This is a genomic window from Klebsiella sp. MISC125, assembly GCF_051131775.1.
GTDB lineage: Bacteria > Pseudomonadota > Gammaproteobacteria > Enterobacterales > Enterobacteriaceae > Klebsiella.
The window spans coordinates 4,471,369-4,586,711 of record NZ_CP180448.1 but is presented as its reverse complement, the minus strand read 5'-3'; the positions used below and the strand labels follow the sequence as shown (position 1 = coordinate 4,586,711).

Genomic DNA, 115,343 nt, shown 5'->3' with positions numbered 1-115,343 from the left:
GCAGGGTGGCGGCGATAGAACTGCCCGCCCTGATGCCCTGGGCAGTCAAATGCGGCGTAGCCTTTACCGACATAATCGACCATGCGGCTAAAAAACGGCGGCAGCATTTCGCTTTCATAACGATCGGCGGCGGCATCCAGCTGTTTACCGTAATATTCTGCATTGTCGTCACAAAGTTCAAAAACGCCGGTCACGCGGGGCAGGATATCTGCCGGTAACGTATCTTCACAGCACACGGCGACGAACACCGGCAGGCCGAAACCCGTGCCTTCGATGGTTTTCAGAATGCCGTTGGTAGCATCGGCAACCGAGAGAACCACGGCGGAGACGTCGGTAAAATCCGTACTGCGAACATCGCAGGTTTCTCTGCGGCTGGCAAAGCAGGATGTCATAGCGGGGCTAACGGCGATTTTGTTATTAAACGGGTTCATAAACAATCTCAATCAGTATTTTAGATAAAAAGGTGCCTCCGGCTTATTGGTCGCCGGAAAAGGGAATAACGGGATCATTTTTTATTGGGCTACTTTATTTTTTCGATACAAAAATAAGCACAGCAGAATGGCTCAGGATATTGAAAGATCCTGGCTACGCTGAAAAAACATCACGCAAAGGGGGCAGCGAGGTGCATTTTCTATTCTGATAACTGTTTGTATAGTAAGAATAAAGAAAGCAGCGTGCGACGGAGCAGATGTCCAGTTCACACTATAAAAGAAGGGTTATTTAGAATTGAAGATATGAAAATCAAAGCAGCTACGTTGGCATACCATCATGATATGCGTGATGCGTCTAATATGTGGCCATGCTCGGCTATTGTTTTCCATATTTATCGGCTCAAAGAAGATTTGCGTGCATTCTGATTCTAATAGTTCCAGGGTTTATTGATTTTAATCAATAAAAAAACGGCGCACGAATAATCAAAATAGATGTTATGCAGGGTTTATTGCATGAATCAAAGTGAAGTCGTTCTGAAATAAATATAAATATTTGCACATACAAAAACCTTATTAAGTGTGCGGTACAGGGGCGATGTTATTATCCCGCCTAAGCATTAGGGATAAAACCCCGTCATCGGATGAAACACTTTTAACGGCGGTCTGGGCAGAAGAAAAGAAAAATCACCCATGTTTATGCAGCACCGTGCATAAAAATACGCAAAAAAAAACGGCTTCGGTTTTGTTTATGTGATCTACTTCAACTATTTTTTCGCTAATGGCTGGTTGGCATCTTGTTATTGATTATGTACAGACGATATCTGCGTGACAGGCAAAAGGATGACCAGGTCTGCTACATTTACTCTATGTCGACAGTTTGCTTTAAGTTTATTGCCACTGCGGCTCGGCTTAAACGTTCCGGCATAAATAGATAAGACAAATGTGTTATCATCGCGCCTTTCCCTTTTCGTCCTGGGGCTTTTTTTTATGCAACAACCTGTTGTTCGCGTTGGAGAATGGCTGGTTACTCCTTCTGTTAACCAAATTAGCCGCAAAGGGCGTCAGCTTACTCTCGAACCGCGCTTAATCGATCTTCTGGTTTTCTTTGCCCGTCACCCTGGTGAAGTGCTCAGCAGGGATGAGCTTATCGACAACGTCTGGACCCGTAACGTTGTTACCAGTCACGTTGTGACGCAAAGCATTTCCGAGTTACGTAAATCGCTAAAAGATGGCGACGATAGCAGCCTTGAATACATTGCTACCGTACCCAAACGTGGTTATAAGCTGACGGTGCCGGTTATCTGGTGTGCGGAAGAGGGGGAGGAGCTGACGCCGGAGCTCCCTGCTGAAACCGCGATGGCGATATCGGAAACGCCGACGCACTCTCCACAACCGGATGCGGTTACGCCGGAGATTGCGCCGCCCGCAAAACCTGAAAAACGTAAGCGGATTAGCACCTTTATCGTCTGGGGGCTCTTCCTGCTGGCCCTCGGCAGCTGCGTGGCGTTGGTGGCGCTATCGACCCTTGAGTCGCGTCCCCCGGTGACTAAAACGCGGTTGCTGCTTAACCCGCGTGATGTTGATATTCATCTGATCAATGGCAATACCTGCAACAACTGGGCATCACAACACTCCTACGCCATTGGCTTAGGGAGCTTGATCACCACCTCGCTAAACACCTTCTCCACCTTTATGGTGCACGATAAAACCAACTACAACATTAATGAGCCGAGCAGTTCCGGAAAAACGCTGACCATTGAGTTTGTCAACCAGCGCCACTATCGCGCTCAGCAGTGCTTTATGTCTGTCAAAGTGGTGGATAACGCCGACGGCTCAACGATGATGGATAAGCGCTACTTCGTCACTAACGACAACCAGCTGTCGATTCAAAACGACCTGCTGAGCAGCCTGTCGGAGGCGCTGAAACAACCGTGGCCAGCGCGAATGCAGGAGATGCTCAAGCAATATCAACCCTCGCAAAGTATGGCGCTCACGCATTTCTATCAGGCCCATCAGCTATTAATGTACGGCGATGTTGATTCCCTCGGTAAGGCCAGCATTCTGCTGGAGGACGTTAATAAACAGTCTCCGGACTTTACTTATGCTTATGCGGAAAAAGCACTAGTAGATGTATTACGCCATTCGCAGCAGCCGCTGGATGAAAAACAACTGGCCGATCTTTATAGCGAAATAACCCGAGTGGGTAATATGCCCGGGATTAAAGATATGGCAGTATTCTATCAAATTAAAACCGTCGATATGCTGGGCAAAGGCAAGGTGGATGAAGCCTACAATGCCATTAATACCGGCATTGACCTGGAAATGTCGTGGATGAACTATGTGCTGCTCGGTAAGGTCTACGAAATGAAAGGCCAGAACCGGGAAGCGGCTGATGCTTATCTCACTGCGTTCAATTTGCGTCCAGGTGAGAATACGTTTTACTGGATTGAAAATGCGGTATTTCAGACCTCAGTGACCCGCGTTGTTCCCTATCTCGATAACTTCCTCTCTTCAGAATAAGTAAACCCTCACCATACTCGTGGTTTTAAGTATGGTGAGGTTAATCTTATGTTTCTCATGAGCATCTCTGTTGTTATATATCTATAGCAATTTCCAGCCTGTTTGCAACACAATTTCAACACGCGCATGTGTACCTAACTTACTGTAAGTATTCAATGTTTATATTTTTTTGATATCAACTTGTCATCCTGATATGTTGCGCGAAAAAGGTCAAAATGTCATTTGTCTGATGTTTGTCGTTATTTCACTTTATCTTTAGGACTTATCTCGTACTAATCCGTAATCTTGTTGGCAGTTGGTCGGGTCAATAAAAGGTTCATCATCATGATCTGTACCTCCCAAATAAACTTAGGAGAAAAGCAAACATGAGTTCTGCCAAGAAGATCGGGCTATTTGCCTGTACTGGCGTCGTCGCCGGTAATATGATGGGGAGCGGTATTGCACTATTACCTGCGAACCTGGCGAGTATCGGTTCTATCGCCATCTGGGGTTGGGTGATATCTATTATTGGCGCAATGTCTCTGGCTTATGTATATGCCCGACTGGCGACCAAAAACCCGCAGCAGGGTGGTCCAATTGCCTATGCGGGTGAAATATCTCCGGCATTCGGTTTTCAAACCGGCGTCCTTTATTATCACGCAAACTGGATTGGTAATCTGGCAATCGGTATTACCGCCGTATCTTATCTCTCTACATTCTTCCCGGTACTGAATAACCCAATTCCCGCCGGTATCGCCTGTATTGCCATCGTGTGGATATTTACTTTTGTGAATATGCTCGGCGGGACCTGGGTGAGCCGCCTGACGACAATTGGTTTGGTACTGGTACTTATTCCGGTAGTTATGACGGCGGTTATTGGTTGGCACTGGTTTGACGTTGCCACCTATCAGGCGAACTGGAATACCTCTACTACGACAGATAGCCACGCGGTTATCAAAAGTATCCTGCTCTGCCTGTGGGCCTTCGTGGGTGTTGAATCCGCTGCCGTGAGCACCGGGATGGTGAAAAACCCGAAACGTACCGTTCCGCTGGCCACCATGCTGGGAACCGCGCTGGCAGGTATCGTTTATATCGCCGCCACTCAGGTTATCGCCGGTATGTACCCTGCCTCTGAAATGGCCGCTTCCGGTGCGCCGTTTGCCGTGAGTGCTTCGACTATCCTCGGTGGCTGGGCTGCTCCGCTGGTTTCCGCTTTCACCGCCTTTGCGTGTCTGACTTCTCTCGGTTCCTGGATGATGCTGGTCGGCCAGGCCGGTGTACGTGCGGCTAACGATGGCAACTTCCCGAAAATCTACGGTGAACTGGATAAAAACGGTAACCCGAAAAAAGGCCTGCTGCTGGCCGCAGTGAAAATGACCGTTCTGATGGTGCTCATCACCCTGATGAACTCCAGCGGTGGTAAAGCGTCCGACCTGTTCGGTGAGCTGACCGGTATCGCGGTTCTGCTGACCATGCTGCCTTACTTCTACTCCTGCGTTGACCTGATTCGCTTCGAAGGCATCAACATTCGTAACCTCGTCAGCCTGATTTGTTCAGTCCTTGGCTGCGGGTTCTGCTTCATCGCCCTGATGGGTGCAAGCTCCTTCGAACTGGCCGGTACCTTTATCGTCAGCCTGATTATCCTGATGTTCTACGGTCGCAAAATGCACCAGCGCCAGAGCAACAACGATTCCGCTGATAACAACACCGCCAACGCACATTAATCAGTAACCCTATTCCTGAGGCTCCTTCCATCACCTGTCACGACGTGGCGGGAGGGGCTTTCTTTATCTGGAGATTTGACTATGAACGTTATCGCAATCATGAATCACATGGGTGTTTACTTCAAAGAAGAGCCCATCCGTGAACTGCATCGCGCCCTCGAACGTCTGGACTTCCGTATTGTCTACCCGAACGACCGTGACGACTTATTAAAACTTATCGAAAACAATGCGCGTCTGTGCGGCGTTATCTTCGACTGGGATAAATACAATCTCGAACTGTGCGAAGAAATCAGCAAACTGAACGAATACATGCCGTTGTACGCCTTCGCTAACACTTACTCCACTCTGGACGTAAGCCTCAACGATCTGCGTATGCAGGTTCGCTTCTTCGAGTATGCGCTGGGCGCGGCGAATGATATCGCCGACAAAATCAAACAGAACACTGACGAATATATCGACACCATTCTGCCGCCGCTGACCAAAGCGCTGTTCAAATATGTGCGTGAAGGCAAATACACCTTCTGTACCCCAGGCCACATGGGCGGTACCGCGTTCCAGAAAAGCCCGGTCGGCAGCATCTTCTATGATTTCTTTGGCTCCAACACCATGAAATCCGATGTCTCGATTTCGGTTTCTGAACTGGGTTCTCTGCTTGATCACAGCGGACCGCACAAAGAAGCGGAAGAGTACATCGCTCGCGTCTTCAATGCTGAACGTAGCTATATGGTGACCAACGGGACCTCAACCGCGAACAAAATCGTCGGGATGTACTCCGCGCCGGCAGGTAGCACCGTACTGATTGACCGTAACTGCCACAAATCGCTGACCCATCTGATGATGATGAGCGACATTACGCCAATCTACTTCCGTCCGACGCGTAACGCTTACGGCATCCTCGGCGGTATCCCGCAGAGCGAATTCCAGCATGCGACTATCGCCAAACGCGTGAAAGAGACCCCGAACGCCACCTGGCCGGTGCACGCGGTAATCACCAACTCCACCTATGATGGCTTGCTGTACAACACCGACTTCATCAAGAAAACCCTGGATGTGAAATCCATCCACTTTGACTCAGCATGGGTGCCTTACACCAACTTCTCACCGATTTACGCCGGTAAATGCGGGATGAGCGGCGGTCGCGTTGAAGGAAAAGTGATTTACGAAACCCAGTCCACGCACAAACTGCTGGCGGCGTTCTCCCAGGCTTCGATGATCCACATTAAAGGCGACGTTAACGAAGAAACCTTTAACGAAGCCTACATGATGCATACCACCACCTCTCCACACTACGGCGTGGTGGCTTCTACCGAAACTGCAGCGGCGATGATGAAAGGCAACGCCGGTAAGCGCCTGATCGACGGTTCTATCGAGCGTTCTATCAAGTTCCGTAAAGAGATTAAACGTCTGAAAGGCGAGTCTGAAGGGTGGTTCTTCGACGTCTGGCAGCCGGAACATATCGATGGTGCTGAATGCTGGCCGCTGCGCTCCGACAGCGCATGGCACGGTTTCAAAAACATCGACAACGAACACATGTACCTCGACCCGATCAAAGTCACGCTGCTGACCCCGGGGATGAAGAAAGACGGCACCATGGATGAGTTCGGTATTCCGGCTAGCATCGTGGCGAAATACCTCGACGAACACGGTATCGTGGTCGAAAAAACCGGTCCGTACAACCTGCTGTTCCTGTTCAGCATCGGTATCGACAAAACCAAAGCGCTCAGCCTGCTGCGCGCGCTGACCGACTTCAAACGCGCGTTCGACCTGAACCTGCGGGTGAAAAACATGCTGCCGTCGCTGTACCGTGAAGATCCTGAGTTCTATGAAAACATGCGTGTTCAGGAACTGGCGCAGAACATTCACAAACTGGTTGAGCATCACAACCTGCCGGACCTGATGTTCCGCGCATTCGAAGTGCTGCCAGCGATGATGATCACGCCATACGCTGCGTTCCAAAAAGAGCTGCACGGTCAGACTGAAGAGGTTTATCTCGAAGAGATGGTCGGTCGCGTTAACGCCAATATGATCCTGCCGTATCCTCCGGGAGTTCCGCTGGTGATGCCGGGTGAGATGATCACCGAAGAGAGCCGTCCGGTGCTGGAGTTCCTGCAGATGCTGTGCGAAATCGGCGCTCACTATCCGGGCTTCGAAACCGATATCCACGGTGCCTATCGCCAGGCTGATGGTCGTTACACCGTTAAAGTGCTGAAAGACGAAAACAATAAATAATCGATGCACAACAGGGAAGTGGCTTGCCACTTCCCTTTTTTCACGCTGCAAGGAGAACCCATGAAAACACCCTCACAGCCGCGCGCGATTTACTACATCGTAGCGATCCAAATCTGGGAATATTTCAGCTTTTACGGCATGCGTGCCTTACTCATCCTCTATCTCACCCATCAACTTGGTTTTGATGACAGCCACGCCATCAGCCTGTTCAGCGCTTACGCCTCCCTGGTTTACGTTACCCCCATTCTCGGCGGCTGGCTTGCCGACCGCCTGCTCGGCAACCGCACGGCGGTGATTGCCGGCGCGCTGCTGATGACCCTCGGCCATGTGGTGCTGGGCATCGAATCCGATTCTATCTGGAGCCTGTATCTCGCGCTGGCGATCATTATCTGCGGCTACGGTCTGTTCAAATCCAATATTAGCTGCCTGCTGGGCGAACTTTACGCTGTTGATGACCATCGCCGCGACGGCGGTTTCTCGCTGCTGTACGCCGCCGGTAACGTCGGCTCCATCGCTGCGCCCATCGCCTGCGGGCTGGCGGCGCAGTGGTACGGTTGGCATGTCGGCTTTGCGCTGGCGGGGATCGGTATGTTTGCCGGTCTGATGATTTTCTTAAGCGGTAGCCGCTACTTCCGCAATACGCGCGGCGTTGATAAACAGGCGCTGCGGACGGTGAAGTTTGTGCTGCCGACCTGGGGCTGGCTGGTGGTGATGCTCTGCGTCGCGCCGGTGTTTTTCACTCTGCTGCTGGAGAATAACTGGTCCGGCTATCTGCTGGCGATTGTCTGCGTTTTCGCCGCCCAGATGGTGGCGCGCATTATGATCAAATCCCCCGAACACCGCCGCGCGCTGTGGCAAATCGTTCTGTTGATGTTGACCGGCACGCTGTTCTGGGTGTTGGCGCAGCAGGGCGGTAGCTCGATAAGCCTGTTTATCGACCACTTTGTTAATCGTCGCTTGCTGAATATCGAAGTGCCGACCGCGCTGTTCCAGTCGGTCAACGCCGTCGCGGTGATGGCGGCGGGCGTCGTGCTGGCGTGGCTGATGCGTCCCGAAGGCAGCACCCGTTCTGCACTGCGCGTATGGCTGAAGTTCGCCTTCGGTCTGGTGCTGATGGGCTGCGGTTTTATGCTGCTGGCGCTTAATGCGCGCCATGGTGCGGCGCAAGGGCAGGCATCGATGGGCATGATGGTGGCTGGCCTGGCGCTGATGGGCTTTGCCGAGCTGTTTATTGACCCGGTGGCGATGGCGCAAATCACCCGTCTCAATATGCCCGGCGTGACCGGCGTGCTGACCGGGATTTATATGCTGGCGACCGGCGCGGTGGCCAACTGGCTGGCGGGCGTGGTGGCGCAGCAGACCACAGAGTCGCAAATCAGCGATACGGCGATTGTCGCGTATCAGCATTTCTTTGCGCAAATGGGCGAGTGGACGCTGGGCTGCGTGGCGGTGATTGTCATTATCGCCTTCGTCGCCGCCTTTAGCGTGGGCAGGCGTCGCGCGGCTGCCGGTGAAGTTCCCGGAGGCGGCGCGTAGCGCCTGTCCGGGCTACAAGAATGGCCCGAGGGTTTTGTAGCCCGGACAGGTGCGCAGCACCGCCTCCGGGGGCATACCCAATAGCGGAGCGAAAGCCGCTCCTTGCACCGTTCAATAATCAGGAGGAGGATATTCTGGCGAGCGCGGAAGCCGAAGACAAAAAATCGTTAGTGAAACGATGGCTGAGTGAATTCAGCCGGAAGTGAAACCAGGTTCGTTAAGATTGTTCTCCGGTGCTGCCACCCGAGACAGGCCGCGCTGGATAGTGACCTGGTTCAATTTATCGAAGCAAGTTTGCAAGCAGGGTTATGAGGAACCAACATGTCTGAACAACAAGCACAAGGTGCCGATGAGGCAATTGACCTTAATAATGAACTGAAAACCCGTCGTGAAAAACTGGCCGCGCTGCGCGAGCAGGGCGTGGCGTTCCCGAATGATTTTCGCCGCGACCATACCTCTGACCAGCTCCACGCTGAATTCGATGGTAAGGATAACGACGCACTCACCTCTCTGAACGTCGAAGTCGCCGTTGCTGGCCGCATGATGACCCGCCGTATCATGGGTAAAGCCTCCTTCGTCACCTTACAGGATGTCGGCGGGCGCATTCAGCTGTACGTTGCCCGCGACGACCTGCCGGAAGGCGTTTATAACGAGCAGTTTAAGAAATGGGACCTCGGCGACATCATCGCGGCCCGCGGTAAGCTGTTCAAAACCCAGACCGGCGAACTCTCTATCCACTGCACCGAGCTGCGCCTGCTGACCAAAGCGCTGCGCCCGCTGCCGGACAAATTCCACGGCTTACAGGATCAGGAAGCGCGCTATCGTCAGCGTTATCTCGATCTGATCTCCAACGAAGAGTCGCGCCACACTTTTAAGGTGCGTTCGCAGATCCTCGCGACTATGCGTCAATTTATGGTCGCGCGCGGCTTTATGGAAGTGGAAACCCCGATGATGCAGGTGATCCCCGGCGGTGCTTCGGCACGTCCGTTTATCACCCATCATAATGCCCTCGATCTGGACATGTACCTGCGCATCGCGCCGGAGCTATACCTGAAACGGCTGGTGGTCGGCGGCTTCGAACGGGTTTTCGAGATCAACCGTAACTTCCGTAACGAAGGCATTTCCGTGCGCCACAATCCAGAGTTCACCATGATGGAACTCTATATGGCGTATGCAGATTACAAAGATCTGATCGAACTGACCGAATCGCTGTTCCGTACTCTGGCGCAAACCGTACTGGGTAAAACTGAAGTGCCGTACGGCGACCAGGTGTTCGACTTCGGCAAGCCGTTTGAAAAACTGACCATGCGCGAAGCGATTAAGAAACACCGTCCTGAAACCGAGATGGCGGATTTGGATAACTTCGACGCGGCGAAAGCGCTGGCGGAATCCATCGGTGTTCACGTGGAGAAAAGCTGGGGGCTGGGGCGTATTGTCACCGAGATCTTCGACGAAGTGGCGGAAGCGCACCTGATCCAGCCGACCTTTATCACCGAGTATCCGGCAGAAGTTTCGCCGCTGGCGCGCCGCAACGATGTGAACCCGGAAATCACCGACCGCTTTGAGTTCTTTATCGGCGGGCGTGAAATCGGCAACGGCTTTAGCGAGCTGAACGATGCCGAAGACCAGGCGCAGCGTTTCCTCGATCAGGTTAACGCCAAAGCGGCGGGGGATGACGAAGCGATGTTCTACGACGAAGACTACGTCACCGCGCTGGAATATGGCCTGCCGCCGACGGCGGGTCTGGGGATTGGTATCGACCGTATGGTGATGCTGTTTACCAACAGCCACACCATCCGCGATGTGATCCTGTTCCCGGCCATGCGTCCGCAGAAATAACCGCGGTTCGTTCATTTGCCGGGCGGCGGCTGACGCCTTGCCCGGCCTGGCAAACCTGAAGCCATCCGTAGGCCCGGTAAGGCGTTAGCCGCCACCGGGCGATTCTACTTTTTACCCCACGTTACCCCACACCATCTTGCCTTTATGGAAGGTCGCGGTACGCGGCGAAATTCGCGCCACCGCCTCGGCGGAACAGGAAGCGTCAACCAGCACGAAGCTGGCTTCATCTTGCGCCTTAGGCCAGACGCGCTCGCCCTCATCGTTGAGCGGCAGCACGTCGCCGGTGGCGATGGCCAGCGAACGCGACAGCGTCTGCTCATTGGGGCGAATATAGAGCTGGGCGTAAAGGTTAGCTTTTTCCAGCATGTCGCCGAGGCCATAGGGCGACCAGTGATCGATAACGCTATCGGTACCGGTCATCACAAAGACGCCTTTATCACGCAGCTGCTTAAGCGGCATATGCAGCGTGCCGATGGGCACGGTGGAGGCAATGGTGATTTGCTGCGCCGCCATACGCGTGGCGATTTCATCTACCTGCTGCTCGTTCATCATCGCCAGCGCGAAGGCGTGGCTGATGGTTAGCTTGCCCTTTAGTTCCGGCGTTTTCTCGACGGTTTCCACCATATAATTCACCGCCGCTATGCCCGCCGGGCTGGTCTCGTGCAGGTGAATATCGACGCCTTTATCGTAATCGAGCGCAATCTGGAACATGGTATCGAGCGATTTCTCCATCGCGCCGTCGACGCTGGTCGGATCCAGCCCACCAACATAGTGCGCACCGGCCTGCATGGCTTCACGCACCAGCGGTTCTGATTTTGACAGCAGCAGCCCGTGCTGTGGAAAGGCGACGATCTCGCACGCAAAACCCGCATGACGTCGCGCCAGCACCGCCTGAAGATTTTCGAGATTTTTCAGCCCGGATACCGGCTCAATATTACAGTGGCTGCGGGCGATGGTGGAGCCTTTAGACTGGATCAGGTCGATCAGCTTTTCGGCATGGGCTTGCGTGTAAGGCTGTAGCTCGGGCAGCAGCTTCTGCTCCAGCTTGATCATATCCTGAATCGTGGTGCCCGCCGGACGGTTCAACGAACGCCATGGGCCACCGTAAAATGTTTTGTCCAGATGAATGTGCATATCGCGCATCGCCGGCAGCATCAGCTTACCGCCCGCATCATAGTGGGGAAGGGCGGCATCAGGGTGGCTTTTATTGCTTAGCAGCGCCGCTATTTTGCCGTCGCGAATCTCCAGCGTTTGCCGTTCGGTACGGGTGTGCACCGCAACCCCGTTCTCATACTCAAAGCCGCTTTCCAGCAGGACGTTGTCGAGATAGTAGTGGTTGTTGGCGATGCGATTGATGCTTTTATTTTCGCAGGTGCTCGCCGGAGTCTGGCTGTTCGCGGCATAGGCGGCCGGAACCGCCCCACCGAACAGGGCGGCAGCGGTGACCATCTTACCGCTCTGGCTGAGAAACTCCCGGCGGCTATTATCTCTATTCATCTCTCTTCCTTTTTATTTTAGTCATGCACGATATGGGTTCCGGTTTCCCCACGCAGCGCGGCGGCCAGGCGTTCCGGCGTGGTAATGATGACCCGTTTGCCGCCGTGTTGCAGGAACGCGAGGCTGGCGACGATTTTTGGCAGCATACTGCCCGCCGGGAAATGGCCTTCCTGCATATAGCGGGTCATTTCGCTGACGGTGGTTGTGCCCAGCGCCTGCTGATTGGGTTGACCAAAATGGATACAGACTTTTTCAACGCCGGTGGTGATAACCAGAATATCGGCGCGGATCTCGCGGGCCAGCAGGGCGGTGGAGAGGTCTTTGTCGATCACCGCATCGACGCTCTGATAATCCCCCTGCTCACCGCGCACCACCGGAATACCGCCGCCGCCTGCGCCAATCACGATAAAACCTTGCTGAGTCAGGGTTTTGATAGCAGCGGCCTCGACGATGCGTTGCGGCTCAGGAGAAGCCACGACCCGACGGTAACCGCGTCCTGAGTCTTCGACAAATCGCCAGTCTGGATGGGCCTGCAGAAGCTCATCACGCTGGTTTTCATTAAAGAACGCGCCGATGGGTTTGGTCGGATGGGCAAAACCAGGATCGTTTTTATCCACCTCCACTTGCGTCACCACCGTCACCGCTTTTTGTTCGCCGCGTTCGGCGAGACGGTTGTTCAGCGCTTGTTGAATAAGATAGCCGATCCCGCCCTGAGTATCGGCGACGCAGTTGGCCAGCGGAGTGAGCGGCAGACCCTCGCGCTCATGGGCGATTTCGGCGCGGCGTAAATCTAACCCTACCTGCGGTCCGTTGCCATGGGTGAGCACCACGTTGTAATCGGACGCCAGCATCTCCAGCACCGTATTGGCGACCGCTTTCACCGCCTGCGCCTGATGTTCAATCGACTGGCTGGCGTTGTCTTTTATTATGCTGTTGCCACCAATGGCAACGACCACAAGTTCTTTCATGGTGTAGGTATCCAGTGCAGAAGGTGATGTGATTATTGTTGTTGGGTTTGCTCCCTCTCCCTTTTAAAGGGAGAGGGGACCATCCGTTATCCGTTGTAACGTTCGCACCAGCTTAAAATCGCCTTCTCGAAGCAGGCGAACGGCGGGTGCACGATCCCGGCGCCAATCATGCCGATGCCCGCATCTTTATGCGCAATAGCGGTGTTGATTACCGGCAGAATGCCGCTGCTGCCGACGCGGGTGATATCGATAGCCGTCGGTACGCCCATAAAACCGAGCAGCGGGATGGTGACGTTAGGGTTCTCGCCCAGCGTGATTTCGCGCATCTGGCGGGAGAAATCGATAGCCTCTTCCACCGTACCGCCCACCAGCGCCACGATAGCCGGGGCCGTCGCCATCGCAAAACCGCCGATGCCGTAGGTTTCGGTAATCGCGCTATCGCCAATATCCAGACCCGAGTCTTCCGGCTTATATCCGGCAAACATTGGGCCAATCACCTGCTGCGCCGGACCGGTAAACCATTGCCCCGGCAGGCCGCTGACCCGCAGGCCGAACTCGACGCCGTTGCGCGCCATGGTGGTAACCACGGTGCTGTATTCGATGCCGTGCGCTGCGTCCATCGCCGCTTTACACATCGCCATCCACGTTGGGCCGGAGAAGTAGTCGCTGCTGGCGACAAACTCGAACACTTCGCGCTGCTGCTCAACGGAATAACCTGCCTGGATAATCCCTGGCGTCAGCGCCTGGATCAGCAGCGTGGTGCCCGCGTTGTTGCGGTTGTGGCACTCGTCGCCCATATGCAGCGCCTGCGCCAGCATTAAGCGCAGGTCGATTTCGCCGATGATTTTCATCGCATCGCGCAGCATCGGGCCCTGTACATCACGCATCCAGTTCAGACGGTCGATCACGCTCTGGTCGTTGGCCCCCATGCGCAGGATCTTCGCCATCTGCTCGCTCATGTTGGTATAAGCGATGTTGCCGTATGTTTTGTTCTCGACGATATGCATAAACATCGAAGCGGAAGTCACACCCGCCATCGATCCCACGCAATCATGCTCGTGGCACGGCGAGAAGGTGATTTCGCCGGAAGCCGCCAGTACCGCCGCTTCATCGATATCCTTCGCCAGCCCTTCAAACACCAGCGCCCCGGTGACTGCGCCTTTCATTGCGCCGCACATATTTTCCCACTTCACCGGCGGACCGGCGTGGAGAATCGTTTTCGGCGTCATGCCAGGAACGACGTTAATCGCCTGATCAAAGCCAATCAGCACCGGGTGGGACTGAATAATACGCTCCAGCGCCTGCTGGTTGGCGGCGGCGATTTTCTCCGCCAGCGGCGAGTCGGCGATGCTATCCAGTGCGTTAACAATCTGCATATTGCCCTGGCCCGGCGGCGTCCAGTCGAGCTGGGTGACATTAACATGCTGCTTTTTCAGATCGTCGCTAAACATGGCGATACCGACGTTAATCACGTTCAACGGTTGGTTAAATAACTGGCTCATCAGGCGTTCTCCCCTTTGCAGATAAATTCACGCGCCAGCAATCCGGTATTGGTGCTGCTGCTGGCCAGAATGACGCCCGCGTCGCTTAACATCTGGCGCTGTTTTTCCAGCAATGGCGTATCAAGATCGGTCCCCAGCACGTAGCCGAGGATCGCAAGCTCTCGCCCTTCGGCGGCGGCGATCGCTTTCGCCTCTTTGATTGCATCTAGCATCACGCCAACCGGATCCTCGTGCGAGCCAAAACCGAGCACGAAGTCCATCACGATGACGCCGACTTCAGGATCGCGCGCTTCCTGGAGCAGACGGCTGATGCGGTTGGTCGGGTCGATCATCGGATGCGGCTTACCGTTGGTGAAGTCGTCATCACCGAAATCGAGGAAGGTGTGTTTGACGCTGCGGTTAATGTCAGCCAGACGGAAGGCTGGGTCGGGCTGAATGTTGCTGTAAACGTCAGCGTGTTTTTCCATCACCGCAAACATCGTTTCATCGCACAGGGTGCCGCCGCAGAACAGGCCGCGAATATATTTTTGCCGTGGCGTGAGCTGCGCACGAACCTCGGCAATCAGCTTCTCGTTCAGCGGGTGCAGGTCTAAAGATTCTTTTTTCACGCCGCTCAGAAGAACCGCTTTCAGCGCCGCTTCTTTGGTCCCGCGCGCAAACTGTAGCCCTTGTTCATCCGCCGGAGGCTCAGCGCGACCGAGGAAGCAGGCGACCACCGGTTTACGGCAGCTTCGTGCGCGTTCCAGTACTTTACGTGCCACCGCAGGGGCGGGCGGTTTAGAGACCAGCGCGATGATTTCAGTTTGCGGATCGTTTTCCAGCATGGCGATGGCGTCGAGCATCATCAGCCCGCCAATTTTTTCACTCAGGTCGCGTCCGCCGGTGCCGATCAGCTGTGAGATGCCGCCGCCGAAGTCGTGAATGCGCACGCTCAGTTCCTGGCTGCCGGTGCCGGATGCGCCAATAATGCCGATATTGCCGCGTCGCACTGCGTTGCCAAAGCACAGCGCCACGCCGTTAATGATGGCGGTGCCGCAGTCCGGGCCCATCATCAGTAACCCTTTTTCATGCGCCAACTGCTTAAGCGCCAGCTCATCTTCAATCGACACGTTGTCGGAGAACAGCATCACGTTGAGGTCATTTTGCAGCGCCTGACGCGCTTCGCGGGCGGCGAACAGACCGTTGACCGAAATCACCGCCAGGTTGCTCTCGGGTATATGCTTTTTGGCGCTGGCAAGGGTGGCGTAGCGCGCTTCGTGCGAGCCGCTGTCGGCCTTTTTAGTGAATAATTCTTCAATAGCCGCCAGCGTCTGCTCGTTATCGGCACCGTCTTTGCCGTTGATAACAATCATCAGATCGCCGTTTTTCGCCTCATCAAGCTCTGTCGTCAGCAGCCCGAGATTCTTCAGCACGCCCTTGTTCATCTCGGTCGCCATCGCCACAAACGCCTGCTCGACGCCGTCGAGTTGGTTGGCGCGTGTCGATATCGACATCAGCGACACGGAATCAAAATACGTGTTCTTTTTAATAACTATTTTGACTGACATAATTCCCTCCGTAGGTTTGGCTCAGCGCGCAGGCGTCCGCTATGCCATACAGCATGTCGCAGCCGGAACTTGAGCCAATATTTTTAATCTCGGCAATGGTCTGAATAGAAAAATGGTCCACCTGATTAATTATCTGGTTAATCAAGATGGCAATACTTTCACGATAACGCTGCTGTAAAGCAGCTTCTAACGTTATTTCACTCAGCTGCGTAGTATTATTTTTGGCACGTTGCAGTGCGGTTAAAAATGCTTCCCGGTATTTTTCTGCCGGGTGGCCGGTAATAAATAAAATAATGCTTAGCCCTACCAGGTAATCATCCGCTGACGGCGTCAGGCCAATTCCTAACCCAATCATCTGGCTAACCGCCTGAGTGATGTTTTGTTTTTGCGTAATGGCGTTGAGTAATCTTTTTCGTCGCTCTTGCAATTCCCTGGCGAGCTCCCGATAAAAAGGATTGTCGCCGCGATAGAGAAATAACGTTTCATCCTCATGGAGTTGCAGGTGAATAAACTCTTGCCAGCGTGACCAGGGAATAGCCCCAAATCGTGCGGTATTCAGCGTCATTTTCGGCGTCTGCCAGCGAAGGCAGGTACCGGTATTTATCCAGATATTCTTGCCAACGCCGATGCCCGAATCACCAAATTCGACCGTTTCACCTGGCCGGAACAGGGTGTTTAAGTGTGTGAGCGCTAACCTACAGCTGTTGGGGGCGTTATCGTAGCCTTCGCCAAGCAGCGTCAGGAGCTGCTGCTCTGTCGGGAGCCAAATATTGACCGCCCGGGAAAAGACCTGTTCAATCCGTCCGCTACCGCGCGCACAGAGAAAACCCTCATCCGCAGTTAGCGCTTGCACACATCGTGGTGTGAAGGTGTCGATAGCGCTGCTCCTGTTTATGCTCCCGCAGAAATTAGCAACTGGGCAATCTCTTCAAACCCTTTCTCCCGAGCCAGCTCCAGCGGGGTTTTGCCATATTTATCGGTCATATGCGGGCTGGCGTCGTGCTCCAGCAGCAGCTTAACGATGGCCTGCTGCGTCGGACCGCCGTCATTGAGAACGATCGCTTCCAGCAGCGGCGTCCAGCCAACAAAGTTGGTGTGGTTGACGTTAATATCGGTCTCGGCCAGCAGTATTTTGACGATCTCAATATGGCCTTTTTCGCAGGCAGGCGTCAGGCCCACGCCGCCAAATCGGGTTAAACAGTTCAGATCCGGCTTTGCGGGGAGTATTAATTGCAGCAATTTAATATCGTTATTCAGGCAACTGAGTAAAAAAGGATTGAGGCAGGTCCTGTCCTGCTGATTAATATCGACTCCAGCGGAAATTAACACAGAGACGCAGTCATAATGTTGATTAAGACTTGCCAGCGTAATGGCCGTTTGTCCCTGGCGATTGCTGGCATTAATATCGACACCTTGTGTTAGACTGGTTTTTAATTGATGTAAATTACCCAGTTCAGCAGCCAGTAGATATTCATTCAGCAGATTTGGTGTGCTCATTATCATTCCCCTGATTTTTGTGGCTGTTTATTGATGGTCTGAGAATAGCAACGAAATTATGAGAAAAGAACCCGCTTAAAATTTATTCGCCATAATCAGGTTGATTGTTGAATATTATTTAATAATCGATGCAGACTGTGCGTTGGTGCAACGTTTGTTTCTTTCCCTCTTTGTCCCTTAACTCAATCGGGTTTTGTTTCGATATAGTTTCCTCGCTGAAATACTTCATCAGGCTATTTTACTAAGAGCCTATCCCAGTAGGCGTTATTGGCGCAGGCAGTTTGAACACGGACAGCGCGGAAGAACCGGAGCGTACACGTAGTACGTGAGGATTCTGAGCACTGCCCGGGTTCAAAGTGGCAAGCAAAATAGCCCTAATGAGATAGGTTCTAAGAGGAGAGAGATATGAACGGACTTACCGCTACGGGGATTACGGTTGGCATCTGCGCTGGCGTCTGGCAGCTGATTTCCTCGCACGTTGGGCTGCAACACGGTTGGGAATTACTCGGTACCATTGGCTTTGTCGCCTTTTGTAGTTTTTACGCGGCGGGCGGCGGTAAAGAAGGCTGGGTAAAAAGCCTCTTCGTTAACTATTCCGGGGCCATCTGGGCGTATCTCGCCGCGCTGGCCGCAGGGGCGATTGCTTCAGCCACGGGAATTTCGGGCTTCTGGGCCAGCGTAATTACCACAGTGCCGTTTTCGGCGGTTATCGTCTGGCAGGGACGGTTTGCCCTGACTTCTTTTATTCCCGGCGGTTTCTTAGGCATGACGCTATTTTTCGCCACCGGACTGAACTGGACGGTGACGTTGTTGGGGTTCCTGGCGGGTAACTGCGTGGGCTTTATTTCCGAGTATAGCGGGCGAAAACTCAGCGAGGCGACGTCGAAGGAGAACGTGTAATAAGCCGAGAGTTTTTAAAAGATATTCAAAAATGGTTGCCCTGGCATCAGTACTGCCAATACATTCTTCAGCTATACCCGTCATACTTCAAGTTGCATGTGTGTTGGCTGCGTCAGCTCACCCCAGTCACTTACTTCAGTAAGCTCCTGGGGACTCTCTTCCTTGCCGCCTTCCTGCAACTCGAATTATTTAGGGTATATATGGGTAAATAAAAGCAGGAGCAGCACATGAATTCCATTTTTACTGAAGAGAACCTGCTGGCGTTTACCACGGCGGCACGTTTTGGCAGCTTTAGTAAAGCCGCGGATGAGCTGGGGCTGACCACCTCAGCCATCAGCTATACCATCAAGCGGATGGAGGCGGGACTGGACGTGGTGCTTTTTACCCGCAATACCCGCAGCATTGAGTTGACCGAATCCGGTTTTTATCTTTTTCGCAAAGCCACTGACCTGCTGAATGATTTTCATGCTATCAAGCGCAGCATCGATACCATCTCTCAGGGAATTGAAGCGCGGGTGCGCATTTGTATTAATCAGTTGCTCTATACGCCGCGCCACACGGCACGGCTGCTGCAGGTGTTGAAAAAGCAGTTTCCTACCTGCCAGATAACCGTGACCACCGAGGTCTATAACGGCGTCTGGGACTCGATGATTAATAATCAGGCGAATATCGCTATCGGCGCGCCGGATACCCTGCTCGACGGCGGCGGTATTGATTACACCGAGATCGGTGCGATCCGCTGGGTGTTTGCTATTGCTCCGGATCATCCGTTGGCGTTTATGCCGGAGCCGATTTCCGAAAGCCAGCTGCGCCTTTACCCCAATATCATGGTTGAGGATACCGCCAGCACCATTAATAAAAAGGTGGGCTGGCTGCTGCACGGTCAGGAGGCGATCCTGGTGCCGGACTTTAATACCAAATGCCAGTGCCAGATCCTCGGTGAAGGGATCGGATTTCTGCCGGATTATATGGCGCATGAAGCGATGGAGAAGAAATTGCTGGTGACCCGCCAGATCCACAACCCGCGACAGGACTCGGGAATGTTGCTGGCGACCCAGCACGCCGCGACCGGCCAGGTGACGCAATGGATCAAAAAAGGGTTTCGTCCAGGAGGAATATTAACGACGATTTATCAGGATTTACTCCATCGTCAGGAGACGCGAGAATAGTGTTTCGTCGCCGATGATTTGAAGCGGCCTTTTTTGTGTAAGGATACATCATGAAAAAAGTAACATATCTACTCGCTCTGGTGGCTGGCGTATGGCTGCTTTCCGGCTGTCAGGGGACGCAGACAAAGAGTCCCTCTCAAACGCAGCTTATTCAGGAGATGAATCAGCGCGCTGCGCAGTCGGATACCCTGACTCTTCCACCTGATGATACAAATAGTGAAAATATAAGTGGTTATCTTTTTGCCTTGCAACAGGCTATTAGGGGGCACATCCCTGATTGGGAAAAATATCGCGGTGACGTCTGTACTTTGCGTATGTCTTTAAACCGTCGAGCAGAGCTGACAGGTTTGAAGGTAGAAGGCGAGCGTTCAGAGTTTTGTGCGGTGATGTACGATGCTGTATTACGTACGAAGTTTCCACCATTTCCGAGTGAACGGGTATATCAAAATCTAAAAAATGCCGCTCTGGATTTTAAACCGTAAAAACGGTGGACAATATTTCGAAGCAGCTTACTCCTGACACCTTATGTGCTATAACAGCGCGCATAAAAAACATAAGGTGTTAATTAAATGAAAAATTTAAAGTTAATTGTTGGTGGCATGATCTGTGTTAGTTGTTTATTAACGTCAGTATCATTAATAGCGAGTGATAAAATAAACAGCAATGCCGTTCGTTTTGATAAAGGCAGCAACGGCACGATAATAAAAAGTACCGTGACCGGTGATGATAGTCATGATTTTACGCTGATGGCAAAAGCGGGCCAGATGATGCATATCAGCATGAAGAGTCAATGGCCGCATCCTTATTTTAACGTGATTACACCGGCTAACGAGGTGATTTATAACGGATCAATGAGCGGCGATGTTTTTGAGCAACGTCTTACTACTGGTGGTAAATATACCGTGCGGGTTTATCAGATGGGGGGCGCGCGTGATGAAGGTAAAACCAGCACCTATGCACTGACGTTTAAAATCACGAATTAATATTTCAACATGAGCGTTCGGCTTTCCCCGGATTGCGGCGCAAGCGCCTTATCCGGGCTACCGGCCCACAAACGGTGATGAACCTGTAGCCCGGCTAAGCGCAGCGCAAGCCGGGGAGAAACAACGCCGATGCTTCAGTTCCGGCGCTACAGCCCTTCGGTCACAATTTTTGCCGCTGCGGCTAATACCTCTTTGCGGCTTTTCGCATCCTGCTGTGGTTGGGTGAAATAAGTGACTAACACCAGCGGAGCATGATTTTCCGGCCAGATAACGGCGATATCATTGGTCGTGCCGTAATCACCGGCTCCGGTTTTATCTCCCACGACCCAGCTTGCAGGCAGGCCCGCACGAATGCTCTGCCCGCCGGTGGTGTTGCCTTTCAACCATGTCACTAACTGGGCGCGCTGCTGTTCACCCAGAGCATTACCCAGCGTCAGCTTGTGCAGGCTTTCGGCCATCGCCAGCGGCGTGGTGGTATCGCGTTCATCACCCGGGATCGCGGTGTTTAGCGCAGGCTCCGTACGATCAAGACGAAAAGTGACATCGCCAATGCTGCGGGCGAATGCGGTCACTTTGTCTGGTCCGCCAAGATAACCAATCATCTTATTCATCGCGGTGTTGTCGCTATATTGCAGGGTTGCGGCGCTTAATTCCGCCAGCGTCATTCCGCTCTGCAGATGTTTTTCGGTCACCGGACTCCAGACCACCAAATCTGATTTCTTAATCTCCAGCCTTTTATTCAATACTTGATTATCGACTTCGCTTTGCTTTAACACCGCGGCAGCGGCCATCACTTTACCGGTACTGCACATGGCAAAACGTTCATCTCCTCGATATAAGATTTGAGAATTATCTGTAGTATTAATCAGCGCCACGCCCAACCTGCCGCCGGAGCTTTTTTCTAAATCAGTCAGCTTCTGCTGAATAGCATCGGCATTGGCCCATAATGAACTGCTACAGAGCAATAAAGGCAAGGCGGCGGCAATCAGGGCGGTTTTACGCCACGAACATTTAATCATCTCTGGCTCCTTGATAGTGATTAGCTGCCCGGACTATCCGCGACATCTTGTATTTTGACAAGTGGTAATTCGATGATGGAATTCCATCATTAATTCGTTATTCCTCACCCTTAGCGCCTGCTTATAGTGTCCTCTGCGTATACCCCATAAAAACAAGGAGCCGCTATGTTCCCGTCTCAGTTACCGAAACCGCGCCATCACGCCGCGCAATCTGTCCCTGTTCTGCGCTGGGGGATTATTGGTCCTGGCTGGATTGCTGAACGCTTTGTTAAATCATTAAAAGAGCACAGCCGTCAGCAGGTTGTCGCCGTGGCCTCGCGCACGCAACAAAAGGCCGACAGTTTTGCTGCACAGTGGGCGATCCCTCAGGCTTACGCTCAGGTGGATGAGATGCTGGCGCACCCGGATATTGATGCGGTTTATATCGCCACACCGCACAACCATCATTTCCCCGATGGTCTGCGGGTGCTAAAAGCGGGTAAACATGTGCTGATTGAGAAACCCTTTGCGCTGAACCGGCGGGAAGGGGCCGCGCTACAAGCCGAAGCGGCAAAGCGGGGCAAGTTGGCGATGGAGGCGATGTGGTGCGACTACGCGCCGAAATATGACGTGATTCGCCAGCTGCTGGATGACGGCGTACTGGGCGAACTGCACACGCTGCTCGCCGATCACGGGGAGTTCTTTACGCCGGATCATCGCATTTTTAATGCCGACCTCGCCGGCGGCCCGATGATGGATCTTGGCAGCTATCTGACCTCGTTCAGCGTGATGGTTGGCGGCGTGCCGCAGGATATTGTTGCCCGTGGTCGTCCCGCTCAGGGCGGCGTTAATGGTCAAATTTCAATGCTTTTCAACTGGGAGAACGGCTTACAAGGATTGCTGAACACGACTTTATTCAGCAATACGCCGGGCGGCGCGGTGGTGGCCGGGCGCGATGCGACCCTAACCCTTGATGGGCAGTTTTACGCGCCGGGGAATTTTACCCTCGCCGCCAGCCAGGGCGGCAATGTGTTGCGCTGGGAAGAGCCGCGTAATCGCTATGACCAGCTGTTTTATCAGGCCGAGCATTTTGCCTGGTGCATCGGGCAGGGTTTAACGAATTCGCCGATTCGTCCTCTAAGCCTGGTGCTGAACAATCTCCGCGTGATGGACGAAGTGCGGCGGCAGATTGGCGTCGTGTTTAACGAAGAGCGGCGATAGTGCGGGACGGCCCCATACGCTTGCGAGCATACGGGGCTTTGTTTACGCCAGTTGTTCAACGTTAACAAATTGCCCATGTTGCAATGAAATAACGGCGGCTTCAGCGATAGCCTGCGCCTGCAAACCGTCCAGCAGCCCCGGCAGATCCGGTACGTTTTCTCCGCGCAGCGACCGGACAAAAGCATCCAGATGCTGATAATATGAACCCTGGACACGGCTGAACCAGTTCGGATACAGACCGGGCTGAATGCAGCGATCTCCTTGCCACAGCGTCACGCCGCGTGATGTCTGACTGCCGGACTCTACCACGCCATCCGCTCCGAGCAGGCTAACGCGTTCATCGTAGCCGTGGCCGGTACGCCGGGTATTGTCCAGCTGTGCCAGCCCGCCGCCGCGCATTCTCAGCAGCAGAATGGAGGTGTCGACATCATCGAATCCGGCGATCTCCGGCATCGCCAGCGCGCCCCCCATGGCGGCGACGGTCGTCACTTCATCGCCGGTAAGAAAACGCAGCAGGTCAAAAAAGTGAATCGCCTGGTCGCGCATCTGGCCGCCGGAGCTGCGCAGATACTCCAGCGGCGGCATAACCGATGCCCGGCACACCATCTGTACCAGCTCGATTTTGCCGATAGCTCCGGCCTCAACCTGGCGGCGCAGCTGCTGGTGGCTGGCGTCAAAGCGGCGGTTAAACCCCACGGTTACCGGCACTTTGAGCGGCAGCACTTTCTCGACAACCTCACGTGCGCGAGCCAGCGAAAGATCGATGGGTTTTTCGCAGTAGACGGCTTTCCCGGCGCGCGCCGCGGCCTCCAGCAGCTCCGCGTGTGATGGGGTTGAGCTGGCGATCAGCACTGCATCAATCGCATCGCTATTGATGGCGTCAGCGACGGTGACCGCCCGCGCGCCGTAACGGGAGGCCAGCGCCTTCGCCCGATCGGGGTCGGCATCAGCCACCATGGCCAGAACGGTATGTTCATGGCGAGCAAGGCTGGCGGCGTGAACCTGGCCGATAAAACCGCTGCCTAACAGTGCAAAACGAATGCAGGTCATTTTTCTTCTCCAGCAAAAGGGATTTACCGCTGCCAAAGTAATCCGTTTGCTACACTGACCGACACAGGCGTTTTGATGGATTTCCATCATGGTGAGGGGAGCGATGAAAAGCATTTCGCTGGAGGAACTGGCTAAGCAGATTGGCGTTGGCGTGGCGACCGTTGATCGGGTGCTCAACGAGCGCGGTGGCGTATCGCCGGAAACCACCCGCAGAGTGTTGCAGGCGGCTCGTGAAGCCGGGCTGAAGCGGATTTTGCCACAAGAGCGTCGCCTACCGTGGCAAATCGAAGTGCTCCTCAGCGCCAATGATTCGCTTTTTTTCTCCCGCCTGACGCAGGATTTCGCCGACGTGGCGGATAGTCTTGGCTATCGTCGTCTTACGCTGCACCGCACGCTGGTGGCGGAATCAGAGCCAGAAAAACTGGCGAAAAGCATTATCCGCAGCAGTAAAAAGCGCCATGCGATCATTGTCTTTGGCAACGAACATCCGCGGGTCTACGAGGCGCTGCGTCAGTGCCGGGAGGTAAACGTGCCGGTGATTACGCTGGTCACCGACCTTCCGCAAGCGCAGAGGCTCTGTCACGTGGGGATTAATCAGCAGCAGGCGGGGCGCACCGCAGGCATGATGATGGGACTGATGGCCCATCGTTCCGGCGAAGTGCTGATGCTTAGCGGTCGCCAGGACTTCAGCGCCCATCGCTCGCGTATTCAGGGCTTTCGCGATGTGATCAGCCAGCGTTTTCCTCATCTACAACTGGGCGAGGTACTGGCGGGGGAGGATAACCGACAGCAAATCGACCGCCTGCTGGAGAAAGCCCTGAACCGCAATCGCGATGTCGTCGGCATCTACAATACCGGCCTTGGCAATACGCAGGTAGCGCAGGCTCTGGCCCGCCATCGTCGCTATGGCGAATGCTGCTGGATTACCCATGAACGATACAGCACCACCCGTGAGCAGTTGGCGCAGGGTGGAATGGCCTTGACGCTCGATCAAAACCCTCGCCAGCACGCCCAGCTGGCGGTGGAGCTGGCTCTGCGCCATCTTGAGACCGGCTATCAACCGGATGTTTTTAGCGATGGTAGGGTCGAATTTATCCTCTATAGCGCTGAAAACGTCGACTGAGCGCTCTTATTCTTCTTTTTGAACTCCCCGCAAGGCTTGTCTCACAGCGCCCCAAATCGTCGCCTGCCTCTCATTTTTTGCGCATTTATGCGTCAATGTTAGATGTGTGTCAAAGTTCTGTTAACACGTAGTTTTAAAATTTTCATTTCAGTTATTTACTTATAAAAGTTTCATATGTGTTGTTAATGAAATAAATAGTCTGGAATGTTTCTTCCGTAATAAATGGACTGATGTTTTAAAAACACATTCTAAAACAACTGAATTTTGTGATTCCGATCAACAGTGAAAAATGCGCCAGCGCGCGGTCCGTTTTTTCGAAAAGCTGAAAAAGCAGGCGCTTAATGCACAATTAATGAAATTAATTTTTCATTTTATCTTACCTAACCGATGTACCTGTAAATAAAGGATCAACTATGAATATCAAGAAAACGGTTGTTGCCTCTTTGATAGCCTGCATGCTGCCAGCGGTCGTGATGGCGAAAGATATTTCGGTCGGTGTGTCCATGGCGCTATTTGATGACAACTTCCTGACGATTCTGCGCACCGCCATGCAAAAAGAGATGCAAAAAGACGGCGTTAAGTCGCAGGTGGAAGATGCCAAAGGTGACGTCTCGCAGCAGCTACAGCAGGTGCAGAACTTTATTGGCCAGGGCGTCGATGTGATTATCGTCAACCCGGTCGACACCAACGCGGTGAAGCCGATTATGGACCAGGCCACCAAAGCGGGGATTCCGCTGGTCTTTGTGAACCGCCGCCCGCAGGCGCAGCTGACCGACAAAATGGCCTATGTCGGCTCTGATTCCGTGTTGGCGGGGCGCTTACAGATGGAAGCGTTAGCCAAGGCGATGAACGGTAAAGGCAACGTCGCCATTCTGCTCGGCGACCTGGCGAATGAATCGACCCGCGACCGCACCAAAGGCGTCGAAGAGGTGGTAGCGAAGTACCCGGATATCAAAATTGTGCAAAAACAGACCGCCAAATTTATGCGTAACGACGCCGTTGACGTGGTCAGCAACTGGATGACCAGCGGCGATGATATTCAGGCCATCGCGTCCAACAACGATGAAATGGCCATCGGTGCGCTGCAGGCGCTGGGTAAAAACCCGAACCACATTCTTATCGCTGGGGTGGACGGCACGCCTGATGCGCTGCAAATGCTCAAAAACGGCAAGATGATCGCCACCATTTTCCAGGACGCGAAAGGGCAGGGCGAAGGTGCGGTTGATGCCGCCGTTAAGCTCGCTAACGGCGAGAAAGTGGAAAAGATCATCGACGTTCCTTACCAACTGATCACCAAAGACAACATGGCCGAGTTTGTGAACCGCAACCAGAAATAATTGCTCAGTGGTTTGGAGGTGGACGTATGAACGCTTTTGCACTTGAAGCCGAAGGTATCAGCAAATTCTTCCCTGGCGTGAAGGCGCTCGACAATGTCTCATTACGCGTGCGCCCGGGGACGGTGCACGCGCTAATGGGCGAAAACGGCGCCGGGAAATCGACGTTAATGAAATGCCTTATCGGGATCTATCGCCCCGATAAAGGCGCGATCCGCGTCAAAGGAGAGCCGGTCCAGTTTCAGGATACGATGGACGCGCTGCGCTCCGGGATCTCGATGATCCATCAGGAGCTTAATCTGGTACCGCATATGACGGTGGCGGAAAATATCTGGCTGGGCCGTGAGCCGATGAAATATGGCTTTGTCGATCATCGCCAGCTTACCCGCCAGACTCAGGAACTGCTGAATAAACTGAATATCCGTTTATCCGCTGACCGGCTGGTGGGGGAGTTAAGTATCGCCGCCCAGCAGATGGTGGAAATTGCCAAAGCGGTTTCCTGGAATGCGGATATTGTGATTATGGATGAGCCAACCTCGGCATTAACCGAGAGCGAAGTGGCGCACCTGTTTACCATTATTCGCGATTTGCGCCAGCAGGGAAAAGCCATTATTTACATCAGCCATAAGATGGATGAGATATTCGCGATTACCGATGAAATCAGCGTATTTCGCGATGGCACCTGGGTGGGCAGTCAAAATACCACCGAGTTTACCCGCCAGTCGCTGATTACCCAGATGGTTGGCCGGGAGCTAACCCAGCTCTTTCCCAAGTTTAATAACACCATTGGCGAAGAGGTGCTGACGGTGCGCAATTTGACGCGTAAAGGGGTTTTTCACGATATCAACTTTAGCGTGCGGCGTGGTGAAATCCTTGGCGTGGCCGGGCTGGTGGGGGCCGGGCGTAGCGAAGTGATGGAGAGCCTGTTTGGCATGGAACAAGCCGATAGTGGCGAAGTGCTGATAGACGGTATGCCAGTTAATATCGATTCGCCGTCAACGGCCATCGAAAAAGGTATGGCGCTGCTCACCGAAGACCGCAAAAAGTCCGGTCTGTTTCTGGTGTTATCGGTACTGGAGAATATGAGCATCGTCAAAATGCCGGAATATATTGGTAAAACCGGCTTTGTTCAGCATCTCAAAATGGCCGAAGACTGCATGGAGCAGATCCGCCGCCTGAATATTAAAACCCCAACGATGGATCAGATTATTAATAACCTTAGCGGCGGCAATCAGCAAAAAGTGCTGATTGCCCGCTGGCTTTTAGCCCAGCCGAAAATACTGATTCTCGATGAGCCAACGCGCGGAATCGACGTCGGGGCGAAAGCGGAAATTTATCATCTGATTAGCGAACTGGCGAACCGCGGCGTGGCGGTGATTATGGTCTCGTCTGAATTACCTGAAATTCTCGGCATGAGCGACCGGGTGATGGTGATGCATGAAGGGCGTATTACCGGCATCCTTGATAAAGAGGACGCCGACCAGGAAACCATTTTGTCGTTGGCATCCCATTGAGGCACAGAGAATGAGCAATATGAAAATAACGGCGACCCCGGTCAATGATAAGCCCTCCTTCTTTGGGCAATTACGCCACCGACTGCCGAAAGATACCGGAATATTTATCGTCATGTTGGTGATTGCCCTGACTTTTGAAATTGCCGGTTGGTACGTGCGCGACCAGTCCTTTTTAATGAATACCAACCGCCTGATATTAATTGTTCTGCAAGTGGCGATTATCGGCATTATCGCGGTGGGGGTGACGCAGGTCATTATTACCACCGGGATTGACCTCTCTTCAGGCTCGGTCATTGCCCTTGCCGCCGTGGTGGCGGCAAGCCTCGCGCAAACCTCCGACAGCCTGACGCCGATGTTCCCGTCGCTGGTCAATATGCCTGCGGTCATTCCGATTGGTGCCGGGATCGGCGTCGGCCTGCTGTGCGGATTAACCAACGGGTTTCTCGTCACCCGCACCGGTATTCCGCCGTTTATCGCGACGTTGGGGATGATGGTGTCGGCGCGCGGCCTCGCGCAGTATTACACCCAGGGCAACCCGATTAGCTTCTTATCCGACAGCTTTACCGCTATCGGCCAGGGGGCGATGCCGGTGATTATTTTCTTCGTCGTCGCCGCGGTATTTCACATTGCCCTGAAACATACCCGCTATGGCAAATACGTGTACGCCATCGGCGGCAATATGACGTCGGCAAAGGTCTCCGGTATTAACGTGAATAAGTACCTGGTGATCGTCTATACCATCGCCGGGGCGCTCTCCGGCCTCGCGGGCGTGGTGCTGGCGGCGCGCGTCAGCAGCGGGCAGTCGAGCATGGGAATGTCCTATGAGCTGGATGCGATTGCCGCAGCGGTCATTGGCGGCAGCAGCCTGATGGGCGGGGTGGGGCGCATTACCGGGACCTTAATCGGCGCGATGATCCTCGGCCTGATTAAAAGCGGGTTTACCTTTGTCGGCGTCGACGCCTACGTGCAGGATATTATCAAAGGCATCATTATCGTCGCGGCGGTGACCATCGATATGCGGCGTAACCGCAAGAAGCATTAACTCAAAGATAGCCCGCAGCGTGAATTGCTGCGGGCTGGTTGCTCGTTTACGCGCTACCCGGCTCCTGCTCATCGGCAGCAAGGCGCAAACTGTTGAGCAGCACGTTGGCCCCTTTCTCCGCCCACGCGGGCAGAATATTCTCCGCCTCGTTATGGCTAATCCCTTTCTCGCAGGGGATGAAAATCATGCTGGCGGGCGCGACCTTACTGATATAGCAGGTATCGTGACCGGCACCAGAAACCATGGTCCTGGCGCTGTAGCCCAATGCCTCTGCCGCTCGCTGGCTGCGCGCCAGGCACCCGGCGTCAAAGGCAATCGGCGCGTAATCGAAAATACGCTCGACGTTTGCCGCCACGCCGCGCTCTGCCAGCACGCCAGCTGCGCCATGCAGAGCTTGCTCCATGGCTTCCAGCGCTGCGGTTTGCGGATGACGAAACTCGACGCTGCACATCACGCGGCCCGGCACCACGTTACGTGATCCCGGGATCACCTGCGCCATGCCAATCGTCGCCCGGCCGTCGGGGTTGTGCGCGATGCCGATTTGCTCAACCGCCAGCGCCAGCTCGGCGAAAGCAGTCAACGCATCGCGGCGGCTGCCCATCGGCGTGGTTCCGGCGTGGGCGGAAAAACCCTCCAGCGTGACGTTGAACCAGCGCTGACCCATTGCCGCGTGGACGAGGCCGATATCAACGCCTTCTTCTTCCAGAATCGGCCCCTGTTCGATATGCACTTCGTAGCAGGCGTGCAGCGGGAAGGCGGCAGTCGGGCGTTCGCCGCGATAGCCGATAGCCTCCAGCGCCTCGCCGACGCTGATGCCGTCGCGATCTTCACGGGCGAGCGCATAGGCTTCGCTAAACTGTCCGGCCCAGACGCCGGATGCCAGCATTGCCGGGGCAAAGCGTGCCCCTTCTTCATTGGTCCAGTTCACCAGCACGATATCGCGTTCGGTCTCAACGCCGAGATCGTTTAGCGTGCGCAACGCCTCCAGTCCGGCCAGCACGCCGTAAATCCCGTCATAGCGGCCGCCGAGCGGCTGAGAGTCGACGTGCGAACCGGTCAGCACCGGGGCAAGCTGCGAATTTTTACCGGCGCGGCGGATAAACATATTGCCCATGCTATCGACTTCGCAGGAAAAACCGGCTTCCTGCGCCCACTGGCGCAGCAGGTCGCGCGCCTGGCGGTCCTCGTCGCTCAGCGTCAGCCGGGTTACGCCGCCCGCCGGCGTCGCGCCGATAAGGGCCATCTCGTTGAGCGTCGACCACAGACGTTCGCCGTTGACGGTTATCATGGCTGGTCCTTTTTCACGCGATAGCGGAAGTCGCAGCACTTTCCACCCTGCATAATGGTGGTGGTGCGGGTCAGCTCCACGTCCGGGGCGTAGCCGACGATAAACTTGTCGTCGCGGGCGCAGGAGAGCAGGTGGCCAATTTCGCCCAGTCCCATTTCGTGGTACATCTCGGCGTAGCGGCAGCGGTTGACGTTGTAGTTATACTGCTGGTCGTCGGCGTCCAGCACCTTGACCTCCAGGGCGTTATCTTTCTCCCACAGATACTGCAGGGCGACAAAGCTCTGGATATCCGCGCCGTTCGGCTCCTGGCTGGCAAATGCTTTTCCCGCCTCAATGGCGGCGTTTTCAATCGCTTCGCCGATAACGGCCTGGGCGCGAGCTTTACCTATCTCGCGCACCAGGATGTCGTAAATCGGCTTGATTATTTCTGCTTCAATTTTGCGGCGGGCGAGAATGCCCAGCTCATTATTATCACTCATCACATTGCCTCACTGCGTTACTTCGTTTGTGCGCCGCCGAGTACGGTTTGCGGCTGCCATTTTCCGTCGACGACTTTGTAGACGGTAAAGGTTGGCGATTTCAGGTTGCCCTCTTTATCAAAGGCGATTTGTCCGGTGACCCCGGAATAGCTAATGGCGCGCAGTGCGGGCAGATAGTCGGCCGGGTCGACGGAGTCGGCTTTTTCCATCGCTGCAACCAGCACGCGGGTGGCGTCATAGGCGAACGGCGCATGCAGCTCGATATGGGTGTGATAGCGCGACTGGTAAGCCTGCTCAAAGGCCTTACCGCCCGGCATCTGTTCGACCGGCAGTCCCGGCTCCAGCGCCACCACGCCGTCGCCCTCTTTCTGCGCCAACTGGAGGAATGTCTGGCTAACGAAGCCGCCTGCGCCCATCAGGGTAGAGTTCATGCCCAGCTGTTTAATGCGGCGAGCCAGCGGAGCAGCCTGGCTATCGACGCCGCCGAAGAAAATCAGGTCGGCGTTTTTGCTGCGGATCGCGGTCAGCACCGCGCTGAAATCGACGGTTTTGTCATCGACGTACTGGCGGTCAACGATTTTGATTCCCTGCGCTTCCAGCGACTTAATAAACTCATCCGCCAGCCCCTGGCCGAAGGCGGTACGGTCATCGATAACCGCAATGCGTTTGGCCTTCAGGGTTTGCACCGCGTACTGACCGGCAAACTGGCCGCCGTCATCATCGTGGCCCATCACGCGAAAGCTGGTGTCGAAGCCCTGTTTGGTATAGGCGTGCCCGGTGGCGACCGGCGCAACCTGGGCTATACCCGCATCGTGGTAAACCCGCGCGGCAGGAATGCTGGTGCCGGTATTCCAGTGACCGACCACGCCCGCGACGCCGCTATCGACCAGGCGCTGGGCGACGGCGACGGCGGTGCGCGGGTCGGACTGATCGTCTTCCGATTGCAGCTTGAAGGTTACTGCCTTGCCGCCGATGGTTGGGTGCTGCTTGTTGATATCGTCAATCGCCAGCTGCGCGCCGTTTTCCAGGTCCTTGCCAATACGTGCGGAAGGGCCGGTCAGCGGGCCTGCCAGGCCGATAATGACGGTTTCGCTGGCCGCAGACCACGCGGTGGATGAGGCAAAACCACTGAGCAGAATAGCGGCGCTGAGCGCACTGATTTTTACTGTTTTCATTGTTTTTCCCTGATGCTGGTTGGTGTGTTAAACGGGCATTTCGCCCAAATAAATCTGTGCAATACGGTCATCGGCCAGCAGCGTCTGCGACGGACCGCGCTCGACGATGCTGCCGCTGTCCATCACCCAGGCGCTGTCGGTGGCCTCAAGAGCCAGGCGTGCGTTCTGCTCAATCAGCAGCAGCGCGACGCCGCGCTGGCGCAGGGTGGCGATGACGCGAAAAATGTTTTCGACCATTAGCGGCGCCAGACCCATCGAGGGTTCGTCGAGGATCAGCAGGCGCGGCTGGCTGAGCAGGGCGCGGTTGAGCGCCAGCAGCTGCTGTTCGCCGCCGGAGAGCAGCCCCGCCAGCTGATGCTGACGTTCGCCAAGACGCGGAAAGTTTTCGAAAATGGCACGCATCTCCTGTTTGACCGCCGCCGCGTCGCGTCGCAGCCACGCGCCCATTTGCAGGTTTTCCAGCACCGTCATGCGCGCGAAGATGCCGCGACCTTCCGGCACCATCACCAGCCCTTCACGCAGCAGGGATTCGGCCCGGCGTTTGCGTATCGGCTTGCCGTTAAACAGAATGTCGCCGCTAAAGGGTTCCAGCCCGGTAATGGCGCGGACGGTTGAGCTTTTGCCCGCCCCGTTGGCGCCAATCAGCGTGGTCTGTTCACCCTCTTTCACGCTGAAAGAGACGTCGCGCACCGCCTGGATGCCGCCGTAATGGACGCCCAACTGGTTGACGGTTAATAAATCAGACATGGACATTGCCTCCCAGCCAGGCGGCGATCACCGCCGGATCGCGGCGTACGGTTTCCGGCGTGCCGCTGGTTAACGTTTTGCCATAATCCAGCACCATCAGGCGATCGCAGATCCCCATCACCAGCTTGACGTCGTGCTCAATCATCAGCAGCGTTTTGCCGTCATCACGAATGCGCAGCAGTAGTTCGCCAAGGGCCATTTTCTCGGCGGCGTTCATCCCGGCAGCCGGTTCATCCAGCGCCAACAGACGCGGGTCGGTAGCCAGCGCGCGGGCAATCTCCAGACGCCGCTGGTGGCCGTAGGCGAGGTCGCAGGCGCGATAGTGGGCGAACTGCGCGATGCCGGTATAGTCCAGCCAGTGCCACGCCAGCTCGCGGGTCTGCGCCTCTTCGGCGCGAGCGCGTTTATGGCGGGAGAGCGCGGCCCATAGACCGTTGCGGGTGCGCACGTGGCGGCCCACCATCACGTTTTCCAGCACCGACATTTCGTTAAACAACCGCACGTTCTGGAAGGTGCGGGCGATGCCTGCGGCGGTGACTTTCTCAATATTCTTCGGGAAATAGGCTTCCCCGCCGATAGCGAATTCGCCGCTGTCAGCCGGGTAAAGCCCGGTAATCAGGTTAAAACAGGTGGTTTTTCCTGCGCCGTTGGGGCCGATCAGGCCGTAGATTTCACCCTCGTTGATGGTGAGCGACACGTTGTCGACTGCCGTCAGGCCGCCGAAGCGTTTCGTCATATAGCGCACGCTTAGCAGGCTCATGCTTTTGCTCCTTTATGACGTGCGGGCCAGATGCCCTGAGGACGCAGTAGCATCACCCCAACCAGCGCCAGGCCGTAAAACAGCTGGCGCAATATTTCCGGGTCAATCAGCACTTCGCCAAACAGCGCCTGCTGTACCGGCGCGGCCTGGCTACGCAGCAGCTCCGGCAGCGCGGTCAACAGCACCGCGCCGAGGATCACCCCGGGGATATGCCCCATCCCGCCAAGTACCACCATCGCCAGCACCGCAATCGACTCCTGAAGCGTGAAGGATTCCGGCGAAACGAAGCCCTGAAATGCGCCGAACAGCGCGCCCGCCACGCCGCCAAAAGAAGCACCGATAGCGAAAGCCAGCAGCTTGTAGTTACGCAGATTGATCCCCATCGCCCGGGCGACGTCTTCATCCTCGCGGATGGCGTGCCAGGCGCGGCCGATGCGCGAATGCTGTAGCCGCAGGCAGACAAAAATAATCGCCACGATGACCAGCATTAGCAGGTAGTACCACAACCACAGCGCCGGGACTTTAAAACCGAACCAGTGATAGACGCCGCTAAACTTGAGGCCGAACAGGCTCAGGGTGTCGACACCGGAGATGCCTTTTGCGCCGTTAGTGATGTTGACCGGACGGTCGAGGTTGCGCATCAGGATGCGGATAATTTCGCCGAAGCCAAGAGTGACAATCGCCAGGTAGTCGCCGCGCAGCTTCAGCGTCGGCGCGCCCAGCACGATACCGCAGCCCGCCGCCACCAGCGCGGCAAGCGGAATAATCACCAGCCACGAGGTGTGCAGGCCGTCCGGAAACCAGCTATTTAAAATCGGGAACACATCCAGCAGGTGCGGCGAGGCCAGCAGCGCCGCCAGATAAGCGCCGACGGCGTAGAAGGCGATAAACCCCATATCCAGCAGGCCGGTGTAGCCGACCACGATGTTCAGCCCCAGCGCCAGCATGATATAGAGCAGGGCGAAGTCGATAACCCGTACCCAGTAGTTGCCGCCAAGCTGGCTGGCGACCATCGGCGCGACCAGCAGCGCGCAGACGAACAGGGTCATCCCGGACCAGAAGCGGCGGGAGACGATGGGCGTGTCGAGTTGTGCTGTTGTCATTGTTATCTCCTAGGCCCGATGAGCGACGCGTTCGCCGAGTAAACCGGCAGGGCGGAAAACCAGCACCAGAATCAGCACCATAAAGGCGAAGATATCCTGATAGTTGCTGCCGAAAACGCCGTTGGTCAGGTCGCCGAGATAGCCCGCGCCGAGGGATTCGATAAGCCCCAGCAGCAGGCCGCCGATCATCGCGCCGCGAATATTACCGATGCCGCCGAGCACCGCGGCGGTAAAGGCTTTAATGCCGGGCAGAAATCCCATTGAGAAGCTGGCATTGCCGTAGTTGCTGGCCATCATCACGCCGGCCAGCGCGGCGAATACGCCGCCAATGGCGAAAGTGAGGGCGATAATGGCGTTAGGGTTTACGCCCATCAGCGTGGCGATACGTGGGTTTTCCGCCACCGCACGCATGCCGCGTCCTAAACGGGTGTACTCCACCAGCAGCCACAGGCCGAGCATGACCGCCAGGGCCAGCGCGACGGTGACCATACCGGTAACGGTCACGATCGCCGGAGGATGCGCTTCGCTGCCGTGGGTCACGGCGATCGGGTCCATCGGCAGGATCTGTGGAAACATCAGCGGATTGCGCGACCAGACGATCATCGCCACGGTTTGCAGCAGAACTGAAACGCCGATCCCTGAGATCAACGGCGCCAGGCGCGGCGCGTTGCGCAGGCGACGGTAGGCAAAACGCTCGACCGCCATCGCCAGCAGGGCGCACACCGCCATGGCCAGCAGCAGCGCCAGCCCCAGCTGCGCCAGCGGCGGCAGGCCGGGAAAGTGGGCGTTAAGCGCGTTCATCCCGGAGAGCGTGGTCAGCGCGCCGACCATCAGAATATCGCCGTGGGCAAAGTTAATAATGCGCAGAATGCCGTACACCATGGTGTAGCCCAGCGCAATCAGGGCGTAAATGCTGCCGAGCATGACCCCGTTGATAATTTGTTGTATGAGTGTGTCCAACTGATTCTTCCGACAAGATGCTCAAATAACAGCTACCATCCAACAAATGAATTAAATTGTAAAATACGCATATATTCTTTCTTATTATAAAAGTGTGGTTAACTATCTTTATGATTTTAAATATAATTAAATAATGTGTCGGATCGGGAAATACGCTAAGAAAATCAACATATGAAAAAAACAGAACAATCGGAAGGGCCGGTTAGCTGGTCGGAGAGCACTTTAGCCAACGATCCGCCGCTGCGGGCGGTGCGCGCTTTTGAGGCGATTGCGCGGCTGGGCAGCGTGACCCTGGCGGCGCAGGAGCTGGCGATTTCACCCTCGGCGGTAAGCCATCAACTGAAGGTACTGGAAGGTTATTTGCAGATCCCGCTCACCGAACGCCAGGGGCGGCGGCTGACCCTCAGCCAGCAGGGGCGGGAGTATTATCGCTCGATCCGCGCGGCGTTTAACGTGCTGCGCCAGGCCACTGAGCATCTGGTCGATCAGGTGCAAACCCAGCAGGTGACGATCAGCCTGATCCCGCTGTTTGGCATGGGCTGGTTTATTCCCCGCCTGCCGTCGTTCGTGCATGCTAATCCGAACACTGAAATCAACGTGGTTTACGCCAACCACCGTAACTACCTTAGCGACGCCTCCGATATGTCGATCCGCTTTGGCAACGGCCACTGGGTGGGTTATCAGAGCGAAAAGCTGATCTCCGGCAGAATGGTGCCGGTATGCAGCCAGGCCTTTTTGCGTCTGCATGGGCATATTGATACCCCGGAGCAGCTATTGCAGATGCCGCTACTGCACGACGAGGAGCGTACGACCTGGAACCAGTGGTTTGTGCAGCAGGGGGTAAAGCGTCCACCGCGCTCGACGGGGCCATTATTTGAGGATGGCCTGCTGACTCTGGCGGGCGTACAGGCCGGACTGGGCTGCGCTCTGATGCGTGAGCCGCTGATCGCCCCCTACCTGAAGAGCGGCGAGCTGGTGAAAATCTTCGATTCGGCGATAGATGATGGCCGGGATTACTACCTCTGCGTACGTCAGGATAGCGATATGACGCCTAACGCTAAGCTATTGCAGAGCTGGCTGCGTCAGCAGGCTCTCGGTTGATATTTACTTAAGAATTTACTCAATCAAGATCACATTTTTACCCGCTGGTGATTGAAATACAGCAAAGCCGCTTAGATAATCCGCCGAAATAACCCATTTTTATGATGGCGTGCTACTGCGAAAGCAGGCAAGACCAAAATAGAAATGCTCTCCCGCCAAGGGGAGCGTCTCTGTTTTGGTCTTTTTTTTTGCCCCAACACCAGGGAACACTATGAACTATAACGAAACAGCAGACAAAATCCTCCACTCGGTGGGCGGTGCGGAGAATATCCGAATGCTCACCCATTGCGCGACCCGCTTGCGTATGGAGTTCAACGACCGCGCAAAGGTTAACGATGCGCAGATTGGCACTATCCCCGGCGTGATAAGCGTGGTGGAGAAGGGCGGCCAGTTCCAGATTGTGATTGGCAATGAGGTGCAGCAGGTTTATCGCCTGCTTAATAAGGCGCTACCGGAGAAGAAAAGTCCGGCAAGCGGCGACAAAAACGCCAAACCGACCGGCATTTTCGCACGCATTATCAGCGTTATTTCGACCACCTTCACCCCGGTGATCCCGGCGATTACCGGCGCGGGGATGATCAAGGCGCTGCTGGCCATTCTCAAGCTAACCGGCGTGATTAGCGAAACCAGTTCGACGTATCAGCTGCTCAACATTATTGCTGATGCCGCGTTCTTCTTCCTGCCGGTGCTGCTGGCCTACGGGGCGTCGCTGAAGTTCGAATGTAACCCCATTCTGGCGATGACCCTTGCGGGCGTGCTGCTGCACCCGGGCATCGGCCAGATGATGGCTGCCGGTAAAGCGGTCGATTTTGCCGGCATCAACGTTCTGCTTTCCGATTACGCCGGATCGGTGCTGCCGATTATTCTGACGGTGTGGCTGATGTCGTGGGTTGAGCGCTTCGCTGAGAAGGTCTCACCCTCGATTATCAAATTCTTCGTTAAGCCGATGCTGATTCTGTTGATCACCGCGCCGCTGGCGCTGGTGGTTGTCGGCCCGGCGGGCATTTTGCTTAACGATCTGGTCGCCGCAGGCGCGGGCGCAATCGACCGCCACGCCAGCTGGTTGATCCCGATGCTGATGGGAACCCTGCAACCCTTCCTGATTATTACCGGCACCGCCTGGGCGATGACGCCAATCGCCACCGGACAGCTGAGTAAAAGCGGTTACGAGATGATTAACGGACCGGGGATGCTGGCGTCAAACGTGGCAATGGGCGCGGCGACGCTGTGCGTGGCGCTGAAAACCAAAAATAGCAACCTGCGCCAGCTGGCTTCGTCATCGGGCTTTACCGCGCTGCTGGGGATCACCGAACCGGCGCTGTACGGGGTGCTGCTCAAGTTCCGCCGAGTGCTGATTGCCGCGATGATTGGCGGCGGCTGCGCCGGGGTTTATGCCGGGGTGAGCGGGCTGGTGCGCTACGCGTTTGTCTCTCCAGGCCTCGCGGCGCTGCCGGCGTTTATCGGCGAAAACCCGATGAACATCGTCCATGCGCTGGTGACCTGCGCGATTTCTATCGTGGTGACCTTTACCCTGACCTGGTTTATCGCCTTTAAAGATACGCCTGAGGATCAAGAAGAGGTCAGCGAGGCGCCGCAGCCTGTCGTTAGCCCGAAAAGTGAGGGTGAGATTGAAGTGCTCAGCCCGCTGCGCGGCCAGGTGGTGGCGCTCGGCGAAGTGAATGATGATGTCTTTTCCGGCGGTCTGCTGGGTGAGGGCCTGGCGATTCGTCCACAGGAAGGGGTACTGCGCGCGCCGTTTAGCGGCACGGTGATGATGTTCCTGCCATCGTGTCACGCGGTGGGTCTGCAAAGCGAAAGTGGGCTTGAGCTGCTTATCCATATTGGTATCGACACGGTTAATCTTAACGGTCAGCACTTTAGCTCCGTGCTGAAAGTGGGCGATAAGGTGGAAGCCGGGCAAGAGCTGATCCGCTTTGATATTCCCGCTATCGAACAGGCCGGGTATGACCTGATTACTCCGGTGATTGTGGTCAACGGTGACGAGCAGCACTCACTGCGCCTGACCGCCGCCGTGCAGGTCGATTACGGCGAACAGCTGATGGTGCAATCCACTAAGGAGGCGCAGGCATGATTTATCAAAACAAAGCGCAGTTCCCGGACGGTTTTTTGTGGGGGGCGTCCACCTCAGCCTATCAGGTCGAGGGCGCGTGGAATGAAGACGGTAAAGGACCGTCAGTGGTTGATATGCTCAGCCACCCGCCGGGAACGGCGGACTTTCGTATCGCCAGCGACCACTATCATCGTGTAGAAGAGGACGTCGCGCTGATGGCGCAAATGGGGCTGAAGGCCTATCGCTTTTCGGTGGCCTGGTCGCGGGTCATCCCGGACGGCGACGGCGCGGTGAATTCAGCCGGGCTGGCCTTTTATCATCGCCTGATTGACGCCCTGACGCGCCACGGCATTACGCCGATTGTCACTCTGTACCACTTCGACCTGCCCTGGGCGCTGGAGCTAAAAGGCGGCTGGCTGAACCGCAAAACCGGGGAGGCGTTTGTGCGCTATGCCCGGCTGCTGTTCAGCGAATTTGCCGATAAAGTCCCGCTGTGGCTGACGATTAACGAGCAGAACACCATGATCCTGCACCCCGGCGCGATTGGTGTGCCTGCGGATCGTGAGCTGCCGGACAAGAAAGCGCTGTATCAGCAGAATCACCATATGATGCTGGCCCAGGCGCAGATCTTCGCCCTGTGCCACCGCGAGTTTCCCGGGCTGCGCATCGGCCCGGCGATTAACACCACTTCGATGTACGCCGAAAGCTGCAAACCGGAAGATGCCATCGCCGCGCATAACTGGGAAACGCTGCGCTGCTGGAGCTTTTTGGATGTGGCGGTGCATGGCCGCTACAACGCCTTAGCATGGGCATATTTAGAGGATCGCGGCCTCGCGCCGGAAATGCAGCCAGAAGATGCGTTGATTTTGCAGCAGGGGCGGCCGGATTTTATCGCCATTAACTACTACTCCACCGCGACGATTGCCGCCAGTCGGGGCGACGGCGCGGACGTTGCTCCGCGCGCGGGCGATCAGCAAATTATGCTGGGCGAAGAGGGGGTTTATCGGCCAGCGGAAAATCCGTGGGTGGGCAAAACGCCTTACGGCTGGGTGGTCGACCCGGTGGGGCTACGCCTGACGCTGCGCAAAGTGTGCGAGCGCTACGGCTTGCCGATTCTGATCAGCGAAAACGGCATGGGCGCGCCGGATAAGCTGGAGCATGACGGGACGGTGAATGATGACTATCGTATCGCGTTCTTACAGGCGCATATTGAGCAAATGCGCCTGGCGATTGCTGATGGCGTCGAGCTGATGGGCTACTGCCCGTGGGCGGCGATTGACGTGGTCAGCACGCATCAGGGCTACGCCAAGCGCTACGGCTTTATCTACGTCGATCGCGGTGAAGATGACCTGAAGAGTCTGCAAAGGATCCGCAAACGCAGCTTCTGGTGGTATAAGGATGTCATTACGCAAAACGGTAACCACGACGAGTCTCAGTGATGATTGTTCAGAAGGTGCTCAATAATAGCCTGGTGCTCTCCATGGATGACGATAACAGGGAGGTTATCGTCATGGGAAAAGGTATTGGCTTCAACAGCCGACCGGGGGATGAGATTGCCCCGCAGATGATAGAGAAGCTGTTTGTGACCCAGACGCTCGGCGTGCGCAGCGGTTATCTTGAAGCGCTCTCCACCATTCCGGATGAGGTCATCGAAATGGCGGCGATGATTATTTCCCGCGCCAATATGCAGCTTGCCAGTAAGGTTCGCGAGCAGATTTTCTTTACCCTCGCTGACCACCTGACGTTTGCTATTGAACGCAGTCGCAAAGGGATCGCCATTCAAAACCGCCTGCTGCCGGAAGTCAGGCGCTTTTATCCGCAGCAGTTTCGCGTCGCCAGCGAAGCGGTGACGATTATTCGTCAGCAGTACGGGATTGAGCTACCGGAAGAGGAAGCCGGGAATATCGCATTTCATCTGGTGAATGGCCAGAGCGAGGGCGACGACGTGGCGCAGACCATGCAGTCGGTGAAAATGCTGAAGGATATTTTTAATCTTGTGCAGTACCACTTTAAGCAGCAGATAGACACCGAATCGATTAACTACTCGCGCTTTCTGGTCCATATGCAGTTCTTCCTCCAGCGTTTGCAAGAGGGGGAGCTGGACGGCGCGCGGGACAGTTTTCTGCTGGTGCAGGTGATTAAGGAGTATCCGGAAGCCTACCGCTGCGCGCTGCTGATCCGCGATTACGTCAAAGCCCAGCTCGATATCACCCTCGGCGGCAACGAACTGCTATGGCTCACCGTGCACCTGGTGCGAATCAGCGGGCTGGATGCGTGAGTGTTTTCTATTCTGGGGATAAAAGTGCGCGTTTCCCCAATTCGCCTGAGCATATTATCGGTTTTGTAGGCCGGGTAAGGCGTCAGCCGCCACCCGGCAAAAATCCGGGCACGGTGTCTAAAACGGGTATCCGATGCCGCGTTATTTCAACGATGACGAAACTGCAGCGTTGCGGGCAGGTAGCGCTGTAGGGGCTCTGGCGTGTTGCCGTCAATCAACTGGCTTATCAGGTCGTAGCAGTGCCAGGCCAGCTGGCGGTTGTCCTGCTGCACGGTATCAATACGCAGCGACAGCGAATCGTAGAGATAGTGATCGTCGAAGCTCGCCAGATGGATGTCTGAATCCAGCAAATGGTGCTGGCTCATGTAGCGCAGTACCCCTTCCAGTAGCCCGCAGGCGGCGGTAAACAGCGCCTTTGGCGGCCGACCGAGACGGGCGCAGAGGGCGGCGAACATCTCATAGCCAGAGCTGGGATGATAGTTGCCGTTGATCACCCATTCCGGACGCAGTTCGATACCCGCCTGGGCCAGGCCCTGAGTGAATCCCGCCAGACGGTCGCGTGATGGCGACAGGCGAGGCTGACCGCCTAAAAACCAGAACTCATCGCTATGCGACGGCGCGATACGAGAAATCAGCTCTGCCGTCGGGGTAATTGAATCGGTCATCACCAGCGGCAGGCCGCTTTCATTAGGGCAGCGGTCAAACAGCACCACCGGCAGCTGCTCGCTGAGCTTCAGATAGTCGGCATCGTTATGCATGCAGGAGGCAACAATCAGCCCGTCGACCTGACGGGCAATCATATTGTTCACCACCATGCTCTCCTGACCGGGGTTTTCGTCGGTACAAGAAATAAGCAGCTGGACGCCCGCCTCTCGGCACAGCATCTCAAGCTCATGGGAAAAGACCGCGAAGCCGTAGTTGGTGATTTCCGGCACCACCAGTCCGATGGTGTGGCTACGGTTATCGCGCAGCGAGCGGGCATGAATGCTCGGCTGATAGTGCTGCTCGCGGGCAATCGCCTGCACGCGCTCGCGCGTTTCTTGCGCCACGCGCAGCTCTTTGCCACGCCCGTTCAGCACCAGGCTGGCGGTCGCTTTGGAAACGCCCGCCAGTTCGGCGATATCTTTAATGGTAACGCGTTTGGTTTTCATCACGACGCCATGAGCCTGAAAGCAAAACGCTTATTCTATCATGCATGTGCGCAGCGACCAGTAACAGAATGCGCCCGGCTTGCTGCCCGTGAAAGTCAGCAGCGCCGGATAAGTCGGGAAGTAGCGACTGCTCATCACCCCTTCGCCGTCATTGATGAAAATTTCCACGCTCGACTGGTCGATGAAAATTCGCAGTGAGCGAACCTCGCCGCGCCAGTAGCGATAGTGTGTTTCATCGCTGGCAAGGCTGCGTCGCGCCAGACGGATCCCGCGGGTATCGCGCTCAAGCGTCAATGTGCCGCCGAAATCGACGCTTAACGCGTCGTCGCTTGCGGTTTCGAGGCTGATTTCCATCGGTGCCAGCGGTAGAGGGCTGTCCTGCCAGCCGTGCGCTTCGCCGCGCAGGGCGGTGAGTTCACGCAGCGGGCGCTGATAGAGCTTGCCGTCGACAAATTCCAGTTCGCGCAGGCAGGTCATCTGATGGATCCAGCCGTTAGCCAGCGTCGGCTGGCGCATCTCTTCGCCGTCCGGCACGCCCATCCAGCCGACCAGCAGGCGGCGGCCATCGCTGGTCTGCATGGTTTGCGGGGCGTAAAACTCGAATCCGGCGTCCAGCTCGTGAAGTTCGCCATGTTTGAAAGCGGCGCGGCCGTAGTCGAAATCACCCGCCATCCACACTGCCGGGTAGGTGTTAAGAAAGCGCGTTTCCTCGCGGGGGATGCCCTGCGGGCAGCAAATCAGAATATGTTGGTCGCCGAGCGGGAACAGGTCCGGGCACTCCCACATATAACCCGCGTCGTGCAGGTCATTGATGCCGTAACCGGCGATCTCGCCCTCGCTCGTCCACTCATGGAGATTTGCGGAGCTGAACAGCAGCACCTTGCCGCGCTTTTGCCGATCCTGCGCGCCCAGCACCATGTACCAGCGGCCTTCATGCTGCCAGACTTTTGGGTCGCGCACGTGGCCGGTATAGCCCTCCGGCAGCGGTAATACCGGGCCGAGCTTAGTGAAAGTGCCGTCGGCGTTTTCCGTCGCCAGGCACTGCCAGGCGGTTCGGCTACCGTCATCGAATTTGACGTTGCCGGTGTAGCACAGGGTGAGGGTTCCGTGGTTATCCACCGCGCTGCCGGAGTAGCAGCCGTTGCGGTCGTATTCTTCGTCCGGCATCAGGGCGATCGGTTCATGCTGCCAGTGCAGCAGATCGGCAGAACTCCAGTGCGCCCAGCATTTGAACTTATGATCGCAGGCGAGCGGGTTCCACTGATAAAACAGATGATAGCGCCCGGCAAACTCAACAAAGCCGTTGGGGTCGTTCATCAGCCCGGTTACCGGCGCATGATGCCAGCGGGGATAGTGGTTATCGGCCAGCGCGCGCGGCTGGCCCTGCATAACGGCCTGCAAAATCGCAGGCAGGCGTGATGGAAGTGACATTATTCAGCGTCCGTGTTGTATTTCAGTACCAGGGAGACGACGAAGGCAACGCCAAAGGCGATAACCATCCCGATAATATAGTTCAGCAGCGAGCTGGCCTGCACGATAGCCATCCCGGGGATTGCCGTCAGGCCTACAGCAGTCATATAGACGTGCACTGACACCACCCACGCGCCGCCCGCCGCACCGCCGATAAGCGCCGCGATAAACGGTTTCACAAAGCGTAGGTTAATACCAAAAATCGCCGCTTCAGTGATGCCCAGCATGGCGGAAAACGCCGACGGTAGGGTAATGGCTTTAATTTTGGCGTCTTTGGTTTTAAACCATACCGCCAGACAAGCACCGCCCTGGGCGACGTTAGCCATCGCCCAAATCGGCAGCAGGAAGTTGACGCCGATGGACGGATTGCCCAGCAGCCCGGCTTCGATGGCGTGGAAGCTGTGGTGAATACCGGTAATGACGATAACCGAATAGAGGCCGCCGAACAGCAGCCCGGCCAGCCAACCGGCGTGGGTAATCAGGGTGCTAAGGATAAACGAAATGCCATCGCCGAGGGCGCGACCGGCCGGGCCGATAATCAGCAGGGCGATAAAACCGGAAATAATCACCGTCAGGAACGGCGTGAGGATCAGATCCAACGCGTCGGGGATCACACGACGCAGCTGCTTCTCAACGATGCTCATAAACCACACCGCCAGCAGCACCGGGAACACCGTGCCCTGGTAGCCGATCATCGCAATCTCAAGGCCGAAGAAGTTCATGCTGTGGAAACCGGCAGCCACGCCCCAGGCGTTGGTGAGAGCCGGGTGGGTCAGTATGCCGCCGAGCGTCGCACCGAGATAAGGGTTACCGCCGAATTCGCGGGCGGCGGTGAAGCCAATCAGGATCGGCAGAATAATAAATGCCGCCGAGCTGCACATATCCAGAATGATGTAGATGGCGTTGCTCGGGTCGACCCAGCCGTAGGTTTTGACCATCCCCAACAGGCCCATCAACAGGCCGGAGGCGACGATAGCCGGGATAATCGGCACGAAAATGTTTGATAACAGGCGAGCGATGCGCTGGAAAGGATTAAGCTTTTTCGCTGCGATATCGGCGGCTTCCGATTTGCTGGATTCACCAATCCCTGCCGCCTGAATAAAGGCAGCGTAGACTTTATTCACCACCCCGGTGCCGAAAATAATCTGCATCTGCCCGGCGTTACGGAAACAGCCTTTAACCCCTTCAATTTTGCCGATGGCCTGCTGATCGGCCAGCGAATCATCGACCAGCACCAGGCGCAGACGCGTGGCGCAGTGCGCGGCGCTGGCGATATTTTCCTTGCCTCCCAGAAGCGGAAGCAGCGAGCGGGAAATCTGTTCAAAATCCATAATACCCTCTGAATGCGTAATAATTTTCGTATTGTCGCCCCGTGTTTACGGGGGCGCAGTCTCTGCGTCGTTATTGTGTCCAGGGCTTGTCGCCCCGGAGATATCTGTCGTCAGGTACTAACCGTCAGAACCAGGTTTCCATCTGAATACCAAAATTCCACTCGCCGCCCGCGTTGAAACCGCTGCTGCCGAAGGCGTCGTCGCTGGCGTAGTTATCCAGTTTTTTGCTCCAGTCCATCCAGGTCGCGAACAGGCGCAGCTCGGGACGGTTGAAGAAATCGCCGATGTCGCCGACTTTAAACGTCGGGGCGAAGGTGAGTTTATAGAAACTACCGTTCACCGCGTTGCGATCTTTGTAGCCTTCGGGATGCAGATCCATGTATTGGTAGCTGCCTTCGTAAGCGAGGGCGAAGTTCTGGGTGATCTCCTGGATCAGGCGCATGTTGAAGGTGACCCACTCGTAGCTATCGCCTTTGGCATAGCGGTCTTTGCTGCTTTGCGCCAACACCGCTGGGGCGAGGTGCCAGCGTTCGCTAAGCGGCGTGGTGCCGTAGGTGGCGAAACGCCAGGTATTGGCGTCTGAGAGTAGCGCGCCATCCGAGCCGATACCTTTGACTTCTGCGCCCAGACCGTGGCCGTAGAGCAGGGCGGTTTTGCTGCTGCCTTCACGCAGGCCGTAGAAGCTGTCGTTATGCAGGCCAACCAGCGCGTGGACGCCATTGTTAGCGGCGTCAGTCTGAATGGTATCGCCGTTGGCATCTTTACGGTCGTCGTTATCTTTCGCCCGCAGGCCGCTGACCATCACCTGCACCGGGCCGATAAAGTGGTTCATGCTCAGAATGTAGTTCTGCACATTGTTATCAATGTCTTCCAGATCGCCGAAGTTACGCCCATAAAGGGAGAAGTTGCTGCGAATACTGTCGTTCCACTTCACGTCGTAAATACCGCCGCCGGTGCCCGCGAGGAACACCACGTCGGAATCGAGCCAGTGGATATCAAAGTTGTCGCGGTCAAAGCGTTTACCTGCCCATAGCGTGGAACCTTTAAATGGCCCTTCGAAGCTCGGTAAGCTGCCAAGTTCAGCGAACGCTTGACGAATATTCAGGTCGCTGGAGTCGGCCGACCAGTCGTTATAGGTTTTTTGTCCATCGGCCAGCATCGCTTTAAAGCGGGTGGTCGCGCCGTTATCCAGCGTCTGCTTATGTTCAAGGTTCAACTCGACGTAGGTGTCGGCTTCGTTGCCTAAGCGACCGATGGCACCGCCGGTTTCCCCGGCTGGCGTCAGGTAGGGGCCGCTTTTGCTGCTGGACGCAGCATCGTTCATCAACAGGCCGGAGCGGGCGTAGCCGTGGAACTCAAAGCCGCTTTTCTCATCGGCTTTCTTCTCCAGTTTGGCGGTACGCTGAGCCACTTCCTGGGTGCTGTTCTGGGTTTTTTGCTGCTGCGTAGTGAGCTGTTGGACTTTTTTCTCCGCCGACTCGGCGCGATTTTCCGCCGTTTGTGCTCTGTTTTCTGCATCCTGCAGGCGTTTTTCCATCGCGATTAAACGGGCTTCAATACTGCTGAGGTCCGTTTGCGCATGGGCTGAGGCGGCGCCGGTTAGCAAAGCGATAAGAACCGCGAGTGTGCTTTTTCTATACATGCTGGTTGCATCCCAAAAGGAAAATTGAAAATGGTGTGTGTTTGCTAAACCGGTTTAGGCGCTATGTTAAACACGACCTTTAACATTTTGAAATGGAATTTGCTAAACCGGTTTAATAATTGTGATGGATGCAACAAAGTGGGCCGCGCTGGGCGGCCTAAAGGATCAAAACTGGCGATTAAGATCGTGCTGATAAGGCAACGCGGTCATCGCGCCTTTCGCCGTTGTCGCCAGCGCACCACAGGTTTGTGCCAGGGTAAGAGTGGGTTCCAGCTCGCCAATATCCGTCGGCATTCCGTTGGCGGCAAGGCTAGCAAGCAGTCCGGCAACAAAAGCATCGCCCGCGCCGGTGGTATCTACGCTCACGACAGGTTTGGCGTTGAAGTGGATGAACTGTTGCTGGAACGCGGCGAGTACGCCCGCTTTGCCCTGAGTCACAAGCAGGAGTTCAGGTTGATATCGCTCGACAACGTTGGCGATCCCCTGCGCTAAATCATCACTACCACTGATAAATACCAGCTCTTCTTCGGAGAGCTTCACCACGTTTGCCAGCCGCAGGGCGCGATCGAGGCAGGCGTGCAGCAGGTCCTGATCCTGCCAGAGGTCCGGGCGGATATTGGGGTCAAAGCTCACCCGGCCGCCGGCAAGTTTGATCTTCTCCATCGCCGCGAAGGTGGTGCTGCGGCTGGGTTCGGCGCTTAGCGCGATGGAACAGACGTGTAGCCACTGTCTGGCGGCAAACTGCGGGAGATCTGCTTCCTCCAGGAACAGATCCGCGCTGGGACGCACCATAAAGGTAAAGGTTCGCTCGCCCTGGTCGTCAAGGTCGACGACTACGGTGGAGGTGCGGTGCTGGCCATCGAGGCGCATATGGCTAATGTCGACCTGCTCCTGTTGCAGGGTATGGCGCATAAAGCGGCCAAACGGATCGTCGCCGACGCGCCCGATAAAGCCGCTGTTGCCGCCAAGGCGAGCGATACCCACTGCCACGTTAGCCGGCGCGCCGCCGGGACACTGCAGCAGGCGGCCCTCGCTTTCCGGCAGCAGGTCGACTACCGCATCTCCCAGAACCCAAACTTTTGCATTCATGCTGAAAATCCTCCATAGCTAAACTTAATTAAACCGGTTTAGCACATTAAAGCATAGGGACAGAATGAGGGGAATGTCACATGTGGAAAAGTGCGAGCCAGGGCATGAAAACGAGAATCCGTTGGTGAAAAATAGGGCGTCCCGATTGCTTGCGCAACGGGTTTTCAATCGTCTGAAGGACAGTAGCCCGGACAGGCGCGTCAAGCGCCGCCTCCGGGAAACTCTGGTTAGAATTTACTGATACAGAGAAAATACTCTTTTCCATCAGGTGAACATTCGATTGAAAATTCTGAAATTAGTTTTAAGAACAATCCCTAAAGCCAAACGGCAAAATCTTGTGCCATGCTAAATGCGACTCGTAACATTAAGTTCGTTAGAGAGAGGACATTATGAAAAAAGCAATGATTGCGTTATCTGCGATTCTGGTAGCAGCTCCTGTTTTTGCTGCAACAACACACGCAACTGATGATACCGTCGCGGCAGCCCACGAAGGGGCGAACACCGCGAAGGAAAAACTGCATGAGGCTCAGCACCAGGGCGAAGAGCAGCAGCTCAAAGCCAAACACGCGGCGGAAGGGAAAAGCGACAGCGTAGGTAGCGAAGTCAGCGAAGGCGCGCAGAAAACCTGGAATAAAACCAAAGAAGGCACCGAGAAAGGCTGGAACGCGACCAAAGAAGGCAGCGAAAAAGGCTGGAATAAGACCAAAGAGGTCAGCAAAGAAGGTTGGGATAAAACCAAGCAAGGTGCTGAAGAGTTAAAAAATAAAGTCACTGAATAATCACTGACAATTCTTTAAAAAAGGGCCGCGAAAGCGGCCTTTTTGTTATTTAGCGCGCTTTATTTGTGTGGCTGAATGCTATTTATAAGCTCATGTACCCAATAAGCCAGGAATAATCCTGGTTATATTATTACTCACTATTCCTCCACATTTTCCCGGTAAAAAGGAAATATATCAGGAGGTGTACTATGAAAAAGATTCTTTCACTGGCGATTATTTTATCTTGTGCTTTTACATCCGTTTCATGGGCTGATGGCCCTGGCGGTAACAATCGCGGTCAGCAGCAGGTCTGGCAGAACGATTCCGGCCGCGGCGGTCCGGACGGTAACCGACAGCAGGCGCCGGGCAATGGGCCGCAAGGTAATAATCATCAGGGGAACGGTGGCGATCGTGGCCCGGATCGCGGTGGTAATCATTCGTCCGATAATCGCCATCAGGAGCGCCACGAGCAGGATCACTTCGCGTGGAGTGGCCATGATTTCCGCAAAGGCCAGCCGGCTCCGGAACGGTTCCGCGGTAATGACTATCGAGTAAACGACTGGAACGATCGCGGGCTTCCGGCACCACCGCGTGGGCAACACTGGTCGTATATTGACGGTAACTATGTACTGATTGCCGCTGCGACCGGGATTATTACGTCGATCCTGATTAACGGCGCGCTGAACCACTAACGTTGGTCTTATCCCCGGAGGCGGTGCTGCGCACTTGTCCGGGCTACAAAACCCGCGCACCTCGCAAGTTCGAGCCTGTAAACCCCGGATCGCGGCGTAAACGCCTTATCCGGGCTACAGGTTCCGCATTGTCTGAGGGACGGTCGCGCGCCACCGGGGGAAAATCGCATTACACCAGCAGCGCGGTGATACTGTCCGAACTGAGCTGTACTAATCCCTTCCAGCCATAATTGTGTCCGGTTTTATAATGGCGGATATGTATTTCACGAATATGTGAATTGGTATTTTCATCAAGCATTTTCTGTGCGAGCGGCAAAATATGCTCACCGTAATCTTCGAATAACTCACCGGTCGCGATAACTCGCTTAATATTATGAATCGGTGCGGTACAGCAAATCGCAAAATAGAGCGCCTGCGCGGTGGTAAGGATGCCTGCGGATATATTATTCGCCTCGACGTTAAACGCCGGTTCCAGCCCACCGGGCCAGGGGAGATGCACAATTTCCGGATAGAAGCCGTTTTCGCCCAGTCCCGGTTCGCCGTGGGTGCAATAACCGTAGCCGAGGCTGCCAAATCCGGGCATAAACGCGACGTATGACTGCCCGGGCGAGCTTTTCGCCAGCAGATAGTTAGTGCAGTGGGCAATATTGTAGATGCGGGTTGGCAGGTTTAGCTTCTGCTCAAGCAGGGCGGCGAGATTGACATTATGTTCCTGAAATAGCGGACAATAGCGCACAACTCCGGTGAAATGCTCGATCCCGCCCTGTAGCGCGATGCTGGCTACGCTGAGCGAGCTTTGCGGCAGTTTGGCTTGCTCGCATAGTCGTGCGATACCATCGGCGACAAAGTCTACCAACTGGTCCGGGGTCATTGTCTCCGGTAGGGAAAAATGCAGATCCGCTAACGGCGGCAACTGGGTATTGTAATCATTGAGCGTGCCCTGAAAACTGCCTTTACGCAGCATGATATTGGCGCTCCAGGCTTTCGCGCTTTTCACTGCTAACAGCTGCTGCGGGCGACCAAAAGTCGGATCTTTGACTTCCCGCTCCTCAATCAATTGTTCATCGAGCAGGCGTGCCGTCAGCTTGGTGATATAGGCTTTGGTGACGCCAAGGCGTTTGGTCATCTCCGCCCGGGATTCCGCTTCGCTATGCAATATATTGAGGATCTGCTGTTTGTAATCCACGCCGTCTCGCCTCTGCCCACAGGGTTGCTTTAGCGTTCATCATACCATTGCGCTGCATTCCGTTCATCGGGCGGCAATGCGCGCCGCCCCAGATGGATTATTTGACCGAAACAATAATCCGTCGATAAGAGGTGAGAGACGGTTTGCCGTTATCGGTCACCGCCAGAATGATATGTTCCGTGCCGTTGCGCAGCGCTTTAACTTCAACCGTTGGTTTACCGTTATCGCTCAGTTCGAGGATTGCGGGGGCCTGCAGATTATCCTCGCCGCGACGACCTTGCACATCGTTTACCGCCACCGGCTGAGAGCTGGCGGAACCGGCCTCCGGGTAGCGGAACCAGCTATAGCTGAGCTGATTGCCATCGGGATCTTTACTCCCTGCGGCGCTTAATGTGAGCACGTCGCCCGCTTTAGCATCCATATACACCACCTGTTGTCCCTGCTGACCGTTTACCACCACTTGTGGATTATGGTTAGCGGAGGCGTAATCTTTCACTCCCCACGCCATGCGGGCGGCAAAATCGTGCTGGAATGCCTCACGCCAGCGCCAGATGGTGGCCTGATTTGAGGTATAGCGCTTGCCGTCGATGCCGGTAACCGTATCGGCGGCGTTGGGGTTGCCGGGATAGAAATCGCCGCCGCTGCTCCAGATGGCGCGCGTTTCATGCTGCGGCTGGCGCACGATATAGCGCCCGCCCCAGCCGCCCCAACCCGGATTCTGCTCACTATTCAGGCCGTTGCGGATCAGGCCGAGAAACGCCGGGGTATCGCCTTCCATAATAAACAGGTATTGCAGGTAGCCTTTGCCCATCGGTCCGATGTTGCGGATATTTTCATCCAGCCAGTGTTGGGACACGGTGGTGAAATCTGCCCCCGGTGCGTTGCGATAGTACTGGTCGCCACTGATGCCGGTCCAGGTGGCGCGAGCATAATCTTCGCCGTTCTGGCTGGAGGGATCGACGATATAAGTGATATCCGGATAGTGCTCGCGCACCCAAAAACCAGCGTCGTCCTGATCGGAAATCGAGTAGACCACCAGGTTGCGCGTCAGCGTCTGAACGGTGCTGGCAGGATGTTTTTGCGCCAGGTCTTTCAGCGCTTGCGCCAGAGTATTCGCGCCGCCCCACAGGTTGATAAACAGTGGGTGGTTAGCGTCGGTGCTTTTTTCAATGGCCTTGACCAGCAGGTCGGAACCGGCGGTATTTTTCCCTTCACCGGTCGCTGCCATACCGTAGCTGGCAAGGCCCGGCGCGACGACGGCTTTAAGCTGGTCTTCCGTTGGGAACCCGGTGGCGTGCTTAAGCAGGTTAGGCTGCACTTCGCCGTAATGACCGAGTACCAGATCGATCATATCGGTATGCACTTTCTCCCGCTGCCAGGTGGAGGTTGTCGCCACCAGCCCTTCGACACTCATTTCGTTGGCATAGAGCAAAAAGCGGGTTAACGACATCTGATCGTCAGGCTCGTTGCCGATATCGGTCAGTACGAAGACGCGCGGTTTTTCCTGATATGGCAGAATCTTACCGGCCATTTCACTGATGGCGGTCGCGGCGTTTACTGCCAGCGGGGCCGATAACGCCAGCAGCCCGGCCATCGCCAGCCAGACTCCCTGGGCAACTCTATTGTGGGGTTGTTTCATCTTCAAACCTCGATATACGTTGGTGACTAAACAAGTGAACCCAACATAGTTAACAATGGAAACAAAGTAAAAAGAAAAGCAAAATTGTGTGACCGTGATAACGATTTTTTCCAGACAGGAGATGATCTTATGAAAGAATAAAATATTGGAATTTAGGTATTTTATCGATTCTTTATCTGCATTGTTCCATTTGGTTTATTATTATTGATCTTATAAAGCAATAATAACCAGATGATTAGAAATAACTCTGTTTTGCTCTGAGATATAAAGAAAGAAATTTCGTAGGTAAATCAATATGAATAAATGAGATGCCACCTGCCTCTGTAATAAGAAATGCTGCTTGCATTAAACCTCTACCAAGTTAAGTTATTAAAACTGAGCATCTATTTTTATATCCCGGAGACCGGCATGACCGATTTTGTTATTCCTGAAATTAAAGCCACTGAAGATGAGATGATTGCGATCCGTCATTATTTACATGCCAATCCGGAATTAAGCCTCGAAGAGTTTAATACCAGTGAGCTGGTGGCCGGGAAACTGACCGAGTGGGGCTATACGGTAACTCGTGAGCTGGCAAAAACCGGCCTGGTGGGGACGTTGCGCAAGGGCGACTCTCCACGCACCATTGGCCTGCGTGCCGATATGGACGCACTGCCGATTTTCGAAGCGACCGATCTCCCCTGGGCCAGCACCGTTGCCGGAAAAATGCACGCCTGCGGCCACGACGGTCACACCACGATTCTGCTGGCGGCGGCGAAATATATCGCCTCTCCGGCCTGTCAGTTTAACGGCACGGTACATCTGATATTCCAGCCTGCGGAAGAAGCTATTGGCGGCGCGGATTTAATGATTAAAGACGGCCTGTTTGAGCGCTTCCCCTGCGAGCGCATCTTCGGTCTGCACAATATGCCGGGCCTGCCGGTGGGGAAACTCGGCTTCTATGCCGGCAATTTTATGGCCTCGGCGGATACGGTCAAAATCACCATTACCGGCTATGGCGGTCACGGCGCGCATCCTGAGCGCACCGTCGACCCGATCGTGACCGGCGCGGCGCTGGTGATGAATCTACAAAGTATCGTTGCGCGTAACGTACCGCCGGGCGAAACCGCAGTGGTCAGCGTGGGGACTTTCCAGGCCGGTATCGCTTCTAACGTGATTCCCGAAAACGTGGTGATGGAACTGAGCGTGCGGGCGATGAAACCGGAAATCCGCGATCTGCTAATCAAACGTATCAAGGAGCTCGCCGAGTTTACCGCCAAAAGCTACGGCGCCAGCAGCGAAGTCGAGGTTTTTGACTCCTATCCGGTGCTGACCAACAGCGTTGAGGAAACTGAGTTCGCTAAAGCGCTGGCGCTGGAGGTGTTTGGCGAAGAGGGCGTTCTGGAATCGATACCTCCAATGAACGCCAGCGAAGATTTCGCCTTTATGCTGCGGGAGCGTCCCGGCTGCTACTTCCTGCTGGGCAATGGCGAAAAAGGCGGGAAGGGCAGCTGCATGGTGCATAACCCCGGCTACGACTTTAATGATGACATTATTTCCACCGGCGCGACGCTGTTCGCCCGGTTAGTTGAAACACACTGCCGTTGATCTCTGGAGTCCGTAAATAATGAAAAAATCTCTTCTGCTGTGGGTCGCGCTGATGGCCTCAACTTCAGCCCTGGCCGCAGAAAATAAGGAAATTCGCTTTGGCGTTGACCCGACTTTCGCGCCATTTGAATGGAAAGACCCACAGGGTAAGCTGGCGGGTTTTGATATTGACCTCGGGAACGCGATTTGCGAGCAGCTCCAGGCGAAGTGCGTGTGGGTGGAAAGCAACTTCGACGGCATTATTCCGGCGCTGAAGGCGCGCAAGTTCGATGCGATCCTTTCCGGAATGTATATGACCGAGAAGCGTAAAGAGCAGATTGGCTTTAGCGATAAGCTGTATAACGGCCCGGTGTTCCTCGTGGCGCGTAAAAACACGCTGGCCGGGAATACCGTCGAGCAGTTGAAGGGCAAAACCATCGGCGTAGAGCAGGGGTCGGCGCAGGAAACGTACGTCAACCAGCACTGGCGCACGGCGGGAATCAATATCGTTGCCTATCAGGGGGCGGATCGCGTGGTACAGGATTTGGAGTCCGGGCGTATTGATGGCGCGGTGCTTTCCGGGATGATGGCCGACTACAGCTTCCTGCAGCAGCCGCAGGGCAAAGATTTCGCCTTCGTTGGCGGGCATTTGCAGGACGACAAGCTGTTTGGCGCCGGGGCGGCGATTGGTCTGCGTAAAGACGATGAAGCCCTGCGTCAGGAAATTAACGGCGCGATTGCCAAAATTCTCGCCGACGGCACCTATAAAAAGCTAGCAGGGAAATATTTTAGCTTTGATGTCTATTCCGGGACATAATGTTGTTATGCATTCAGCGGGCACGGAAAGCCCGCTTCAAGCTTCCTTTTCTTACTATCATTTCTGACCTTTGGCATTTCCTGAAAGGACACAGAATATAAGCGTTACCCTATATAATTCGCGTTGCGTGAAGTATGACGGGTAAATAAGGAGTGAACGGCATGATGACACGTCCCTTGGGCAAAACCGGATTTTCCATTGCCCCGCTGGTGTTTGGCGGCAACGTTTTTGGCTGGACCATCGATGAAAAAACCAGTTTTGCCATTCTTGATGCGTTTGTAGACCACGGCTTTGATGCTATTGATACGGCGGATGTTTACTCCCGCTGGGCGGACGGTAACCAGGGCGGCGAGTCCGAAGCCATTATCGGTCGCTGGCTGCAGGCGCGGCCAGGCATGCGCGATAAGGTGAAAATTTTCACTAAAGTTGGTTCCGATTTAGGCCTTCCCGGCCATAAAGGACTGAAAAAAGCCTGGATCCAGCAGGCGGTGGAAGATTCGCTGCGCCGCCTGAACACCGATTATATCGACCTCTACTTTTCCCACTGGCCGGACCCGGAAACCCCGGTTGCCGAAACCCTCGACGCGTTCCATGCCTTACAGCTGGCGGGAAAAATCCGCGCGATGGGGGCCTCTAACCTCGATGCACAGCAGCTTTCGAGCGCCCTGGAAGTCTCGCGCAAAAGCGGTCTACCGGCCTGGCAGGTGCTGCAACCGGAATACAATCTTTATCATCGTTCGGCCTTTGAAGGCGCGCTCTGCGACCTGTGCATCAGCCGCGATATCGGTGTGGTGACCTACTACAGCCTGGCATCCGGCTTCCTGACCGGTAAATACCGTCAGCAGTCCGATCTGGCGCAAAGCCAGCGCGGCGGCGGCATCGGAAAATACCTCAATCCGCGCGGGCTGCGTATCGTCGATACTCTGGTTGAGGTGGCGGAACAACAGAATGCGAAACCTGCCGAAGTCGCGCTGGCCTGGCTAATGAGTCGTGAAGGCGTAACGGCCCCGATTGCCAGCGCCACCAGTATCGCTCAGGTGGAGAGCTTTGCCCGTGCCGCTGCGTTGAACCTCCACGCTGAACAGCTGGCGCGTCTGGATACCGCCAGCGCATAGTTTTCGACGCCGGAACCTGTCGAGTTCCGGCGCTTTTCCATCAGCGTTTTGTATTCCATTTTTCCTCACCCTCAGCCAATACCACTGCTCTGAATACCTTTCACCGAAAAATGAAACGTTTTTCCATTCGGAAAAAGACAGGCTTGATTACGATAGGATAATGCGTATAGTTCTCATTCTTCTTTTTGTTTGCGGGCTTGTCAGGGAATAACCTGCATTAGTGGCGTGCTCACAGGGAAACTTCGAAGGCGTAGGGTGGGGCTCGCTAACGCAAGACCGAAAAGAGAACATCGGCGGCGGAGTCACCATCGGATCATTGATTTTGTTCAGGATTGATCTTATGAAATACACTCTCCCGGCGTTGGCGCTGGCTATCTCTGCGGTCTTAAGCGGCTGCGCCGCCACTCACACCTCTCCTGTTTCTCAACCTATTGCCGAACAAAAAGCGGAAACCGCCGTACAACCGCTGAAACGCGAGCTGGCGGAAGGTTTGTATGAAATGGCGCTCAGCCCGAAAGGCGATGCACTGTACGTTGCCAGCGCTGAAGGCTTTAAAGATGTGCAGGGCGGCGCGGTCTATAAGCTGGATCCGGCAACCCTGAAAACTATCGGCATGACCCACACCGATCTGAAAAACTTTGCCGTACAGCTCAGCCCTGACGGCAGTACGCTGTTTGTCACCAACTCGCTGGATGGCGGCATTAGCGCTATCGACACGGCCAACGGCAAAGTCCAAAAACGCCTACTGTTTAGCGAACGCAATAAAGAAGGTTTCCCGTACGGTGCGCGTCAAATCCTGCTGCTCAATAACACCCTTTACGTTGGCGCAGTCGCCGATCCGGCGCAAATCTGGGTGGTCGATGCCGACACCCTGAAGCTGAAAACGCGGATTAAAAATACCGGTAAATGGATGACCGGCCTGCACTATTCCGCACAAACCGAACGGCTGTACGCGGCAAACGGCGGCGGTGAAATCCTGGTGATTAACCCGCGCAATAACCGTATCGAACACCGCTGGAAGCCGCTGGGCGATAAACCGGCGCTGCTGCTGAACATTGCTGAAGATAGCGCCACCGGTCGTCTGTTCGTCACTGATAACTCCAAAGCTAAAACCACCCTGGTACTCGATATTCACAGCGGCAAGGTGATTAAGCAACTGGACGTGGGCGACTCGCTGGCGGTGCAGTTCAATCCTAAGCGCAACGAGATTTATATCTCCCAGCGCGAATCCGGCAAGGTTATCAGCCTCGATGGCACCAGCTACGCGCTGAAAAAGTCGTGGGATATTCCGGCTAACCCTAACAGCCTGCTTATTTCCGCTGACGGCCAGACGCTGTTTGTCACCGTTAAGCAGCCGTTTAATAAAGATCATTCGACGAAAGGGCCGGACAGCGTTGTCCGCATTGACCTGACCGCGAAATAAGAAATTCGGGCCCGGTAACGGGCCCTTTGTTTTACTTTCCTCACCTATGGGACTCATTATGCGTATATCTCACTATCCGGCTTTCCCGCTACGGAAAACGCTGCTGGCGTTAACTATTGGCGCTATCACTCACTCGGCAACGGCGGCGGAAAGCGACGCCGAACGTAAAAAAACCGAAGAAACCATGGTCGTCCGGGCGGCTTCCGACAATGATTTTAAATCTGGCGGCGATCTGGTCGTTCCTGCCTATCTGGATGGGCAGGTAGCGAACGGTGGTCGTCTCGGGATGCTCGGCGAGCAAAACGCGATGGACGTTCCGTTTAGCATCATCGGCTATACCTCGAAGCTGATTCAGGATCAGCAGGCGAAAACCATTACCGACGTGGTGAGCAACGATGCCGGGGTTCAGCCGGTGCAGGGCTACGGTAACTATGCCGAGACCTACCGCATTCGCGGCCTCAAATTCGACGGCGATGATATGACCCTGAGCGGCCTGTCCGGCGTGGTGCCGCGTCAGGTGATGGATACCGCCATGCTTGAACGGGTTGAGATTTTTAAAGGCGCGAACGCCCTGCTCAATGGTGCCGCCAGCTCCGGCGTCGGCGGGATGATTAACCTGGAGCCGAAGCGTGCGGAAGATACCCCGACCGCCAACGTTGGCGTGGACTATACCTCTGATTCTCAGGTCGGCGGTTCGCTGGATTTAGGCCGTCGCTTTGGTGACGATAACCAGTTCGGCGCGCGGGTGAACCTGGTACATCGTGAAGGCGAGGCGGCGGTCGAGAATGACAAGCGCAGAACCACTCTGGCCGCTATTGGCCTCGACTATCGCGGCGAGCGCTTGCGCAGCTCTTTTGATTTTGGCTATCAGAAGAAAACGTTCCACGGCGGCCCGATGGGGATCAATATTTCAGCCGTTGATTTTATTCCGCGTCTGCCGGGCAATACCCATAACTACACGCAAAAATGGGCTTACAGCGATATCGAAAATGAGTTCGGTATGCTGAGAATGGAGTACGACATTGTCGATAAATGGACTGCCTATGCGTCGCTGGGCGCTCAGCACGCCCATGAAATTGGCCTGTATAGCGCTTCGAAGCTTATTGATCGAGAAGGCAACGCCACGGCGGGTCGTCTGGATACCAACCGCTATATTGATACCGCCAGCGGCATGGCCGGCATTCGCGGCGAGTTCGCTACCGGTTTTGTCTCGCACAAAGTGAACGTCGGCTATTCGGCGAAAACCCAAAACGATAAAACGGCGTGGAGAATGTCTAAGGTTAACCCGCTGGTGAATATCTATGATACTCAGCAGGTTGCGCCTCCAGCCACTTCTTCATCCGATGGTAATTATTACGATCCGCTCACCAGCGGGCGTACCCGTTCGCAGGGCTGGCTGCTGAGCGATACCCTGGGCGTTCTGGACGATACGCTGCTGTTTACCGCTGGCGCGCGCCATCAAAAAGTGGTGGTGCGTAACTATAACAAAACCACCGGTCTGCAAAGCGATGCGTATGACGACAGTCGCTGGATGCCAACCTATGGGGTGGTCTACAAGCCGTGGGAGGTTATCTCTTTATACGCCAACCATACCGAAGCTCTTCAGCCGGGCAGCAATGCGCCGAACTCCGCCACTAACTACGGTGAAAGTATTGGGATCATCCACTCCAAACAAAACGAAGTAGGGGTGAAGGCAGATTTCGGCCGTATTGGCGGCTCGCTAGCCTTGTTTGAAATTAAAATGCCATCAGCATTCCTCGACAGCAAGAAACACTATGGTCTTGACGGCGAGCAGCGTAACCGCGGCATTGAATTCAACGTCTTCGGTGAGCCGCTGTACGGTCTGCGCCTTAACGCCAGCGCCACATGGCTGGAAGCCGAGCTGTCGAAAACCAAAGATGGCATCAACGATGGTAAAACAGCGATTGGCGTGCCGGGGTTCTATGCGGTGCTTGGCGCGGAGTATGACATTAAGCCTATTGATGGCCTGACCGCCACCGCGCGCCTCAATCACTCCGGTTCGCAGTATGCCGATCAGGCGAATACCAAGAAGATTGATAGCTACACCACCCTGGATCTCGGCGTGCGCTATCGTCTGGCGCTTAACGAGAATCAGAACCAGATGACGGTACGGGCGGGGGTGGATAACGTGACGGATGAGAACTACTGGTCCGGTGCTGATGACAGTGGAACCTATTTGTTCCGCGGTGAGCCGCGGACGTTCAAGGTTTCGGTCGGCTACGAGTTCTAAGCAAAACGCTGGGGCGGGCAGGGCTGCTCGCCCCTTGTGATAAATCAATGAACGTATAAAGCCAGGGCATCTGCGGCTTGAAGTATGACGGGGATAAGTGTTACAAGGTGCCCCTTCATATAAACACACAGGGGATCGACGTGAAAGACGCGTCAACGTCGTCGGATGCCGTAGAGGAAAGCGGCCCGACGCTTCACCGCGGTTTACAGAACCGACATATCCAACTTATCGCCCTTGGCGGCGCCATCGGTACCGGCCTGTTTCTCGGCATTGGGCCAGCGATTCAAATGGCGGGACCGGCCGTACTGCTCGGCTACGCCGTGGCCGGGATCGTTGCTTTTCTGATTATGCGCCAGCTTGGCGAAATGGTTGTCGAAGAGCCGGTTTCTGGCTCCTTTGCCCACTTTGCCTATAAATACTGGGGTCCGTTCGCAGGTTTTCTTTCCGGCTGGAACTACTGGGTGATGTTCGTGCTGGTGGGGATGGCTGAGCTGACCGCCGCCGGGATCTACATGCAGTACTGGCTACCGGACGTGCCGACGTGGATTTGGGCCGCCGTCTTCTTCATTATTATCAACGCGGTTAACCTCGTTAACGTTCGCCTGTACGGCGAAGCGGAGTTCTGGTTCGCGCTGATTAAAGTGCTGGCGATTATCGGCATGATTGGCTTTGGCCTGTGGATGCTGTTTGGCGGCCACGGCGGCAGCAAAGCGGGAATCGATAATCTGTGGAAATACGGCGGCTTCTTTGCCACCGGCTGGCACGGGCTGATTATGTCGCTGGCAGTGATCATGTTCTCCTTCGGCGGGCTGGAGCTTATCGGCATTACCGCCGCCGAGGCGCATAATCCAGAGAAGAGCATTCCGAAAGCGGTTAACCAGGTGGTGTACCGTATTTTGCTGTTTTATATCGGTTCGCTGGTGGTTCTGTTAGCTCTTTATCCGTGGGTGGAAATCAAATCCGACAGTAGTCCGTTCGTGATGATTTTCCATAATCTCGACAGTAACGTGGTGGCTTCAGCGCTGAACTTCGTGATTCTGGTTGCTTCGTTGTCGGTCTACAACAGCGGCGTTTACTCCAACAGCCGGATGCTGTTCGGCCTGTCGGTGCAGGGCAACGCGCCGAAGTTTCTTGCTCGCGTCAGCAAGCGCGGCGTACCGGTCAACTCCCTGATGCTTTCGGGGATTATCACCTCGCTGGTGGTGCTGCTTAACTACCTCCTGCCGCAGAGCGCGCTCGGCCTGTTGATGGCGCTGGTGGTGGCGACGCTGCTGCTGAACTGGATTATGATCTGCCTGGCGCACCTGAAATTCCGTGCTGCCCAGCGGCGCAAGGGGCGTGAGTCGAAGTTTAAAGCGCTGCTGTCGCCTGGCAGTAACTATTTTTGCATCGCCTTCCTGGGGCTGATCCTGGTGCTGATGTGCACGATCGACGGTATGCGTCTGTCGGCGATTCTGCTGCCGGTGTGGATCCTGTTCCTGTTTGTGGCCTTTAAAACTCTGCGCCGCCCGGCGTAGTGCGTGACAGCCCCGCCGTCCGGCGGGGCATAATTTTGTTGTTATTTCACACCGTGATAGCCGTCCAGATAAGCCCCGGACAATTCATTGCCAAAGAGTATGGCGTCTTTATTTTCCATCTCGTTATCCCACTTATCGTTGGCATTACCGTTGAAAGAGTGCTGCGTCTTCGTGCCCTGCGCCGCCTGCTGCTTGATGGCATCGGCGGTACGGCGGGCGTCGCTTTCGCTCATTCCTGATTTTCTATCCTGCTGGCCTCGGGCATAAATTTCGGTAAAGTTGGGCAGATTTAAGCGGTAGTTTTCCTGACGGTTAGTGGTGAAGTTACCGCCGACAAAATCGGTGCGATGCGAGACAAAATAGTAAGCATGGCGTTCTGGTGAAGATTTTGAGGAAGTACAGCCGGAAAGGATAGTGAGGGTGTATCCTATTGCAATAGCTATTTTATACATCGTGATATTCCGTTTTATTCGTATGACTCCCCTAATTTATATACAGGGAGTCATTATTTACTAAGTAGGCCAATACTTAAAAACGATAGCTAAGGCCTGCAGTAATGGTGTAGTTTTTATTTGCAATACCAGCAGCATTTCCTCCTATATTTTCATACTCGCCGGTGTCGCGATCGATCACTTCAGTACCACCTTTGCCTTCTTTATAGCGACTATAGCTAAGCTCTGTAAATACCTTCGCTTGCGGCGTGACGTAATATCCGATATCTACACTGGCGGCATAGTAACGAGTATCCGTCGCTTTTTCACGGAAGGTGAGGGAACGCGCGTAGTGCTCATCATTGTCTTTAGCTGTTGCCCAATCGCTAAACTTCATTAGAGCATTTACTTCAAATCCTCGGTAATTGAATTGTCCTACAAGACCGATATAGGGAGCTGTAAATTTCTGACTATAACCAATCCCTCTTTCACCGAGTGGGAACTCACCGATGGATTCACCATTATCATAATTATATCGACCCCCAGAGGCTGTCCAGCTAAAGCGTGTCTGCTGGTATCCCAGCACGGCGCCAGCTTTGTAATTCTCACCCTGTAATAACCAGCCTTTTAAATTAAGATCAAATTCGTTAGCGTAGTTAAGCGTGGTGTTATCATGGTGTGACCAATCAGACCAACCTGATTTGCTATCATCCAGCCAGTCATAGTCATCCATTTGTCCGCTACCTGATGCCAGAGATGTCCAACCTCGAGCATTTACCGTCAACCAGCTCCATGCATCCCAGGAAAAATCGGCTTTTAGTATTGCCGTATTTTTAATTTTCCAGTTCAGTTGGCTGATTTTTTTTCCGCTATCAGGATCGTAAACATACTCTTTAGATTCCCCAGCCAGCCAGCCAAGAGAGGCTGAGGTACTAACACTAGAGGCAGTAAAATCAGGAGGGGTAAGTGCGCCTGCAAAAGAGGTTGATGGAAGGCCTAGCAGAACGATTAAGGCGGCTTTTGTCTTCATTTATTAATTCATCCCTTTATTATCAATGAATATAAATTCATATAAAATATTAATGACTTGACATTGCTAAAATGAAATGTTGTTAGTGCCGACTTCTTCATGGCATCAGGCACCTTGTAATTATGTTTATATTTTTATCATAAAGGAGATGTGAAGTTAACAAAAAATGGTTGCTGTATTAATGATTGATAGTGCACGTGAATACAATAAATTATCTTGCTAATTATTCGATTTGAATTTATTTCTTGAGTGGAAATCGTCGTATATATGTAATGGCGATAAATATAAAAGGGGGATTATTGCTTCTGGACCATGAACGGTTCTAAAAGTACCAGGCACTGGCGCGTGATATCCCGAGCCAGTGCTTGAGAACCTTACTGAGATACCGCGCCCGCCAGCGAACGAATATCGTTGCCGGTGGGGGACTGGTGAATCCGCAGGCCGAACTCGTCAACGACTGCAAACACGTGATCGAAAATATCCGCCTGGATACTCTCATATTCCGCCCACACCACGGTGTTGGTGAAGCAGTAAATCTCAATCGGCAGGCCGCTGGCGTCCGGGGCCAGCTGGCGCACCATCAGGGTCATATCTTTGCGGATGCGCGGATGGTTGCGTAAATACTCCTGCAAATAAGCGCGGAAGGTGCCGATATTGGTCATTTTGCGCTGGTTCAGCACCGATTGGTCGGTCGCATTTTGCTGGTTCCAGGCGCTAATTTCCTGGTGACGTGAATCCATATACGGCTTCAACAGTTTGGCCTGAATCAGGCGCTGCTGCTCTTGTTCATCGAGAAAATGAATGCTGGTGGTATCGATATTCAGGCTGCGCTTTATGCGTCGACCGCCGGAAGCGGACATGCCGCTCCAGTTTTTAAACGAGTCGGACACCAGCGACCAGGTTGGAATGGTGGTGATGGTGTTATCCCAATTGCGCACCTTCACCGTGGTCAGGCCGATGTCGATCACCGCCCCGTCAGCGCCGTATTTCGGCATTTCCAGCCAGTCGCCGAGCTTGAGCATATCGTTGGCGGAGAGCTGAATACCGGCCACCAGGCCAAGAATCGGGTCTTTGAATACCAGCATTAATACCGCAGCCATCGCGCCGAGGCCGCTAATCAGAATCGCCGGGGATTGGCCTATCAATAATGAAATAACCAGAATGCCGACAATAATCGCGCAAACCAGCTTTATTCCCTGGAATATCCCCTTAAGCGGAAGCTGAGAGGCGGTGGCGAATTTCTGCGATAAATTGAACACTACATCCAGCAGTGAGAAGAAGGACAGCATCGTGTATATCATCACCCACAGCTGCGCGCAGGTGGTGAGTATTTCCGCAGCCTCGCTGCCTTTTTGCAGCCATAAAACCGCCTGTACGTTGACGATAATCCCTTGCAGGGTAAAGGCCAGGCGGTGAAACAGTTTGTTCTGCGTGATGATTTGCAGCCACAAATGGCTACTGGCCTGCGCCCGTTTTTCGAAAGTACGCAGCACCACTTTGTGCAGAATAAGGTGAACGACAACTGCCGTCAGAAGAATAATGCCGAAGATAATAATGAGTGAGCTGGTGGGGGTTATTTCGATGCCTAACGCGGCGATTTGCGATATTAATTCCTGCATAACGTCTCCTTTACATCCAGCGGTTATGATGACCGCTGGATGACTATTATGCAAATCGCAGGTTACGCAGATGTGAATTATGAAGCCGCTACCGCCGGATGCACGTTCAGATGATGGCGCAGGCATAGCGCGATGGCGCCTAATATCAGCATCATCACCACCTCAACCGCCAGAAAATCGATTAACGCTAATGGATAGTCCCCGCCGCCGCGATGGGCAAGGGTTAAGAATAGCGAACCGAGGATCGCCGGGCCAAGGCCCAGCGTTGCCTGTTGCAGGGTGCTGAGAATCGCGCTCCCGGCCCCGGCGTCGCAGGCGCTGATATCGCGCATTCCGATGCGGTAAAAGCTATTGACGATCAACGCCTGGCCATAGCCGATAAGCGCCGTGGACGGCACCAGAGCCAGAGTAGAGGTTTGCGTTCCAAGGTGATAAAACGTGGCGCTCAGCAGCAGCAGGCCGACAATCTGCACCGACAGGCCAATCAGCAGGATGCGCCCCATGCTGTAACGGGCAATCAACTTCGGCGCGTACAGCGCAGAGATGAAATAGGCCACGCCGAGGGCGATAAAGCTGTTGCCGGACTGCCACGGCGCCATACCCAAACCTGCCTGCATGGTCAGCGCCATACAGAACATAAACCCGGACCAGGCGCTGAAAAAGAGCAGGGCAATGGCCATGCCAAAGCGAATGCTGGTGAGCTTCAGCAGGCGGGGCGGCAATAACGGTTGTTCGCCGCGCTGCTGTTTGCCCAGCGCGCTGGCTCGCATCCACAGCAGCAGCGGCAGCACGGCGACTAACATTAGCTGGAGCGCCCACGGCCAGTGCAGTTCCGGCCCCAGCGCCATTGGGAACAACAGGCAGCAGAGGATCAGCGCAAGGCTGAAAGTGCCCTGCCAGTCGATACGCGAATGCGCTTCGCGCCGGGTCTCGGGGACGTAGCGCGGGCTAAAAGCCAGCACCAGCAGGCAGATCGGCACGTTGATAAAGAACGCATTTCGCCAGCCTAAACCGGCGATGTCCGCCGATACCAGCCAACCACCGCCCATCTGACCTACGATAAACGCGATACCGCCAATGCCGCCGTACAGGCTGATGGCCCGAGCGTGGGCGGTGCCTTTGAGGGTGATATGCAAAGTGGCGAGGATCTGCGGCACGATCAGCGCCGCACCGGCACCCTGTAAGGTGCGTGCCGCCAGCAGGGTATGAATGGAATTTGCCATCCCGCACAGCAGGGAGGCGACACCAAAAATCGCTACGCCCCACATAAACAGACGGCGGCGGCCATAGTTATCGCCAAGTTTGCTGCCCATCGCCAGACAGACGGCAAAGGCGACGCCGTACAGCGCGACAATCAGCTCCAGTTGGGTGGCGCTGGCGTTCAACGATTGGGTGATCGAATCCAGCGCGACGTTGGTGATCGAGGTGTCGATCAACGGCAGCATTTGGCCGGTCAACAGCAGGAATAAACCGGCGCGGCCGGGTGAAACAGCAGACGAATTCATCGGATCTCTCCATTGCGTCATTCAGCGGATAGCCGTAGCATCATCGATAATTTAAACGGGTACCAGTTCCTGCTTATACTGGTATTGGTACTACCATGCTGGAGGATTTATGACGACGATGCCGCAACGAGAATCGGCGGTCACGGCGCCAGATGACGGTCGTAAACAGCTCGGTGCGTTTCTGCGCGCCCGGCGCGAAAGCCTCGACCCGCAGCGTCTGGGGCTGCCGCGCGTCGGGCGGCGACGCACGCCGGGCTTGCGTCGCGAAGAGGTGGCGATGCTGGCGGACGTTGGCGTCACCTGGTACACCTGGCTGGAGCAGGGGCGGGAAGTGAATCCGTCTGAGGCGGTGCTGGTGGGGGTGGCGAATGCGCTCCAGTGCAGCCCGCTGGAGACCCGGCATCTGTTTGTTCTGGCCGGGCTGACTCCGCCGGAGGCCACTCAGATCACGGTATGTGAAGGTATCAGCCCCGGGACCAGGCGGATGCTCGATAGCCTGATGCCGCAGCCCGCCAGTATTCAGAAGCCGAGCTTCGATATTGTGGCGTGGAACGACAGCTTTTGTCGGCTGATGGGTATCGACTTCGCCACGATCCCGGAAGAGGATCGCAACTGCATTTATCTGTATCTGACCAATGAAACCTGGCGCAGCCGGATCGAAAATCGTGATGTGCTGGCGACGTTTGTCTCTTACTTTCGCGCGGCGATGGCGGAGCACCGTGGCGACCCGCTGTGGGAGAATAAACTGGCGCGCTTTTTCGCCGCTTCGGCGGAGTTTGAGGCGCTGTGGCATCAGCGCTATGAAGTGCGCGGAGTGGAGAATCAGGTGAAAAACTTTAACCATCCGCAGCTTGGACGCTTTAGCTTGCAGCAGATGTACTGGTACTCGGCCCCGCGCAATGGCTCACGCCTGCTGGTCTATTTACCGATGGATGATGCGGGCGAGCAGGCGCTGGCGTGGCTGGATAAACATTAACCACAAGGAAACAGATTGCTGACAAAGTGCAATTTTCGGGTACTGCCCGGCGGCGCTGCGCTTGCGCGGGCCTGCAGAGAATTGCATAACAGGTTGATATTGCGGTTTTTCGTAGGTCGGGTAAGGCGCAAGCCGCCACCCGGCAGAGATACGAGCACAATAGCTAAAACAGGTTTGTCATCAGTCTCAAGGAATGCTTATGAACATTACCCGTAAAGAGCAACGCATCATTCAGCGCACGCTGGACGCCTGGCAGAACAGCGGTGAGTTAACACCGGAGGATAGCCAGCGATTAGCACAAACGCTGCACGTTTCCCCCTTCGACTGGCAGCGTCTGAGCCGCTACGCTTTCTGGACTGCGCTGGCCTGCGTGCTGGTGGCGCTGGGCAGCCTGTTTGCCGACAGCGACCTGATTGAGTATCTACTTAGCCTGTTCAGCAGCTCGGCGCTGACGCGGATAATACTGCCCACGCTGCTCTCGGCGGCCTGCTACGGTTGGGGATTTCGTCGCCAGCGGCGGGAAACCCAGTGGCACTACAGTACAGAAGCGATTCTGTTTCTTGGTGTGGTCTTTACCGCCGTGGCGCTATGGCAACTGGGTGAGCGCCTGGATACCGGCAGCGGCCATATCGCGCCGCTGTTCCTGGCCGGATGCGTGATTTACGGCGCGATTGGCTTCTTTGCCCGCTCTGGACTGGTGTGGCTATTTTTTCTGCTGTCTTTGGGTAACTGGTTTGGTGCAGAAACGGGCTATGCGTCGGGGTGGGGAGCCTACTGGCTGGGCATGAGCTATCCGATTCGCTTTGTACTGTTCGGCGGCGCGCTGCTCGCACTCTGTTATGGCGCGCAGAAATATTTACGCGAGCGCCAGCTGTTTACCGTCAGCAAAGCGATGGGCCTGACGTATCTGTTTATCGCCCTGTGGATCCTGTCTATTTTCGGCAATTACGATATCGATAGCTGGTCCAGGATGGTGCAAAGACAGCTGCTGCCGTGGGGATTGCTGTTCGCCGTAGCGGCAGGGATCTGTATTTATATCAGCCTGAAAACCGATGATGGCATGCTGCGCGGTTTCGGCCTGACGTTCCTGGCCATCAACCTCTATACCCGCTTCTTCGAGTTTTTCTGGGACGGGATGCACAAGGTGGTGTTCTTCCTGATCCTTGCCGTTTCGCTGGCGGTGATTGGCCGCTATGCGGAGCGTATCTGGCACGATGGGGAGCGGTAGTTAAGGTGGGGGTATCCCGGCTGCAAAACCCGGGGGCGGCGCTTGACGCGCCTTGCCCGGGCTACGGGTTAGTACAGTAGGTGTTTTGTAGCCCGGATAAGACGACAGTCGCAATCCGGGGATTATCCTGGCGTAAAAGAAAACCAGAGAATTAAATCTCGGTGATCGTCGTCGCCTGCGGCAGGCGGGATTTCGGCAGGGCGGCGTTGAAATCTTCAACGCTGTGATGGCCGACAGGCACTACCACCAGGCTGGTGTAGCCCTGGGCCTTCAGGTCGAACTCGTCATCAAGAATCGCGAAATCAACGCCTTCAATCGGCACCGCGTCCAGACCCATTGCCGCAACGCCAAGCAGGAAATTGCCGACGTTGAGGTAAACCTGCTTCGCCATCCACTGGTCGTCATCGTGCAGGTCTTTGCGGTGCAGATCGGCAAAGAAGGTGCGACCTTTGTGGTTCGCGGCTTTGGCGTCGGCATTAGCAAAGCGGCCATCGGCCTCTTCTTGGTCAACGACGCGCTCAAGCCAGGCGTCATCCATCGCGGTTTTCGCGCAGAAAACCACCACGTGGGACGCATCAAGAATTTTACGTTCATTAAAGACGTAGGTGCCGCTCGCCGCTTTAGCGACGCGGGCTTTACCTTCATCGCTGCTGGCGACGATAAAGTGCCACGGCTGGGAGTTGGTGCTTGACGGGCTGTACTGCAACAGCGTTTTCAGGTTTTCCGCCTGTTCAGCAGTCAGCTTTTTAGTAGCGTCAAATGCCTTGGTGGAGTAGCGCTTTAAGGCAACCGATACGATATCCATACTCTTCCTCACTGTTTACAACCCCTTGCGGGTGCGTTTCGTGCAGGAAGAGTACAGCGATGTTGGGGAAATGATAAGGGGCAAAAATGCGATAACACTTATCGCGCTGCGCTGAAAATCACGCTGGGCGCAGGCGCTGCTGCTCTTTTTTGCTGAGCTTATCGACGACCAGGTTCCACGAATCATCAATCAGATCCGCCAGCAGGCCCTCGCTGATATCCTCGCCGGGAACTACGGTGATCCAGTGCTTTTTGTTCATGTGATAACCGGGCTCGATGCTGTGGTAAATCTCTTGATGAAGCAGCGATTTTTGCGGATCGCACTTCAGGTTGATCAGCGCACGGCCGCGTATCGTCATGCTCAGCATAAAAATTCGCCCGCCGACTTTAAACACATCGTATTCCGGGCCAAACGGCCAGCAGTGTTCGGTGAAGGGCAGCTCCAGCGCGATACGATGCGCGTGGTCATGCAGCGAGCGGTGGTCCATCAGATAGTTTCCTCATGCAGCGCCTGCCACATTGCCTCAAAGCCTAATGCAATGAGTTCCCTGGCACGCTGCGGATCGTTGCTGGCGTACTCGATAGTGGTTTCTGCCAGTGACAAAAATAGCGCATCACCAAACGTACGATACGCATCGCTAAGAAAAATGGGTTTTACCGAAAGTTGGCATATTTCGTTTAACTCGGGGAACATTTCTTTGACCCGAGTACGCGTTTCATCGGTAATTCTTTCGCTGAGAGCCATGCGGCGGATGGCTTTATGCTCCATCGGCTTGCGCATGCCCCAGTCGATATAGCTGTTCCAGATATTACGCGCATTCTCTTTCGGGCGGGTTTCGTTTGGGACAAGACTAGACACCATCACCTGAACTAAACCCGATTTGATAGAGAGGTAAAGCTCGTTGAGCAGATCGTCCTTGGTGGCAAAATAGCGAAACAGCGTCCCCTCAGCAACCCCGGCGCTGCGGGCGATGGCGGAGGTTGAGGCGGCGATTCCCGATTGGGCAAAGGCGGCGGTTGCGGCCTCCAGTAACGCTTGCTTTTTATCTTCACTCTTAGGACGAGCCACTACACTTTACCTCACACGTTATAAAAACCTGATCTAAGCATGCCTGGCATGGGCACTGCAACGCCGACTGTCAAAATTTGAAAATCGTCTTGACGACTTTCAGCTTCTTCCTAATAATGAGTGCTTACTCACTCATAATCAAGTCTTATAACAAAAACCTCCAGGAAGGAGGATTTCGCCAGGTCAGGATATGAACCGTGTCATCTTAAGCGTGGTCGCCATCATGTTATTAGCGTCAGCAACAACTTTGCCGTTTGTGTTAAATGCCGGATTTGGTCAGGCACCGCAGGGCGAACAGCTCAGCCTGGTCGAACAGTCGCCGCACTATCATGACGGCCAGTTTCACAATCAACTGCCCACGCCCGGGTTTACCGGGCAAAAAAATATGCTGGCTGCATGGTGGGATTTTTTAGTCACCAAACGGGAAAATGCCAGACCGGCCCAGCCGCTACCGCTGGTGAAAACCGATCTCGCCAGCCTGCCGTTAGGGCAGGACACTATGGTCTGGTTGGGTCACTCCTCCTGGTACCTACAGCTGGCGGGCAAACGCATTCTGATTGATCCGGTGTTCAGCAACTATGCCGCGCCGTTTTCGTTTCTTAATAAGGCCTTCCCCGGCGACTATCCGTGGCATGCGCAAGAGATGCCGGATATCGATCTGCTGATTATCTCGCACGATCACTATGACCATCTCGACTACGCCACCATCAAAGCGCTGATGCCGAAAATCAAGCGCGTGGTGACGCCGCTGGGCGTTGGCTCGCATCTGCGCTACTGGGGCGTTGATAGCGCGATTATCAGTGAAGTGGACTGGAATCAATCGGTGCAGATTAGCGATGAGTTGACAGTACACGCGCTGCCCGCGCGCCACTTTTCCGGTCGCGGCCTCAAGCGTAATCAGACGCTGTGGGCCAGCTTTATGTTCGTCACCCCTCAGCAGAAAATTTACTACAGCGGCGATAGCGGCTACGGCCCGCACTTTAAAGCCATTGGGGAACAGTTTGGTGAAGTGGATCTGGCAATCATGGAAAACGGTCAGTATGACCAGGACTGGAAATATATTCACATGATGCCAAAAGAGACGGCGCAGGCTGCTGACGATTTACACGCCCGAGCGGTGCTACCGGGCCACGCCGGGCGCTTCGTGCTGGCAAAACATACATGGGACGATCCGTATAAAAGGCTGGCGGAGGCCAGCACAGGGCGACCGTGGCGACTGCTGACGCCAATGTTGGGTGAGCCGGTTTGGGTCGCGGATAAAACGCAATCATTTAACGCCTGGTGGCGGTCACGATGAGAGTGGTTCAAGAGGAGAGAGGACTTATGACTATTTCCGCTCAGGTCATTGATACAATCGTCGAGTGGATTGATGATAATTTGCATCAACCGCTACGCATTGACGATATTGCGCGTCATTCGGGGTACTCGAAATGGCATCTGCAACGGCTGTTTTTGCATTATAAAGGGGAGAGTCTGGGGCGCTATATTCGCGAACGTAAGCTGCTGCTGGCGGCGCGCGATCTGCGCGATACCGATCAGCGGGTTTACGATATTTGCCTGAAATACGGCTTTGATTCGCAGCAAACTTTTACCCGCATTTTCACCCGCACGTTCAACCAGCCGCCGGGTGCTTATCGCAAAGAGAATCACAGCCGCGCGCACTGAAAGACTGAAAAGTTGAAAAATGTCCGCTGGGGGAGACCGGCGGACATTTTTTTCTTACCAGGCGTAGTTTATCGTTGCCGTGACCGTCCGGCCAATACCGTAGAAACAAGCGCTGTCGCTGGCGCATGAAGCCACGTATTTGGTATCCGCAATATTGTTGACGTTGAACTGTACTTTCGCCCCTTTCAGGCTCGAACTCAGTTCGCCTAACTCATAGCTCACCATCGCGTCATACAAATCCACCGCCGGAACCTTAAAGGTGTTTTTCGCATCGCCATAGCTGGTGCCGATATAGCGTACGCCAACGCCCGCCGTCAGGCTTTTTAGCGCGCCGTCTGGCAGGGTATAGCTGGTGAACGCCGAGGCCATATGGGTCGGAATACGTGCTGGGGTTTTTCCTTCGGTATCTACCACGGTGGTATTGACGGTTTCCGCATCGGTCCAGGTATATGAAGCAATCAGGTTGAGGTTTTCAAAGACCGTCGCGTGCGCTTCGGCTTCCACCCCTTTCGAACGAACCTTACCGCTATTTTCAAACCATCCGGCCGCGCTGTTGTAGGTGGCGACGTTGCTCTGCGTCAGGTCATACAGCGCGAGGGTCATTAACGCGTTTGGGTTCGGCTGATATTTCAGGCCCACTTCTACCTGCTTGCCTTCGCTTGGATCGAACGGCCCGACGCCCGGCGCGCGGTTGGTTTGTAGATTAGGTTCGAACGAAGTGCTGTAGCTGATATAGGGCGAGAGGCCGAAATCAAAGGCGTACAGCAACCCGGTACGCCAGGTAAACTTGTTGTCGTTTTGCTGAGTGCTGCTGGCATCGGTAAAATCAGTGGTGCGCACTTCTGCCCAGTCGTAGCGCCCCGAAACCAGCAGCTCCCAATTCTGCCAGCTCAGCTGATCCTGGAGGTAAATTCCCGCCTGGTCGAGATTTTGTTGCTCATCGCTGGCGGTGCTGAAGGTGCTTTCATCAACGCTAACGCCGTAAGAGGGACTGCGCCAGTCGATATCGTACTGTGAACCACCGGCGCGGCCGAGGTACTGTTTATCTTTACTGGTTTTGTAATCCAGACCACCAATCACCGTATGTGCCACCTGGCCGCTGGCAAACTGCGCCTCAAGCTGGTTATCGATACCAAACTCATCGGTCTGGCGCTCTTCATGTTGGGCGCGGCGCGAGAGCACCGAACTGTTGGCGGCGCTGGTGGTGTACACCAGATAACGATATTTCTGTTTGATGGTGGCATAACGGGCGTTCTGCCGCAGGGTGAAGGTATCGTTTAACTGGTGCTCGAATTCATAACCAATCATCGTTTGTTCGCGCCACGACTGATTGTAGTTAGGGTCGCTGACGTTAAAATCGCGCGGAATATAGCTGCCATCGACGCTTTCCACGGTGCCGTAGCGCGGCAGGAAGTTACGGTAACCGGCATCCGGGTCTTTCTGATAGCTGGTTAACAAGGTAAAGCGGGTGGCGTCGTTAGGATACCAGGTCAGTGCCGGGGCAATGGCCATCCGCGTCTCTTTGTAGTCATCTATCTGATTATTCTGGGTGCGGGCGATCCCGTTCAGGCGATAGAGCAGGTGGCCGTCATCGCTCAGCGGGCCGCCAAAGTCGAAAGCCCCTTCGGCAAGGTTGTTATTGCCGATACGGAACTGCACTTCATGAATCGGCTGGCTGGTGGGGCGTTTGCTGGTCATGCTGATAAGCCCGCCGGGGTTAACCTGGCCAAACAGCACCGAGGCCGGGCCTCGCACCAGCTCAACGCGCTCCAATAGCCACGGGTCGAAAGTCCCGGTCTGCGAGGAGGCGGTGGCCCCGTAGCTCAGGCCATCGAGGAATTTGGGCACGTAGCTAAAGCCGCGCACGAAAACTTCGTCGTTGCGGTTCGAGGCACCGCGATATTCGGTAAAGACGCCCGCGCTATAGCGCAGCGCCTGGGAAACCGAGGTGACATCCAGCGCCTGCATTTGATCGCGAGTGACCACCGACACCGACTGCGGCGTCTTGACGATCTCTGCGGCAGTCTTCGTTGCCGACAGCGTCTTTGTCGCGACAATTCCCTTTAGCGGCGCTGTTGGATCTTCGCCGCTGCCTGCGGTGACAACGATCGTTTCCTCCGCCGCCAGCGCCTGCCCGCCGAAGGTGGATACCGCGAGGCTCGCGGCCCAGAGTGCTGTTATCTTATTATATTTAAACATTTTTATGATTTTTCCTTGGTTAAATCGCCATCAAAAAACCGCCATCTTCGAGATGAATTGCCCAGCGGCTGTCATTAACGGTGTCAATGTTATTGCAAATAGTTATTATTTGCATTAGCGTTATTAACAAATTTTTACAAGGAAATATCGGGCAATGAAGACGGCGTGGAGCGGCCTGCTAATTGGCATGAGTGCCTTACCGGCAGCGGCGATGAACTGTGAATCACCTTCGCTACAAGGTGAACTGCAGGGGAAGTTTGATGCCAGCGGCGAGGTCTGTTTTGACCTGCCAAAGCTGGGCGAGAACTATGTTGCGGCGACTCTTTCCGGCGTCACAGATGCCCGACTGCTGGATGAGAACAATCGTCGCCTGCGCACGTTATTGGCAGGCGGCCCGGCAGATGGAGAACAAACTTTGCTATTTTCTCTGCCGGTAAACCGCGCCTCCTCACTGGTGCTGCACGGTGAAGAGGGCGCGCGCTGGCGTTTTCAATGGCAGATGCGAGAAACCACCGCGCTGGCAAAAAACCAGGCACTGGATCCGGTCAGCCCGCGCCTGCAGCAGCTCAAGCGCGAGCTGGCGGCGGGAGGTTCAACGGCGAATTTCTGGCAGGAGCGTGAACTGGAAGGGACTCCCATGGTGGAACCGGTGGACGTCAGCCATAAGCGAGTGACTTTCCTGTGGCGCGGGGCGAGCCAGAACGTGTTTATTCTGGGTTCTCCGGCGGGAGATCACGATCCGCTGTTTCGCCTAGGCGACTCCGATGTTTGGTTTCGCAGCTACGTGGTGCCCGCCGATACCCTAATGCAGTATAAGCTCGCCCCGGATGTGCCGCAGATTGCGGGCAGCGCGCGGGATCAGCGGCGGGCGATCCTGGTCAGCGCCCAGGCAGATCCGCTCAACCCCAACAGCGTCAACACCGCCCAGGATCGCTGGAGTCGCTACTCTTTGCTGGCGCTTAATCCTGCACGTTTTTGCTCGGCGCAGCGTATGACGCAACCGCTGCGCTACGGAACCTTAACCCGCCATCAGCTACGTAGCGACTTCCTGCAAAATACACGTGAAGTGATGCTTTACCGCCCGCGTCTGCCGCAGCCCGCACGCTGGACCTTAATGCTGTTCGATGGAAAGACTTATCAGGACGAATATCACTTTGCCAACGTACTGGATTCCCTGATCGCCAGCCATGTACTGCCGCCGATTAACGTGGTGTTTATCGATAGCCTTGATCATCCGCGACGGGCAAAAGAGCTGCCGCCAAATCCGCATTTTGCTGATTTTATGGCTCATGAACTGCTGCCGTGGCTGAACCGGCAGGGGCTCAACCTGACCCGGCAAAAAACCGTGGTCGCAGGTTCCAGCTACGGCGGGCTGGCCGCATCCTGGGTGGCGCTGCGCTATCCGCGGCAGTTTGGCAACGTGCTGAGCTTGTCCGGGTCGTACTGGTGGGCACCGAAAGGAGAAGAGGCCAGTTGGCTAACGCGGCAGTACCAGCAATCGCCGCGCTATCCGGTGCGTTTCTGGCTACAGGCGGGTAAATTCGAAACCAGCGGGCCGGATGGCGGCATTTATGCCAATACCCTCGAATTTGAGCAGGTACTGAGAGAGAAGGGCTATGCGGTGAGCTTCCACCCCTCCTCCAGCGGTCACGATTACGCCGCCTGGTGCGAGGCGCTGGTCAACGGTATGCGTGACTTTACTGGCTTAGCGCTCAAGGGAAAACCAGCGACGCCAGACCCAACGCAACACCACATACTCAATAGCGCCCAGCGCTAAGAACCAAAGGCAAAAGATCAGCGTATAAAGCTGGTTGAGATCCATCAGGTGGAACGTCTCAACCAGTTTTTGCGCCAGCGTCAAGCCAAGAGATGGCGCTGGCAGCAGCAGGCAGGATATCAACGCCAGCAGAAGAATGCCGGCGGCGCTGAGGAGCGTTTCTAGCGGATGTTTCATTATTTGTTAATCATCAGTTAAAAACATATTGTCCGGTAAAAGGTGAATCAATGCAATATAGTTTCGCAGGGAATTAAATTACGTCTTAAGTATTATATCTAATAATCCTCTTTAATCCCCATGTTAATTAATTTGGGCATATTTGTGATTAAGTTAATTACACCGGACTGTAAATTAACGTCATTATTAAGCCAGCGCTTTTACAAAAGTATAGGTGCTATATCCCACCAGAGTAGCGATAATAATGGCCAGCAAGATGTACAGCACCAGACGGCGTCCGCGGTAGATTCCAAACATAGTAGACCTCGTTTAGTTTTGGTTTATTAATATTTTGCAATTATTGTTTTATAGAATTAACTTACCACAAATTTTGTATTTGCGAGAGACTAAATATTGCGCAAGCTCAAATTATCTCCCGCCTGTTTTTTAATTTTCTCATTGGCCCGGAATGATTCCAGGCTTTCCGCCTCACGGAATTTTAAGGGAGATATATTTTGACCAAAATGATCAAAACTAATAATACCACCCCCTCAGGGGATACCGCGCCACGCCGGGCATATCAGCAGACCGTTGATGCGGTGCTGGCGCAAAAAAACAGCCATATTAACGGACTGAACTCTGCTGAAGCCGCCGAGCGTCTGCAGACCTTCGGCCCGAATGCGTTACCAGAGAAGAAAGGCAAGCCCGCCTGGCTGCGCTTTCTCGCCCACTTTAACGACGTACTGATTTTTGTCCTGCTGGCTGCTGCCGCGCTTACGGCGGTAATGGGCCACTGGGTTGATACCCTGGTTATTCTTGGCGTCACGGTGATCAATGCCCTGATCGGCCATATCCAGGAGAGTAATGCTGAAAAATCGCTACAGGGCATCCGTAATATGCTCTCCAGCGACGCCCGCGTGCAGCGCAACGGTAAGCATGAAACCATCCCGACCCGCGACCTGGTTCCGGGCGATATCGTCATTCTGCGCGCGGGAGACCGTGTGCCTGCCGACATGCGCCTGATTGAAACTCACAATCTGCGGGTGGAAGAAGCGATTCTGACCGGCGAGTCGACGGTAGTGGATAAAACTACCGACGCGCTGGAAGGTGAACTGCCGCTGGGCGATCGCACGAATATGCTGTTCTCCGGCACCACCATCAGCGCTGGTGGCGGCGTTGGCGTAGTGACCGCAACCGGTCAGGAGACCGAACTTGGCCACATCAACCAGATGATGGCGGGCATTGAGAAGCACCGCACGCCGCTGCTGGTGCAGATGGACAAGCTCGGCAAGGCGATTTTCGTCATTATCCTGGCGATGATGGTCGCGCTGTTCGTCTTCAGCCTGGCGCTGCGCGACATCCCTCTTGGCGAGCTACTGCTCTCCCTGATTAGCCTGGCGGTTGCCGCCGTGCCGGAAGGTTTACCGGCGATTATCTCAATTATTCTCTCCCTCGGCGTACAGGCGATGGCGCGTCAGCGGGCGATTATCCGCAAGCTGCCGACGGTGGAAACCCTGGGCGCAATGACCGTGGTGTGCTCGGATAAAACCGGCACCCTGACGATGAACGAGATGACCGTCAAAGCGATCATCACTGCCGATTGCTGCTACCGCGTTGAAGGCGACAGCTACGAGCCGCAGGGCAACATCTGCCTGGAAGGCAGCGATGAGCCGGTGCAGATTAAACCGGGCAGTGTACTGGAAACTTACCTGCGTACCATCGACCTGTGTAACGACAGCCAGATGATTCAGGACGAGCGCGGCCTGTGGGGCATTACCGGCGGGCCGACCGAAGGGGCGCTGAAGGTATTGGCGGCGAAAGCGCAGCTGGAGCCTGTTGATGCGCGCCTGGTGGCGAAAATTCCGTTCGACTCGCAGTACAAGTATATGGCGACCCATCAGAAAATGGGCGACGTCGAGCAGGTGCTGATTACCGGTGCGCCGGACGTGATTTTTGCCATGTGCCGCCAGCAGATGAGCAAGCAGGGCGCAGTGCCGTTCGAGCCGCAGTACTGGGAAGAGGAAATGGCGCGCTTTGCCCGTCAGGGCCTGCGCATGGTTGCCGCCGCCTACAAACCGGCTAACGTTGGCAGCACCACGCTGACCCACGACGATCTCCGTGAAGGTCTGGTCTTCCTCGGCATTGCCGGGATGATGGACCCGCCGCGCCCGGAAGCGATTGACGCTATCCACGCCTGCCAGAACGCGGGGATCCGCGTGAAGATGATTACCGGCGACCACCCGCAGACGGCGATGAGCATCGGCCAGATGCTGGGGATCACTAACAGCCGCCAGGCGATGACCGGCTACCAGCTGGAGCACATGGACGACGCCGAGTTAGCGAAAGCCGCCGTTGAATACGATATTTTTGCCCGCACCAGCCCGGAGCATAAGCTACGCCTGGTGAAAGCGCTGCAGGATAACGGTGAAGTGGTTGGTATGACTGGCGATGGCGTCAACGATGCTCCGGCGCTGCGTCAGGCCGATGTCGGCATCGCCATGGGTATCAAAGGAACCGAAGTGACCAAAGAGGCCGCTGACATGGTTCTGACCGATGACAATTTTGCCACCATCGCCAGTTCGGTAAAAGAGGGGCGTCGGGTCTACGACAACCTGAAGAAAACCATTCTGTTCATTATGCCGACCAACCTGGCGCAGGGGCTGCTGATTATCATCGCCCTGCTGGCGGGGAACATTATTCCGCTGACGCCGGTGCTGATTTTGTGGATGAACATGGCGACCTCCGCCACGCTCTCCTTCGGCCTCGCTTTTGAAGCCGCCGAGCGCAACGCGATGAACCGCCCGCCGCGTAAAACCGGCCAGCATGTGATGGATGCCTTTGCCGTCTGGCGCGTCGCTTTCGTCGGCACGATGATTGCCGTCGCCGCCTTTATTCTTGAGGCCTGGCTGGCGCCGCGCGGCCACAGCCCGGAGTTTATCCGCACCGTGCTGCTGCAGATGCTGGTGACCGCGCAGTGGGTGTACATGATTAACTGCCGCAGCAGCAACAGCTTCTCGCTGAATATGGGGCTGCTGCGTAACAAAGGCATCTGGCTGGTGAGCGGCGTGCTGCTGCTGATGCAGCTGGTCATCATCTACGTACCGGTGATGCAGACGATGTTTGGCACCGAAGGGCTGCCGCTGCGCTACTGGTTCATCACTCTGGTCATCGGTATCGCGATGTTCCTGGTGGTCGAAGTTGAGAAACGCTTGACCCGCCGTTTCCGCAAAACCGCGTAGTCTGTCTGACTCGTCCGGCGTCCCTTCTCCTGCGGGAGGAGGGACGCCGCATCGTCGTAAGGAATTCCCCCCATGAAAAAGATCATCCGCTCCGCCTTGCTGGCTTGCGGCCTGTCAGGCTACGCTCTGACGACCGCCGCCACTCCGGCGATTCCGGTGCGCGTTGCCACCGTTGAGCAAGCGCCGCATGCCAACGAGCGGCAAATTTCTGGTCGCGTTGAGGCCATCCACTCTGTTGATATTCGCGCCCGTACTGAAGGGGCGATCGTGCAGCGCCATTTTCAGGATGGGCAGTACGTCAATAAAGGCGATCTGCTGTTTACCCTTGATGACGCTCAGCCCAAAGCCGCGCTGGCGCTGGCGCAGGCCGAGCTGAGAAGTGCGCAGGCTTCGCTCCGCCAGGCCCAGCAGCTGTTAAGCCGCTATCAGCAGCTAAAAAATAACCACTCGATCAGCCGCAACGACGTGGATACCGCGCAGATGCAGCGTGATGTCGCCGCCGCCGCCGTGGAGCAGGCGCAGGCGCGCATTGCCGCCCAGCAAATTACGCTCGGCTATACCCGTATAACTTCGCCGGTCACCGGACGCGTCGGCCATAGCGCGTTTCACGTCGGTAGCCTGGTCAACCCTTCTAGCGGCGTGCTGGTAGACGTGGTCCAGCTTGATCCGATTCGCGTCGCCTTCTCACTCGATGAAACCGCCTTTTTCGACAAAGCGGGCCAGCATGCGGATATTGCCGCGCTGAAGCAGGCGTGGATAGCGCAGGTCGATGTTGATGGGCAGCGGCAAAACGGCGTACTGACTTCCGTCGATAACCGCATTGATAGCCGCACCGCCAGCGTGGCGCTGCGTGCTGAATTTGCAAACCCGCAGCACCGTCTGCTGCCCGGCGCTAACGTGGCGGTTTTCTTCCGTCCGCAGCAGCTTGCGCAAAGCCCGATGATCCCAGCGTCTGCGGTACAGCAGGATGCGCAGGGCTTTTACAGCTGGGTGCTGATGGCGGATAACACCGTCACCTTGCGACGTTTTACCTCAGGCGGCCAGCAGGGGCAGGAGTTCGCGGTGGTAGACGGTATTAATGCGGGCGAGCGCGTGGTGACGGAAGGTGTGCAGCGCCTGCGTGATGGCGTAGCCGTTCAGTTGCTCAACTAAAGAGGGGGGAAGGGATGTTGACGTTTTTTATCCGTCGCCCGCGTTTTGCGATGGTGATTGCGCTGCTGATGACTTTTATCGGCGCGGTATCGCTAAAGCTGATTCCGGTCGAGCAATATCCGCAGATTACGCCGCCGGTCATCAACGTTAGCGCCAGCTGGCCGGGGGCCAGCGCGGCGGACGTGGCACAAGCCATCGCCGCACCGCTGGAGACCCAGCTCAACGGCGTTGACCATATGCTGTATATGGAATCTACCAGCTCCGATGAAGGCACCTACAGCCTGAGCCTGACCTTTGCTGCCGGTACCGATGCCGATTTAGCGGCGATTGATGTGCAGAATCGCGTTTCCCAGGCCGTGGCGCAGCTTCCTGCTGAAGTGCAGCAGAACGGCGTGCAGGTGCGCAAACGGGCAACCAACCTGCTGATGGGCGTGAGCCTTTATTCGCCGCTCGGTACGCTATCGCCGCTGTTTGTCAGCAACTACGCCAGCACCCAGGTGCGCGAAGCGCTGGCGCGCTTGCCGGGCGTTGGCGAAGTGCAGATGTTCGGCGCGCGCGACTACAGCATGCGCATCTGGCTGCGACCTGACCGCATGAACGCGCTCAATATCACCACCGATGATATTGCCCAGGCGCTACGCGAACAGAACGTGCAGGGCGCGGCGGGGCAGGTGGGGACGCCGCCGGTATTTAACGGCCAGCAGCAGACCCTGACCATCAACGGTATCGGTCGGCTGAGCGACGCCGCCAGCTTCGGGCAGATTGTGGTGCGCAGCGGCGAACGCGGTCAGCTGGTGCGCCTGTCGGACGTGGCAACTATTGAGCTGGGCGCACGCAGCTATAGCTCTGGCGCACAGCTCAACGGTAAAGATTCCGCCTATCTTGGCATCTACCCGACGCCAACCGCCAATTCTCTACAGGTTGCCAGCGCGGTGCGCGCCGAGCTGACCCGGCTGCACGCGCGTTTTCCGGCGGATCTGACCTGGGAGGTGAAGTTTGATACCACCCGCTTTGTGGCGGCGACGATCAAAGAGATCGGCGTGTCGCTGGCGTTGACCCTGCTGGCGGTGGTGGTCGTGGTGTCTCTATTCCTGCAAAGCTGGCGGGCAACCCTGATAGTGGCTCTGGCAATCCCGGTGTCGCTTATCGGCACCTTTGCCGTGCTCTATTCGCTGGGCTACAGCGCCAATACGCTGAGCCTGTTCGCGATTATTCTCGCCCTGACCATGGTGGTGGATGACGCCATCGTGGTGGTGGAGAGCGTAGAGACGAAAATGGCGGAGGGATTGGATCGCGGGGCCGCTACCGCCGAGGCGTTGCGGCAAATCGCTGGTCCAGTGATCGCGACGACTTTAGTGCTGCTGGCGGTATTTGTTCCGGTGGCGATGCTGCCGGGGATCGTCGGCGAGCTGTATCGCCAGTTTGCGGTGACGCTATCGACGGCAGTAACGCTATCGAGCGTGGTGGCGCTGACCCTGACACCCGCGCTGTGCGCGCTGCTGCTGCGCCCGCGTCCGGAAAGGCCTGCCGCTATCTGGCGCGGCTTTAACCGCGGCCTGGATAAGGTGCGCGATGGCTATGGGCGTCTGGTGGGAGGTATGAATCGTCGTCCCTGGCTGGCGCTGGCCGCGACGGCGGCGGCTGCCGGGCTGGTGGTCTTTAGCTTCACCACCATGCCGAAGGGCTTTCTGCCGCAGGAAGATCAGGGCTACTTCTTTGCCAGCGTGCAGCTTCCTGAAGCCGCCTCGCTGGAGCGTACCGAAGCGGTGATGGCCCAGGCCCGCGAGCTGCTGCTGGCAAATCCGGTGGTTGAGGATGTGATTCAGGTGTCCGGCTTCAATATTCTCAACGGCACCAGCGCCTCAAACGGCGGGTTTATCTCGGTAATGCTGAAAGATTGGCATCAGCGGCCGCCGCTGGATTCGGTAATGGAGAAACTACAGGGCCAACTGATGGGGCTGCCGGAAGCGACAATTATGACTTTTTCGCCGCCAACGCTGCCGGGGCTGGGCAACGCCTCCGGGTTTAATTTACGCATTCTGGCTCAGGCCGGACAATCTCCAGCGGAACTGGAGCAGTTGACGAATCAGGTTCTGAGGGCGGCGAACCAGCATTCGCAGTTGAGCCGGGTATTTACCACCTGGAGCAGCAACGTCCCGCAGCTCACGCTCAACGTTGATCGCGACCAGGCGGCGCGGCTGAACGTGCCGGTGGCAAGGATTTTCAGCAGCCTGCAAACCGCGTTTGGCGGCACCCGCGCCGGGGATTTCAGCATCAACAATCGCGTTTACCATGTGGTAATGCAAAACGAGATGCAGTGGCGTGAACGGGCGGAGCAGATTAGCGAGCTGTACGTGCGTAGTGACAACGGCGAGCGGGTTCGTCTGAGCAACCTGGTGACCATTACGCCGACGGTGGGCGCGCCGTTTATTCAGCAATATAACCAGTCTCCATCGGTATCGGTGAGCGGCTCGGCGGCAGAAGGCGTCAGCAGCCGCACGGCAATGGCGGTGATGGAGCAGATTTTACAATCGAACCTGCCGCAAGGGTATGACTACGCCTGGAGCGGAATTTCGTGGCAGGAGCAGCAGACCGGCAACCAGGCGGTGTGGATTGTGCTGGCGGCGGTGGCGATGGCGTGGCTGTTTCTTGTCGCCCAGTATGAGAGCTGGACGCTTCCGGCGAGCGTGATGCTGTCAGTGCTGTTTGCCATCGGCGGGTCGCTGCTGTGGTTATGGTGGGCCGGTTACGCCAACGATGTTTACGTGCAGATTGGCCTGGTGTTGCTGATTGCGCTGGCGGCGAAGAATGCGATTTTGATTGTCGAATTTGCCAGGGCAAAGCGGGAAGAAGGGATGTCGATAGTCGATGCTGCCCGCGAAGGAGCTACCCGCCGCTTCCGGGCGGTGATGATGACGGCGGTTTCCTTCATCATTGGGATTATGCCGATGATGCTCGCCACCGGCGCCGGAGCGCAGAGTCGACGGATTATCGGTACCACGGTGTTTAGCGGCATGCTGGTGGCGACGGTGATTGGCATTCTGTTTATTCCATCGCTGTACGTGCTGTTCCAGCGCCTGCGCGAGTGGGGGCATCGGCGGATGTAGGTGCTTCGGACACGGTGCGGTTTTGGTAGCCCGGGTAAGGCGTTTACGCCGCGACCCGGGATTTCCGGGGACTGAGGGCGGATTTGGTAGCCCGGACAGGCGCGCCAGCGCCGCCTCCGGGATATCTTCATACAGCTGCGGGAATATCTCTGAAACTGCGATATATGCAGCGATGCCCTGGTGCCCGCTGAAATCGGCGAACCGGAGGTCCGAAGACAAGGGCAGGCCGCCAGGGATGGCGGACAGAGGCGAATCGAGACAGGACGTCGAGTTGAGCCGACCGCTGGCTGAGGTCCGGGAGGTGAGCGTAGTGCGCAGCACCGATTTCTTTGCGGGACTGCGGGGATTGTAAAGGGGGAGACGGTTTTCTCCCCCTTTACCCGTTCACGTACCGCGGTGAGACATTTTCTGCGAAATAGTGGTGAACGGAACCCTTCTACACCGTCCCGGAGGCGGCGCTTGACGCGCCTGTCCGGGCTATAAAACCCATGAAAGTGTATAGCAATTTGTTACCTTTCGAGCTACGATTACGTATATCAATTTGTTACCAGTGAGGAAAAATCATGCAAAACACCGTCCGCAAGCCAACTCGTGATAAGCAGATCAATATCCGCGCCACTGATGAAGAGCGGGCGGTGATTGATTATGCAGCAAGTCTGGTGAATAAAAATCGAACGGATTTTATTATTGAGAAGGCTGTACATGAGGCTCAGAACATCATTCTGGATCAGCGTGTATTTGTTCTGGATGATGCCCGTTATCAGGCCTTCATCGAACAGCTTGAAGCGCCTGTGCAAAATGTTGAGGGCCGCCAGCGTTTAATGGATGTGAAGCCTGAATGGAAATAAACGTGACTGCTCCGGCTTTGCTGACGGAAAGGCATATCCTTCAGTCATTCGATTGTGGGAATGATGTTTTAAACGAATGGCTACGCCGCCGGGCGATGAAAAATCAGCTCCTCAATGCTTCCCGCACTTTTGTTATCTGTCTTGAAGGAACCCTGCGCGTAGTGGGGTATTATTCGATTGCAACCGGTTCCGTGAGCCATGCTGATTTAGGCCGTAGTTTGCGTCAGAATATGCCTGACCCGATACCGGTCGTGTTATTGGGGCGTCTTGCTGTCGACGTATGTACTCAGGGCCATCGTTTCGGAAAATGGCTGCTTAATGATGCAGTGATGCGCGTTGCTAACCTGGCGGATCAGGTGGGAATTAAGGCCGTTATGGTTCATGCCATTGATGAGCAGGCTAAAGCGTTCTATGAGTACTTTGGCTTCGTTCAGTCCCCAATTGCGACAGGCACACTATTCTACAAAATCTAAGTTCGGTATTGCATGCGTATTTTGCCGGGTGGCGGCTAGCGCCTGTTCAGGCATGCCGCCAACCGGGGACTACCTGCTCTCCACAGCAATCATGGTCACGAACGGGTGGTACTGCCACGGCACGCTGCCGCCTTTCTGGTACATCTTCGAAATGGTGCCGTCGAGATACAGCATCTGGCGCACGTTGAGCTTTGACTGCGCATAGCAGGCGAAATCATAGAAATTGGTTTCGCGCGCGCTAAGCATGAACACCACTTTGCCCTCACGGGTGATTCCCACGCCGTTACGTAGCTTTCGCGAGCTGGCAGAGGGCTTCAGTCGCCAGTTGATCTTGCCGTTTTCAATCAGCATCGGCCCGGACTGCACAGCGTACTGGATGGCTGGCGAGGGCTTGAATTTCTCGAGGCTGACAATGCCCGCATTTTGCCCTTTCAGGTAAAACACTCCGCCGGGACGAATAAAAAAATTGCCGCCGCCAGAGGCGCGGTTAAGCGGGGTCAACTGCCTGCCTTTCTCGATATACAGCCCCAGCGGCGCATACGCTTTATCATAAATTCCGCCGTTCATCGCCATCTGTACCCGTCCGTTCTGGTTGATATCCGCCAGCAGCGAACGCAGCGATCCCCAGGCTTCGCCGTCCGCTTTTTGCCAGTACATGACAATGCGCTCGCGTTGTGGATTAACGGTATAGCTTTGCAGAGTCAGCGATGGGTCGGTGAGTGAACATGTCCCGCTGGCGAACGCGGGTAGAGATAAAAACAGCAGCGGCAGGAGAGATGAAAAGCGCACGGCGATAGAATTCCAGGCAACAACGATGGCGTGCAGTATACCGTTTTATCGCCGCTACGCCGTCCAGATCTCGCAATGCTTCTGTACCAGGCCGATTAGCGATCCGCCGTTGGCGACAAACTCGCGCATCCGCTGAGATTCACTGCGATCCTGCTTCGCCTGGCGGATGGCTGCATCCAGTGCGCTGTCGGCCTGAAGCTTATGGGCAAAGGGCGTCAGTTTATCCGCCAGCTGTAAAATCTCTTCGCGAAACGTCTGCTGTTTACCCGTGTGAACATCGGTATTGATGCCATCCAGCCCATAACGACAGGCTTGATAGCGGTTGAAGGGGTAGAGCAAATAATCCTCAGGCTGATGCTTAAACGGACGCTCCGTCAGCAGCCAGCAGGCGATTATCTGGATAAATCCGGCAATATTCACCGCCTGGGCTATCGTCAGCGGCGTATCCATCACCCGCACCTCGACGGTACCAAAACCCGGACTCGGGCGAATATCCCAGTGCAAATCCTTCATGCTGTCGATCATGCTGGTATAGCTGAGGCGACGAAATAGCCCGATAAAGGCCTGCCAGCTGTCGACCCACGGCATCGGGCCGTTGTCCGGGTAGGCAGAAAAGAGATTGAGTCGCGAGCATGCAAAGCCGCTATCCGCCCCGTCGAGCCAGGGAGATGCTGCGTTCAAAGCAATAAAATGCGGCACAAAGCGCGACAGGCCGTGCAGAAGATAAATCGCGTCATCGCCGTTCTGACATCCCACGTGAACGTGCTGACCGAATACCGTTGACTGCTGCGCCAGATAGCCAAAGTGCTCGACGGTTTTCAGGTAGCGCGGGTTAGCGCTGATTTGCTGGCGCTGCCAGGTTTGAAACGGGTGGGTTCCGCCGCCGCAGATTTGCACATGATGGCGGGCGGCGGCGCGCAGCACCGCCTGTTGAATGGCGCCCAGTTGCGCCGTGGCCTGGTGGATATCGCGGCAGATACCGGTCGCGATTTCCAGCATGCTTTCGGTAATGTCATGCTTGGCTTCGCCCGCTTTCAGCGTGTTTTGCACCTCATCAATAAGCGCGGAAGAGTCCTGACTTAGATCGTAGCCCGGCGGATTGACGACCTGGAGTTCCAGCTCGATGCCGAGGGTAAAAGGCTCTGAACGGTGAAAATCGGGTAAAGGCATGGCGACTCCCGGATTATCGCTATAAGAAGAGTATAGAAGAGAACGATCCAAACTGATGATTTACCGGATATCATGAATTTAATTTATAAAAAATGACGCGGCGTGATTATTATCTCCCGGGAATATTAAGGCTGGTGCAATCCTGCAACACAATTCCCGCTGGTGGTGCAAATAGATAAGGTTGTTTTATTTTTTCAATTAAAATCATTGGGATAATATAAGCCATTCTTATTTTATAAGCCATTTCACACTTATTTACCGCAGGTTCAGAACTGGTATGCATCTTGCCTGTTAAATAGCGACTTTTATTTAACAGGGACAATGTGATGCTGAAGAAAAAATTACTCTCACGTAAATGCCATCTCGCCGTTGCTGTTAGCGGGGCATTGGCGCTGTTTGCCGCTTTGCCGGCTCATGCCTCAACGTTGCGCATAGCGATGACCGCCGCCGATATCCCTTTAACCCTCGGCCAGCCCGATCAGGGTTTTGAGGGAAACCGTTTTACCGGTATCCCGCTTTACGACGCTCTTGTTGAGTGGGATCTGTCGCAAGGGGAAAAGCCCAGCGGCCTGGTTCCTGGGCTGGCGACCGAGTGGCACGTTGACCCGCAAGATCAAAGTCGCTGGATTTTCACCCTGCGCCCGGGAGTGAAGTTTCATGATGGCTCGGAGGTCAACGCCGATGCTATCGTCTGGAACGTGGATAAAGTACTGAATAAAGCCGCGCCGCAGTACGCTCCGGGCCAGATTGGCAACACGCTTTCGCGCATGCCGACCCTGACCGGTGCGCAGAAGATTGACGACCACACCGTGGTGTTGACCACCTCCGAGCCGGATGCGCTGCTGCCGTACAACATCACTAACCTGTTTATCGTTTCCCCGACGGCGTGGCAGAAACTGTATGACGCGGTACCGGCAAGCAGCGGCGATACCGCCGCGCGCAGTAAGCAGGCGTGGACCGAATTCGCCGCCCATGCGGTGGGCAGCGGCCCGTTTAAAATGGAAAAACTGGTTCCCCGCCAGCAGCTGATCCTCGATAAAAACCCCGACTACTGGAACAAAGATCGCATTCCACGGGTGGATAAAGTGGTGCTGATCCCGCTGCCTGAAGCCAACGCCCGCACCGCGGCGCTGCTTTCAAAGCAGGTGGACTGGATTGAGGCCCCGGCCCCGGACGCGGTCGATCAAATCAAGGCCCAGGGTTTTAAAATCTACGCTAATACCCAGCCGCACCTGTGGCCGTGGCAGTTCTCCTTCGAGGAGGGCTCGCCGTGGAAAGATATTCGCGTGCGCAAAGCCGCCAACCTGTGCCTTAACCGCGCCGAGCTGAAAAGCTATCTCGGCGGCTATATGACCGAGGCGACCGGCGTCTATGAGGCCGACAGCCCGTGGCACGGTAAGCCCACTTTCCAGATTAAGTATGACCCGGACACCGCCCGTAAGCTGATGACCGAAGCCGGATATAGCGCCGGTAAGCCGCTGCACGTGACCGTCGCCACCTCGGCATCCGGTTCCGGGCAGATGCAGCCGCTGCCGATGAACGAGTACATCCAGCAGAGCCTGAAAAGCTGCTTCTTTAACGTCGATATCAAAGTTAACGAATGGAACACCCTGTTTACCAACTGGCGTCTCGGAGCGAAAGATCCGTCCGCGAAGGGGATCGACGCGATCAACGTCAGCGCCGCGGTGAACGACCCCTATTTCGGCATGATCCGCTTCTCTACCGCCAAAGCCTTCCCACCGGTCGCAACGAACTGGGGCTACTTCTCGACCCCGGAAACCGAAAAGCTGGCCACGGCGGTGAAGCACGCCTTTACTCCGGCTGAAATGGATAAAGCCGCCGGTGAGCTGCACGCCGCGCTGGTCGATCAGGTGCCGTTCCTGTTCGTTGCCCACGACGTCGGGCCACGGGCGATATCACCTGCCGTTACCGGGGTAGTACAGCCGCAAAGCTGGTTTATCGACCTCAGTCTGGTGAGCAAAAAAGAGTAATCGTCACGGGAGCAAGAGATGATCAATACGCTGCTATATCGCATCCTGCTGGCCGTCCCCACCATGCTTGGGGTGGCGGTAATCTGTTTTATGCTGGTGCAAATAGCACCGGGCGACCCGCTGGTGTCGGTGATGCCGCCGGACGCCTCGGAAGCGCTGCGTCAGACCTTAATGCAGGCCTACGGTTTTGATAAACCTCTGCCGCTACAATTTGTCCACTGGCTATGGCGGGCGCTGCACGGCGATTTGGGCATGTCGGTCGCCACCGGGCGCCCTGTGATTGGCGAAGTGATGACGGCGGTGACTTACTCTCTGCGTCTGGCGCTGCTGGCGACGGTGATTGGCTTTGTGCTGGGTAGCCTGTTTGGTTTTGTCGCCGGTTACTTTCGTAACAGCATTATCGACCGCCTGGCTTCGGTGCTGTCGGTGTTTGGCGTTAGCGTGCCGCACTACTGGCTGGGGATGCTGCTGGTCATCATTTTTAGCGTCAAACTCGCGCTGCTGCCGGCCACCGGCGGCGGGCCGATTGGCGAGGTGGGCTGGCAGTGGGACTGGGAACATCTGCAGTTTATGCTGCTGCCTGCTTTTACGCTGTCGGTGATCCCAACCGGGATTATCGCCCGCACTGTCCGTTCGCAGGTGGCGGACATTCTTAGCCAGGAGTTTATCGTCGGCCTGCGCGCCCGGGGGCTCAACGAGTCGCGAATCTTCCTGCACGTGGTGAAAAACGCCGCTCCGACCGCGCTGGCGGTAATGGGCCTGCAGGTCGGCTATCTGATGGGCGGCTCGATTCTGGTGGAAACCGTCTTCTCCTGGCCCGGTACCGGGATGCTGCTGAACACCGCCATTTTCCAGCGCGATCTGCCGTTATTGCAGGGCACCATCTGGGTGCTGGCGCTGTTCTTTGTGCTGCTCAATCTGCTGGTGGATATTCTGCAAACCAGTCTCGACCCGCGAATTAAGAGGAGCTGACGATGGTGGATACCGTGACAACCAAAGGCATTCCCGTTTCTGCAACGACGGTCGCCCGACAAGGCTACTGGCACGGCGTGTTTAGCCGACTGCTGCGCGACCCCGGTGGGGTGTTTGTCGGGGCGATCATTCTGATTCTGCTGGCGCTGGCGCTGTTCGGTCCGTGGCTGATCGTCAAAGACCCGTATCAGACCTCCATGTTTTTACGTCTTAAACCGATAGGCACCGACGGCTTTGTGCTGGGCTCCGATGAGCTGGGGCGCGATATGCTCTCCAGGCTGATTCTTGGCACTCGCCTGTCGCTGTTTATGGGCATAGTCCCGGTGGTGTTCGCCTTTTTTATCGGCGGCGCGATCGGCATTATCGCCGGATACGCGGGTGGTAAAACCAACACCCTTATTATGCGCACCGTCGACGTGTTTTATGCGTTTCCCTCGGTTCTGCTGGCGATAGCGCTCTCCGGCGCGTTGGGCGCAGGCATCGGTAATGCGCTGCTGTCGCTGACCCTGGTGTTTGTCCCCCAGGTGGCGCGTATCGCCGAAAGCGTCACTGCGCAGGTGCGGCATATGGATTATATCGACGCCGCCCGCGCCACCGGGGCCAGCGCGTTTACGATTATTCGCGTGCAGGTGCTGGGCAACGTTTTAGGGCCGATTTTCGTCTTCTCTACCGGGCTGATTTCGGTGTGCATGATCCTCGCTTCCGGCCTCTCTTTTCTGGGTCTTGGCGTTCGCCCGCCTGAGCCTGAGTGGGGGCTGATGCTCAACACCCTGCGCACGGCAATCTATACCCAGCCGTGGGTGGCGGCCTTGCCCGGCCTGATGATTTTTATCACCTCCATTTCGTTCAATATCCTCGCGGACCGCCTGCGCGCGGCAATGGCGATTAAGGAGTAAGCGATGCAACCCTTTATCAATATCGACCTCGGCGGACCGGCTCAGCCGCTGCTGAAGGTCAACAATCTGCTGAAACATTTTCCTGCCGGCGGCGGCAAAAAGCGCGAAGTGGTGCAGGCGGTGGATGACGTTAGCTTTACGGTGGTCAAAGGCGAAACCCTTGGCGTAGTAGGGGAGTCGGGCTGCGGTAAATCAACCACCGCCCGGCTGTTGATGCAACTGCTTAAGCAGGATAGCGGCGAGCTGATTTTTGATGGCCTGGAGGTCGGCTCATCGCGCCTGCCGATGAAAGAGTATCGCCGTCAGGTGCAAATGGTCTTTCAGGATAGCTACGCGTCGCTGAATCCGCGCATGACCATGGAAGAGAGCATCGCGTTCGGTCAGCGGGTACACGGCGTTAGCGCCAAAGAGGCCAGCGAATATGCACGCTATCTGCTGGCGCACGTCGGCCTCGAGCCTGGACGCTTTGCCCATCGCTACCCGCACGCGCTCTCCGGCGGCCAGCGCCAGCGCGTCAACATCGCCCGCGCGCTGGCGATGAAGCCCCGGCTGGTCATTCTCGATGAAGCGGTCTCGGCGCTGGATAAATCGGTTGAGGCCCAGGTGCTGCAATTGTTGCAGGAGCTTAAGCGAACGCTGGCGCTGACCTATGTGTTTATCAGTCACGATCTGCACGTGGTGCGCTGGCTGTCGGATCGCATCCTGGTGATGTATCTCGGCGAGGTGGTGGAGATTGGCCCGGCGGAGCAGCTGTTTACCGCCTCGGCGCACCCTTATACCCGCGCGTTATTAAGCTCGATGCCGTCGATGGATCCGCAACATCGCACCTTAACCTCCCCGCTGAGCGGTGATCCGCCCAGCCCGATTTCACCCCCTTCTGGCTGCCGGTTTCATACCCGCTGTCCGCATGCCAGAGCGGTGTGCTCGCAGGTGAAGCCAAAGCTTGAAAGCATCGGTGAAGGACATCAAAGCGCCTGCCTGATGGCGCAGCCCGCGTCGCCCTGGCATCAGAATATCGCCATCCAGGAGGTGAGCCATGTCGCATGAAGCTTATGTCCATATCCGCGACCTGCGGGTGGAGTTTCGCCGAGACGGCCAGACGGTCAACGCAGTCAACGGCGTCTCCTTTGATGTGCAAAAGGGCGAAGTGATGGCGCTGATCGGTGAATCCGGTTCCGGGAAAAGCGTCACACTACGCGCCCTGATGCGCCTGCATCCGCCGAAAAGCAGCGTGCTTTCCGGCACCCTGAAAGTCGGGGAGGAAGAGGTGCTGACCATGAGCGCCGGGCAGCTACGGCGCTATCGCGGCGCGCGCTGCGCGATGATTTTTCAGGAGCCGCTGCTGGCCTTCGACCCGGTCTATACCGTGGGACAACAGATTGTTGAGGGGCTGCGCCGCCACGAAGGGCTGTCGCGTCAGGCTGCGCGGGAGCGGGCGCTGGAAGCGCTGCGCCGGGTGCGCATTCCCAGCCCCGAGCGGCGGCTGGACGCCTATCCGCACGAGATGTCCGGCGGGATGCGCCAGCGGGCGATGATTGCTCTTGCGCTCTCCTGCAATCCGCAGCTGCTGCTGGCGGATGAGCCGACCACCGCGCTGGATGCCACTGTGCAAATCCAGATCCTGATCCTGCTGCGCGAGCAGCAAAAGCAGCGAGACCTGTCGATTATCTTCGTGACTCACGATATCGGCGCGGCAGTGGAGATTGCCGACCGGGTGGCGGTGATGTACGCCGGGCGCATCGTTGAAGAGGCGTCGATTGAGGATATTTTATACCGCCCCCGTCATCCCTATACCCAGGTGTTGTTAGGCAGCCGCCCGAAAGAGGGGCTGAAAAAGGGCGACGCGCTGCACTGCATCCCCGGTTCGCCGCCCGATCTCTCGCGCCTGCCGCCAGGCTGTGCCTTTGCCGAGCGCTGCCCGCACGCGCGACCGGCCTGCGCCGAGAGCCAACCAACGACAGAACAGGTAGGGTCGCGTCATGTGGTGAGCTGCCATCGCTGGCGCGAGCTGAATGCGTCCGTTGAAAACCAGGCGCTTTACGCCTGAATCACAGAGGAGACCAACATGCAGGATGACCTTCGCGCCTTTATGCCCTATCCGGCGCACCCGGTGGCGCATGCCTTAAGCGGGCCGCTGAGCGGGCTGACCTTTGCGGTCAAAGATTTGTTCGACGTGGCGGGCTACCCGACCGGTGGCGGCAACCCGCACCTGCTGGCGCTGTCCGGAATTAAAAAACGCACCGCCCCGGTGGTGCAAACGCTGCTGGATAACGGCGCGCGCTTTATCGGCAAAACCCATACCAGCGAGCTGGCGTATTCGATGAGCGGACACAACGTGCATTATGGCACCCCGCGCAACGGGGCCGCGCCCAATCATATTCCCGGCGGCTCTTCGTCCGGCTCGGCGTCGGCGGTATCGAACGATGCCTGTGATTTTGCCCTCGGATCCGATACCGGCGGCTCGGTACGCACTCCCGCCAGCTATTGCGGATTGTACGGTCTGCGTCCGACCCACGGGAGAATCTCCCTCGACGGCTGTCAGCCGCTGTGTGCCACCATGGATACCTGCGGTTTCTTTGCCCGCTCGCCGGAAGTCTTTTCTGCCGTTGCCGCCTGCCTGTTTAGTGATGAGAGAGTGGATATTACCCGCGTTCGGCTGGCCAGCCATGATGGGCTATTTTCCCGTCTGCCGCCGCGCAGCCAGCAGGCCTTGCTACCGGTTCGCCAGCGGCTGGGGCACTTTTTTGGCACGGTTTTACCCTTGAGCGAATCGCTGCCGGAGGTGGACGATATCTATCTCGCCTTCCGCCAGATTCAGGGCTACGAAGCGTGGCAGGCGCAGGGTGAAACTATTGAGCGCTACGGCTTGCAATTGGGACCGGATGTGCGCGAACGCTTCTTTTGGGGCAAAGCGGTGACTCGCGAGCAGTTTGAAACCGCCTGTCAGTTGCGCGAACGGTTTAGCGCCTGGTGGGACGCGCAGCTCGGCGATGCGGTGCTGGTGATGCCAACGGTTCCCGACGGCGCGCCGCTGCTGACGGCGCAGGCTGAAGAGATAGAAGCGGTTCGCCGCCTGTCCCACGACCTGCTGTTAATTTCCGTAATGACTCAGCGTCCGCAGGTGACTCTGCCGGTTACTCAGGTGGGCGGTTTACCGCTGGGAATTTCATTTTTAGGGCCACGCGGCAGCGATCGTCTGCTGGTTGAGCTGGCCGCCGCGTTTATGCAAGGAGACCGAAATGAGCAGTGATGTCCTTTTTACCCCGATGACAGAGACCACCGATTGCCGTGTTAATGGCGAGCGCCTGTGGGATTCGCTAATGACGCTGGCGGAAATCGGCGCGACGCCGAAGGGCGGTTGCTGTCGTCTGACGCTCACCGATCTCGACCGGCAGGGGCGCGATCTGGTCATTAGCTGGGCGCAGGCGGCCGGGATGAGCGTCACCGTTGATAAAATCGGCAACGTCTTTATGCGTCGGGAAGGGCGTAATCCGGCGCTGCCGCCGATTGTTTCCGGTAGCCATATTGATACCCAGCCGACCGGCGGCAAATTTGACGGTAACTACGGCGTGCTGGCGGCGCTGGAGGTGGTGCGTACCCTGAACGATCTGGAGATTGAAACCGACGCGCCGATTGAAGTGGTGTTCTGGACCAATGAAGAGGGTTCGCGTTTTGTACCGGTGATGATGGGTTCCGGGGTGTTTGCCGGGGTATTTCCGCTGGAGACCATTTACGCGGCGAAGGATGCGGAAGGCAAGACCGTGGGTGAGGAGCTGGCGCGTATCGGCTATATCGGCAGCCAGACGCCGGGCGACCACCCGATTGGCGCTTACTTCGAAGCGCATATCGAGCAGGGGCCGATTCTGGAAGATGAAGAGAAAATCATTGGTATCGTGCAGGGCGTGTTGGGTATTCGCTGGTACGACTGCGTGGTAACTGGTCAGGAGTCCCACGCCGGGCCGACGCCGATGCGCCTGCGCCAGGATGCGTTACAGGTCGCGACCCGCATTATGCAGGAGGTGGTGGCGATTGCCGGGCGCAGCGAAGAGGGGCGCGGCACGGTGGGAATGGTGCAGGTCTATCCGAATAGCCGCAACGTGGTGCCGGGTGAGGTGACCTTTTCGATTGATATGCGCAATCTTAGCGATGAGCTGGTGGATGAGATGGACCGCCAACTGCGCGAGTTTATCGGCAGCGTCGAGCAGGGGAGCGGCCTGAAGGTGGCCCTGAAAGAGGTGAGCCACTATCCGGCAGCACCGTTCCACCCGGATTGCCAGGCGGCGATTGCCGGAGCTGCACAGCGCCTCGGTTATCCGGCGCGGGAGATTGTATCCGGTGCCGGGCATGACGCGGTGTATATGAGCTATCTGGCGCCGACCGGGATGATTTTTATCCCCTGCAAGGACGGCATCAGCCATAACGAAATTGAGTATGCTTCGCCGGAACACGTCGAGGCCGGAGCCAACGTGCTGCTGCAGGTGATGCTGCAGTACGCGCGAGCGGTGTAGAGGGGGGGATTGGCATCGTCTGCAGTTTTGTAGCCCGGACAGGCGCGGAAGCGCCGCCTCCGGGCTACAAGGCCCTCTCCTCCGGGAACTTCTTTAGCGGCTAAATTTACGCGAGCCGACAACGCACAGAACCACTCCCAACGTCACCGCCAACATCACTGGGCTCACTGTTTCGTGCAAAAGCGCCGCCGACAGAGCCAGCCCGAAGAATGGTTGTAGTAGCTGAAGCTGACCGACGGCGGCGATACCGCCAATAGCCAGCCCTTTGTACCAGAAGATAAAACCAATCAGCATGCTAAATAGCGACACATAGCCGAGCGCGGCCCAGGCTGAAATTGATATCGCGCGCCAGGACTCGGGCTGCGTCATCAACGAGGCGATCAGCATAAAAGGCAGCGCAATAATCAGCGCCCAACTGATCACCTGCCAGCCGCCTAATTCCCGGGTCAGCTTTGCGCCCTCGGCATAGCCCAGGCCGCAGGCGATAACCGCCGCCAGCATCAGCAGATCGCCGCTGAGCGAAGCTGCCGCATTTTGCCTCAGCGCGAACCCCACCACTAACAGGCTACCAATAATAGAAAAGATCCAGAACGCGCGACGTGGACGTTCCCCGCCGCGCAGCACGCCAAAAATGGCCGTCGTTAGCGGCAGCAGGCCAAGAAAAACGATGGAATGAGCCGAGGTAACGTGCCGTAACGCCAGTGCAGTCAGCAGCGGAAAGCCAATCACCACGCCCAATGAGACAATCACCAGTGGGAAAAGCTGCGACAGGCGCGGGCATTTCTGGCGAAAACTCACCACCAGGACGATGGCCAGCATCCCGGCGATAGAGGCGCGCAGATAAGTCAGCAAGAACGGGTCCATATCCAGCACCGCCAGACGCGTCGCGGGCAGCGAGCCGCTAAAAATAATGACCCCCAGTAAACCGTTGAGCCATCCCGACCATGACCCCGGATCTGTTTTGTGAACCGCTGAATCTACCACGCTAACCTCGCTATATTGGATGTACTGTACTGACTTGAGCAATGTCTGAGGCGATGGTAGTGTGCCTAATCTAATACAATCAAATTATTGTCATAGATACATTCACCGATGAAAGCTCGATACAAAGCCATTGTTGATCGCTACGCGCAGGCGATTCATAGCGGGAAGATGCCCGCCGGAACCCGTCTTCCCACGCATCGCTCCCTTGCGGCAGATGAACATATCTCGCTGGCCACGGCCACGCGCGTGTATCACGAACTGGAAGCAATAGGTCTGGTGAGCGGCGAAACCGGGCGCGGAACCTTTGTACGCGACATCTCGCTCCCACCGGGGCACGGCGTCGATCAGCAGGTGATAGCTGCCGATGTCGTAGATCTGAACTTCAACTATCCTTCGCTGCCGGGGCAGGGGGATGCGCTGCGCGAAGCGCTTAAACAGCTAGCGATGGCGGGAGATATTGACTCTCATCTGCGCTATCAACCCCATGCTGGACGGGTCGCAGAGCGTGAAATTATCGCTCGTCATTTGACCGGCAACCGCTTTGCTCCTGACGCGGAAAATGTGCTGATCGTCAACGGCGCTCAGCACGGGCTGGCGGTAACCGTGATGGGGCTTCTGCGACCGGGCGATGTGGTGGCGGTAGATGCGCTAACCTACTCAGGTTTTAAAGCCCTGGCGGCGCTTTATCATCTGGAGCTGGTGGCGATTCCCTGTAGCGCCGAGGGACCAGATCTCCATGCGCTTCATCAGCTATGCCAACAGCGGCGCGTGCGGGCGGTTTATACCATGCCGACGCTGCATAATCCGCTCGGCTGGGTACTGAATCACCGCCAACGACAGGCGCTGGCCGATCTCGCGCGCCAGCACGATCTGCTGATTATTGAAGATACGGCCTACGCCTGGCTGGTGCGTAATTCACCTCCGCCGGTGGCCAGCTATGCGCCGGAAAGAACGGTCTATGTCACCGGTTTTTCAAAAAACGTGGCTACTGGTCTGCGCGTGGGGGGAGTTATCTGCCCGTCTCGCTATCGGCCTGAGATTGAGCGCGCTATCCGCGCCACGACGTGGAATACCCCTTCGCTGATGAGTTCGCTGGTCTGCGCCTGGATTGAAGACGGCACGGTTGCACGCTTTGAAACGCAGAAACGACAGGACGCGCGGCAGCGGCAGCGGGTTGCCCGTGAGGTTCTCGGTGCGCTTCCCTTAGTAAGCCATCCGGATTCGTACTTTCTTTGGCTGCCTCTGGGTGAGGAGAGCCGGGCCGACCGGCTGGTGAAAACGTTGATGGAGCGTAATATTTCCGTTTCGACTGCCGAGCCATTTTGTGTTTCCACCCACGTCCCGCAGGCGCTGCGCATTGCCCTCGGATCCGTTCCTCTCGATAACCTACGTGCGGCGCTGCTCAGCGTGCTCGAAGCCGTGGAGTTTGAACAATACCGCTAACCCATCTGCGCCAGCTGACCGCGCAGCACTTCAACCCCTTGCTCAATAGCGTCGGGGTTAATGGCATGGAACCCCATGCGGAAGAAGTTACCCGGCGGCGCGTTGCTGAGAAAATGCCGTGCGCCGGGTTCAATCAACACCCCCGCATGAGCGGCGCGCCAGGTGAGCTGCTGGGTATTGATTTGCTCCGGCGTGGATAGCCAGAACGCATTGGCGTGCTCGCTGCCGGGAATAATCCGGCACTCCGGCAGGTGATGTTGCAGCGCGTTGTTGAGCCTGTCCCAGCGCTGGGCCGAGTCGTAATGGTAACGCCGCAGATGCGTTTCATAGTGCCCCTGGGCAAGGAAGTGGGCCATCTGATACTGAATGTTGGTCGGCGGATGGCGATACATCAGGCGGCGCAGCGCCCGCGCTTCATCAATCAGGTCCGGGTCGGCGACCATAAAGCCCAGCCGCAGACCCGGCGACAGCGCCTTTGACAGGCTGCTGACGTAGACCACCCGTCCGCAGCGATCGCTGGCCTTCAGCGCCGGAAGCGGGTTAAGCATAAAGTTACTCTCCGAGTCGTAATCGTCCTCAATAATGACTGCGTCATGGTGAGCAGCATGCTCCAGCAGCTGACTGCGTCGCGCCTTGCTCATCGCCACGCCGGTCGGTACCTGGTGGCCGGGGGTCACATAGTAGTAATCGCAGGGCGTATCGTTGAGGACGATCCCTTGTTCATCCACCGGGTGCGGCACAATATCCGTATCGGCAAGCAGGAAGGTGTTGATGGCCTCGCGAAAACAGGGGTTCTCCACGCCGACTCGCGTCTTCGACGACATCAGCAGGCGGGTCAGCAGATAGAGCGCGTTTTGCGAACCGAGGGTAATCAGGATCTCATCCGGCGCGGCGACGATGCCGCGCTTGGGTAGTACCCGGGTGCGGATTTGCTCAATCAGCATCGGCACGTCCTGGTCGATATGGTCCACCACCCACGCCGGATCGCGCACCCCGCCGTGCAGCCAGTTAGCCGCTGAACGCCAGGTCGCCAGCGGAAACTGGCGGGTATCCGGCTGACCGTAGATAAACGGGTAGCGGTAGTTCATCCAGCCCGCCGGTTTCAGAATCGACTCCTGCTGGCTGGGGGTAATTTGCAGCCGCGTGCCCCAGCGTGGTGCAAAACTCTCGTCATGCGGTGCAGCTTCCGGCACCGCGGAAGGGGAAGCGTGCTGATAATCCGGGTGCAGGTAGTACCCGCTGCGCGGGCGGCTTACCAGATACCCCTCGTTCACCAGCCCCTCAAAAACCAGCGCCGTGGTGTTACGCGACACCCGCAGCTGGCTGGCCAGCTGGCGGCAGGAGGGGAGCGGCATGTCGGCGGAAAAAATGCCGCCCAGAATGGCGTTAATCAGCGTCTCGCGCACCTGCTCCTGCAAACCGCGGCGCGGGTCGAAATCAACGTGTAACAGGTGTCGGATCATGCTTAGCTCCTTACGCGAACGCTCTGTGCATGAACTGGAGCAAATTCCATACCATCCTGAAAATGACTGACACATCCACGCGGTGAATCTGGCTCTATCCGGAAATTAAAAACGCTCCCTACAGTAAAAACGCATTCATCAGTCGCGGACCGGAACTTCCGTCGGCACATATTTTGCAAAACCTTTTCATGTTCTGGAATGAACACGTCTGGCGAATTAATTAGGGGTGGATTGATGAAAAAATCATTAGGTTCAATGTGTCTGGGGGCCGTTATGGCGATGGCCTTTTCTTATCACGCAGTTGCCGCCGATCTTCCTGAAATAGAAAAATCCGGCACGCTGAAGGTCGCGACCGAAGATGATTACGCGCCGTTTAACTTTATGAATAACGGCCAGGCGGATGGCTTTAACAAAGATATGCTCGATGAATTACGTAAATACGCGAAATTCAATGTCGATCAGAGCATTCTGCCGTGGACCGGACTATTAGCGGCGGTCTCCACCGGCCAGTACGATATGGCGTTAACCGGCGCGGTGATTACCGACGACCGCCTGAAAGTTTTTGATTTCACGCCGCCGTGGGCGTCAGCACAGCACTATTTTGTCAAACGCGCTGGCGATAATTCACTGGATACGATTGCGAGTCTGAGCGGCAAAAAAGTGGGCGTTCAGGCGGGCAGCGCGCTGCTGGCGCGTCTGCCGGAACTGAAAGCGATGCTGGAGAAAACCGGCGGCAAGCTGGGGCCGGTGGTGGAATATCCTTCCTACCCTGAAGCCTACGCTGACCTCGCCAACAAACGCCTCGATTACGTGATTAACGTGGTTATTTCGGTCAACGACCTGGCGAAGGCCAAGCCAAAGGTATTCGCCAAAGGTCTGGCGGTTTCTGGTCCGGGCTATATGGCATGGCCGATCCCGAAAAACTCGCCGCAGCTGCTGGCCTATATGACCAAATTTATGAACCACATGAAGGAAACCGGCAAGCTCGCTGAGCTGCAGAAAAAGTGGTTTGGCGAAACCTATGACGACCTGCCGACCGAAGCGATTACCAGCCCGGAACAGTTCCATAAATTAGCCGGTCTGTAATATGTTCTGCGGCGGGTCACCGCCGCCTGTTAAGGTGAAGGAGGGCTTCATGGATGCAATTTCCTGGCAGTTACTGATTGAAGGCGCATGGACGACCCTCTGGATTTCGGCCATCGCCATCGCCTTTGGCGTGGTGATTGGCCTGCTGATTGCGCTGGTGCGAATGCTACGCGTACCGGTTATCGATCAGCTGCTGGTGGTCTATATCAGCCTGGCCCGCGCTACGCCGCTGGTGACGCTGGTGCTGTTCCTGTTTCTTTCTCTGCCGACGGTCGGGATTAACCTCGATAAAAACGTCGCGGCGATTGTGGCGCTGACGCTCAATACCTCGGCCTTCAACGCCGAAATCTGGCGCAACGCTTTTCGTACTTTCCCCCGCGAGCAGCGGGAAGCGGCGGAGTCGGTGGGGATGCGTCGCTGGGCTTACTTCCGCTATATCATGCTGCCGCAGATGTGGATTGAGAGCCTGCCCGCGCTGGTCAACGAGATGTCGTTCCTGATTAAAGGCAGCCCGGCGATTGCGGTGATTGGCGTAGTTGATCTCACCCGCGTCACCAATCGAATTTCTTCGGTCACCTATGAGCCTCTCTCGCCGATTCTGGCGGCGGGCCTGCTGTACGTGGTGATTATTGGTCTGCTGCTGAAGCTGCAGGGGATGGCGGAGCGTAAAGCGAAACGTCTGGCGCGATAAATACAGGAGGTGCTATGAATCAGTGGGCCGTTATCTGGTCGGTGCGCGACAGCTTTATTGCCGGTTTACTCGCCACCATTGAGCTATTTATTACCGCAGCCATTGCCGGTTTAATTATCGGTATTGTGCTGTGCTATTTAACCGAATATCAAAAGAAAACGCTTAACCGGCTTATTATTGGCTTTGTCAGTTTAATGCGGGCCATTCCATTTTTGATACTGGCCTATTTGCTCTATTACGGTCTGCCGGAAGTCGGTATCAGTATGGAGGCGTGGACCGCCGGATTAATCGCCTTAATTATCTATCACGGCGCTTATTTCTTTGAAATATTGCGCAGTCAGCGCCGGGTATTTTCCGGTGGCTATATAGAAGCCGCGGTGGCGCAGGGCTTTTCTCGCTACAAAATATTCCGCCGTATTATTCTGCCCAATATCCTGTCTTCCGCATTACCGTTGATGGGTAACCAACTGATTATTTGCCTGAAAGACACCGCTTTTCTCAGCATTATCACCGTCCAGGAGATAACCGCTGCGGCCAACAGCGTGCAGGCCACTTATTTTATTCCGTTTAACGCCTTTATCGTCGCGATTGGGCTCTACTGGGCTGTCAGCATTCTGCTGGAACTGCTGATTAAACGTCTGAGCGCCTGGGGAGCCAGAAGAGGAATGAGCCATGCATGATACGACTGCTGTAAGCGTCAAAAACGTCTCTAAACAGTTTGATAACATTGAAGTTCTACGTGATATCAACCTAACGGTAGAGAAGGGGACCGTAGTGAGCATCCTCGGTTCGTCAGGTTCCGGTAAATCGACGCTGCTGCGCTGCATGAACTGGCTGGAGCAGCCGGATCGCGGCGAGGTGCGCATCAGCGGCCAGCGGCTGGGTATTGATGAAGATAATGGCCGGGCCATGTCCCATCGCCAGCTGTCGAAAATCCGCGAGCGGGTCGGGATGGTGTTTCAGAGCTTTAACCTGTGGCCGCACCTGACCGTGCAGCAGAACGTCAGCGAAGCGCTGCTGCACGTGAAGGGGATGAAGCGTGATGAAGCGAAAGCTATCGCCATGCAGCAACTGGAGAAAGTGGGGATGGCGCATAAAGCCGACGTTTACCCCATTACGCTCTCAGGCGGACAGAAGCAGCGGGTAGCGATTGCCCGCTCGCTGGCGATGTCGCCGGAGGTGATTTTGTTCGACGAGCCGACGTCAGCCCTCGATCCCGAACTGGTCAACGAGGTGCTGGGCGTGATGAAGGCGCTGGCGGCCGAGGGTTACACCATGGTGGTGGTGACCCACGAGATGGACTTTGCGCGTCAGGTATCGGATGAAGTGGTGTTTCTTGAGAAGGGGTTGTTGATTGAGAAAGCGCCGCCGGAGAAGTTTTTCACCAACCCGGATTCCGAGCGCGTCAGGCAGTTTTTGCAGAGCAGCCGATAACAGTGAACCCCGGGTCGCGGGGCGGTAGCCCGGACAGGCGCGCCAGCGCCGCCTCCGGGACGGTGTAGAAGGGTTCCGTTCACCACTATTTCGCAGAAAATGTCTCACCGCGGTACGTGAACGGAGAGCGTTCAGAATTCTGTGTCACGTTAAAAATTCTACAGCGTCATCACTTCATTCAGTCGCCCATCAAAATAAATGGCTAACTGCGACAATGTCAAATTCCAGCTTTGGATGGGCATTGTCCATTTTTCCTGGGCATTCATCAGACCCAGATAAAGCAGCTTCAACAGGCTGTTTTCATTCGGGAAAGCGCCTTTGGTTTTGGTCAGCTTTCTGAACTGGCGATGTACCGATTCAATCGCATTCGTGGTGTAAATGACCTTGCGGATATTTGCCGGATAGCGGAAGTACGCTGACAAGTTTTCCCACTTGCGCCGCCACGACTGGAGCACCACCGGATATTGCTGGCCCCATTTTGCTTCCAGCTCATCCAGCGCCGTTTCTGCCGCTTCTTTCGATACCGCGCGATAGACTGGCTTCAGGTCAGCCATGAACGCTCTATGATGTTTTGACGCCACATATTTAATCGAGTTACGTATCTGATGAATAATACATAGCTGAACTTCCGTCTGCGGATAAATACTGTTTATCGCTTCCGGAAAACCGGTCAATCCATCCACGCAGGCAATCAGAATATCTTCAACCCCACGATTTTGCAGGTCGCTTAAAACCGACAGCCAGAAGTTCGCGCCCTCACTTTCTGACAGATACAGACCCAGAACTTCTTTTTTGCCTTCCAGATTAAGCGCCAGCACGGTATAAACCGCTTTGCTCTGATAACGACCATCCTCCCGGATTTTATAGTGAATGGCGTCCAGCCAGACGAAGGGATAAACCTTCTCCAGCGGGCGCTGCTGCCATTGTTTTAGCTCAGGAATGATTTTATCGGTGACGGCGCTGATAGTTGCGCTGGAAACACTGAAAGCATAAAGATCTTCAATCTCCCGGCTGATGTCCTGGTAGCTCATCCCCAGCGCGAACAGGCGAATGATCTTACGCTCTATCTCATCAGACAGCGTGGTCTGATGCTTTTTCACTAGCTGAGGCTCAAAAGTGCCATTACGATCACGCGGAGTCGTCAGCTCGAAGGGGCCGGTCGGGGCTTTAATGGTCTTTTTGCCTGTGCCGTTTTTACGGTTGGCTTCAACATCCTGAGCCAGATGGGAGTCAAGCTCTGCAGAAAGAGCAGCTTCGGTTAACTGTTTGATTAAAGGCGTTAAGATCCCATCTTTGCCGGTTAATGCCTGACCGGACTGGAGTGCTTTAAGCGCTTTGTCGAAATCGAAGGGCTGGGACATGTGTCATTCCTTTTTGATTGTATATTACTGGAATGACACAGAATTTCTAACACTCCCCGTGAACGGGTAAAGGGGGAGAAAACCGTCTCCCCCTTTACAATCCCCGCGGTCCCGCCAGGAAATCGGTGCTGCGCACTACGCTCACCTCCCGGACCTCAGCCAGCGGTCGGCTCAACTCGACACTACTCGTCCCATCCCTGGGACTCGCCCTTCCGGGGCCAGCGCAAGCGCTGTTCAAAATTGCTCCGGGCAATTTTGTCCATGTCTCGATTCGCCTCTGTCCGCCATCCCTGGCGGCCAGCCCTTGTCTTCGGACCTCCGGTTCGCCGATTTCAGCGGGCACCAGGGCATCGCTGTGAGTTTTTCTGTTTCAGGGGGATTCAGTTGCTGCATGAAAATCTTCCCGGAGGCGGCGCTTGACGCGCCTGTCCGGGCTACATGCCCCATGTCGACTCGGGCCGTCTTTGCGCCCTCTCCCCTGTGGGGAGAGATACCGTCTTGCCGGTTATCCGGCAAGTGGTATTTCAGCGTTAAATTCATGCCCGGATTTCACCACACCATAAGCCAGCTGCAGTAATTTCCTCATTCCTGCACACACTCGCTCTTTCCCTGTCTTACCCCGGGCTGCAAGCCTTTCCATCAGGTTTTTCACCACCTTATTGCATCTTCCTGCCACTACCGCTGGCATATACAGTGCGCTACGCAGCTCTGCATGGCCCACTTTCGACAGCCTGCTTTTCCCTTTCCACATCCCTGACTCACAACGACGAGGATTCAAACCAGCATACGCCACCAGTGCCTTGCTGTTGCTGAACCGTCGCAGATTTCCTGCGAACGCCAGCAGGCTCACTCTCAGCATGTCTCCTATTCCGGGGATACTTTTCAGTAGCTCCCGGTCCCGCTTCAGGTCCGGGTTATCATCGATATGCCGGTTGATTTTATTGAGGGTTTCTTCAATCAGCTCATCCAGCATCGTAACGTGTTCATTCAGGGAAGGAACGATGACTTCATCTGCCGCCTCAAGGCGGCTCACCTCCATCTGACGCATCTCTTCCAGGTTACGCAGGTGGCGTACCAGAGCCGTCAGTTGTCGTTCGCTCAGCGGCGCAGGATGCCAGGGGGCCGGCTGATACAGAGCGCAGTAGCGCGCTATCAGCGCCGCGTCGCTTTTGTCCGTTTTATTGCGGGTCAGTTCAGTGTTTGCGAACGCATGGATACGTGCCGGGTTTTCAAGGCTGACGCAGCAGCCATTATCGGCCAGCAGGGTGGCCAGTTCAGTGCTGTAGCAACCTGTTGCCTCCATGCAGACGTGACAGTGACCAAAACGCGCCAGCCAGTTCAGAAATTCGCGGCATCCGGCTGGGGTATTGGCGAATTTTTTGGTTTTGTACTTCTGGTTTGGCAGCTGGACAGCAACGTCGAATTTGAGTTTGGCGATATCAACGCCGACAGGGACAAGATTCATCATGGTACTCCGTAACCTTATGAATATTATCGCCGGACCATCCTTATATGTGGGTGCTCAGGGCACAGGATACCGTTCGGTCTTGAGGCGACAGGGAAACAGGTTACCGGGGCATAATCTCTCCCGCGGGCTCAGGGGCTCCAGGGCTGGGTGATGCTCACCGGTAACCTCCCGATGATCAGTCGGGGATCTTCTCCGCCGGAACGGAGAAGGTCAAGACATAAGGGCTGGGGTGAGGGTGTTGCGTTATTGGGCAGGTTTACGCTCAATCCCGGTCGATTGCGAACGGCTGCCAGGCCTGACGTACCGGCATCACCTCCACCCGGTTAATATTCATATGGTCCGGCAGCGTAGCGATATAAAACATCTGCTCGGCAATATCCAGCGCGCTCAGCGGCGTGGTGCCGCGATAAAGATTATCCGACGCCGTCTGGTCACCTTTGGTGCGCACCAGGGTAAATTCCGTTTCGGCAATCCCCGGCGCGAGGTCGGTCACGCGCACACCGGTGCCGAGCAGGTCGCAGCGCAGGTTGTAGCTGAACTGCTTCACGAAAGCCTTGCTGGCGCCGTAAACGTGGCTGCCCGGATAGGGCCACTGCCCGGCGATAGAGCCGATATTAATGATGCTCGCGCCCGCGCCGTGGATAATCAGCGTCGGCAGCAGGGCATGGGTCACGTTGACCAGACCGGTGACGTTGGTGTCGATCATCGTTTTCCAGTCTTCCAGCTCCACTTTCTGCGCCGGCAGTGGCGACAGCGCCAGCCCGGCGTTGTTAATCAGCGCGGTGATATCGGCGAATTCAGCGGGCAGCGCTGCCACAGCCGCGGCGACCGCATCGCTATCGCGCACGTCGAGTTCGATAATATGCACCGGTACCTTAGCGCTGAGCTTATCTGCTAACGTCTTCAGCCGCTCAACACGGCGTCCGCTCAGCACCAGCGACCAGCCCGCATCGGCGAAAACCTGCGCCGCCGCTTCCCCAAAACCCGAGGTCGCCCCGGTAATAAACACCACTTTGCTCGTTGCCATTTCATTCTCCTGTGCAGGTTGTCGCTCCCACTATAAAAACGGCGCGCGCGTGGGCACAGGGCCAGTCGGCGCGCGGCGATGTGACACGGTGTCACATCATTTTTGCCGTACTGGCTCTATCCGTTTTTCTCAGGCGCAGCCAATGATGATGTCAACAACAACGACATGAGAGAGGGCAGGGTATGAAGCTGGCAATACAGAACGATGTAGCGGTAAGCAATGATGAAGTTCGGCAGCTGGATCGCGCCTACGTATTTCATTCATGGTCGATGCAGGGCAATTTACATCCGCTGGTGATCGCCGGGGCCAAAGGCTGCGAGCTGTGGGATTACGAAGGCAATACGTACCTTGATTTCAGCAGCCAGCTGGTCAACGTCAATATTGGCTATCAGCATCCTCGGGTGCTGGCGGCAATGAAAGCGCAGCTGGAAGAGCTGGTAACCATCGCGCCTGCCACCGCCAACCTCGCCCGTGGCGAAGCGGCGAAGCGTATCGTCGAGCTGGCGCCGGAAGGCTTTAGTAAAGTGTTCTTCACCAACGCCGGAGCGGATGCTAACGAGAACGCTATCCGCATGGCTCGGCTCTATACCGGGCGCGATAAAGTGCTCTCTGCCTATCGTTCTTATCATGGTAATACCGGCAGCGCGATTGCCGCTACCGGCGATTGGCGTCGCGTACCGAACGAGTATTCGCGCGGCCACGTTCACTTCTTCAACCCCTATCTCTATCGCAGCGAGTTCAATGCCACGACGGAAGAGGAGGAGTGCCAGCGCGCGCTGGCGCATCTGCGGCGGATGATCGAGTGCGAAGGCCCGAACGCGATTGCCGCAATTCTGCTGGAGTCCATTCCGGGTACCGCCGGAATTCTGGTGCCGCCAGATGGCTATATGCAGGGCGTGCGGGCGCTGGCCGACGAGTTCGGCATCATACTGATTCTTGATGAAGTGATGGCCGGTTTTGGGCGTACCGGCAGCTGGTTCGCCTTCGAGCAGGATGGCATCGTGCCGGATCTGGTGACCTTTGCCAAAGGGGTTAACGCCGGTTATGTTCCGGCGGGCGGCGTACTGATTAGCGAACCGATTGCCCGCTATTTTGACGACCATTTCTTTGCCGGAGGGCTGACCTATTCCGGGCATCCGCTGGCGATGGCGGCGATTGTCGCCACCATTGATGCGATGAAAGAAGAGAAAGTGGTGGAGAATGCGGCGTCCATGGGCAATGAAGTCCTGCGCCCGGGGCTGGAAGCGCTGGCGGAGAAACATGCAATTATTGGTAACGTCCGCGGTCGTGGTCTGTTCCAGGCGCTGGAACTGGTCAGCAGCCGCGAGCAGAAAACGCCGCTGACTGCTGCGGATATGGCGGCGATTAAGGGCGCGTTAACCGAGGCTGGCCTGCTGGCGTTTGTGGTGGAAAACCGCATTCACGTGGTGCCGCCGTGCACCATCAGCGCTGAGCAGGTAGCAAAAGGCCTGGCGATTTTTGATGCAGTATTCACCCGTTTCGCGAGTCTGGCGAAGTAGGGGATTTGTGCGGTGTGTTTCCCGGAGGCGGTGCTGCGCACCTGTCCGGGCTACCAAATTCGCAGAGGGACAGTTCCCTCTCCCCTTTGGGGAGAGGGTTAGGGTGAGGGGAAAATGTGCGCTCTGATGCCCTCACCCCGGCCCTCTCCCACAGGGAGAGGGGGAAAATCGCCGTTCCAGTAAGACTTCAGTCTACAGGGCGAGGGGGAAAACCTCACCCCATCCGGTGTTCACCGTTCACCAGCGCTTCGCGGTCGAAGAAGCGCTGAATCACGCCCTCAGCCATAAACGCCGCCCGGTCTGACATATGGGCAATCACATCGGCATCATGGCTGACCAGCAGATAGGTCATGCCATGCTCCTGTTTTAATCTATTGAGTAAATTAAGAATCTCCGCCTGAACTGACATATCCAGCGCCGATGTTGGCTCATCCAGCAGCAGGATCTTTGGGCGCAGCAGCAGGGCGCGCGCTATCGCCACGCGCTGGCGCTGGCCGCCGGAAAGCTGGTGCGGATAACGGCGCGCGGCGTCGGCGGGCAGGCCGACTTGTTCCAGTGCAGTGGTCACCCGCAGCTCAATCTCGCCGATGCCGTGAATCTTCAGCGGCTCCGCCAGCGTGCGCCACAAAGTATGGTTCGGATGCAGCGAAGCGTACGGGTCCTGAAATACCATCTGCACGTTGCGCCGCAGCTCGCCCTGAAAACGTACGCCTGGCGTAATGGCTTTGCCAAACAGTTCGACGCTGCCGCTCCAGTCGCGCTGTAGCCCTGCTAACACCCGCAGAATGGTTGATTTTCCGCAGCCGGATGCGCCGATCAGGCTGAAGGTCTCCCCTGTATCCACGGCAAAGCTGGCCGCTGACACCGCCGTTTTTTCAGCAAAAATAACCTGCAAATCCTTGAGATTAACGACCGCCATGCGCCGCCTCCGTAAAGTCCAGGGTTCTGTCGAGGGTGGGCAGCATCTGGCCGTAGGTTTGCGCGTCCGGGCGGCAGGTCCACAGGGTTCGGGTATAGGGATGGGTTGCCGTCGGCAGATCCCGCGCCGCCATCTCATCGACCTTCTCGCCCTGGTACATCACCAGTACCCGATGGCAGTGTTCCGCTACCAACGGCAGGTCGTGGCTAATCAACAGCATCGCCATCTGTCGCTGTTCGCACTGCTCCACCAGCAGTTCGAGGATCTGATTACGCAGCCGGGCGTCGAGGGCCGATGTGGGCTCATCGGCGATCAGCACCTGCGGATTGTTGAGCAAGGCTATGGCGATCATCACCCGCTGGCCCATCCCGCCGGAGAGTTCTCCCGGATAGCGGCTAAGCACCGGTAAATCCAGCCCCACGGCGGCAACGGCAGCCTTGACCGCCTCCAGTCGCGCCCGGCGGTTGAGGCGCTGATGCAGCGTTAATGCCTCCTCCAGCTGTGCCTGAATATTTTTCACCGGATTGAGCGCGTAGCGCGGATCCTGGAGCACCATGGCGATATCGTTGCCGCGCAGGTCGCGCCAGCCGCGATCGTTAAGCGTCAACACGTTGCGCCCGAGCACGTTGAGCGTATCGGCGCTGACGGTACCGGGTTTGCGCACCAGCCCCATCAGGGCGCGGGCGGTCATCGATTTGCCAGAGCCGGATTCGCCGACTAGCGCCAGCCGCTCGTTGCCGAGGGTAAAGCTTAAATTGTTCACTACCCGGGCGGCGGGGTAGTCGATGGCGAGTCCCTGAACGGTCAGTCGGGTATCAGTCATGTTGCGGCTCCAGAACGTCGCGCAGGCCGTCGCCCAGCAGGTTAAATGCCAGGCTGGCGATAAGAATAACGGCGCCCGGGGCGGCGGCTATCCACCATTGGTCGAAAATAACCTGCATCCCGTCGGCAATCATTGCGCCCCATTCTGCCATTGGCGGACGCGCCCCGAGACCGAGGAAGCCCAGACCGGCGGCGGCGAGGATAATACCGGCCAAATCCAGCGCCAGCCTGACGATAGCTGATGGTAGACACAGCGGCAGAATATGGCCGATCAGCAGACGCCAGCCGCGAATGCCCATCATCTCCGCCGCTGCCAGATAATCACTGTGGCGCAGGCGCTGAATTTCGCTGCGCGCCTGGCGAGCGTAGGCGGGCCAGGTGGTGAGCGCCAGCGCCAGCGCGCCGTTGACCAGCCCCGGACCGAGCATGGCGACGAAAGCGAAGGCCAGAATTAACCGCGGCATCGACATCACCACGTCAGTAAATCGCATCAGTACGCGTTCGATCCAGCCGCCGTAATAGCCGGAGAGGATCCCCACCAGCAACCCAACGGGCAAGGTAATCACGGTGACCAGCGCCACCAGCCCAAGTGCCGGGCGTGCGCCGAAAATCAGCCGCGAGAGCAGATCGCGCCCGTAGCTGTCGGTACCGAGCCAGTGCTGTGCGCTCGGCCCTTGCAGACGCGCGGCGGCGTCCTGCCAGTTCGGGTCGAGCGGGGCCAGCCACGGCGCGAACAGGGCGACCATCAGCAGCAAAATAACAATCGTCAGGCCGCAAAAGGCGGCGGGGGAGCGGCGCAGGCGGCGTAAAAACAGATAAGTCGGCATCAGCGCACCCTCGGGTCGGTCAGCCGCACCAGCAGGTCGGTGAGGTTATTAATCAACACAAAGCTCGCGCCGATAAGCAGCGTGCCGCCCATAATCGCCGTTGTATCGCCAGCGAATAGCGCGGTGGTCAGGTAGCGGCCAATTCCCGGCCAGGAGAAAACGGTTTCGGTCAGCACCGCGCCTTCCAGCATTGAGGTATATGCCAGGGCGATCACCGTTAATAGCGTGCCGCGAATATTCGGTAGCACGTGGCGCAGCAGGATGGTCATCTCGCTGGCCCCTTTGGCGCGCGCGAGCAGGATGTACTCTTTGTTCATTTCGCTCAGGCAGGCGGAGCGGGTCAGGCGGGTGATGCTTGCTAGTGAGTAATAGGCCAGCAGCAGTACTGGCAGGAGCAGGTGTCCGGCGGCATTTTTAAACGCTTCTTTATCGCCTGAAAGCCAGGTGTCAATCAGCGCAAAGCCGGTGCGTGGTTCAACGGTGTACTGATAAATATCGTCCAGCCGTCCTGGTCCTGGCGTCCACTGCAATTTGGCGTAGAACAATGCCAGCATCAGTAGGCCGAGCCAGAAGATCGGCACCGAGTTGCCGAGCAGCGTAAAAGTGCGCACCGCCAGATCCCACGGCGAGCCGACGAAACGGGCGCACAGGACGCCTGCGATAACGCCGAATAGCGCGCCGATAATTAGCGCCAGCGTCGCCAGTTCCAGCGTTGCCGGGAAGGCGGCGAGCAGATCGTGGAGCACCGGCTGCCCGGTAGAGCTGGCAATACCGAGATCGCCGTGGGCGAGATTCACCAGATAGTGCCAGAACTGCACCGGCAGCGGCTGGTCGAGGCCGAGCTGGTGGCGTACCTGGTCGTAGGTGGACTGGCTAGCGTGGTCGCCAACGATTTGCAGCACCCGGTCAACCGGCGACAGCGCCGAGAGCGTGAAGGTGACCAATAACAGGCCGAGCAGGGTCAGCGCCAGCGTCAGCAGCCCCTGAAATAGCGCGAGCAGAGGGCGTTTTGCGCGCCGCTCTGCTCTGGTGGGTAAAACAGCAGACATGGTTATTCCGTCGATAAAAAGTACAGTGTTATCAGCTGGTGCGATCTGTTGTTGTAGCCCGGTCAGCGCAGCGCTACCGGGAAAACATACGGCATCGGGGCCTGCGTTCCCGGAGGCGGCGCGTTGCGCCTGTCCAGGCTACCCGATCGCTCCTGCCCCAGGCGTTACTTGGTTACCCGGTCATACCAGACCATATCGGCGTTAAGGCCCTGCTGATAGCCTTTGACGTTATCGCGGACCACAATCTGGGTTTTACCCTGATCGATAAACACGTAAGGCGAACTGCGCTGCAGCTCTTCCTGCATTTTTTTATACAAATCCAGGCGTTTAGCGGAATCCGGCTCGGCCACTGCCGCCAGGGTCGCTTTATTCAGCTCCGGGATCTGCCAGCCGTTAAGCCCGGCAACGGTGCTGGATTTTCCATCGTTGTAGGCAAAGGCGCTGGCGTTAGAGTGGGCGTCGAAATAGTCCGGGATCCACAGACGAATCGCCGCCTGGTGCTGTTTAGCGCGCACGCGGGCATACACCTGGCTACCGGCGGCCGGCAGCAGATCCACCTTCACGCCGCCCTGGGCAAAGCTTGCCTGCATAGACTGGGCGATGGTGATAAACGGCGGCTTGTTCTCCACATCAAGGGTGAAATGCGCATCTTTGATGCCCGCTTTGGCGAGGATCGCTTTGGCTTTTGCCGGATCGAATTTAAACGGGTTATTGTCCAGCGCGCCCGGCAGGCCGACCGGCAGGAAGCTTTGATGGACGAAGTACTGGCCCTTCAGCAGGTCTTTAGTGATGCCATCGTAATCCACCAGCCAGCGTGCCGCTTCCCAAAAGGCCGGGTTTTTCAGCAGCGGGTTGGCGCTGTTGGCGGTATTAAAGGCCAGATAGTTTTGCTCGGCGGAAGGGATGCTGAGAACGTTAACGCCCGCTTTGCCTTGCAGGGCTGCAATCTGATCGGCCCCGAGGTCGCGCGCTACGTCGGCATCACCTTGCTGGATGAGCAGGCGGCGGGAAGCCGGGTCGGGCACGTTTTTAATAATGATGCTTTTTAACTTCGGCGCACCGGTTGGCGTGCTGTCGTTGGCCTCCAGCACGATGGCCTGGTGTGGCTGATAGACCCGCATCTTATACGCGCCGCTGCCCGCAGAGTGCATTTTCAGCCAGCCGTTACCGAAGTCATTATCTTTGGCGTTCGGCGCGATCAGCTTCTCATCGACGATAGAGGCGATCGGCGTGGAGAGAATATTCAGCGCCACCGCCGGGCTAACGTCGGCGGTCCAGTGGAGCTCCAGCGTGTGGTCATCCACTTTTTTCAACTGGCTGGCGATGTTATCCGGCTGCCAGCCGAGAACGTTGAGAATAAACGCCGGGGATTTATTCAGAGTCACCGCGCGGGTATACGAGAAAATAACATCTTCCGGGCGCAGCGGGTTGCCGGAGGCGAATTTGGCGTCGGGCTTGAGCTTGATGGTCAGCGTTTTTGCCGCCGGATCTGCCTGCCAGCTTTCGGCCAGAATTGGCGTGATTTTTTCAGGGTTATCGCGGTCCGGCTGCACCAGGCGCTGATAGAGGCTCGGTACCGTCTGGATGCTGGAAAGCTCGTTGGCTTCCGCCGGGTCAAGGCTGACAATATCATCAAGGCCCTGAGCAACCACCAGAGTACCAGGCGGCGTGGCGGCGTGAACGGCGGCGGATAATGCGGTCAGTATCAGCAGCGGCAGCAGTTTTTTAGTCATGAGCGATCCCTGAAAAGAGTTATTGTGATTATTGATGTTTCGCTACGTTAGGCCGCTTAATCCAAGGCGTAAAGTCAAAATGCGGATAAGGTTATGCTTAAAAAGCATAATCAATGCCAATGGGTTATTAAGGATAATTATGCTGGCTCTATATCGGTAATTCTGGCTTCTTGATATAACAAAACACTAACAATAGTTGAGGGTAGAAGCGTGCCGGAAATCAATGAGTTTGGTCAGCAGGTCAACGATCGCGTCCCAGGATGGCATGGGGCGGATACTCTGCGCCGGACGGCGTTAAATGGCCGCTTTTGTCGACTGGAACCGCTGGATGCCAGCCGGCACGCGGTGGATCTGTTCACTGCCTATGCCCTTGGTGACGATAGCGACTGGACTTGGCTTGCCAGCACGCGCCCGCAGAGCGTGGAGTCAACGGCAAGCTGGATTACCGGTAAGGTCATGGATGACGGGCTGGTGCCGTACGCGGTCATCGATCTGCATTCGGAACGGGCCGTGGGGCTGGTGAGCTATATGGCGATTGAGCGGGCGATGGGAACGGTAGAGATTGGCCACGTGACCTGGTCGAGGCCGATGAAAAACACGCCGCTCGGTACCGAGGCGATCTGGCTGTTGCTGAAAAATGGCTTTGCCCATGGCTATCGTCGGCTGGAGTGGAAGTGCGACTCGATGAATATCGCCTCTCGCCGCGCCGCTGACCGACTGGGGTTCGCCTGGGAAGGGCGTCTTCGCCAGAGAATGGTGCGTAAAGAGAGAACCCGCGATAGCGATATTCTGTCGATTATCGACAGCGAATGGCCTGCGTGTGATGCGGTTATACGGGCGTGGCTGGCGGTGGAGAATTTTGATGGTGAAGGTCGGCAATTGAAGCGACTGGAAGATTTTCGCTAACGTAAATCGCTTTTTTTGAGTTTTCCACTTCTCTCGTAAAGACGAGATCTTCCCTGAAATCCAGCCAGCCTAAACGTTTTCTGAAAAATGACTTTAGCTGGTTAAGTATACAGTGATGTGAGCAGGGAAGGGTATGATGACTGCGGGTGCCTGAGGCTTTCTGAGTTCAGGCTTATTAGGTGAGGATTCAGAAAGACGAAGCCCCAGGAGATGTTCCCATCAACCTGAGGCTCACGATCCAACCCTAGCACGTTGGATAGTAGCCTCTTCTTCGCATGGAGGCAACGAGATGCTGACAAAGTACGCTCTGGTGGCTGTCATAGTGTTATGTCTGACAGCGCTGGGATTCACGTTAATGGTACGCGACTCGCTGTGCGAGCTGAGTATCAAAGAACGTAGTATGGAGTTTAAGGCCGTTCTCGCTTACGAAACGAAGAAGTAGCCGGTATGCGGGGAGCAATCCCCGCCTATCCGCAGACTGGGTAAGGAACCTTAAGGCACCTTTTTTCTGCTGATGGGGAGCAGGATGGACGGCGAGAGAAAATCGACCGGTTAAAAGCAATAGTACCGCCACCCTGCATAATTTTTAGCTCAGAGTATTAACGTCGACCACGTCCATACCCGCATTTTTCGCCGCTTCAATCCCAAAACGGGAATCTTCAAAAACGAGGCAGTACTCTGGCTGTACTTGGATTTCGCTGGCGCACAATAAAAACGTGTCGGCGGCCGGTTTGTGGTTTTTAACCCGGTCTGCGGAGACGATAGCGGCAAAATGCTGGGTTAAATTAAAGCGGTTAAGCAGAATGTCCACGGTACTGCGCTCGCTGCCGGTGCCCAGTGCGAGGGGCTTAATACCCTGCCACGCCAGTAAAATGTCCATCGCGGGTAAAGCCTGGATTTCCGCTGTCTGTAGCAATTTTTCAATGGCCTGCTTTTTGCGATCGGCCAGTAAGAACGGATCGGTAGTTAATCCTTTTAAGGCGACAACCTGACTGGCGACCTGCCAGGAGGCTGAGCCATTAAACGGGATGAGTTCTTCTTCAGTAATCACGATATCTTCAGCGGCGAATACGCTTAACCAGGCCTGGCGGTGCAAAGGTTCGGTGTCAAAAAGCGTTCCGTCCATATCAAAAATAAGGCCGTGGTAGTGGCTATACATAACTGTTGCCTGTTTGCTGAGGTCGTTATTAAGGCGGGAGAATGCGGGGAAGGGTGCCCCGCATTTTTGTACGCAAAGTTGGTTTTACCAGCAGACAAAACCACCATCGACCACCAGGTCAACACCGGTACAAAACGATGCGGCATCGCTTGCGAGGAACAGCGCTGGCCCGGCCATCTCTTCAACTTTCGCCATGCGCTGAATTGGCGTTTGGCTTTCAAATTCGCGAGTTTGATGGACCATCTCTGGGCGAGTGTTCATTGGCGTAGCGGTATAGCCCGGGCTGATAGAGTTAACGCGGATCCCTTTGTCGACCCATTCCATGGCGAGGCTTTTCGATAAGTGAATAACACCGGCTTTGGAGCAATTATAATGCGCCTGCTCAAGGCCACGGTTAACAATAATGCCGGACATGGAGGCGATATTAATAATCGAGCCGCCGCCGAATTCCTGCATCACTTCAGCTTCCGCTTTACAAGAGTTCCACACGCCGGTGAGGTTAATATCGATAACCCGCTGCCACTGCTCGGTTTCCATTTCCAGCGCCGGGTTGGCGTTGGCGATACCGGCAGCGTTAACGGCGACGTCAAGGCGACCGAAGCGGCTTTTGGCTAGCGCAACGCCCGCGCGTAGATCGCTGAGTTGGCGTACATCTCCAGTGTAGAAGCAGGCCTGCCCACCAATCGCTTCAATATTTTTAACAGTTTCGGCAAGTCCGCCGTCTTCGCGGAGATCAAAGCAGACCACCCGAGCGCCTGCGCTGGCGAGGCCGTAAGCAATCATCTGACCGATGCCGCTGCCCGCGCCGGTCACGAAGGCTACGCGGTCCTGCAGATTAAACAACTGTTGGGCAAAATCTTTTGCGATCATAGTTATTACTCTCTTAAAAATATTCTTTAGCATGCCCGGTGTTGGCGTTCCCGGAGGCGGCGCGTTGCGCCTGTCCGGGCTACGGGGCTTGTGCCGTCGGGTAGCCCGGACAGGTGCGCAGCACCGCCTCCGGGACATGATTTGTGTCATTACGACATAATCAGGCCGCCATCGATATTGATGGTCTGACCGGTGAGATAACGTGCATCGTCAGACGCCAGGAATGCCACCAGTCCGGCAACATCTTCTGGTTTGCCCGCGCGCTTCATCGGAATGCCTTCGACCCACTCCGCCATCAGCTCACCCTTGCCGTAGCGTTTCTGCTCGGTGCTGAGGACTTCGCCCCATACGCGGTCGTTGTAATCCCACATCTCGCTTTCAATAATGCCCGGACAGAAGGCGTTGACGGTGATATTCCACTGTGCCAGCTCGTGGGCCAGGCTCTGGGTGATGCCGATAACGCCCATTTTGCTGGCCGCGTAATGCGGAGTGTAGATAAAGCCCTGACGGCCCTGGCCGGAAGAGGTATTAATCAGGCTGCCGTGGTTTTGTTTCACCATGTACTTGGCGGCTTCGCGACAGCACAGCCAGACGCCGGTGGTGTTAACGGCCAGCACTTTTTCAAAGTCGGCTTTCGGCATACGATCGTAGTAATCGATGGTGATCACGCCAGCGTTCTGGATAGAGACATCAATCGTGCCGAAGCGCGCTGCCGCCTGCTCATACAGCGATTGCACCTGCGCTTCATCGGTTACATCGACCTGT

99 protein-coding genes (2 of these 99 only partly in view) are annotated in these 115,343 nt (G+C 56.0%); 51 read left to right on the top strand and 48 right to left on the bottom strand.

The features are described 5' to 3' along the window. Together speF and ACMYSL_RS21550 are read right to left on the bottom strand one after the other, a co-directional pair. Positions 1-431: the beginning of an ornithine decarboxylase SpeF gene (gene speF / locus ACMYSL_RS21555; protein WP_434659904.1), read on the bottom strand. The gene continues 1,738 nt to the left of window position 1, outside the view; 431 of the gene's 2,169 nt are visible here — the first part of the coding sequence; it begins with the start codon at positions 429-431; its stop codon lies off the left edge, out of view. Between the two features lie 285 nt (positions 432-716). Beyond that, the gene (locus ACMYSL_RS21550; RefSeq protein WP_434664192.1) at positions 717-767 is read right to left on the bottom strand and encodes a hypothetical protein; all 51 of its coding nucleotides are present in this window, start codon (positions 765-767) and stop codon (positions 717-719) included. 651 nt (positions 768-1,418) lie between these two features. Here ACMYSL_RS21550 and cadC point away from each other — a divergent pair. From cadC to lysS, 5 genes are all read left to right on the top strand, one after another. Next, on the top strand, positions 1,419-2,951 hold the full coding sequence (gene cadC / locus ACMYSL_RS21545) for a lysine decarboxylation/transport transcriptional activator CadC (RefSeq protein ID WP_304256760.1): 1,533 nt from the start codon (positions 1,419-1,421) through the stop codon (positions 2,949-2,951). 365 nt (positions 2,952-3,316) lie between these two features. Next, positions 3,317-4,654 (top strand): cadaverine/lysine antiporter, encoded by a 1,338-nt coding sequence (gene cadB, locus ACMYSL_RS21540; RefSeq protein ID WP_110273154.1) that lies wholly within the window; start codon positions 3,317-3,319, stop codon positions 4,652-4,654. Positions 4,655-4,735: 81 nt separating this feature from the next. Then, positions 4,736-6,883, top strand: coding sequence for a lysine decarboxylase CadA (cadA, locus tag ACMYSL_RS21535; protein ID WP_110273155.1), 2,148 nt, complete (start codon positions 4,736-4,738; stop codon positions 6,881-6,883). A 60-nt stretch (positions 6,884-6,943) separates the two neighbouring features. Continuing rightward, positions 6,944-8,419 (top strand): dipeptide permease DtpD, encoded by a 1,476-nt coding sequence (dtpD, locus tag ACMYSL_RS21530; RefSeq protein ID WP_434659903.1) that lies wholly within the window; start codon positions 6,944-6,946, stop codon positions 8,417-8,419. 321 nt (positions 8,420-8,740) lie between these two features. After that, a complete protein-coding gene (gene lysS / locus ACMYSL_RS21525; protein WP_304256765.1) occupies positions 8,741-10,258 on the top strand; it encodes a lysine--tRNA ligase in 1,518 nt (505 codons plus the stop codon). A gap of 111 nt (positions 10,259-10,369) precedes the next feature. On the opposite strand, the gene ACMYSL_RS21520 is transcribed toward lysS, so the two are convergent. The 6 genes from ACMYSL_RS21520 to ACMYSL_RS21495 all read right to left on the bottom strand — a co-directional run bounded on the left by ACMYSL_RS21520 (position 10,370) and on the right by ACMYSL_RS21495 (position 17,269). After that, positions 10,370-11,755, bottom strand: coding sequence for an amidohydrolase family protein (locus ACMYSL_RS21520; protein ID WP_434659902.1), 1,386 nt, complete (start codon positions 11,753-11,755; stop codon positions 10,370-10,372). Positions 11,756-11,772: 17 nt separating this feature from the next. Then, positions 11,773-12,723 carry a carbamate kinase family protein gene (locus ACMYSL_RS21515; RefSeq protein WP_434659901.1) on the bottom strand — a complete coding sequence of 317 codons (951 nt, stop codon included), beginning with the start codon at positions 12,721-12,723 and terminating at the stop codon, positions 11,773-11,775. 86 nt (positions 12,724-12,809) lie between these two features. Next, positions 12,810-14,225, bottom strand: coding sequence for a DUF1116 domain-containing protein (locus tag ACMYSL_RS21510; protein ID WP_434659900.1), 1,416 nt, complete (start codon positions 14,223-14,225; stop codon positions 12,810-12,812). Continuing rightward, positions 14,225-15,772 (bottom strand): acyl-CoA synthetase FdrA, encoded by a 1,548-nt coding sequence (gene fdrA / locus ACMYSL_RS21505; protein WP_434659899.1) that lies wholly within the window; start codon positions 15,770-15,772, stop codon positions 14,225-14,227. Before fdrA ends, ACMYSL_RS21510 begins: the two co-directional genes overlap by 1 nt. Next, the gene (locus ACMYSL_RS21500; RefSeq protein ID WP_434659898.1) at positions 15,750-16,625 is read right to left on the bottom strand and encodes a DUF2877 domain-containing protein; all 876 of its coding nucleotides are present in this window, start codon (positions 16,623-16,625) and stop codon (positions 15,750-15,752) included. Before ACMYSL_RS21500 ends, fdrA begins: the two co-directional genes overlap by 23 nt. A 38-nt stretch (positions 16,626-16,663) precedes the next feature. Then, entirely contained in the window at positions 16,664-17,269 is a 606-nt protein-coding gene (locus ACMYSL_RS21495; protein WP_434659897.1) for an ankyrin repeat domain-containing protein, read from the bottom strand. Positions 17,270-17,674: 405 nt separating this feature from the next. On the opposite strand from ACMYSL_RS21495, the gene ACMYSL_RS21490 reads away from it, so the two are divergent. From ACMYSL_RS21490 to ACMYSL_RS21475, 4 genes are all read left to right on the top strand, one after another. Beyond that, a complete protein-coding gene (locus ACMYSL_RS21490; RefSeq protein ID WP_142981137.1) occupies positions 17,675-18,169 on the top strand; it encodes a DUF1097 domain-containing protein in 495 nt (164 codons plus the stop codon). Positions 18,170-18,396: 227 nt separating this feature from the next. Further along, entirely contained in the window at positions 18,397-19,338 is a 942-nt protein-coding gene (locus tag ACMYSL_RS21485) for a LysR substrate-binding domain-containing protein (protein ID WP_110273165.1), read from the top strand. 50 nt (positions 19,339-19,388) lie between these two features. Further along, entirely contained in the window at positions 19,389-19,820 is a 432-nt protein-coding gene (locus ACMYSL_RS21480) for a cell envelope integrity TolA C-terminal domain-containing protein (protein WP_434659896.1), read from the top strand. An 87-nt stretch (positions 19,821-19,907) separates the two neighbouring features. Continuing rightward, positions 19,908-20,321 carry a DNA breaking-rejoining protein gene (locus tag ACMYSL_RS21475; RefSeq protein WP_434659895.1) on the top strand — a complete coding sequence of 138 codons (414 nt, stop codon included), beginning with the start codon at positions 19,908-19,910 and terminating at the stop codon, positions 20,319-20,321. Between the two features lie 146 nt (positions 20,322-20,467). On the opposite strand, the gene ACMYSL_RS21470 is transcribed toward ACMYSL_RS21475, so the two are convergent. Beyond that, a complete protein-coding gene (locus tag ACMYSL_RS21470) occupies positions 20,468-21,340 on the bottom strand; it encodes an extended-spectrum class A beta-lactamase OXY-8-7 (protein ID WP_304256778.1) in 873 nt (290 codons plus the stop codon). 165 nt (positions 21,341-21,505) lie between these two features. Between ACMYSL_RS21470 and ACMYSL_RS21465 the strand changes: the two genes are divergently transcribed. Next, the gene (locus ACMYSL_RS21465) at positions 21,506-22,540 is read left to right on the top strand and encodes a Gfo/Idh/MocA family protein (RefSeq protein WP_434659894.1); all 1,035 of its coding nucleotides are present in this window, start codon (positions 21,506-21,508) and stop codon (positions 22,538-22,540) included. A 42-nt stretch (positions 22,541-22,582) separates the two neighbouring features. Here ACMYSL_RS21465 and ACMYSL_RS21460 read toward each other — a convergent pair whose 3' ends face one another. Continuing rightward, positions 22,583-23,590 (bottom strand): Gfo/Idh/MocA family oxidoreductase, encoded by a 1,008-nt coding sequence (locus ACMYSL_RS21460; RefSeq protein ID WP_434659893.1) that lies wholly within the window; start codon positions 23,588-23,590, stop codon positions 22,583-22,585. A gap of 103 nt (positions 23,591-23,693) precedes the next feature. On the opposite strand from ACMYSL_RS21460, the gene ACMYSL_RS21455 reads away from it, so the two are divergent. The 4 genes from ACMYSL_RS21455 to ACMYSL_RS21440 all read left to right on the top strand — a co-directional run bounded on the left by ACMYSL_RS21455 (position 23,694) and on the right by ACMYSL_RS21440 (position 28,603). Then, the gene (locus ACMYSL_RS21455) at positions 23,694-24,713 is read left to right on the top strand and encodes a LacI family DNA-binding transcriptional regulator (RefSeq protein WP_434659892.1); all 1,020 of its coding nucleotides are present in this window, start codon (positions 23,694-23,696) and stop codon (positions 24,711-24,713) included. Positions 24,714-25,126: 413 nt separating this feature from the next. Next, positions 25,127-26,050 (top strand): sugar ABC transporter substrate-binding protein, encoded by a 924-nt coding sequence (locus tag ACMYSL_RS21450; protein WP_110273172.1) that lies wholly within the window; start codon positions 25,127-25,129, stop codon positions 26,048-26,050. 26 nt (positions 26,051-26,076) lie between these two features. Continuing rightward, positions 26,077-27,561 (top strand): sugar ABC transporter ATP-binding protein, encoded by a 1,485-nt coding sequence (locus ACMYSL_RS21445; protein ID WP_287855208.1) that lies wholly within the window; start codon positions 26,077-26,079, stop codon positions 27,559-27,561. A 19-nt stretch (positions 27,562-27,580) separates the two neighbouring features. Further along, positions 27,581-28,603: an ABC transporter permease gene (locus tag ACMYSL_RS21440; RefSeq protein ID WP_180349565.1), complete on the top strand. Its 1,023-nt coding sequence runs from the start codon at positions 27,581-27,583 to the stop codon at positions 28,601-28,603. Between the two features lie 46 nt (positions 28,604-28,649). Here ACMYSL_RS21440 and ACMYSL_RS21435 read toward each other — a convergent pair whose 3' ends face one another. The 7 genes from ACMYSL_RS21435 to ACMYSL_RS21405 are packed head-to-tail and all read right to left on the bottom strand — an operon-like array spanning position 28,650 to position 35,079. After that, positions 28,650-29,891 (bottom strand): Zn-dependent hydrolase, encoded by a 1,242-nt coding sequence (locus ACMYSL_RS21435; RefSeq protein WP_434659891.1) that lies wholly within the window; start codon positions 29,889-29,891, stop codon positions 28,650-28,652. Then, entirely contained in the window at positions 29,888-30,370 is a 483-nt protein-coding gene (locus tag ACMYSL_RS21430; protein WP_139538534.1) for an L-2-amino-thiazoline-4-carboxylic acid hydrolase, read from the bottom strand. Before ACMYSL_RS21430 ends, ACMYSL_RS21435 begins: the two co-directional genes overlap by 4 nt. 17 nt (positions 30,371-30,387) lie before the next feature. After that, positions 30,388-31,545, bottom strand: a complete 1,158-nt coding sequence (locus ACMYSL_RS21425) for a branched-chain amino acid ABC transporter substrate-binding protein (protein WP_434659890.1) — start codon at positions 31,543-31,545, stop codon at positions 30,388-30,390. Positions 31,546-31,572: 27 nt separating this feature from the next. Beyond that, positions 31,573-32,292: an ABC transporter ATP-binding protein gene (locus ACMYSL_RS21420; RefSeq protein ID WP_434659889.1), complete on the bottom strand. Its 720-nt coding sequence runs from the start codon at positions 32,290-32,292 to the stop codon at positions 31,573-31,575. After that, the gene (locus tag ACMYSL_RS21415; RefSeq protein WP_434659888.1) at positions 32,285-33,052 is read right to left on the bottom strand and encodes an ABC transporter ATP-binding protein; all 768 of its coding nucleotides are present in this window, start codon (positions 33,050-33,052) and stop codon (positions 32,285-32,287) included. The genes ACMYSL_RS21420 and ACMYSL_RS21415 overlap by 8 nt, the downstream gene beginning before the upstream one ends. Continuing rightward, positions 33,049-34,155 carry a branched-chain amino acid ABC transporter permease gene (locus ACMYSL_RS21410; protein ID WP_112215356.1) on the bottom strand — a complete coding sequence of 369 codons (1,107 nt, stop codon included), beginning with the start codon at positions 34,153-34,155 and terminating at the stop codon, positions 33,049-33,051. Before ACMYSL_RS21410 ends, ACMYSL_RS21415 begins: the two co-directional genes overlap by 4 nt. Before the next feature lie 9 nt (positions 34,156-34,164). Beyond that, positions 34,165-35,079 (bottom strand): branched-chain amino acid ABC transporter permease, encoded by a 915-nt coding sequence (locus ACMYSL_RS21405; protein WP_228727528.1) that lies wholly within the window; start codon positions 35,077-35,079, stop codon positions 34,165-34,167. A gap of 207 nt (positions 35,080-35,286) precedes the next feature. Here ACMYSL_RS21405 and ACMYSL_RS21400 point away from each other — a divergent pair, with 207 nt between their 5' ends. From ACMYSL_RS21400 to licT, 4 genes are all read left to right on the top strand, one after another. Further along, positions 35,287-36,216, top strand: coding sequence for a LysR substrate-binding domain-containing protein (locus ACMYSL_RS21400; protein WP_112215354.1), 930 nt, complete (start codon positions 35,287-35,289; stop codon positions 36,214-36,216). Between the two features lie 211 nt (positions 36,217-36,427). Next, a complete protein-coding gene (locus tag ACMYSL_RS21395; protein WP_434659887.1) occupies positions 36,428-38,308 on the top strand; it encodes a beta-glucoside-specific PTS transporter subunit IIABC in 1,881 nt (626 codons plus the stop codon). Beyond that, entirely contained in the window at positions 38,305-39,726 is a 1,422-nt protein-coding gene (locus ACMYSL_RS21390) for a glycoside hydrolase family 1 protein (protein ID WP_434659886.1), read from the top strand. The genes ACMYSL_RS21395 and ACMYSL_RS21390 overlap by 4 nt, the downstream gene beginning before the upstream one ends. Continuing rightward, positions 39,726-40,565 carry a BglG family transcription antiterminator LicT gene (gene licT, locus ACMYSL_RS21385; protein ID WP_182237090.1) on the top strand — a complete coding sequence of 280 codons (840 nt, stop codon included), beginning with the start codon at positions 39,726-39,728 and terminating at the stop codon, positions 40,563-40,565. The genes ACMYSL_RS21390 and licT overlap by 1 nt, the downstream gene beginning before the upstream one ends. Positions 40,566-40,711: 146 nt before the next feature. Here the strand turns inward: licT and ACMYSL_RS21380 are convergent, their stop codons facing one another. From ACMYSL_RS21380 to ACMYSL_RS21360, 5 genes are all read right to left on the bottom strand, one after another. Then, on the bottom strand, positions 40,712-41,716 hold the full coding sequence (locus ACMYSL_RS21380) for a LacI family DNA-binding transcriptional regulator (protein WP_434659885.1): 1,005 nt from the start codon (positions 41,714-41,716) through the stop codon (positions 40,712-40,714). A gap of 30 nt (positions 41,717-41,746) precedes the next feature. Further along, the gene (locus ACMYSL_RS21375) at positions 41,747-43,147 is read right to left on the bottom strand and encodes a sucrose-6-phosphate hydrolase (RefSeq protein ID WP_434659884.1); all 1,401 of its coding nucleotides are present in this window, start codon (positions 43,145-43,147) and stop codon (positions 41,747-41,749) included. After that, on the bottom strand, positions 43,147-44,517 hold the full coding sequence (locus tag ACMYSL_RS21370; protein ID WP_110273188.1) for a sucrose-specific PTS transporter subunit IIBC: 1,371 nt from the start codon (positions 44,515-44,517) through the stop codon (positions 43,147-43,149). The genes ACMYSL_RS21375 and ACMYSL_RS21370 overlap by 1 nt, the downstream gene beginning before the upstream one ends. A 124-nt stretch (positions 44,518-44,641) precedes the next feature. Then, positions 44,642-46,159 carry a carbohydrate porin gene (locus ACMYSL_RS21365; RefSeq protein ID WP_434659883.1) on the bottom strand — a complete coding sequence of 506 codons (1,518 nt, stop codon included), beginning with the start codon at positions 46,157-46,159 and terminating at the stop codon, positions 44,642-44,644. Between the two features lie 165 nt (positions 46,160-46,324). Then, positions 46,325-47,248: an aminoimidazole riboside kinase gene (locus tag ACMYSL_RS21360; RefSeq protein ID WP_434659882.1), complete on the bottom strand. Its 924-nt coding sequence runs from the start codon at positions 47,246-47,248 to the stop codon at positions 46,325-46,327. Between the two features lie 389 nt (positions 47,249-47,637). On the opposite strand from ACMYSL_RS21360, the gene ACMYSL_RS21355 reads away from it, so the two are divergent. Beyond that, on the top strand, positions 47,638-48,027 hold the full coding sequence (locus tag ACMYSL_RS21355; RefSeq protein ID WP_304256804.1) for a hypothetical protein: 390 nt from the start codon (positions 47,638-47,640) through the stop codon (positions 48,025-48,027). 188 nt (positions 48,028-48,215) lie between these two features. After that, positions 48,216-48,698, top strand: a complete 483-nt coding sequence (locus ACMYSL_RS21350) for an RcnB family protein (protein ID WP_434659881.1) — start codon at positions 48,216-48,218, stop codon at positions 48,696-48,698. Between the two features lie 169 nt (positions 48,699-48,867). On the opposite strand, the gene ACMYSL_RS21345 is transcribed toward ACMYSL_RS21350, so the two are convergent. Together ACMYSL_RS21345 and ACMYSL_RS21340 are read right to left on the bottom strand one after the other, a co-directional pair. Further along, the gene (locus ACMYSL_RS21345) at positions 48,868-49,884 is read right to left on the bottom strand and encodes an ROK family protein (RefSeq protein ID WP_434659880.1); all 1,017 of its coding nucleotides are present in this window, start codon (positions 49,882-49,884) and stop codon (positions 48,868-48,870) included. A 97-nt stretch (positions 49,885-49,981) separates the two neighbouring features. Beyond that, positions 49,982-51,523 (bottom strand): DUF1593 domain-containing protein, encoded by a 1,542-nt coding sequence (locus ACMYSL_RS21340; protein ID WP_434659879.1) that lies wholly within the window; start codon positions 51,521-51,523, stop codon positions 49,982-49,984. A 408-nt stretch (positions 51,524-51,931) separates the two neighbouring features. Here ACMYSL_RS21340 and ACMYSL_RS21335 point away from each other — a divergent pair, with 408 nt between their 5' ends. The 6 genes from ACMYSL_RS21335 to pheP all read left to right on the top strand — a co-directional run bounded on the left by ACMYSL_RS21335 (position 51,932) and on the right by pheP (position 60,212). Next, a complete protein-coding gene (locus tag ACMYSL_RS21335) occupies positions 51,932-53,110 on the top strand; it encodes a M20 aminoacylase family protein (protein ID WP_142515498.1) in 1,179 nt (392 codons plus the stop codon). Between the two features lie 19 nt (positions 53,111-53,129). After that, positions 53,130-53,906, top strand: a complete 777-nt coding sequence (locus ACMYSL_RS21330; RefSeq protein ID WP_110273196.1) for an ABC transporter substrate-binding protein — start codon at positions 53,130-53,132, stop codon at positions 53,904-53,906. Positions 53,907-54,067: 161 nt separating this feature from the next. Continuing rightward, positions 54,068-55,021, top strand: a complete 954-nt coding sequence (locus ACMYSL_RS21325; protein ID WP_434659878.1) for an aldo/keto reductase — start codon at positions 54,068-54,070, stop codon at positions 55,019-55,021. A 340-nt stretch (positions 55,022-55,361) separates the two neighbouring features. After that, positions 55,362-56,444, top strand: coding sequence for a hypothetical protein (locus tag ACMYSL_RS21320; RefSeq protein ID WP_434659877.1), 1,083 nt, complete (start codon positions 55,362-55,364; stop codon positions 56,442-56,444). A 58-nt stretch (positions 56,445-56,502) separates the two neighbouring features. Then, positions 56,503-58,695, top strand: a complete 2,193-nt coding sequence (locus tag ACMYSL_RS21315; RefSeq protein WP_434659876.1) for a TonB-dependent receptor — start codon at positions 56,503-56,505, stop codon at positions 58,693-58,695. Positions 58,696-58,835: 140 nt separating this feature from the next. Next, entirely contained in the window at positions 58,836-60,212 is a 1,377-nt protein-coding gene (pheP, locus tag ACMYSL_RS21310) for a phenylalanine transporter (RefSeq protein WP_181483168.1), read from the top strand. A gap of 41 nt (positions 60,213-60,253) precedes the next feature. Here the strand turns inward: pheP and ACMYSL_RS21305 are convergent, their stop codons facing one another. From ACMYSL_RS21305 to ACMYSL_RS21290, 4 genes are all read right to left on the bottom strand, one after another. Continuing rightward, on the bottom strand, positions 60,254-60,664 hold the full coding sequence (locus ACMYSL_RS21305) for an Exc2 family lipoprotein (protein ID WP_434659875.1): 411 nt from the start codon (positions 60,662-60,664) through the stop codon (positions 60,254-60,256). A 76-nt stretch (positions 60,665-60,740) separates the two neighbouring features. After that, positions 60,741-61,673, bottom strand: coding sequence for an omptin family outer membrane protease (locus ACMYSL_RS21300; protein ID WP_434659874.1), 933 nt, complete (start codon positions 61,671-61,673; stop codon positions 60,741-60,743). 374 nt (positions 61,674-62,047) lie between these two features. Then, positions 62,048-63,292 (bottom strand): mechanosensitive ion channel family protein, encoded by a 1,245-nt coding sequence (locus tag ACMYSL_RS21295; RefSeq protein ID WP_434659873.1) that lies wholly within the window; start codon positions 63,290-63,292, stop codon positions 62,048-62,050. 77 nt (positions 63,293-63,369) lie between these two features. Further along, entirely contained in the window at positions 63,370-64,797 is a 1,428-nt protein-coding gene (locus tag ACMYSL_RS21290; protein WP_434659872.1) for an MFS transporter, read from the bottom strand. 109 nt (positions 64,798-64,906) lie between these two features. Between ACMYSL_RS21290 and ACMYSL_RS21285 the strand changes: the two genes are divergently transcribed. Further along, entirely contained in the window at positions 64,907-65,773 is an 867-nt protein-coding gene (locus tag ACMYSL_RS21285) for a helix-turn-helix transcriptional regulator (RefSeq protein ID WP_434659871.1), read from the top strand. 199 nt (positions 65,774-65,972) lie between these two features. After that, entirely contained in the window at positions 65,973-67,001 is a 1,029-nt protein-coding gene (locus tag ACMYSL_RS21280) for a DUF2157 domain-containing protein (RefSeq protein WP_434659870.1), read from the top strand. Positions 67,002-67,152: 151 nt separating this feature from the next. Here the strand turns inward: ACMYSL_RS21280 and nfsB are convergent, their stop codons facing one another. The 3 genes from nfsB to ACMYSL_RS21265 form a co-directional block, all read right to left on the bottom strand. Continuing rightward, complete coding sequence (gene nfsB, locus ACMYSL_RS21275; RefSeq protein ID WP_434659869.1) at positions 67,153-67,806, bottom strand: oxygen-insensitive NAD(P)H nitroreductase; 654 nt, start codon at positions 67,804-67,806, stop codon at positions 67,153-67,155. A 118-nt stretch (positions 67,807-67,924) separates the two neighbouring features. Continuing rightward, entirely contained in the window at positions 67,925-68,293 is a 369-nt protein-coding gene (locus tag ACMYSL_RS21270) for an MmcQ/YjbR family DNA-binding protein (RefSeq protein WP_434659868.1), read from the bottom strand. Beyond that, a complete protein-coding gene (locus ACMYSL_RS21265; RefSeq protein WP_182207187.1) occupies positions 68,293-68,874 on the bottom strand; it encodes a TetR/AcrR family transcriptional regulator in 582 nt (193 codons plus the stop codon). The genes ACMYSL_RS21270 and ACMYSL_RS21265 overlap by 1 nt, the downstream gene beginning before the upstream one ends. 190 nt (positions 68,875-69,064) lie before the next feature. Between ACMYSL_RS21265 and ACMYSL_RS21260 the strand changes: the two genes are divergently transcribed. Together ACMYSL_RS21260 and ACMYSL_RS21255 are read left to right on the top strand one after the other, a co-directional pair. Then, positions 69,065-70,171, top strand: coding sequence for an MBL fold metallo-hydrolase (locus ACMYSL_RS21260; protein WP_304256835.1), 1,107 nt, complete (start codon positions 69,065-69,067; stop codon positions 70,169-70,171). A 26-nt stretch (positions 70,172-70,197) separates the two neighbouring features. Then, positions 70,198-70,539, top strand: a complete 342-nt coding sequence (locus ACMYSL_RS21255; RefSeq protein WP_181483154.1) for a RamA family antibiotic efflux transcriptional regulator — start codon at positions 70,198-70,200, stop codon at positions 70,537-70,539. 54 nt (positions 70,540-70,593) lie between these two features. Here the strand turns inward: ACMYSL_RS21255 and ACMYSL_RS21250 are convergent, their stop codons facing one another. Continuing rightward, complete coding sequence (locus ACMYSL_RS21250; RefSeq protein WP_434659867.1) at positions 70,594-72,738, bottom strand: TonB-dependent siderophore receptor; 2,145 nt, start codon at positions 72,736-72,738, stop codon at positions 70,594-70,596. A 154-nt stretch (positions 72,739-72,892) separates the two neighbouring features. On the opposite strand from ACMYSL_RS21250, the gene ACMYSL_RS21245 reads away from it, so the two are divergent. Next, positions 72,893-74,515, top strand: a complete 1,623-nt coding sequence (locus ACMYSL_RS21245; RefSeq protein WP_434659866.1) for an alpha/beta hydrolase-fold protein — start codon at positions 72,893-72,895, stop codon at positions 74,513-74,515. On the opposite strand, the gene ACMYSL_RS21240 is transcribed toward ACMYSL_RS21245, so the two are convergent. Then, positions 74,444-74,692, bottom strand: coding sequence for a DUF1158 domain-containing protein (locus ACMYSL_RS21240; protein ID WP_139538577.1), 249 nt, complete (start codon positions 74,690-74,692; stop codon positions 74,444-74,446). The genes ACMYSL_RS21245 and ACMYSL_RS21240 overlap by 72 nt on opposite strands. Positions 74,693-75,195: 503 nt before the next feature. Between ACMYSL_RS21240 and ACMYSL_RS21235 the strand changes: the two genes are divergently transcribed. The 5 genes from ACMYSL_RS21235 (at position 75,196) to ACMYSL_RS21215 (ending at position 83,490) form a co-directional block, all read left to right on the top strand. Next, positions 75,196-77,910: a cation-transporting P-type ATPase gene (locus ACMYSL_RS21235; RefSeq protein WP_434664189.1), complete on the top strand. Its 2,715-nt coding sequence runs from the start codon at positions 75,196-75,198 to the stop codon at positions 77,908-77,910. 72 nt (positions 77,911-77,982) lie between these two features. Then, positions 77,983-79,062, top strand: a complete 1,080-nt coding sequence (locus tag ACMYSL_RS21230; RefSeq protein ID WP_434659865.1) for an efflux RND transporter periplasmic adaptor subunit — start codon at positions 77,983-77,985, stop codon at positions 79,060-79,062. A gap of 14 nt (positions 79,063-79,076) precedes the next feature. Then, a complete protein-coding gene (locus ACMYSL_RS21225) occupies positions 79,077-82,169 on the top strand; it encodes an efflux RND transporter permease subunit (RefSeq protein ID WP_434659864.1) in 3,093 nt (1,030 codons plus the stop codon). Positions 82,170-82,732: 563 nt separating this feature from the next. Continuing rightward, positions 82,733-83,017, top strand: a complete 285-nt coding sequence (locus ACMYSL_RS21220; RefSeq protein ID WP_139538580.1) for a DUF1778 domain-containing protein — start codon at positions 82,733-82,735, stop codon at positions 83,015-83,017. Further along, positions 83,008-83,490 (top strand): GNAT family N-acetyltransferase, encoded by a 483-nt coding sequence (locus ACMYSL_RS21215; RefSeq protein WP_434659863.1) that lies wholly within the window; start codon positions 83,008-83,010, stop codon positions 83,488-83,490. The genes ACMYSL_RS21220 and ACMYSL_RS21215 overlap by 10 nt, the downstream gene beginning before the upstream one ends. A 69-nt stretch (positions 83,491-83,559) precedes the next feature. Here the strand turns inward: ACMYSL_RS21215 and ACMYSL_RS21210 are convergent, their stop codons facing one another. Together ACMYSL_RS21210 and ACMYSL_RS21205 are read right to left on the bottom strand one after the other, a co-directional pair. Continuing rightward, entirely contained in the window at positions 83,560-84,279 is a 720-nt protein-coding gene (locus ACMYSL_RS21210; RefSeq protein ID WP_434659862.1) for a phosphodiester glycosidase family protein, read from the bottom strand. A gap of 54 nt (positions 84,280-84,333) precedes the next feature. Further along, the gene (locus ACMYSL_RS21205; RefSeq protein WP_434659861.1) at positions 84,334-85,449 is read right to left on the bottom strand and encodes a YbdK family carboxylate-amine ligase; all 1,116 of its coding nucleotides are present in this window, start codon (positions 85,447-85,449) and stop codon (positions 84,334-84,336) included. A 326-nt stretch (positions 85,450-85,775) separates the two neighbouring features. Here ACMYSL_RS21205 and ACMYSL_RS21200 point away from each other — a divergent pair, with 326 nt between their 5' ends. From ACMYSL_RS21200 to ACMYSL_RS21170, 7 genes are read left to right on the top strand one after another with little or no spacing between them, the layout of a single operon-like run. Beyond that, a complete protein-coding gene (locus ACMYSL_RS21200; RefSeq protein WP_142464073.1) occupies positions 85,776-87,440 on the top strand; it encodes an ABC transporter substrate-binding protein in 1,665 nt (554 codons plus the stop codon). 18 nt (positions 87,441-87,458) lie between these two features. After that, positions 87,459-88,412: an ABC transporter permease gene (locus tag ACMYSL_RS21195; protein WP_434659860.1), complete on the top strand. Its 954-nt coding sequence runs from the start codon at positions 87,459-87,461 to the stop codon at positions 88,410-88,412. A 2-nt stretch (positions 88,413-88,414) separates the two neighbouring features. Next, positions 88,415-89,308 (top strand): ABC transporter permease, encoded by an 894-nt coding sequence (locus tag ACMYSL_RS21190; RefSeq protein ID WP_434659859.1) that lies wholly within the window; start codon positions 88,415-88,417, stop codon positions 89,306-89,308. Positions 89,309-89,311: 3 nt separating this feature from the next. Continuing rightward, on the top strand, positions 89,312-90,355 hold the full coding sequence (locus tag ACMYSL_RS21185) for an ABC transporter ATP-binding protein (RefSeq protein ID WP_434659858.1): 1,044 nt from the start codon (positions 89,312-89,314) through the stop codon (positions 90,353-90,355). Beyond that, positions 90,345-91,355, top strand: a complete 1,011-nt coding sequence (locus ACMYSL_RS21180) for an ABC transporter ATP-binding protein (RefSeq protein ID WP_434659857.1) — start codon at positions 90,345-90,347, stop codon at positions 91,353-91,355. Before ACMYSL_RS21185 ends, ACMYSL_RS21180 begins: the two co-directional genes overlap by 11 nt. 18 nt (positions 91,356-91,373) lie before the next feature. Continuing rightward, entirely contained in the window at positions 91,374-92,558 is a 1,185-nt protein-coding gene (locus ACMYSL_RS21175) for an amidase (RefSeq protein ID WP_434659856.1), read from the top strand. Beyond that, entirely contained in the window at positions 92,548-93,816 is a 1,269-nt protein-coding gene (locus ACMYSL_RS21170; protein ID WP_434659855.1) for a Zn-dependent hydrolase, read from the top strand. Before ACMYSL_RS21175 ends, ACMYSL_RS21170 begins: the two co-directional genes overlap by 11 nt. 93 nt (positions 93,817-93,909) lie before the next feature. Here the strand turns inward: ACMYSL_RS21170 and ACMYSL_RS21165 are convergent, their stop codons facing one another. After that, on the bottom strand, positions 93,910-94,800 hold the full coding sequence (locus tag ACMYSL_RS21165; protein WP_304256858.1) for a DMT family transporter: 891 nt from the start codon (positions 94,798-94,800) through the stop codon (positions 93,910-93,912). A 108-nt stretch (positions 94,801-94,908) separates the two neighbouring features. Between ACMYSL_RS21165 and ACMYSL_RS21160 the strand changes: the two genes are divergently transcribed. Beyond that, positions 94,909-96,243 (top strand): PLP-dependent aminotransferase family protein, encoded by a 1,335-nt coding sequence (locus ACMYSL_RS21160; RefSeq protein ID WP_434659854.1) that lies wholly within the window; start codon positions 94,909-94,911, stop codon positions 96,241-96,243. Here ACMYSL_RS21160 and ACMYSL_RS21155 read toward each other — a convergent pair. Next, on the bottom strand, positions 96,240-97,706 hold the full coding sequence (locus tag ACMYSL_RS21155) for a PLP-dependent aminotransferase family protein (protein WP_434659853.1): 1,467 nt from the start codon (positions 97,704-97,706) through the stop codon (positions 96,240-96,242). The genes ACMYSL_RS21160 and ACMYSL_RS21155 overlap by 4 nt on opposite strands. Positions 97,707-97,940: 234 nt before the next feature. Between ACMYSL_RS21155 and ACMYSL_RS21150 the strand changes: the two genes are divergently transcribed. Genes ACMYSL_RS21150 through ACMYSL_RS21135 form a run of 4 tightly spaced genes read left to right on the top strand, consistent with a single transcriptional unit; the run spans position 97,941 to position 100,917 of the window. Continuing rightward, positions 97,941-98,792, top strand: coding sequence for a transporter substrate-binding domain-containing protein (locus ACMYSL_RS21150; RefSeq protein ID WP_110273234.1), 852 nt, complete (start codon positions 97,941-97,943; stop codon positions 98,790-98,792). Between the two features lie 49 nt (positions 98,793-98,841). After that, positions 98,842-99,483 carry an amino acid ABC transporter permease gene (locus ACMYSL_RS21145; RefSeq protein ID WP_181483136.1) on the top strand — a complete coding sequence of 214 codons (642 nt, stop codon included), beginning with the start codon at positions 98,842-98,844 and terminating at the stop codon, positions 99,481-99,483. A 14-nt stretch (positions 99,484-99,497) separates the two neighbouring features. Next, positions 99,498-100,163, top strand: a complete 666-nt coding sequence (locus tag ACMYSL_RS21140; RefSeq protein ID WP_434659852.1) for an amino acid ABC transporter permease — start codon at positions 99,498-99,500, stop codon at positions 100,161-100,163. After that, positions 100,156-100,917: an amino acid ABC transporter ATP-binding protein gene (locus ACMYSL_RS21135; protein ID WP_304256868.1), complete on the top strand. Its 762-nt coding sequence runs from the start codon at positions 100,156-100,158 to the stop codon at positions 100,915-100,917. The genes ACMYSL_RS21140 and ACMYSL_RS21135 overlap by 8 nt, the downstream gene beginning before the upstream one ends. Positions 100,918-101,075: 158 nt before the next feature. On the opposite strand, the gene ACMYSL_RS21130 is transcribed toward ACMYSL_RS21135, so the two are convergent. The 3 genes from ACMYSL_RS21130 to ACMYSL_RS21120 form a co-directional block, all read right to left on the bottom strand. Beyond that, positions 101,076-102,278, bottom strand: coding sequence for an IS256 family transposase (locus ACMYSL_RS21130; protein ID WP_434659316.1), 1,203 nt, complete (start codon positions 102,276-102,278; stop codon positions 101,076-101,078). A gap of 505 nt (positions 102,279-102,783) precedes the next feature. Continuing rightward, a complete protein-coding gene (locus ACMYSL_RS21125) occupies positions 102,784-103,746 on the bottom strand; it encodes an IS110 family transposase (protein ID WP_434659851.1) in 963 nt (320 codons plus the stop codon). 262 nt (positions 103,747-104,008) lie between these two features. Next, positions 104,009-104,773, bottom strand: a complete 765-nt coding sequence (locus ACMYSL_RS21120) for an SDR family NAD(P)-dependent oxidoreductase (protein WP_434659850.1) — start codon at positions 104,771-104,773, stop codon at positions 104,009-104,011. Positions 104,774-104,955: 182 nt separating this feature from the next. Here ACMYSL_RS21120 and ACMYSL_RS21115 point away from each other — a divergent pair, with 182 nt between their 5' ends. Beyond that, positions 104,956-106,293: an aspartate aminotransferase family protein gene (locus ACMYSL_RS21115; RefSeq protein ID WP_434659849.1), complete on the top strand. Its 1,338-nt coding sequence runs from the start codon at positions 104,956-104,958 to the stop codon at positions 106,291-106,293. Positions 106,294-106,507: 214 nt separating this feature from the next. On the opposite strand, the gene ACMYSL_RS21110 is transcribed toward ACMYSL_RS21115, so the two are convergent. The 5 genes from ACMYSL_RS21110 to ACMYSL_RS21090 form a co-directional block, all read right to left on the bottom strand. Beyond that, positions 106,508-107,212 carry an ABC transporter ATP-binding protein gene (locus ACMYSL_RS21110; RefSeq protein ID WP_434659848.1) on the bottom strand — a complete coding sequence of 235 codons (705 nt, stop codon included), beginning with the start codon at positions 107,210-107,212 and terminating at the stop codon, positions 106,508-106,510. Then, entirely contained in the window at positions 107,199-108,035 is an 837-nt protein-coding gene (locus ACMYSL_RS21105; protein ID WP_304256874.1) for an ABC transporter ATP-binding protein, read from the bottom strand. Before ACMYSL_RS21105 ends, ACMYSL_RS21110 begins: the two co-directional genes overlap by 14 nt. Continuing rightward, positions 108,028-108,861, bottom strand: coding sequence for an ABC transporter permease (locus ACMYSL_RS21100; protein ID WP_434659847.1), 834 nt, complete (start codon positions 108,859-108,861; stop codon positions 108,028-108,030). The genes ACMYSL_RS21105 and ACMYSL_RS21100 overlap by 8 nt, the downstream gene beginning before the upstream one ends. After that, entirely contained in the window at positions 108,861-109,910 is a 1,050-nt protein-coding gene (locus ACMYSL_RS21095; protein WP_434659846.1) for an ABC transporter permease, read from the bottom strand. Before ACMYSL_RS21095 ends, ACMYSL_RS21100 begins: the two co-directional genes overlap by 1 nt. A 164-nt stretch (positions 109,911-110,074) precedes the next feature. Next, positions 110,075-111,643: an ABC transporter substrate-binding protein gene (locus tag ACMYSL_RS21090; protein ID WP_304256880.1), complete on the bottom strand. Its 1,569-nt coding sequence runs from the start codon at positions 111,641-111,643 to the stop codon at positions 110,075-110,077. Positions 111,644-111,853: 210 nt separating this feature from the next. Here ACMYSL_RS21090 and ACMYSL_RS21085 point away from each other — a divergent pair, with 210 nt between their 5' ends. Both ACMYSL_RS21085 and ACMYSL_RS21080 read left to right on the top strand, forming a co-directional pair. Continuing rightward, positions 111,854-112,549 (top strand): GNAT family N-acetyltransferase, encoded by a 696-nt coding sequence (locus ACMYSL_RS21085; RefSeq protein WP_434659845.1) that lies wholly within the window; start codon positions 111,854-111,856, stop codon positions 112,547-112,549. A gap of 289 nt (positions 112,550-112,838) precedes the next feature. After that, positions 112,839-112,991 (top strand): Hok/Gef family protein, encoded by a 153-nt coding sequence (locus ACMYSL_RS21080; protein WP_142981114.1) that lies wholly within the window; start codon positions 112,839-112,841, stop codon positions 112,989-112,991. A gap of 144 nt (positions 112,992-113,135) precedes the next feature. Here ACMYSL_RS21080 and yqaB read toward each other — a convergent pair whose 3' ends face one another. From yqaB to ACMYSL_RS21065, 3 genes are all read right to left on the bottom strand, one after another. Beyond that, entirely contained in the window at positions 113,136-113,708 is a 573-nt protein-coding gene (yqaB, locus tag ACMYSL_RS21075) for a fructose-1-phosphate/6-phosphogluconate phosphatase (protein WP_434659844.1), read from the bottom strand. 84 nt (positions 113,709-113,792) lie between these two features. Then, the gene (locus ACMYSL_RS21070; RefSeq protein ID WP_304256888.1) at positions 113,793-114,578 is read right to left on the bottom strand and encodes an SDR family oxidoreductase; all 786 of its coding nucleotides are present in this window, start codon (positions 114,576-114,578) and stop codon (positions 113,793-113,795) included. 149 nt (positions 114,579-114,727) lie between these two features. Then, a protein-coding gene (locus ACMYSL_RS21065; RefSeq protein WP_110273248.1) for an SDR family oxidoreductase crosses the window boundary here: on the bottom strand, positions 114,728-115,343 show its 3' portion. 182 nt of this gene lie beyond the right edge of the window; only the last 616 of its 798 coding nucleotides appear in the window; its start codon lies off the right edge, out of view — the gene reads right to left on this strand; the stop codon is at positions 114,728-114,730.

Coding starts and splice junctions, on each gene's coding strand:
- ACMYSL_RS21260 (WP_304256835.1), top strand. CDS start 69,065: ATGAACCGTGTCATCTTAAGCGTGGTCGCCATCATGTTATTAGCGTCA.
- ACMYSL_RS21450 (WP_110273172.1), top strand. CDS start 25,127: ATGAATATCAAGAAAACGGTTGTTGCCTCTTTGATAGCCTGCATGCTG.
- ACMYSL_RS21200 (WP_142464073.1), top strand. CDS start 85,776: ATGCTGAAGAAAAAATTACTCTCACGTAAATGCCATCTCGCCGTTGCT.
- ACMYSL_RS21455 (WP_434659892.1), top strand. CDS start 23,694: ATGAAAAGCATTTCGCTGGAGGAACTGGCTAAGCAGATTGGCGTTGGC.
- ACMYSL_RS21510 (WP_434659900.1), bottom strand. CDS start 14,225: ATGAGCCAGTTATTTAACCAACCGTTGAACGTGATTAACGTCGGTATC.
- ACMYSL_RS21425 (WP_434659890.1), bottom strand. CDS start 31,545: ATGAAAACAGTAAAAATCAGTGCGCTCAGCGCCGCTATTCTGCTCAGT.
- ACMYSL_RS21470 (WP_304256778.1), bottom strand. CDS start 21,340: ATGATTAAATGTTCGTGGCGTAAAACCGCCCTGATTGCCGCCGCCTTG.
- ACMYSL_RS21235 (WP_434664189.1), top strand. CDS start 75,196: ATGATCAAAACTAATAATACCACCCCCTCAGGGGATACCGCGCCACGC.
- ACMYSL_RS21245 (WP_434659866.1), top strand. CDS start 72,893: ATGAAGACGGCGTGGAGCGGCCTGCTAATTGGCATGAGTGCCTTACCG.
- ACMYSL_RS21190 (WP_434659859.1), top strand. CDS start 88,415: ATGGTGGATACCGTGACAACCAAAGGCATTCCCGTTTCTGCAACGACG.
- ACMYSL_RS21420 (WP_434659889.1), bottom strand. CDS start 32,292: ATGTCTGATTTATTAACCGTCAACCAGTTGGGCGTCCATTACGGCGGC.
- ACMYSL_RS21205 (WP_434659861.1), bottom strand. CDS start 85,449: ATGCCTTTACCCGATTTTCACCGTTCAGAGCCTTTTACCCTCGGCATC.
- ACMYSL_RS21155 (WP_434659853.1), bottom strand. CDS start 97,706: ATGATCCGACACCTGTTACACGTTGATTTCGACCCGCGCCGCGGTTTG.
- ACMYSL_RS21375 (WP_434659884.1), bottom strand. CDS start 43,147: ATGTCACTTCCATCACGCCTGCCTGCGATTTTGCAGGCCGTTATGCAG.
- cadC (WP_304256760.1), top strand. CDS start 1,419: ATGCAACAACCTGTTGTTCGCGTTGGAGAATGGCTGGTTACTCCTTCT.
- ACMYSL_RS21180 (WP_434659857.1), top strand. CDS start 90,345: ATGTCGCATGAAGCTTATGTCCATATCCGCGACCTGCGGGTGGAGTTT.
- ACMYSL_RS21435 (WP_434659891.1), bottom strand. CDS start 29,891: ATGATAACCGTCAACGGCGAACGTCTGTGGTCGACGCTCAACGAGATG.
- ACMYSL_RS21110 (WP_434659848.1), bottom strand. CDS start 107,212: ATGGCGGTCGTTAATCTCAAGGATTTGCAGGTTATTTTTGCTGAAAAA.
- ACMYSL_RS21175 (WP_434659856.1), top strand. CDS start 91,374: ATGCAGGATGACCTTCGCGCCTTTATGCCCTATCCGGCGCACCCGGTG.
- ACMYSL_RS21090 (WP_304256880.1), bottom strand. CDS start 111,643: ATGACTAAAAAACTGCTGCCGCTGCTGATACTGACCGCATTATCCGCC.
- ACMYSL_RS21080 (WP_142981114.1), top strand. CDS start 112,839: ATGCTGACAAAGTACGCTCTGGTGGCTGTCATAGTGTTATGTCTGACA.
- ACMYSL_RS21440 (WP_180349565.1), top strand. CDS start 27,581: ATGAAAATAACGGCGACCCCGGTCAATGATAAGCCCTCCTTCTTTGGG.
- ACMYSL_RS21350 (WP_434659881.1), top strand. CDS start 48,216: ATGAAAAAGATTCTTTCACTGGCGATTATTTTATCTTGTGCTTTTACA.
- ACMYSL_RS21195 (WP_434659860.1), top strand. CDS start 87,459: ATGATCAATACGCTGCTATATCGCATCCTGCTGGCCGTCCCCACCATG.
- ACMYSL_RS21395 (WP_434659887.1), top strand. CDS start 36,428: ATGAACTATAACGAAACAGCAGACAAAATCCTCCACTCGGTGGGCGGT.
- lysS (WP_304256765.1), top strand. CDS start 8,741: ATGTCTGAACAACAAGCACAAGGTGCCGATGAGGCAATTGACCTTAAT.
- ACMYSL_RS21225 (WP_434659864.1), top strand. CDS start 79,077: ATGTTGACGTTTTTTATCCGTCGCCCGCGTTTTGCGATGGTGATTGCG.
- ACMYSL_RS21380 (WP_434659885.1), bottom strand. CDS start 41,716: ATGAAAACCAAACGCGTTACCATTAAAGATATCGCCGAACTGGCGGGC.
- ACMYSL_RS21220 (WP_139538580.1), top strand. CDS start 82,733: ATGCAAAACACCGTCCGCAAGCCAACTCGTGATAAGCAGATCAATATC.
- ACMYSL_RS21255 (WP_181483154.1), top strand. CDS start 70,198: ATGACTATTTCCGCTCAGGTCATTGATACAATCGTCGAGTGGATTGAT.
- ACMYSL_RS21270 (WP_434659868.1), bottom strand. CDS start 68,293: ATGGACCACCGCTCGCTGCATGACCACGCGCATCGTATCGCGCTGGAG.
- ACMYSL_RS21480 (WP_434659896.1), top strand. CDS start 19,389: ATGAAAAAAGTAACATATCTACTCGCTCTGGTGGCTGGCGTATGGCTG.
- ACMYSL_RS21365 (WP_434659883.1), bottom strand. CDS start 46,159: ATGTATAGAAAAAGCACACTCGCGGTTCTTATCGCTTTGCTAACCGGC.
- ACMYSL_RS21185 (WP_434659858.1), top strand. CDS start 89,312: ATGCAACCCTTTATCAATATCGACCTCGGCGGACCGGCTCAGCCGCTG.
- ACMYSL_RS21360 (WP_434659882.1), bottom strand. CDS start 47,248: ATGAATGCAAAAGTTTGGGTTCTGGGAGATGCGGTAGTCGACCTGCTG.
- licT (WP_182237090.1), top strand. CDS start 39,726: ATGATTGTTCAGAAGGTGCTCAATAATAGCCTGGTGCTCTCCATGGAT.
- ACMYSL_RS21340 (WP_434659879.1), bottom strand. CDS start 51,523: ATGAAACAACCCCACAATAGAGTTGCCCAGGGAGTCTGGCTGGCGATG.
- ACMYSL_RS21465 (WP_434659894.1), top strand. CDS start 21,506: ATGTTCCCGTCTCAGTTACCGAAACCGCGCCATCACGCCGCGCAATCT.
- ACMYSL_RS21325 (WP_434659878.1), top strand. CDS start 54,068: ATGATGACACGTCCCTTGGGCAAAACCGGATTTTCCATTGCCCCGCTG.
- ACMYSL_RS21430 (WP_139538534.1), bottom strand. CDS start 30,370: ATGAGTGATAATAATGAGCTGGGCATTCTCGCCCGCCGCAAAATTGAA.
- ACMYSL_RS21160 (WP_434659854.1), top strand. CDS start 94,909: ATGAAAGCTCGATACAAAGCCATTGTTGATCGCTACGCGCAGGCGATT.
- ACMYSL_RS21490 (WP_142981137.1), top strand. CDS start 17,675: ATGAACGGACTTACCGCTACGGGGATTACGGTTGGCATCTGCGCTGGC.
- ACMYSL_RS21315 (WP_434659876.1), top strand. CDS start 56,503: ATGCGTATATCTCACTATCCGGCTTTCCCGCTACGGAAAACGCTGCTG.
- ACMYSL_RS21415 (WP_434659888.1), bottom strand. CDS start 33,052: ATGAGCCTGCTAAGCGTGCGCTATATGACGAAACGCTTCGGCGGCCTG.
- dtpD (WP_434659903.1), top strand. CDS start 6,944: ATGAAAACACCCTCACAGCCGCGCGCGATTTACTACATCGTAGCGATC.
- ACMYSL_RS21485 (WP_110273165.1), top strand. CDS start 18,397: ATGAATTCCATTTTTACTGAAGAGAACCTGCTGGCGTTTACCACGGCG.
- ACMYSL_RS21305 (WP_434659875.1), bottom strand. CDS start 60,664: ATGTATAAAATAGCTATTGCAATAGGATACACCCTCACTATCCTTTCC.
- ACMYSL_RS21130 (WP_434659316.1), bottom strand. CDS start 102,278: ATGTCCCAGCCCTTCGATTTCGACAAAGCGCTTAAAGCACTCCAGTCC.
- ACMYSL_RS21140 (WP_434659852.1), top strand. CDS start 99,498: ATGAATCAGTGGGCCGTTATCTGGTCGGTGCGCGACAGCTTTATTGCC.
- ACMYSL_RS21145 (WP_181483136.1), top strand. CDS start 98,842: ATGGATGCAATTTCCTGGCAGTTACTGATTGAAGGCGCATGGACGACC.
- ACMYSL_RS21475 (WP_434659895.1), top strand. CDS start 19,908: ATGAAAAATTTAAAGTTAATTGTTGGTGGCATGATCTGTGTTAGTTGT.
- ACMYSL_RS21335 (WP_142515498.1), top strand. CDS start 51,932: ATGACCGATTTTGTTATTCCTGAAATTAAAGCCACTGAAGATGAGATG.
- ACMYSL_RS21215 (WP_434659863.1), top strand. CDS start 83,008: ATGGAAATAAACGTGACTGCTCCGGCTTTGCTGACGGAAAGGCATATC.
- ACMYSL_RS21125 (WP_434659851.1), bottom strand. CDS start 103,746: ATGATGAATCTTGTCCCTGTCGGCGTTGATATCGCCAAACTCAAATTC.
- ACMYSL_RS21390 (WP_434659886.1), top strand. CDS start 38,305: ATGATTTATCAAAACAAAGCGCAGTTCCCGGACGGTTTTTTGTGGGGG.
- yqaB (WP_434659844.1), bottom strand. CDS start 113,708: ATGTATAGCCACTACCACGGCCTTATTTTTGATATGGACGGAACGCTT.
- ACMYSL_RS21095 (WP_434659846.1), bottom strand. CDS start 109,910: ATGTCTGCTGTTTTACCCACCAGAGCAGAGCGGCGCGCAAAACGCCCT.
- ACMYSL_RS21520 (WP_434659902.1), bottom strand. CDS start 11,755: ATGAATAGAGATAATAGCCGCCGGGAGTTTCTCAGCCAGAGCGGTAAG.
- ACMYSL_RS21240 (WP_139538577.1), bottom strand. CDS start 74,692: ATGAAACATCCGCTAGAAACGCTCCTCAGCGCCGCCGGCATTCTTCTG.
- ACMYSL_RS21320 (WP_434659877.1), top strand. CDS start 55,362: ATGAAATACACTCTCCCGGCGTTGGCGCTGGCTATCTCTGCGGTCTTA.
- ACMYSL_RS21105 (WP_304256874.1), bottom strand. CDS start 108,035: ATGACTGATACCCGACTGACCGTTCAGGGACTCGCCATCGACTACCCC.
- ACMYSL_RS21295 (WP_434659873.1), bottom strand. CDS start 63,292: ATGCAGGAATTAATATCGCAAATCGCCGCGTTAGGCATCGAAATAACC.
- ACMYSL_RS21285 (WP_434659871.1), top strand. CDS start 64,907: ATGACGACGATGCCGCAACGAGAATCGGCGGTCACGGCGCCAGATGAC.
- ACMYSL_RS21410 (WP_112215356.1), bottom strand. CDS start 34,155: ATGACAACAGCACAACTCGACACGCCCATCGTCTCCCGCCGCTTCTGG.
- ACMYSL_RS21445 (WP_287855208.1), top strand. CDS start 26,077: ATGAACGCTTTTGCACTTGAAGCCGAAGGTATCAGCAAATTCTTCCCT.
- ACMYSL_RS21355 (WP_304256804.1), top strand. CDS start 47,638: ATGAAAAAAGCAATGATTGCGTTATCTGCGATTCTGGTAGCAGCTCCT.
- ACMYSL_RS21400 (WP_112215354.1), top strand. CDS start 35,287: ATGAAAAAAACAGAACAATCGGAAGGGCCGGTTAGCTGGTCGGAGAGC.
- ACMYSL_RS21250 (WP_434659867.1), bottom strand. CDS start 72,738: ATGTTTAAATATAATAAGATAACAGCACTCTGGGCCGCGAGCCTCGCG.
- ACMYSL_RS21290 (WP_434659872.1), bottom strand. CDS start 64,797: ATGAATTCGTCTGCTGTTTCACCCGGCCGCGCCGGTTTATTCCTGCTG.
- cadA (WP_110273155.1), top strand. CDS start 4,736: ATGAACGTTATCGCAATCATGAATCACATGGGTGTTTACTTCAAAGAA.
- ACMYSL_RS21370 (WP_110273188.1), bottom strand. CDS start 44,517: ATGGATTTTGAACAGATTTCCCGCTCGCTGCTTCCGCTTCTGGGAGGC.
- ACMYSL_RS21405 (WP_228727528.1), bottom strand. CDS start 35,079: ATGCTCGGCAGCATTTACGCCCTGATTGCGCTGGGCTACACCATGGTG.
- ACMYSL_RS21100 (WP_434659847.1), bottom strand. CDS start 108,861: ATGCCGACTTATCTGTTTTTACGCCGCCTGCGCCGCTCCCCCGCCGCC.
- ACMYSL_RS21230 (WP_434659865.1), top strand. CDS start 77,983: ATGAAAAAGATCATCCGCTCCGCCTTGCTGGCTTGCGGCCTGTCAGGC.
- fdrA (WP_434659899.1), bottom strand. CDS start 15,772: ATGTCAGTCAAAATAGTTATTAAAAAGAACACGTATTTTGATTCCGTG.
- ACMYSL_RS21135 (WP_304256868.1), top strand. CDS start 100,156: ATGCATGATACGACTGCTGTAAGCGTCAAAAACGTCTCTAAACAGTTT.
- ACMYSL_RS21170 (WP_434659855.1), top strand. CDS start 92,548: ATGAGCAGTGATGTCCTTTTTACCCCGATGACAGAGACCACCGATTGC.
- ACMYSL_RS21515 (WP_434659901.1), bottom strand. CDS start 12,723: ATGAAAGAACTTGTGGTCGTTGCCATTGGTGGCAACAGCATAATAAAA.
- cadB (WP_110273154.1), top strand. CDS start 3,317: ATGAGTTCTGCCAAGAAGATCGGGCTATTTGCCTGTACTGGCGTCGTC.
- ACMYSL_RS21280 (WP_434659870.1), top strand. CDS start 65,973: ATGAACATTACCCGTAAAGAGCAACGCATCATTCAGCGCACGCTGGAC.
- nfsB (WP_434659869.1), bottom strand. CDS start 67,806: ATGGATATCGTATCGGTTGCCTTAAAGCGCTACTCCACCAAGGCATTT.
- ACMYSL_RS21300 (WP_434659874.1), bottom strand. CDS start 61,673: ATGAAGACAAAAGCCGCCTTAATCGTTCTGCTAGGCCTTCCATCAACC.
- ACMYSL_RS21460 (WP_434659893.1), bottom strand. CDS start 23,590: ATGACCTGCATTCGTTTTGCACTGTTAGGCAGCGGTTTTATCGGCCAG.
- ACMYSL_RS21495 (WP_434659897.1), bottom strand. CDS start 17,269: ATGAGCACACCAAATCTGCTGAATGAATATCTACTGGCTGCTGAACTG.
- ACMYSL_RS21120 (WP_434659850.1), bottom strand. CDS start 104,773: ATGGCAACGAGCAAAGTGGTGTTTATTACCGGGGCGACCTCGGGTTTT.
- ACMYSL_RS21115 (WP_434659849.1), top strand. CDS start 104,956: ATGAAGCTGGCAATACAGAACGATGTAGCGGTAAGCAATGATGAAGTT.
- ACMYSL_RS21150 (WP_110273234.1), top strand. CDS start 97,941: ATGAAAAAATCATTAGGTTCAATGTGTCTGGGGGCCGTTATGGCGATG.
- ACMYSL_RS21070 (WP_304256888.1), bottom strand. CDS start 114,578: ATGATCGCAAAAGATTTTGCCCAACAGTTGTTTAATCTGCAGGACCGC.
- ACMYSL_RS21330 (WP_110273196.1), top strand. CDS start 53,130: ATGAAAAAATCTCTTCTGCTGTGGGTCGCGCTGATGGCCTCAACTTCA.